The organism is Saccharibacter floricola DSM 15669 (assembly GCF_000378165.1).
GTDB classification, from domain to species: domain Bacteria; phylum Pseudomonadota; class Alphaproteobacteria; order Acetobacterales; family Acetobacteraceae; genus Saccharibacter; species Saccharibacter floricola.
This window is the reverse complement of record NZ_KB899342.1, coordinates 1-84,446: the sequence shown is the minus strand read 5'-3', so window position 1 is coordinate 84,446 and position 84,446 is coordinate 1. Positions and strand designations below refer to the sequence as shown.

Here is an 84,446-nt window from a genome sequence, read left to right as displayed (position 1 = left end):
ATGTGACACAAGCATTTGTGGAGCCACTCTTTAAACAGTTTGAACAACGCGCTGTTGACCTCGGCCATCCAGCCCACACTTCAGTGACAGAGCATGACATATCCGATGATCCAGATCTGCGCGTGCAGCTGGATAACGGCATGACCGTTCTGCCAACCCGTCGCGTGGGTGATCGAGTACTCTTCTCTTTCCCGGCTTCCGAACAACAGACGGTGCGTTTGCTATCACGACGGTTCAAGCCGTCTGAAAGCATTGGGCCTTTTGTGGATGACCGCCGCACACTCGGCGTTCTTGTCGGCTCCATTGACCTTTGGACAGGAGGACATGAAGACGCGATCACCGATCATCTCACCAATCCGGAACTTACTGGCTGGGATGTACGTGAGGCGGGCCCTCATCGTTGGACGCGCGGCAATGCCATTATTCCATTGCCCAACCGCCAGGTTTCTACGGGAGAGATGCGTATGCTCTCTGTTCAAATCCAAGCGGGTGGCCCATATATCCTATCAACGGCAGATACGATGCAGGAAATTGCCGCTTCGTAAGCGTTTCGTATAACCAATAAGGAACGGGGGTGTTCTTTCTGTTAACCTGCAGAAAGAACACCCCTTTTTCTATGGGGTATATTCATTACGATAAAAAGATAATATCCTTTCATATCAATCGCCCTATCATGAAGCTGAGCGTTTACGATGAGTTCTTCCCTTTTCCTCACCATTCTTCAGGCCATTATTCCTATCTTGGTGACGCTCGGCTTAGGGTATGTAGCAGCATGGCGGCGCGATTTTGATGGCAATCAAGCCAGTGTTCTTATTCGGCTTGTCATGCTCTATGCCCTACCCCTCGCGCTCTTTGTGTCAATTCTCAGTACACCTCGTACGCAGGTTCTAAGCGCAGGGCCGCTCACCTTTCTCATTCTTCTCGCAATGGTCGGGGGTTATCTTCTTCTCTTTGGGGTCTTACGCGGCCCCCTTGGGCGCTCACAGGGCGAAGCGGCCCTTATGGCCATGACTATGACTGGCCCTTCTGTTCCTTTTATCGGCATTCCTGTACTAGGTCAGCTTTTTGGCCCCGCCAGTGCGGTTCCTATCTCTATTGCCTCCTTGGCCATGAACCTTTTTCAGGTGCCTCTCACCCTGATCCTTCTCAGCCACGATCAACAACGCCGCGTCGCACAACATTCCCTCAAACCACGCACATGGCATGTCACCATGCACGAGCTTTCGTCTCATTTACTCCATTCATGTCGCGAACCAGTGGTTTGGGTACCTCTATTAGCGCTCGGTCTTGTCAGCTTTGGCATCACCTTGCCACCCTTTCTCAAAAACTCTCTGACCCTCCTAGGGCACGCCACAGGCGGAACCGCTCTTTTTGCCTCTGGAGTTGTTCTTTTTGCACGCCAAGTACGTTTCAGCCCTCTTGTGGGTGGCATGGTCACAATACGCAATATCCTCATCCCACTCGGGCTGTATGGGCTGGCTCGCCTGCTCCATTATAACCCTGTGACGCTACAAGAAAGCGTCTTAACCATGGCTATTCCCAGCGCGTCCATTAATGTCATTTTAGCGATGCGTTACCATATTCTTGAACGTGAGGTTGCGTCTGTGTTGTTCTTTGGCACACTGAGCGCACTCTTTACGATGGCATCTTTTATCTGGCTAACACATCCATGACGACATCTCCTTCTCTTCCCTCTTTTCTTTTTGTCTGCACCGGCAATATTTGCCGCTCTCCCCTGGCAGATCTGGCAATGCGCCGTGAAGCAGAAAAGCGTGGCCTTGCCTTAGACATTGATTCAGCCGGGACAGGTGACTGGCACATTGGCGACCTGCCCGACCCACGCGCCCGTAGCACAGCAAAGCGCCATGGTTTAAACGCTTCAATTTTACGGGCGCGTCAAGTTACCAAAACAGACTTTGACCGCTTCACTCATATCATCGCGCTTGACCGCTCCCACCTTAAAGCGCTCAATCGAATGAAACCCTCACACTCCACAGCAAACGTTTTTATGCTGATGGATGCCGTCCCAGGCCGTGAAGGCAATGATGTGATTGACCCCTACTATGGCACTGCCGAAGGGTTTGAAACGACATGGCACGATGTTGAAGCAGGCTGTAAGGCCCTTGCTACGCGTGTTCTTGACCCGCTTTCCCCCTCTACTAAAGGATAAGTACCATGCCTACACGTCCTTATTTATTGCTTCTCGAACCTCTGCCTGACCAAACCGAGACCACGCTCGCCCAGCATTTTACCCTTCACCGCTTCACGACATTAGCCGACCTTACCCCCATCGCACCGTCGATCCGTGCCGTCGCGACAGGTGGTTCTTACGGGATCGACCCTGAAGTTATGGCCACTCTGCCAGCCTTGGAGATTATTGCCGTCAATGGTGTCGGACTCGACCGCGTGGATCTAACAGAGGCACGCAGACGGCAGATCCGCGTAACGGTTACTACTGACATTTCCACCAGTGACGTCGCCGACTCAGCCATGCTCCTGCTACTCACCTTAAAGCGGAATTTCACTGAGAATCAGGCTTATCTCCGTTCTGGACAATGGGCGACGAACGGAATGCCACCTTCAGCTCACTCCCTCACAGGCCTCAAGCTGGGTGTTGCCGGGTTTGGGCGGATCGGCCAAGCCATCGCACGCCGTGCTGAAGCCAGTGATATGAAGGTCGCGTATTTCAACAGAACACAACGTGAAAAAAGCTCTCTGCCATTTTTTGCTGAGCTGAAAGACCTCGCCCAATGGAGCGATGTTCTGGTTGTCTCACTGCCTGCTGTACCCGGCACACAGAACCTCATTAATGCCGACATTCTCAACGCACTTGGGCCAACAGGAGTGCTCATTAATATTGCACGCGGAAGCATTGTGGATGAGAAAGCTCTTATACACGCCTTAAACAACGGAATAATTGCCGGAGCTGGGTTGGATGTGTTTCAAAATGAACCAAACATAAACCCTGAATTCTTCACGCTCGAAAACACCGTTGTTCAGCCGCATCAGGGCTCTGCAACAGTCGAAACACGGTCGAAAATGGGGAAAAATATTATTGATAACCTACTGGCCCATTTTGAAGGGCGACCTCTTCTCACCCCGGTGATTTAACGCCTGTCTTATCAGCGGATTACTCGGCAAACTGCTCAGCAATAATCCGCTCAGACAGGCTATGGTCAGGGTCGAACAGCAACGTCACACGATGTTCCTGACTCACTCTGACCATAACTTCCTTTACATCGCGAAATTCAGTCGGGCCTGCTACGGCTGAAGCCGGACGCTTAGCCGTATCATGCAACGCAAAACGCACAGTCACTTCTGCTGGAAGCAATGCACCACGCCAATGCCGCGGATGAAAAGGTGAGATTGGTGTGAGAGACAAGAGTTCCGCACCCAATGGAATAATTGGCCCATGAGCCGAGCGATTATACGCCGTTGAACCCGCTGGCGTCGCTAAAATAACACCATCGCAGACCAAACGCTGCATCCGTTCACGCCCATCAACTTCAATACTGATATTGGCCGTTTGGCGCGTTTCACGGTAAATAAACACGTCATTAAAGCCGAGCCCCTCATGCTCCTCCCCCGAAGTCGTACGAGCCCACATATGCAATGGTGAAATTGTCGTGGGTTGAGCATAAGCAAGACGCTGGGGCAAATGGTCTTCTTCTGGCGTATTCATCAGAAAACCAACAGTTCCGTAATTCATGCCAAAAACGGGAATATTATAGCCAAGAATATGCAAAAGAGTTTCAAGCATAAAGCCGTCCCCTCCTAAGCACACAATAACTTCGGCTTCCTCAAACGATACATTCCCATAGCGATGGGTAAAACGTTTGAAAGCCTCTTGAGCGGCCTCTGTAGAGGCCGCAACGAAGGCAATATTCATGACATCCTCAAGGAAGATTACGGCTTCTCTTGCTCATCATGGCCAATGACGTCATAGCTTGGTGAGCCTGGATAGGCTCCCTTATGCACATCACCTTTAGATGGGCAGATCAACGAAGAGTGATCCTCAATCGCAAAAGCCCAAACTTTATGACCTGTCATCCCTTTTAGGCCGCGCACGGTTACTTTTGTATCCAAACGCACATGAGGGAGCAACGATTCTGGTAAAATGAGATCTGTGCCATCTTGTAGAAGCACTCCATCCGTCGTCACACGCGTGACCGTTCCTGAAATAACCGGCAAAGGCGATACGTCATAATCACATGACGCTGCAATGGCCGCTGAGGAAGCACTCCCCAGCGTCACCAATCCCATCAATAGGGGAAAAACAAAACGTCTCAATGTCTAAAATGCCTCATTCCTGTAAAGACCATAGCGATGCCGGCTTTATCAGCCGCATCAATCACTTCTTGATCACGAATAGAACCGCCAGGCTGGATGACAGCCGTTGCACCGGCGGCAACGACACTCTCTAGCCCATCAGCAAATGGGAAAAACGCATCCGATGCCGCAACAGACCCCACGGTTAAAGCTGTGTCCTCACCGGCAGCTCGTGCCGCATCTTCACTCTTACGCGCCGCGATACGGGCACTATCAACACGAGACATTTGCCCAGCGCCAATCCCCACTGTCGCCTGATTTTTGACGTAAATGACAGCGTTAGACTTCACATGCTTCGCCACACGGAAGGAAAAGAGCAGATCCGCCATCTCTTGCTCGCTTGGCTGGCGCTTTGTCACAACCTTTAAGCTCTCAGGCGTCACATGACCATGATCACGGCTCTGCGCTAAGAACCCACCCGAAACAGAACGGAACGCCAAGCCCTTCGCTTGGGCATCAGGCACAGCACCTGTCAGAAGCAAACGCAGATTCTTCTTTTTAGAGAGAACCTCTTTCGCCCCATCATCAGCATCCGGCGCAACAATCACTTCCGTAAAGATCTTGCTGATCTGTTCGGCTGTTGCTTGATCCAAGGGACGGTTCAGCGCCACAATCCCACCAAAGGCGGAAACAGGGTCGCAACGTAAAGCCGCCTTCCACGCATTCTCTAGCGTATCAGCAGACGCAACACCGCATGGGTTCGCATGCTTAACGATAACAACACTTGGCCCCTCAAACTCCGCGACAGCTTCAAAAGCCGCGTCTGTATCATTGAGGTTATTATAGCTCAGCGCCTTGCCCTGAATCTGCTTAGCAGTCGCTAGACCTGGACGTTGGCTGCCATCACGATAAAACGCGGCTTGCTGATGAGGGTTCTCACCATAACGCAGTAAATCGCTGCGCTCACCGGCCACGGTTAGCACAGAAGGTAAAAGCGCCTCGGCCTCGTTCTCAGCCGTTTGTTCTGCAAACCAACGCGCGATCATGCTGTCATAACGGGCTGTATGAGCGTAAGCATTCGCCGCCCAACGACGACGCTCACTGAGCGTACTACCCCCTTTGGCCAGTGCTTCAAGAAAACCGTCATATTGCTCAGGATCGGTCAAGATGGCCACATGAGCAAAATTCTTTGCCGCCGCTCGAACCATCGCGGGGCCACCAATATCAATATTTTCAACGCATGTTTCAGCATCCGCACCAGAAGCAACGGTTGAGGCAAATGGGTAAAGGTTAACACAAACGAGATCAATCGGAGCAATCTTATGCTCACTCATCTGTGCCTGATGCTCTTCCTTATCGCGACGGCCTAAAATACCACCATGGATCCACGGCACCAGCGTTTTGACACGCCCATCAAGAATTTCAGGAAAGCCCGTATGTTCGGACACATCGGTTACGAGGATGCCGGCATCGCGTATGCAGCGTGCGGATCCACCAGTAGACAGAAGTTCAACTCCCTGCGCATCAAGCGCACGGGCAAGTTCAACAAGACCGCTCTTATCAGAAACGGATAAAAGGGCACGGCGAAGAGGAAGACGTGAATGAATCATAATATCTGGAAATATCCCCCGCTCCGCTATGGTGCAACCCAAATGCCGTATAAATATCTCCTTATTGGGTCATCCTCTTTTTTAGAGAGGATTTATGGAGGTATTGATTATCTGCCATCCTCCCCCAAGCGCTCTATATAAGCTTACCATCGCAGAAGCTGTTTCTGTGCGGCTCGAAGCTAATAAAATATCATTAGCTAGCAAAGCTGCTTCGGCTTGATCCACCTCTAAAAACGGAACAGCCCCTGTTGTATACTGTTCACGGGCCGCCTTAAGCGCGAGGCGATTCTGCTTCACGGTTTCTTCCAAATGATGGTAGCGGTCATTAACTTGCGCGAACTTGGTGATGGCATCGTCCACTTCACGCCACGCATTGAGCATCACTTGGTGATAAGCAATCGCCGCTTCTTTCTGTTGCGCCTTACGCAGCTTCAAGCCACCACTGAGCCGCCCCCCTTCAAAGATCGGCACATTTAAGGTTGGGCCCAGTGTGAAATATTTTGCTGCAGGCATAAAGAAATCACTTGCCGAAAGGCTTTGCGTACCCAAGTTCCCCGTTAAGGTAATGTCTGGATAAAAAGCGGCTTTCGCTGCCCCTACTTCAGCAACGGCCGCATGTAACCGCGCATCGGCTTCCATAATATCAGGGCGGCGCTCAACCAAAGCACTGGGCACCCCGATCCCGATGGACGCAGGCGGCACAGGTTGGGCACGACGTGGAAGCAACTCCTCTTCTAGAGCACGAGGAGGCAACGCTAGAATATACCCTATGGCGTTAATCAATGCGGCTTGTGCATCTTTTAAAGGTGGCAACGCGCTCTCTGTTTCTTCCACCTGTCCGCGTGCTTGTGCAACTTCAAGCGCATTCGCTGCTCCTTCACGCTGACGATCCAGAACAAGAGACAGATCATGATGGACAAGCTCTAAATGCCGCTCCGTAAGACGGATTTGCTCTTGCACCCCACGCAGACTGAGATAATCCCCCACAAGATCAGCCAGACTCGCCAATGCTACCCCTCGTTGAGCAGCAACAGCTTGCAGCACTTCAGACTGACCCGCCTCGACTGAGCGACGAATCCGCCCAAAAAGATCCATATCCCATGAAGCTGCACCAATATTGGTATATTGCTGATATTGCAGATTGGATCCCGGAGCGGCCTGCGCAATGGTGAGAAAACCTCGCTTACTTTGTTGCGTCCAGGTGTAAGAACCCGCCCAATTAAGCGTCGGCATTCCCTCCGACGCTGCGACTTTGAGCTGTCCGCGTGACTGCCCAATCCGTGTCGCGGCTTCCTGCACATTCAGGTTTTGCGCCCCCAGACGCGTCACGAGACGATCAAGCTCATCATCATGGAATTGATGCCACCATGCCACATCAACCTGACCGCCATAGGTCTGACCACTCTTTTGGTGAGCCGGCGCATCCGCTGCTTTCTTCCACTGCCCCGGTTGCTCTTTCATCGTTGGGTGGTGGAAGTCAGGGCCAACGGTTATGCAGCCTTCAAGCCCCACGATCATCAGCGGCAAGGCTGCCACTCTTACGAGCGCGCGGTATCCCCGTTTTTGCATGATCATTTTGCCGTCACCGCTTTGTCGCTTTTCTCTTGAGCCCCCACGACATCACTCAGCGAGGTATGCACTGTTGTTTCAACAGAGAAGCCCAGCCGCAACAATTTTGCTAAAGGCTGACCGGGTATCAGCGTGATTTTCACCGGAAGGCGCTGCACAATTTTGGTAAAATTACCCGTCGCATTTTCTGGAGCCAACGGCGCAAAAGCCGCCCCCGAAGCCGGCGGCACACTATCAACAACACCATCAAGATCAATATTATACGCATCCACGTGAATCGTCGCTTTCTGCCCTGGGCGCATATGACGTAAGGCAATTTCGCGATAATTCGCTGCAATCCAGAGCTGATCCATCGGTACCAACGCCATCAGGGCCGCCCCATCAGGCACGTAGTTCCCCGCTTGCACGCTGCGTTCACCCACCATTCCGTCAAACGGTGCGCGTATCTGTGTATAGGATAAATTCAGCTCTGCCTGATGCACACGCGCCTGATCCACCGCTACTTGGCGGCGGGCCGAGTCATGTTGTGCTTCAAGAACCGTTAATTGCGCCTGCGCTGCGGAGAGATCAGCCTCAGCGGCGTGCAGACCAGCCGTCAACTCACCTAACGTCGCATGGGTTTTTTGCCCCTCTTCGCGACTTCCAGCCCCTGTCCGAGCCAGACGCTCATACCGTGCCGCATTTTGTTGGGCAAAAAGTAACTCCGCTTTTAGCCGATCTACGCTGGCTTGAGCTTGGCCAATCAACGAAGGCTGACGCGCAACATTGGCCGCCGCATCTAACACTAATGCACGGTCATGCTGTTCTGTCGCACGGGCTTGGTCCAACGTCGTCTGATAATCACGTGGATCCAGCGTCGCTAACACATCTCCTGCACGCACAGATTGGTTATCATCGACCTGTACAGAAATAACCTGCCCGGGGACACGTGGCGCAATAACCGCATAATGCGCTGTTACATAGGCATCATTCGTCCAGACACGTGATGTCGGTACAAAAATAATCGCCAAAATAACGATAATAAAAAGTGCAATGATCCCCCCAGCAAAGAAAAACGGCCAATAGGCTTTCTTCCGAGAGGCTGAGGGTTCCTTCATACACACTAGGCTTTCTTCGTTACACTCACAGTGTGTGAGCGAGATAAAGGCAATACGTGCTCTGCACGACGGGAATTTTGAATATAACGATATTCACACGTTGTTTATACACACACCAACCACGAGCGCTTCCCGTATGAAGGGCCCCCCATGATTCGATCATATAAAAACCACAATCGCCTTATGGCAGAAACCGACCGGTCATTGGCAAGCATTAAGCGTGCGTGCAGTAAGGCAAACTCTATGCACTAAGTGCATAGCTATTTATGACGAAGGTTTCTTTGGCTGCGCAAACACGATCCACGGCGGATAAGTCCGCACTGGCAAGATCAACACACAGAGCATAAGAAACACGAGTAAGCCGAGCAGTACAAAGAACAAATCTGTCAGCTCCAACACCTGTGTCTGATGATGGAACTGCTGCTTAATCAGTGCCATACTTCCTGCGAAGCGCGGCCTTCCATCAGGCGTCAGAGGAGTCGGACTTTGGATGGTCGGACTGCTTCCTTGAAACAGCCGATAACGCTCAACACCCAGATGGTCTGTCAAACGCTGTGAATGCAACGTTCCTCGCCAATGATGGACGAGCTGTATCAGCCATGTTCCTACAACCTGCATGAGAGAGCGCGGCATATTCACTAACGCAACAGCAAACGCGGATTCGGCAGGAACAACGGCATTTGTTGACATCAACAAGAGTGACGCCAAAATCATCTCTCCACCAATAGCTTGCACAAACTGCCAAAGGTAGAACTCATTCCTCAGCCACACAGAGGTAAGAAAAGTGTCGCCGCAAAGACCGATAAATAAGCATGTCATCCCCACAAAACCTACGACACGACTATCAATATGACGCTGGTTCAGCAGATAGCCCACAATGGGCAACATAATGATCTGCATAGCCGCGACTTCAAGCGTAATCAGATAGCTTTGTTCCGGCCTATAGCCCGCGATTTGTGTAAGATAACGCCCTGGCACAGTGGAACTCGCCAACGATACCAGAACGAATAAACTAATAGCTGTCACGCCATAAAGATAATTCCGCCGCCCTAGGAGCTGAAATTTAAAAAATGGCAGTACATGATTCCACTCATTCCATACTAAGAGCGGAACACAGACTGTCCCGATAAGCCCTAATACGCAGATGAAGGGTGAATTAAACCAATCGAGCCAATCTCCCAAAAGAAGCATCATGCTTAAACACCATGCAGCTCCGGTGAAAAGAACAACACCCCGCCAATTAAACATGCGGAAACGTCCATGATCAGGCTCTGTTACGGGCATACCGTAAACCAGCAATGCCCAAGCAAGAGCACCAAGTGGGATCACTTGCCAAAAGACGAAACGCCAATCAACAAAATCTGTCCACAACCCGGCTAACGCGGTACTGAGATAAGGGAAACATGTGGCTGTCAGCGCATAGGACGCTAACCCATACGTACGTATATCAAGACTTAAAATACGTAGAGTAGAGAACATCATCAACGGAATGGCAAAACCACCCGCAATACCTTGCAGCGTACGCAAGATATAAAGAAGGCTCAACGTATCGGTAAAAGGAATGAGCACACTGCTCACCACACCTAAGCCCAGAACAATAAAAGCCCAACGCCGTAAGCTAAATGTCAAAGCCATCCAAGGAGAAAGCCCCGCCCCAACCACTTGAGCTGCACTATATAGACTTGTGAACCATGTCGCAGGGTCATGGCTCATCCCTATGCCACCCATAATATCGGGCAAACCTTGCGTAGAGACTTGTTCATTCAGGGTCGTTAACAAAGCGGTGCACAACACGCCAGCTAACCCCATAATCGATCTCGCCTGAGAGGCCATCCTCAAACGATCCTTTACCGATCCAGCAGAACATACTGTGCGTTCTGCTTTTCCCTCACACGAAAACGGCGGTATCACAGCTAAAACACTGTGAAACCGCCGTTTTAAAGACGCCTTCTGCGCTTCTTTATAGAAGCCCAGTCGCTACTGATATATCTCTTTCAAAAAAGAAACCCTATCAGTAACGTCATCTCGCCTTACTTGATGCCAAGAGCCTTAGCACGTTCTGCGATCACTTCAGGAGACGCATCCCCAGATGTCAACCAAGAACCACCAACGCACCCAACTGCTGGGATGGCAAGCCATTCTTTATAGGTGGATTCAGAGATACCACCTGTTGGACAGAAGCGAACACCCAGATTACCAAACACAGAAGCCAAGCCCTTTAGAGCCGGAATGCCGCCATTGGTCATCGCTGGGAAGAACTTAAAGCGACGAAGCCCAAGGTCTAGACCCATCATGATGTCGCTGGCATTTGCCGTACCGGGGAGGAACGGAATGTCACGCTTAAGAGCTGCTTCAGCCAATGGCTTCGTAATACCTGGGCTCACGATGAACTTAGCACCAGCGTCAATCGCTTTATCAAGCTGCTCTGGATTTAAGACCGTGCCGGCCCCAACCAGTGCGCCTTCGACCTTGGACATCTCGGCGATAACGTCAAGAGCGGCAGGTGTACGGAGCGTGACTTCAAGTGTAGACACACCATGGGCCACCAGCGCTTCAGCGATCGGACGCGCTTTAGCAACATCGTCGACCACCAGCACAGGCATAACCGGGCTGCGATCCATGACCGCATCAATTCTTGAAATGTAGCTCATACCTCGGTTCCTTCATCAATATCATCGCCAACCTCTGCAATCTCACGATCCATCATGTATTGCATGGCCGACCCACCTTCTTCAGCCGGCGGAGAAACTTCGCGCGTAATCGCAAAGAGCTCACGACCGGTACCCAATGGCGCACGATGTGGCTTGGTTGGCGTGCGAGCCTCCCATTCCTTCGCGTCCATGAGAACTTCGAGCTGTCCTGTCTTCGCGCAGAGACGCACGATGTCACCATCACGGAGGCAAGCAAGCGGCCCACCCATCTGAGCTTCTGGCCCGACATGCACAGCTGCCGGCACCTTACCACTGGCACCAGACAGGCGACCATCTGTCACAAGCGCCACCTTGAAGCCACGGTCCATCTGCACACCCAGTGAAGGGATCAGGCCGTGAAGCTCAGGCATACCATTTGCCCGTGGGCCCTGGCCGATCACAACAACGATCACGTCCTTGTCCAGCTCACCAGCTTGCTGTGCACGTTTCACAGCATGCTGCGTATCGAACACACGAACAGGGGCTTCAATGGTCATACGGTCTTCAGAAACGGCGCTAGATTTATACACACCGCGTCCAAGATTACCCTTAACCAGCTTAATCCCACCACCTGGATGGAACGGATCAGCCATACCACGCAGAATTTCAGGATCGGTCGATGGTGCGGCAGGCACATAGGCGACCTTCTTATCAGCGCCAAGTGTTGCACGCTGTGCGTAATCCGCCAGACCATTTTTTGCGACTGTCATCACATCGCGATGCAGCATATCCGCCTGCATCAGTTCTCTGATAACCGTCGGCAGACCACCAACATCATTGAACTTGTTCACATCTGATGGGCCACTTGGATAGATCTTTGCCATCGTTGGCACTGCATCAGACAGACGCTCAAAATCTTCCCAGTTCACAATAATACCAGCCGCACGAGCCACGGCAGGAATGTGAATAGTATGGTTGGTAGAACCACCTGTTGCCATCAAACCAACAATGGCATTTACGATCGCTTTTTCATTCACGACCTCAGCCATTGGCCGGCAATCTTTGCTCTTAAAGCCAATTTCCGTCAAACGATGGACACCAGCACGCGTCATCGCCTGACGCAGCGGAGTATCTACCGTAATGAAAGAAGAATCTGGCATTTGCAGACCTAGGAACTCTGCCATCATCTGGTTGGTGTTGGCGGTTCCGTAGAAGGTGCATGTCCCATCGCTATGATAAGACTCGCTTTCGGCTTGCATCAGCTCTTCTTTGCCGATCTTACCCTGCACATAAAGCTGACGAATACGGACTTTTTCCTTATTCGGCAAACCAGATGTCATCGGCCCAGATGGAATAAGCATTCCTGGAAGATGGCCAAAGCGCAAAGCGCCCATCAACAGACCAGGGACGATCTTATCACAGATACCTAGAAGGGCCATGCCTTCAAACATACCATGGCTCAGACCAATGGCCGTCGACTGTGCAATCACATCACGGGAGAAGAGGGACATATCCATGCCCTCTTGCCCTTGTGTCACACCATCACACATGGCAGGAGCCCCACCCGCAACCTGTGCTGTCGCACCAACTTCACGGGCAAAGAGCTTCATCTGCTCGGGGTAATGTTCATACGGCTGGTGAGCCGAGAGCATGTCATTAAAGGTCGTGATAATACCAATATTCATGCCCTTGGAATGGATCAGACTATCCTTGTCTGGCATAGCCGCGACCGCATGGGCCATGTTACTACACGTCAATCCTTGACGCATGACACCTTTGGCACGGTTACGCTCCATTAGAGCAAGATAACGGCGGCGCGAAACCTTCGACCGCTCAATGATGTTGGCAGTTACACTCTCAACAACGGAATTCAGAGACATTGAAGCACTCGCTGTTCGGCTGACGCCCCACAGACAGATGGGATAATTCCCTCCTGAGAGACACGGCATCGTATTGTCATCCGCACGCTCCCAACCTTCGGGGAGCATCGCAAGTCTTTGTTTACCGGAAAGACCGCCTCACGGGCAAGCGGGCCACGCATGCTCTTCTGTGCTACCCCCCCATCGCGTCATTCATAGCTCCAAAATAAAATATGGCTGTTTTGTGAGAAAACCCACCAAAACAGCCATAGTACACCCTACTTTGTAACGAAAAATTTCTTCAAAAACCCCTCTCAAAGAAATCTTTTTCTTAACTTGGCGACTCTCTCAACGCCTCCTCACGACGAAAAGAAGGCCATTTCCCTTCCGACAGACTCTTCAATGAAGGAGAAGACTCTCTCATCCGATGGGCATAAAGCCATGCAGTTTTTAGCACGTTGCGGACATAATGACGGGTCTCAACATTAGGAAGCGTCTCAATATAATAAAGCGGATCATTCGATGATAGCTTCTGCGTACTCTCCCAACGCGTGATCGCCTGCGGCCCTGCATTATAAGACGCCAAAACCCGCAATAAGTCAGCCTGTTCCGTCGTGGTATCCTGCCCTTCATTACGAGCAACAGAGGAAGCCAAATACTTCATATAAAGCTGACCAAGCTCAAGATTATAGCTCACATCCTTCAGCCGACGCGGCATATCCACAGGCACGGGAACCGTCGCTGGGTTGCGCGTATCGTGGTTTATATAGGAGGCAACAATAAAACCTGCCGTTTGCGGGCGAATTTGCATCATCCCATACGCCCCGGCCGGGGAAAGGGCATTCCCGTCGAAATTCGACTCCATCCGCGCAACAGCATAAACAAGCGCTGGATTAAGTTTAAACCCGTGGCGAGGTTTCAAAACAGGCAACGGCTCAACCGTTTCTTGCAGCTCCTGAGGGGCGACATTCCGTAGAATATGCTCCATTTGATCCGCTAATGCCCACATTCCAGCGGCATGCACAACCACCTGCAACGAGCGCGCTCTTACAGGGTCAGACAGCGCCACACTCCACATAGAGCGGGCCAGCATCTCAGCACGCCCCTGCTCACCAACTTGCAAGAGCGCAAAAAAGTGACGCCCCTCTCCCATGCTCATGACAGCGTCAAGGTCAACATGCGTAAGCGCAGCTTCCGCCCCTTTAAGCCCCACAGAAGAAAGATGCCCCGACAGAGGGGAGGCCTCATGCTTCGCTTGTTCCAGCCGTTGTGCGGCAAGAAGACCATACAGACTCTCTGCATGCACAGCCGCACGCCTTAACCACACGTCATAGACATGCGTTGGTTGTGTGTGTTCAGCGACACGTGCAGCCCAGAAGGCAGCAGCAGCCTGCTGATCTCCTTTGATGATTGGCGCGTTAGCGGCTTCACTAAAATGTTTGTATGCCGCTGGGAAATCTTGCTGGTACCAGAAGGCTAAGCCCGCCACATATGCCGGGAAGCCAACTTTCTGCTGCCCACGCTCAAACCCTCTCAGACCGACATGAGCCGCTTCTTCAATCTCTCCCTGACTGAGCAGACATAAAGCAACATGGCCATATAAATAAGCCGCGTATTCAGGGCGCATGCCTTGCGTCGTCTCGATCACATGCAAGGCATCTTGAGCTCCTTTTACACCATGAGAGGCTTTATCTTGCACCATTCGATCAAGTCGAGCATTAGGCCCAGCGTTCCCCCAAGGAGCAAAATTTTCTTCCTCAGAAGCCGCTTGGGCAACATCTAACGGTGCAACAGGTTTTAAGGCCGTCTCCGCTGATATTGTATGAGAAGAAAGCTGTGTTTCTAACACCTGCACCGCTGGCGCATCAGGCAGATGTGAATGAGCCTGTAGCCAAGCCCTTAACTCCTGTGGACGCGCCTGATAAGACACACGCAGATACCCTTCCGCTTGCACATCAGACTTCAGGACAGAATCACTGACAGCGGAAAGTCGTTGAAAGGCCTGCTTATATTGGTCTTCACGCACAAGACGAAAAGCATCACGGTACTGCGCCGCAACAGGCTCCGACAATGGGCGCGGCAAAGAGACCTCTTCCCGCTGAGGGAAAGAGAAGATCGTATGATATCGACTTTCATCACTAGAGGAACCTGACAACTGGGACGGTGATAATCTCTCCTGCCCCAATGCCGAGGGAAAGATAGCCCCCACCCCCACTGCAACGCCTACCATCAAGGCACGCGCTGAGGAAGCAGGCACTAACGACTGTATCCTTCGCATAATGGGCGGATGGGTAGCTCTCTTCGCTACTCAGGGTCAAGCTTTTTCGAGCTGTTCTCTATATAGCTCCCTATAAAATAAGGAAATGCTGTCTCTTTTTGAGCAACGAAATTGTCCGAAAGCATCCCTTATTTACGTTCTTTTCCCTCTCCTGCGCGTCCAAGAGTGTCTGTTAGCACCAATAAATCACGCCAAAAATGCCGTCTTAGCAGCGGAGCTCCCGTTAATTGAAGCGGATGCAACATCGGGAAAACAGGGATCGGCTTTGCCATACCGGGAAGCGTTGCTTCTGCCCATCGTCCACGCACTTGGCTCAAGCGGTCGCTCGTCTTCAGCAAAAGGCGCATAGGCGTCATGCCCATAGTTACGATATGTGATGGCTGCCCAAGCGTGATGCTTCGCTGCAAAAGCGGCAAGCATGCTTTCAGCTCTCTGTCTGGAACACGCTGTCCACCGGGCGGCCGCCACGGAATCGTCGGCACAAAGGACAGCTGATCGCGGTTAAGACCGACAGATGCAAGCACAGCCTCCAAAAGCTCTCCTGCTTTACCCGCAAAAAGACGCCCTGACCGATCCTCATCCGCATCAGGGACTTCCCCCACCACCATGAACGCCGCATTCGGCACATAACGTGGCACCAAGCGATTCATCGCTGTCCGTGAAAGTGTAACCCCCTCTATATGCTCACTCAGCCGCAGAAGCTCTGGCAGATCTCGCGCAGATAAAAGCGCCTCATGTTGCGAAAGAGCCGCTTCATGACGCACAGGCGACGGAGAAACAGCGCGCGGTAGGGTGGGCGCTAATTTCTGAGGCTCAGGCGCAAGCGGCTTCCATACCTCATCTTCCACAACAGCATCGACACCCCAATCATACTGGAGTTGCAAGGCTGCCAATAGCTCGTCAGAAGGTACCGTTGATAAGGACGCCATCATACAGCTTTCATAACCATTACTGCATCCATTGATGAAACCTTTCCTACGCCCCTACCCTAAAAGGCTACAAGGGATTACATAATGCCCTGACGGATCTAGTCCCCGCTTCTCTTCCATCATGCCTTTTTCTTAAAAAGCATGAAAGAGAGCGCCACATAGCTTCTCTTTCGTCTCAGTGCAAAGGCTCTCTTATGGTGCTGCTCAACGACACAGCTCACGCCAAGATCAATCTCTTTCTCCATATCACAGGACGGCGCGATGATGGGTACCATCTTGTTGATAGCCTGGCTATCTTTGCCGGAGCAGCAGACCAATTAAACCTTGATAACGCCACTAATGATGAAGGAACACTCGCCACTCTCACCATTGATGGCCCTTTTGCGTCTCGTCTCACACATGAGGACGATAATCTCATCACACGCGCTGCACAGCTCCTTTATAATGCAGCACGCCAACATGGCCATGATGGGGCCAGTATGTTGCCTGTCACGTTTCATCTCCATAAGGCTCTCCCCGTTGCCTCCGGCATTGGTGGCGGTTCTGCAGATGCCGCCTGCGCTTTACGGCTTCTCTCACGCTATTGGCAGGTACCTCATAATGATGTCGTTGAGCTAGCCCCTCAGCTAGGCGCAGATGTGCCCGTCTGCCTCACGCAGCAAGCCACACGTATGGAAGGGATTGGCGATGTACTCACTCCTGTGCCCCCCCTGCCATCTATGGGCATGCTTTTGGTCAATCCTGGTGTAGCCGTCTCTACACCCAGCATTTTTAAACGGCTTGCTTCAACGGGTGGGATCCCTGAACGTGCTCCGCTTTCTTTCCCCAAAGACGGATGGCACAGTATCCATGATCTTGTGGCGTTCCTCAACACAACGAACAATGACCTACAACCACATGCCATTGCTCAAGAGCCCGTTATTCAAACCGTGCTGGACACGCTCGCAGATTTACCAGATGTCCGTTTTGTTCGCATGAGTGGCTCTGGTGCAACCTGCTTTGCGTTGTTTGATACAGAAGAGGCTGCACAAAACGCCCACCACTCCTTATCCACAAAGCCAGAAACCCAAAAATGGTGGTCTTGGGCAGGACAAGCCTAACGGCTCTACAGCTTATACCCCCTACAAAAAAGCCCCGGCCATGTGACCGGGGCTTTTTCTATCGAGAGCACGGCTCCAACTTACTGAGCAGCAGAACCCTTCAGACGACTATTGCACTGTGAGTAATACCCCCCACCGCGCTGAATCCATTTCAAAGTGCCATTCCCACCATTCGCCTTGTTCGCGTTATACTGTTTCAGGCAGGTTTTTTGGCGAGCCTTCCCTGCGGACAAAGAAGCAAACTCCGATGATACCCCATTAGGGAAAACCACATTACCACTCGCAGCCGGTGCCGCTGGTGCTGATGCCGTTTTTGCTTCCTTTTTAGGCGCTTCTTCAGGAGCTTTTGTTTCCGAGTTGTTAGAGCAATGAGCAGCCTTAAAGTCTGCATATTTCTGCCCATTAAGCGTGCCGCTCTTCTTCGCGCTCTGGAATTCCTTATGGCACGCAAAGAAAGACATCTTACCGCCAGCAGGCGCGGCCACAGCAGCGCTGCTGCCTACGACAGAAGCCGCAATCAAAGAAAAGAAAAAAGCTGATGCTTTCACTGTTGTGTTGTCCTTTTTTTAGTCTGTTGCCAGCACGAACATGAAAAACGCGATAAGAGCAAACACTATCTTCGAGCCCTTATCACGTTTCATCTTACGGATTAGTTAAGCTTTTCGCCATGCTGTGTCATGTCGAGACCTTCTTGCTCATCATCATCAGAGACCCGAATACCCACAAGCTTATTAACGACCACTATAATCAAAGCCGTGACCACGACAGACCATAAGATCGTCACAGCCACCGCTTCTCCTTGATGAAGAAGCTGCGTCCAGCTCCCCGACACCCCAGCGGGATTATCCGCCGTTGCAGAAAGCGGGCCATAGGCAAAGATGCCTGTCAGAAGAGCCCCGACAATCCCACCTACACCATGAACACCAAACGCATCCAAACTGTCATCATAACCAAGGCGATTTTTAAGCACCGTCGCGCTATAAAAACAAACACTTCCCGCGATGAGACCAATCGCCAGCGCCCCACTTGGCAGCACAAACCCAGCGGCTGGGGTGACAGCCACCAACCCCGCAACAGCACCTGAGATAATGCCCAGCGCTGTGGGTTTCCCCATCCGCCACCATTCGACAAGCATCCATGCTATCCCACCGGCAGCCGCAGCCACCTGTGTTGTTAACATCGCCATACCAGCACGCCCGTTCGCACCAAGGGCCGACCCAGCATTGAAACCAAACCAACCAACCCACAGCAAGGACGCTCCAATAATCGCATAAGACAGATTATGAGGGGACATATCGTCACGTTTTAGGCCACGACGCGGGCCAATCATCAACGCACAAACCAACCCGGCAATACCTGAATTGATATGAACCACCGTGCCACCCGCGAAATCAACCGCTCCTAAACCTGCGACCCACCCTAATGGGCTCCATACCCAATGAGCGACAGGTGCATAGACAAAAATAGACCACAGCACCGTGAAAAGACAGAGAGCAGAAAATTTAATACGCTCCGCAAACGCACCCGTAATCAAAGCCGGCGTAATAATAGCAAAGCTCATCTGATAGAGCAGATAAACACTCTCAGGAATAGTCATCGGCGTTGGGACGGCAGACCCAGCCCCAAGCGTAAAGGCGCTATCACTCCCTTGATGAAAATGATCAGCAATGCCGCGCAAGAAAACACGCGAGAAATCGCCAATCCAAGCGTTCCCTGTAGAAAAAGAAAGGGTATAACCAACCGTTACCCATACGAGAGAGACGAGACAACAAATCCCAAACGACTGCACCAATGTTGAGAGAACGTTTTTACGACGAACCATACCGCCATAAAAAAGAGCAAGGCCCGGGATGGTCATCAACATAACCAAGGCTGTGCTGATGAGCATCCAAGCCGTATCACCCGTATCAATCGGTCGCATTATAAAGCTCCCTTGCCGGTTTCACCCGTGCGGATACGCGTGATCTGCTCAAGCGGTGTGACAAAAATCTTTCCATCGCCAATCCGGCCTGTGCGCGCGGCTTGAGTGATCGTCTCAACAACCTCGCCCACACGATCTTCTGGGACGGCGGCTTCCACCTTAATCTTTGCAACAAAGCGGACACGATACTCCGCCCCACGGTAAATTTCCGTCTGCCCTCTTTGGCGTCCAAAACCCTGAACTTCCGTCACTGTCAGCCCTTGCACGCCAAGCTCCCCTAAAGCTTCACGCACATCATCAAGCTTAAAAGGCTTGATAATCGCCGTTACGAGTTTCAATGCTCCCGCTCCCCTCTTGTCTAATCCCACCTTAAAGTAAGCTTTCACTCACATACCGAAATATCGTGCCACCTTCAGAACGATCTAAGCAAGTCTTTCTTTTATACCCAACACAGGTTAGAGAAACGGGGTTGGAAAGGGTTCATCATGACGTATTCATACGATCTCTGCATAAATGGCGGCGGCCCAATTGGCACGACACTCGCCTGTCTTTTGGCGCAAAAAGGCCTACGCGTCCTCCTGCTCGAACGGCACGCGTTTGTGACAGAACCCAACCCCGCTTTAGACGGGCGCGCCTATGCTCTTGCTGAAGGTATTCGCCCTCTTTTGGAAGAGGCTGGAATCTGGGCAGCTCTTCCTCGCCCAGCACAACCGATTGAAACGATCCATATTCTTGATGGGCAAGGTCGCTACCCTGGGCGTTCCTCCCTTGGCATTCAGGATGGACTCGACTTCACCACAGAAGATGCCCCTCAAGGCCACCCCTTAGGTTGGATGGTTGAAGCCTCCGACCTTCTAGCAGCCCTTGGACGGACGGTGTCCCAACATACTTCTCTTGATGTCCGCTCTCCAGAAACGGGCACTTTTTCTTTTTCAGAAAATGCCGCGACCATTACACTAAAGGATGGCGAAACCCTTTCTGTCCCCCTTGTGATTGCCGCAGATGGGCGCAGCTCCACACTCCGCCAACAAGCGAGTATTGGGCTCACACGTATTCCGTACCATAAAGACGCCCTCGTCGCGGTGCTCGCACATGAAGGGCCTCACCAAGGCAGTGCGCTTGAAAACTTTTTGCCAGAAGGCCCATTCGCGCGCCTTCCCCTGCCACCCAGTGCAGAGCACCCTCATCGCTCCGCCATTGTCTGGACCGATACACCACAACGCATCAACCATATTCGCCATCTTCCCGACAAAGCTTTTGCAAGCCTCGTGACAGATCGCCTTGGGCAAGAAGAGCTCGGCGCTATCACACCGATCGGTCAGCGCTGGGTGTACCCGCTTGCCTCTCAATATGCTCATCGCTACACGGCTCAGCGTCTCATGCTTATTGGGGATGCTGCCCATGGCCTCCATCCCGTCGCTGGTCAGGGAATGAACCTTGGTTTCCGTGATGTACGTACGCTCACTCACCTCCTGTATGAGGCCTTTAAACGCGGAGAAGACATCGGCTCTCCCTCTTTCCTCTCGCGCTATCAACGCCAAACACGACCGGGCAATTTTGCTATGCTCGTCGGCTGCGATATAATGGAACGCCTCTTCAGCAACCAAAATCCACTTCTGACCCGCCCTCGTCGTTTTGCTCTCAATGCCTTGAAGCATATGCCACAGCTACGCCAACGCTTTGTTGAAAAAGCAATGGGCCTCTAAAGACATCGTCTATGCGTGATCATCATTCCTTATCGCTAAGCTCCACCTACGATCCAGACCTTGATGCACTTTGGGCACGGATGCAGTCTGAAGCTTGCGGGTGCTCTGACACACTCATTCGCGATCTTTTTGCTGTTAATATCTGCGATCATGCTGACTTTGCCTCGGCCTTAGCCTCGCTACTCGGCACCAAACTGACCGATCGTGCGATGACAGAACCGACTCTAACGCGCCTCGTTGCCGAGAGCCTTGCTGATGAGCCGGCCATTATCTTTTCTGCCGCTGCGGATATTCTCGCCACCTTTGAACGAGACCCTGCCTGCCCAGACCTGACCACACCTTTTCTGTTCTTTAAAGGATGGCAAGCTCTCCAAGCGCATCGCATTGCCCACCATCTCTGGCACCAAGGCCGGCGCCCTTTGGCCTATCATTTACAGAGTCGGGTTAATGAACGCTTCGGTATTGATATTCATCCCGGGGCACAGCTTGGCCGCCGGATGAGCATTGACCATGGCACAGGCATTGTCATTGGCGAGACCACCATTGTGGAAGACAATGTCTCCCTCTTCCAAAATGTCACCCTTGGCGGCACAGGGAAGAAAAAAGGAGATCGTCATCCAATTATTCGTCACGGCGCTATGATTGGTGCGGGCGCGAAAGTGCTCGGCCGTTTGGAAATCGGCGCTCATGCCCGGATCGGTGCAGCGTCCGTTGTTTTAGAGGATATTCCTCCACACGCTACGGCCGTCGGAAATCCCGCACGTATTATTAAGCTCACCCCACCCGAGTGATGGTGTAAGGCAAGTTATCCCCAAAAAAGAGGATAAACCGGGGGATCACCCCGTGTAGAACTTTGGGGACAAAAAACACTCTCACTGCCTTGATGGCTCCCCATGCTGTTATCCCCATAAATGGGGGATAAGATCGCGTGCTTTTAAGGGATTTCCTGTGGAAAGTTTGTGGGTAATTTCAGCAGTATGATATAGGCCCTATGGGTACAGATAACGACCCATCACCAATTTTCCATATTATCTGATATGCTGGCTATGCACAGGGGCTGTATGCTTGGATATGACTATATCTTTAATGGAAGATTGCACATCATAACCACAAGCCTCCAATACCCATTGAGGCAAAATTAATTGAATTATGGTCAGCGTTATCTCTTATTTTTGTATTTAAGAGTGGCCCATAAGAGCACACTCGTTTGTAAGACCTGACAACCATATCAACATCGCCTCAAGCCGAGCCTTTCCGACGACACACAAACGCGCCACACCCCTCATACGCTACCATGCCGCTCGTAACCTGCTTTAGTAAGAACGTTGCGCAGAGCACCACACCTGTGCGGATCATATTCCCAGATCTTGAAGCACATTGAGAGGATCGTCACTGGTAGCGGCAATACAGAAAAGCCATACCTCATCGCCTTTCCCACAACGCCCTTATAGTGAAGGGCTCGTCCTAAGCTCGGCTTTTTTCTATCAGAGGCCCAATGAACGCTGCGGCACATCTATATACTCAACCCCATAATGGGCTCAGCAAGAAGCTTTGTAAGACTGAAACCACCATAAATGACCGGAACTCTTCCCGCTCTCCTCCCAACAAACATATCCACCACAGCCACGGTACCCAAGCGTAAAAACTTATCCCCAATTTCGGGGATAGATCCGGGCATCACTCTGTGCGCATATGCGGGAAAAATGTGGATAGAGTCCTAAAACAGTTGAGGGACTACCCATTTCTCAATGAACAGTCCCTCAAAAAATCAAGCAAAAAGCCTAACCTTTAGTCGTGCGAGAAATGGAACGTCATCGCAGAACGGTAGGTTTGACCTGGTTTCAGCTCAACGCTTGGAAAGTTTGGCTGGTTAGGGCTATCGGGAAAATGTTCCGGCTCAAAAGCCAGTGCATCACCTTGACGATAGGTGTTCCCAGAAGGTCCAACATAACGGCCATCAATGGAATTGCTTGAATAGAACTGCATCCCTGGCTGATTGGTCGTAATTTCCATCATACGGCCAGAACGAGGGTCCTGCACGCGGGCGGCAAGACGCATTTCATGCGACTCTGTCTCTCCGTTAATGATCAGGCATTTGTCATAGCCACGTGGCCCCAACATCTGCGGATCATTACTACGCAAACGTTCACCCACTGTATGAGGAGTTCGGAAATCAAGTGGGCTATTATCCACGGAAGCGAACTGACCCGTTGGGATCGAGTTCTGGTCTGTCTGCACATAACGATCGGCAAAAATCTGTACGATTTCTGGCTCCACCGTGCCAGAACCTTCGCCATTCAGGTTCCAGTAGTTATGCGTTGATAGATTAACCACCGTCGGTGCTGACGTCTTCGCTTTGAAGCTCAATGTTAAGCTATCATCAGCGCTCAGGCTATACGTAGCCTTTGTTGTCAGCTTCCCTGGGAACCCTTGATCCCCATCCGGGCTCACCAAACGCAACGTCACATAAGCGCCTTTGCGGTTATGCCCAGTGTCATCAATCACCCAAAGCTTGCGATCAAAACTCTCAGCCCCACCATGAAGCGTATAAGGTGGGTTGTTTACCGATGTATGATATTGCTTCCCCTCAAGGGTAAAGCTTGCATTGTTAATACGATTGGCAACACGGCCTAGAATTCCACCAAAATGAGGGTCTGCATTATTAGCAGCATAGCCCTCCACCGTCGGGAAGCCGAGAGCGACATTCTCCACTTTACCCTGACGGTCTGGCACTTCAACGGACTGCAAAATGCCACCATAGGTTAAAACACGCACTTTTAAGCCGTGATCATTCGTCAGCGTAACAGCCTTAACAGCTTTTCCATTAGGGAGGGTAGATACTGTTGAGACTTGCACCCGTGGATGTGCGTAAGCAGCACCACTAAGAGAAGCCCCCAAAGCTAAAGCGGAAAAAGACAACAGCCATTGGCGACTGCTGAAGAAACGAGACATAATCTCCCCCTACTTCATGACCAACGTTATCACCCTAATGCCGAATACGTTACGACAAGCATTCACCCTGCAACGATTAGACACGTAGTTAAAACGTTATATGGCCACTACTGACACCCAAACGGAAAGAAAATGCAATCCCCCACCCCTCCTCGCTCCACCTGCATCATCATCTGTCGATTTAGGGGGTGTGCAGCTCCCCACAATATGCAATATAATGATTGAGCAGACGGTTCGCGCCGATCTGCAAAGGCGCAGAAACGGCAAGTATCTTTTCTTGTTGGAAAACAGTTTCCTATCCTGCCCTTTTAAGGATATAACCACCGAACTACTCGCATATGGATCTGATTAGAACAGGAGCGGCAGCAACATGGCGTGCACACGCAGCATAATGCAGCGCAAACGAAGCAAAACCAGTGCAACCCGCGCTCTGGCCGGTTGTCTCGCTCTTCTAAGTGTTGGTGCGTGCGGCTCCCTTCGCAACCCCCCTCCTAAAGATCCTGAAGCGCTTGAAGATTATAAAGCCGCCAATGACCCTTACGAACCGCTGAACCGTAAGATGTTTTTGGTCAACATGGTGGCTTATAAATTCGCCCTTCGCCCCATGGGAAAGGCCTGGCGGGACAATGTTCCCAAATTTTTTCGTAACACTGTTGATAATGTGAACGAAACATGGGGCCAGCCATCAACCTTCTTTTCCGATGTCGGCGCTGGAAAGCCACGCCGTGCCGGTGACTCATTCATGCGCTTTCTCATTAATATGAGCGCTGGTGTCGCTGGATTCTTTGATGTGGCGAGCTTTACCAGCTATAAGAATCACACAACGGATCCCGGTATGACGATGGGCGTCTGGGGTATTAAATCAGGCCCTTATGTCTTCCTCCCCGGCATTGGCCCTAGCAACTTCCGTGACTCCATCGGCTATGCTCTTGGGCAGGCTCTCGTTCCTATTAACTATGTTCCAAGCGGTTATGGCCTCATCGACTTCAACTGGGCCTATAATATTCTTGGGGATTTCAATAACTTCTCTAACCAAATCGACCAGCTTGATCAGCTGGAACATCAAAGCCTTGACCCATACGCTTTTATGCGCAGCGCTTGGCAGCAGAAACGCCAAAGCGATATTGATGCCCTTAAAGCCGATAATCGTGCTACAGTTCCTGACTGGTACTAACGAAACAATTTATTTCTTTTACCCCTTCCTTTGCGACAGGTTTTTACCGGGAGAATCCCTATGATGCTTCGCCGTCTTACACGCCGCACCATTCTCGGAACGGCCTGCCTGCTAAGCTTCGTTCCAAGCCTAGCTCTTGCAACTCCTGCAACGGACTTCGTCAGCTCTTTTGGAGGGCAGCTCGCCCATATTTTAAATGCCAATGTATCAACGGATAAAAAATATGAGGAGCTTCTCCCTCTTTTGCGCAAGAACGTCGATATTGCGGGAATCGGCCGTTATGTTTTAGGGCGCTATTGGCGCGTCGCCACCCCTGAGCAACAAAAAGAGTATCTGCAACTTTTCGAGCGCGTGCTACTAAACGCCGTCACCAATCAAATGGGGCATTATCAAGATGTCTCATTGCAGCTGCTCGGTAGTGTACCGACGCCTGCAGGAGAGAAAGTGTCTCTCCTTGTGCGTCGTCCCCACCAGCCAGATATCACGCTCACCACGGTAGTTGCTGGCACCCCACCTAAGGTGGTTGACCTTTACGGGGAAGGGGCAAGCATGCGCATGACACAGCGTAGCGACTATACGGCTTTCCTCACACGTAACGGTGGGAAAGTGCAGGTTATGATCGATGCTTTGAAGCATCAAATCGCCTATAACGCAGCCTTAAGGCATTAACATCCGGCATAAATCGTGAGGAAGAGCGAGAAGAGGGTTGATGAACCTTCTTCTCCAGCCTACAGAAGCAGCGCCATGACTGATGACCTTGCCTCCTTCGATTTCGACCTTCCTCGTACCCATATCGCGACAGAGCCTGCTCGCCCGCGCGAAGCTGCTCGGCTTTTGCATGTACAACCACCTCTAGCAACAGAAGGGGCAGAGCTCAGCCTGCACCAAATACGCGACCTTCCTAGTCTGTTAAAGGAAGGTGATCTTCTCGTTGCAAATAATACGGAAGTCATCCGTGCCAAGTTGGAAGCCACGCGCGGAGCCGCAAAAATCGGAATTACCCTTGACCGTATTCTCCCAGAGGGGGAATGGCACGCACTCGCTCGTAATGCGCGGAAACTGAAAGAAAATGATACGCTTCAGTTCGGTGACGATGAGGTAACTGCAACGGTCGTCGCTAATGAGGGCGATGGTGCTGTTACCCTCCGTTTTTCTGTCGAAGGTGATGCATTTGATGCTTTCTTAGAGCGCACCGCCGCTCTCGCCCTCCCCCCTTATATTGACCGTCCTCATGGCCCAACATTGGACGATGATAGCGATTATCGCACCATCTTCTCTCGTTATCGCGGGGCTGTCGCCGCTCCTACAGCAGGGCTGCATTTTACTGATGAGCTGCTCTCTCAACTGCGCCAACGCGGCATTGAACAACGCACACTAACGTTGCATGTCGGGGCGGGCACGTTCCTCCCCGTGCGCTCCACCATTGCAGAGCATAAAATGCACGCAGAATGGGGCCGGATTGATGCCCAAACGGCTCAAGCAATTAATGACACGAAGAAACGCGGGGGGCGCATTGTCGCCGTTGGCACGACCACGCTTCGGCTCCTTGAAAGCGCAACCGATGAGGATGGAACCGTGCAGCCTTGGACGGGCGAAACCTCCATCTTTATCAAGCCCGGCTACCGCTTCCGTTGCGTTGATACCTTAATGACCAACTTTCACCTCCCCCGCTCAACGCTTTTTATGCTGGTATGTGCTTTTAGCGGCACGACAACCATGCAAGCGGCCTATCACCGTGCCATTGCCGAGGGAATGCGCTTCTATTCCTACGGTGATGCTTGCCTTTTGGAACGTTCTTCATGACCCGCAACCCCTCTGACGCTCCTCGCCCTAACTTAACGCCAGCGGATCACATGACCTGGCAGAAAGAGACTCAATCTGGCAAAGCACGTGCCGGCTGGCTGCACACACGCCATGGATCTGTCCCCACCCCTACCTTCATGCCTGTCGGCACTGTCGGCACCGTGAAGGGGATAACGATGGACTCGGTTCGCTCAACTGGTGCGGGAATCGTCTTAGGCAACACCTATCACCTCATGCTTCGGCCTACAGCCGAGCGCGTACAGCGTTTAGGTGGGTTGCACCGAATGATGGACTGGCCTGGCCCTATCCTGACCGACTCGGGCGGCTTTCAGGTGATGTCGCTCGGCCCATTGCGCAAACTGACTGAAGATGGCGTGACCTTCCGCTCCCATATCGACGGCAGCAAACATCATCTGACACCCGAAAGCTCGACAGACATCCAGTTTAAGCTGGATGCTACCATTACCATGGCTTTCGATGAATGCCCGGCCCTCCCCGCCACAAAAGAGGTGCTGGAAGCCTCTATGGAACGCTCTATGCGCTGGGCTGCTCGCTCACGCGACGCCTTCACGGCCCGTCCCGGCTATGGGCAATTTGGTATTGTTCAAGGCGGAACAGAGCAAGAGCTTCGCGAGCGTTCTGCCAAAGCTCTGCGTGATATTGGCTTTGAAGGCTATGCTATCGGTGGCCTCGCCGTTGGTGAAGGGCAGGAGCTGATGTTTTCCACGCTGGATTACACCACCCCTATGCTACCGGATGACCAACCCCGCTATCTCATGGGCGTTGGCACACCGGATGACCTCCTTGGTGCCATCATGCGCGGCTGCGATATGTTCGATTGTGTGATGCCTTCACGTGCCGGCCGTACCGCACGCGCCTATACAGAACGCGGCACGATGAATCTGCGTAATGCACGTTTTGCGGAGGATACACGCCCCCTCTCTCCCGATGATGACAGCCCAATGGCAGGTCGTTATTCGCGCGCTTATTTGCACCATCTCTTCCGAGCCAACGAAATGCTCGGCCCGATGCTGCTCACCTTACATAATCTAGCGTATTACCAGCGCCTGATGCGCCAAATCCGTGCCGCTATTATGGATGACACGTTGGAAGAGCTCGCTGTCACCCTCCGTCACAATTGGTCATTGGGAGACTGGAGCGAAGACGAGTTCCCTAAACCACGCTACTAACGTTGCCGCATTATTCTCCTGAACGACATCTCTTGGGAATGATGCGGCGCTAGTAAACGCCTGCGTTATGAAAACATCAGTTCGGAATTATCACAAACTTATGTGGATTTAAGCAGTCTCAAAAAGCGACTGTAGAAGCATAAAAGCTCCTACAGTCACCTTCCACAGTCTCTTCTTAAGGAACCTGTGTTTTGTAACGCGCCCAGTGCGTCGCAAGCTCACGCACAACAGGGCTAGCCGCCTCATAAGCAGCATCGGTCGAGGCTTTTAACCCTACAAATCCTTCTTCATGCGCTTCAGCCGCCAGCATGTCCGCCGGGGCTTTACCGGAAGGAGGCATATCGAAATTACTTGCAGAACGAAGTATCAAGATACGCTGTGGATCAACACGCCCCGCTTTCCCCTGAAGAGTGAGCGCCTGACAGAGCGCGATATCCTCTTCTGCAGTGGTTACCATCTTGCCTTGGCCATCTGTCCAATAGCTCACCCAGCGCTCAGCCCAATCGTTCATACGGCCTCCAACCCAGAAGGTTTCAGCAGAGAGCGTATCACCGATCATCACATGAGGCTTTTTGAGCGCTTCAGGAAACATATGATATGTCTGACGAACAGCCTCCAGAGCTGCATTATCTGGCATCGGCACATCCTTAGTCAGTCCATAAGCCCACTGCACAAGGGAAGGACGCAGCGTAAACGCCATATCTCCAGCAATGGAATGGAGCGGCGGACGTGGCCGCTCATTGGGAACACTCCCCTGCACGGGTGTAAAGCCATCTGGCCACGAAGCTGGCGTTTCACGTGGATCAATCAGATGAGCCTCCCCACCATTCACCACATGACCTGCCCACGCCGCAGACGCAACCGTGCCCGCGTGAGGGTTCATGCCAGCAATGCCTGCCAGCACGAAATACGCATGCCGGAGGTCAAAGCGCGGGTCTAACGCGAGAGCCGTTATCGCCGCCGCCATATGCGTTGGCCCTTCACCACTGACCATCCCTAGCACATGAAGCTGAGGGTTATAGCGCAACAGCTCATGCTCTGTTCCAGGCGCAGAGATAGTCTGTGACAAGGGGAGTTTTTCAACCCAATTTTGAAATTCTCCGGGAATATCGCCCGTATCATGACCAATCTCAAACGTCGTCACCACGACGACCCGCACGGGTAACGGTGCGGAGCGTGCTTGGGACGGCATAACGCCACCCCAAACCAGCCCAATCATCAAAGCCCCATAGATAAAAGCCTGATGCATCCACTTTTTCATCGTGCGTGACTCAATACCGGATTACGGACAGCCAAGCGCTCAAACTCAGCCATACGTGTTTCAAGCTGCCATTGCAGACGCGCTTTCGGATTGTTTTCTAAGAAGGTCGCACAGCTTTGTGGCAAAGAAGACGTCACGCTCGCTGTATGGCACGCTGGCACTCTCTGCCCAATATGATGATCAACCCACAAGCTTTGCCCTGGCAGGAAGTTATATTCTAACCCCGTACGTGAAAGCTGTACGAGGTCATTATAGCTGAGATGATAGGTTTGAGCCGCACGCACATATTCATTTGTCAGACTTCCGCGTGAGACGCCTTCATCATCGGTCGACAAAGCAACAGGAACACCAGCACGACGATAGAGTTCAAATGGATGATGATCGCCCTTGATGCCCAAAATCTCATCATTACTGGTGAGATTAACCTCAACCATAATGTGCTGACGCGCCATTTTCGCGAGCAATTCAGCCGGATCATGCTCCCACATCACATCAATCCCGTGACCGATACGCTGTGCGCCTGCCACATCAATCGCACTCCAGATATGATGGTCGAGGTCTGCCAACGGCACGAGAGACGGTGTTATCTCACCCGCATGAAGGCTGAGTTTTACGCCCGGATAGACACTATTAAGATAGTGGAACATCTGCATATGCAGGTCGTAATCATGCAGCGCCGTCGCATCATCTTCAGGAGCGGCAATATTAACCCCTACAAAACGTGGGTCATTCTTCACAACCGCATAACCGACCTCAAGCTGAGGATAGGTGACTTTAGGCGGCACAATACGCAACGTCTCGAAGAGATAACGCACCGTCACCCCACAGCCAGGCTTCGCTTGAGCAGTTCCGCATTGAAGCACCTCATGGGCACGCTTTTCCATCGCATCCACCCCTTTGCGTGAGGCCTCCACCATTTTCGGCAAAACAGGCTGTAACGCTTGATGAAATGCTGGGATATCAGCCGCATTGTTGAGCTGCTTATTCTTCACCGCAGCCATCATGCTATCGAGACCAGCGGAAGAGGCAGTAGAAACCTGCAATTCCAGATATTGCACATGGTCATGCGCCGCATGTTCAAGCGCTTCTGCCAGCATGTCACCTTGATGGTCTTTTTCCAGAGCAACAAAGCGTTCAAACGTACTGAAGAAATGGTCATGGCCGGAACGATCCGTTGCTGTCGGCACAAAATCACGCATCGACAGGGCATCAATCATACCATTCCAAGCCGGGGCATCTGAACTGAGACTTGCTGCAGCTTCCATCCCTTCAACAGGGGCACCACAACGCTCCGGCACTATCTTCCCTTGTGGGAGGTTCACACAGAGCCCATCTTTCGCCGCCCATTTTAGAAAGCTTTCGGCATAAATCGCCCCTGACATATGATTATGCAGGTCAGCCCCTTTAGGGAAACTTTGCATAAACAGACCAAGCTGGACGGGATCATGCTTTACGCTCTCATAAAGAGCAGCCGCTGAGGGAGCCGTATGAGAAGAGGAAGGAGCAGCGAAAGCTAAAGGAGCGCTGCCAACAAACACCCCTAAAAGGGAGGACATCATCGTGGAAATTTTCATGAGCTTATGATGATGATTTCCCGATCAGCTGACAAGTAAAACCCATCATAAAAGCCCAACAGAATAGCACATTATCCCTTATATATATCGTTTAATTTTTAATGGTCTTTTTACTGTCGTTTTTTAATGATACGCTTTTCTTATATTCAGCATATCCTATTCATTTAAGGGAGTTCTCCCATGTCGCCGCTTTCGGACGCCCTTTTATCTCTTCAAGACCACGCACAAAGCATACGCAAGCGCGCAGCTCAGTATGATCAGCTAGGGGAAATCGCTCAGCCGACACTGGACTTCCTGCGCCATGAAGGAATTCTCTCTCTTGCTGTCCCTCAAGAGTATGGCGGTGCTGGAATTGACTTTCAGGATATGACACGCATCATCGCCTCCCTAGCCGAAAATGATCCCTCAACGGCTCTAATCGTCGCGATGCAATATCTCCATTGCTTCTCCATCGCGACGTCACCAAGCTGGCCAGAAGCCCTGAAGGAAGAAGTCCTTTCCGACATCAAAGCTCATGGCTCACTTGTGAATGCCCTACGTGTGGAACCGGAGCTCGGCACGCCTTCTCGAGGTGGCATCCCTGCTACGCGTCTAAGCCATGTGAATGGTCAATGGGTACTCAGCGGGCGCAAAATTTTCTCCACCGGGTCATCTGCTCTTCGCTGGGGGCTTGTATGGTGCGCTACAGATGAGAACCCCCAGCGTGTCGGGCAAGTGCTTGTCCGGCTCGACCAAGAAGCCATTGCCGTGCAAAAAAGCTGGCATCATCTCGGAATGCGCGCCACGGGGAGTGACACCATTGTCTTTAACGATGCCCCCGTTCCAGAACGCTACCTTGCCAATATTGTATCTACTGAAGAAGGGAACCCAGAGACCCCCGGCCTCTTTGTCTGGCATGCTCTGATCTTGGCACATCTCTATAACGCCATCGCCCGTTCCGCTCGACAATGGTTTACGTCTTTTCTCCAAAAACGTGTACCCTCAGGCCTTGGGCGCCCTTTAGCAACGTTGCCGCGCTTCCAAACAATTGTAGGTGAGATAGACGGGCTTCTCCTCTCGAACACCGCCCTGCTGAATCACGCTCAAACACATTATGAGGCCATCACGCTGACAGAAGCCTCACAAATTAAACGCCTCGTCACAGAACAAGCCATTAGTGCCGTCCAACGCGCCATTGAAGTAAGCGGCAACCCGGGGTTAAGCCAAGATAACCCGCTGGAGCGCCATTATCGTGACGTCCTGTGTGGTCGCATTCATTCCCCTCAAGCCGATACGGTTCTTGAAAAGGCTGGCTTTAACGCTCTCTTCCCTTCTTAAGAAACACGCCATTATGCTCTATACAGATGTCACGTGGATGTCAGCAGAAAGCGTTCCCTCTTATGAACGGTCTCCATAAACGCAGTGTCAGTCTATCAGGGCACCGCACCTCTATCGCCTTAGAGTGGGAATTCTGGTTTATTTTGGAACAGATGGCTCAACACAAAAAAGAGTCCCTTGCCGGTTTTATCACTCAGCTTGACCGGCAACGCTCCGCACAGCAAAGCCTTGCCTCCGTGCTGCGAATTACCGCCCTGCGTTATGTCGCTATGTCAGAGGAGCGTATGTTTTTCCCACAATCCCGTTCCGACCCGTCGGAGAACATGGTAGAACTATAGAAAACGAGGGAACATATATGGCTTTCTGGGGAAAAGTTTTTGGTGGGGCCGCAGGCTTTGCAGCCGGAGGGCCTTTTGGCAGCTTGATGGGGCTCGCTCTCGGTCATATGGCCGATAAAAAACAGCTCCTGACACCTCCTTCCGGCTCTTGGAACAGTCATTTTGACACGACAGGAAAGCCGGATCCTAGTGGTGCTGCCTTTTTTGCAACCGCTAAAATGGCGTCTATTTTAGGCAAACGTGACCATCTCTATGGCCTCGGTGTTGTGGCCCTCTGTGCCAAAATGGCAAAAATTGACGGGCCGGTTAACAAAACAGAAATCAACGCTTTTAAAATGTCTTTTCGTTTCCCTGAAGAGAATATGCGTGAAGTCGGGCTCGTTTTTGACCGCGCGCGTGAACGCACCGATGATTTCGAATTATACGCCCGTGAGATGGGCAAGGCCTTTGCGGACAAGACTGAACCTCTTGAGACCTTGCTGACCGTCCTCTTCCGCATAGCGCGCGCAGACATCCCCAAAGGTGGCTCTCTCCATCCGAAAGAAGCTGACTATTTACGACGCGTTCATAAGGCCTTCCGTCTCTCTGAACGCGCTTGGGAGCGTGCTGAAAGCGGACAATCGCGCATGGCCGAAAGTAGCCCAACCGATGCATACCGCGTCTTAGGGATTGCTCGCACAGCCAGCGACCATGAAGTACGCCGCCGCTGGCTTATCCTTGTGCGGGAGCACCACCCAGACCGCCTCGCCGAACGGAACCTCAGCAGCACAGAGCAATTTGCCGCTCAAGAACGCATGGCCCAGATCAACGCCGCATGGGATCGCATTAAACGTGACCGAGGGCTATAAAAGCCCTCCTCTTTTCAGCTCAAGTCAGGAAAGAGCGCACAACACATAACGGTTGCTCCATCTTCCGCTCATCTTTCTTTGACAGCGCTATTTCCCTTTCTGACCGAAATAAATCTCGGTTTCATCGTATGATGAACTTTTTAGTCAAAAATAGCTCTCTGCACAATCAAGGCAAGCGATGACACAGAGCTATCATCAGGACATCACATGATACGTTACGAAAAAATACCAGAGCACCCCCAAAAGCATAGCACCCCATAAAGGCAGCAATGCAATGGCACTGATCGTAAGCCAGCGCCGGGTAATAGCAAACCGTAACGTCGCAAAGACAACGGCCATAACCGCCGGCACCGGCGTTAACACGATGACGATTACCAAAAACTCCTCAAGGAAAGAGGTCTTTCCAGAATTCATCATTAACGAAAGACCAACAGTCATCATGAGGTAAGCTGAAACCCATGAGAGACAAATGGCCATACAGGCAACACCCGCAAGAATGAGCCATTTATCCAACATACGCCGTGACAAAAGCTCTTTCATCGCGTTTGCTCCTCACTCAACGTAAAAATCACCCTCACCGAGCTTCTAATGGAAGAGGCACCCAGCGCATGCCGTCATTATCTTGCACGAGCAGTAAGACTTCTGATTTTTTCATCTCGCGTGCACGCTCTAAAGCGGCTTGGAAAGCATCAGGACTATTCACCTCACTCTCACCCACCTGAGTGATAACATTCCCTTCCGCTATTCCCCGTGCGGCTGCTGTACCACTGTCAAACACACGGGTTACCAAAACCCCACGCTGGCTATCAGAAAGCTGATATTGCGTGCGAGCATCGGCATCAATCACGCTCACTTTTAAACCAATATTCCCAACCGTTTTCGTTGGGTGAGCAGGCGGATGCGTATCAGAAGGCAAGGGATCTGGCGCATTAGGAGATTTCCCAAGGGTTAAAGCCACTTTCTTGCGGCTCCCACGATGCCACACATCCAGCGTAATGGACGTGCCAGGCTCATGGGCCGCCACGAGACGCGGCATAGTCTGTCCTGTGATCGCTTGGCCATCAATCGCTGTGACGATATCCCCCACAGCAAGCCCCGACTTAGCCGCAGGGCCGCCGGCCTTTACCGTCGAGAGAATGGCCCCTTTTCCCGGCTGCCCATCATCTGCATGAAAGTCGAGATCGTCAGCCATCGTGTGGGTTACGTCCTGAAAACTGACGCCCATCCAACCGCGATTGACATAACCGTTACGACGCAACTGCTCAATCAACCCACGTGCATCATCAGACGGGATCGCAAAACCAATCCCAATCGAATCACCACCAGCGCCGCCGTAGATCAGCGTATTGATCCCGATAACTTCGCCGCGTGTATTGAAGAGCGGGCCTCCGGAATTCCCACGGTTAATGGCAGCATCGGTCTGGATGAAATCGTCATACAGCCCATGCTCGACATTCCGTTTACGTGAGGAAATAATCCCCGCCGTCACCGTACCGCTCAGGCCAAATGGATTCCCGATCGCCAACACCCATTCCCCAATACGGGCTTGGTCACTATGCCCCAAAGGCACAGAAGGGAGTGGATGAGCAGGCTTTACCTGCAACACAGCGAGATCGACCTGGCTATCACGCCCGACAATTTTAGCTGGCATTTCTGTGCCGTCATTGAGCACAACCGTCACCTGCTGCGCTTTATCAATAACGTGATTATTCGTGACCACCACACCGGACGGGTCAATAATAAAGCCCGACCCAAGTGCCTGCACCTGCCGCTCTGGCGCACCGTCTTGGTGCTTATGCTTCATATAATCATGAAAGAACTTATCAAGCGGCGAGCCTTGAGGATAAGGCGGTGTTTGTGGCCCGTTAGGGCTGCTCGTATCTGGCCCATCACTTCCATCTTGCTGAGGGCGAATCACACTTGAGACCGAGATGTTAACCACCGCAGGCAGCAAACGGTCTGTTAGGTCGGCAAAGCCTGGCAAAGCGATTCCCTCTTTTAACGCCGGCAAGGTCGCCTTTGTTGGAGGGGGAGCAGGCTTTTCTTCAGCAAACGCATGAAGAGGTGCTAGGCTCAAGGCAGCCAGTAAGGCCGCACGAAACGGGACAGAACGGTGAATGAATCGGCTCATAGCAAAATCCTAGCGCACCTAAGCGGACACGTCATCCTCTCTTCCTCCCATAATGAAGGGTGACTTTTTCTGCTTCCAGCCATGTGTTTTCCATGAGAGAATAGCAGCTTATGACACAGCCAGACTTTTCCGCCCTTAAAGACTATGTTTCCCTCATCCTCAATGAGCATGAGTTAACGCCAGAGATACAGCTTGACGGCCTCACCGTGCGTGATGGGCATGCTCATATTGTTCTCACCACTACCGCCAAAGACACAGAGCAACTCACCCTTTTAAAAACCACGTTAGAGAAAACCCTTGCTCTTCATGAAGGCCTCACAGACGTTACGGTAACGTTCACCGCTCATCGCGCCATGCCGTCACCCGCCCAGCAGACAGCCACACAGAAACGCACAACACCGGCTGCCGCCCATCACCGTCCCTTTCTTGGTAAACGCCCGCCTAAGGGAGCCGCTAGCCGTCCTACGCCACCAGAGGGGTTCCTCCCCGGTGTGAAGGCTGTTCTCGCCGTTGCCTCTGGTAAAGGAGGCGTTGGCAAGTCCACAACGGCTGTCAACTTGGCCTGCGGCCTCGCCCAGCTCGGCTTTGAAACAGGCCTTCTTGATGCGGATGTCCACGGCCCTTCGCTGCCGCGTATGCTTGGAGAAAGCCATAAACCCACCGTTATCGACGGCAAACTTCAGCCATTAGAGGCCTGGGGCCTTAAAACCATGTCGATCGGCTATCTCGTCAGTGAAGAGCAAGCCGTGATCTGGCGAGGCCCTATGGTTATGGGGGCTCTTATCCAGTTTATGGGAGATGTGGACTGGGGCCAGTTGGACGTTTTGGTCGTTGATATGCCTCCTGGCACGGGCGATGCCCAGCTTACTTTAACACAAAAACTCGGTGACAAACTCCGTCATGGTGGGGCGGTGATGGTGTCCACCCCTCAAGATATTGCCCTACTGGATGCACGGCGCGGGGCCGCGCTTTTTGAAAAGACACAGACCCCTATTCTTGGGCTTGTTGAAAACATGTCCTATTTCTGCTGCCCCCATTGCCATGAACGCACAGATCTTTTCGGTCATGGTGGTGCCCGTGATGAAGCTCATAAGCTTGGATTGCCCTTCCTGGGAGAAGTTCCTCTTCTTCGCGAGATTCGCAGCAGTGCCGATAACGGAACGCCACTTATTGTGGCATCTCCTGAGAGTGAAGGCGCAAAGGCCTATCACACTCTTGCACGTTCTGTGGCTACCTCACTGCGCTCATCGTCAGAAGGAACTGCCTCATGAAGCGCTCTGCATGGGCCGTTCTTTTAGGCTTTCCTTTACTGATCATCGGATGCAGCTCTTCGCAGGGCACGCACCATCCAGGGCTGTCAGATGATGGCTATGGTTTCGTCACAGATGGCCCTGTCTTAGGGCCTCCGGGGCACCTTCTCACCCCAACAAAAACTAAGGCACCATAATTTCTGCATAAAAATGCATTTTCCCTCTTGATTAACCACGCGAGAAATGACATTTAGCTTCTCATCTTAGCGCCGGATTAGCACAGTGGTAGTGCAGCGGTTTTGTAAACCGAAGGTCGGGAGTTCGAATCTCTCATCCGGCACCAGATTTTCCCCTTCTTTATAAAATTAAGAATATACTGAATTTCAATTCTTATAAAAAGAATTGGACTATTTACCCGTATAATCCAATAAAAATATTATTGCACTCATCTAGTGCTTGCCGGTGTAAACCTTCCCTTTTACTCTACAACGATGACGTGGCCTTTCCAGATATACGGCACGTACCACCGCCGTAATGATATTCATAAACTCTATAAGGGACAGGAGCAGAGCGGAATTTCTACTCCAATCAACTGTCCCGGTATTTTTATCTTCACGGGCGGTGGAGCAAACCGTGTAGGTTATCAAGACGTTTTCCAAAAAGATGGAAGATTGAGATATACAGGCCAAGGTCAAACGGGCGATATGAAAATGACCGCAGGGAATAAAGCCATCCACGATCATGTGAAAAACAGTAAGGATCTACTACTGTTTCAACAAACACACAAAACTGGCATCGTTCGTTTTAGAGGCTTATTCACCTGTGCTGGGTGGGAATCTGAAAATCAAAAAGACGCCTAAGGGAACCTCCGCAAAGCAATTGTTTTCACTTTGATCCCTCAAGATTACGTGTCCAACGACGTAACACCACTCACCATACAGGAACCAGATCAAACGCCCTTCCACACTTTAAGAGAAAAAGCGTTTAAAGCGGTCGCTATTCCAAAGCTAAAGTCTGAGCATGCCCCAAGCACCGTTTTCAGCAGAAGCAAAGCAATACGAGATTATATCTTGGCAAGAGCGGAAGGAAAATGTGAGCATTGCCAGCGTCCCGCTCCTTTTCTAACTGCCCAAGGATACCCCTATTTAGAGGCGCACCATATTCTCCGTCTAACCGATGGTGGACCTGACCATCCTCAATCAATCATCGCGTTATGCCCCAACTGCCACCGCGAGGCCCATTTTGGGAAGCAACACGAGCTACTCAAAAAGAAATTCCTCGATATTGTTGCTGTTCTAGAAAAGAACCTAGGACACTTACGCTTTAACGATTAAGCTATCTCTTCTTTGACACTATCCCTGCGTGCTCACCCCCTTCAGATAAAAGTCGTTCTGAGCTCGCTAACCGTGGGCCTATATCTTCCTTCCCTCCTCATGGAGAAGGCGGCACTCCGAGGTCAGGTCGCAGCGTCTTCATCACAGCTTCGGCAATCACCCTCTGTCCTGTAGGCGTAAAATGCGTGCCGTCAGCACTGCGCAAGCGTATTTCGTGGCCATTGCGCTCCATTGTCTCGCTGTAGGTATGATCATGATAATGGAAGAGCTTATCGACCGAAATGTAGGTTTGCCCTGCCTGCTCCACTTCACTTTGAAAGAGCTGGTCTAGGTAGAGAATACCTGCTGATAAACGTTCACGCTTTGTCGCGGGAGGGCCAATCCAGATCACGCGCACATCATGAGCTTTTGCAGCGTCAAGAATGCTCCGAATACGCCCGCGATAATCCTCTTCCCACGCTGGGGAACGGAATTTGAGATAATGGCCATGCCGAGCGGTTGAGGGCATATCCCACGGATCATTAGGCCCCAAAAAGACCACGACGGTTGTAATCCCCGGCTTATCAGCCAAGGTTTTCCGTAGCGTTTCTGGCCAATTGAAAAAGCTGGGATACGATAGGCCCGTGCTCTGAAGACTCAAATCATAGCTTTGAATATGATAATGCCGCCGCAATGCCGTTACCGCATGAGGCGCCACCCCCTGCATCATCGAATCACCAATAAAAAGAATATGATTCTGTCCAACGTCTTTTTGGACATGAGGAGGAGGAGCAGCCCCACCCTGCTTTACCTCAGAGGACGGTGCTGGGGGAGGCGGTGGTTCTTTGTGAACCGGTTGCGGCAATGGCGCAGCACTTGGTGGCGGAAGCGGCGCTTCCTGCACCGTAGAATTGTTGTGAGCCCTATCAATTTTTAGGGCCTTCTCAACCAAAGGCAATGGAGGTGCTTTATGCCCTTGCATGGAAGGAGGCTTCTCTTGCGCTTTCTGTCGAGGCCCCGGCTTTTCCTCCTCTTTATGAGAATGACTGAGCGAAGGAGTATGATGCTGCTGAGGAAGCGGTTTTTGCACCTGTACTGGGGCCTCTCCCCCAATATCTAAGTCATCATCCGCACCATTTTGAGCCGTTACAGCCATGCTGCTGCTCATAATGTCTTGGTAAGAAGCCAGCCCTGCTTCTAAGTGAGAAACCTGAGCACGCAAGCTATTTTCAATCACAGCTCCCTCTCCCCAAAGAGAGGAGGTAAAATGGCTCCAAGGGGCAGGTTCATGACGCTCTTGCTGCCATGAATGATCCAGCCCCTGCTGGTTTAACCACAGAAACAGGCCAGAGCTTAATCCCGTGATTCCCAAGGCGACAAGCACACTTTTAAGGGTGCGGCGGTAAAGAACAACACTCTCAAAAATTGGCATAAATAAACCCTGGTGTTCCAGCTGGAGCAAACATGAAAATCAACGTTAAGAGCGCCGCTATCCCGAAAGGATAGGCCCACCATGGCAACCACTCACAGTATCCCCAAACACGCTTTTTCAGATGATCGAGAAAACCGTAGAAGGCCGTCACAGCGATCAGCACCCACAAAATCAGCATATGTGGATCAAACAACTCGCTCGAAAAACAATGCGTCAATGAACTTAACAACGTGATAGCATCGTCAAAATTAGCTGAGCGGAAAAAGACCCATGTTAGACACAGGAAAACAAACGTTACGAAGCGCGCCCCTTCATGAGCTAAACGCGAGGGAATACGCTGCTTTACATCGTCAGCGATCACCATTTTGAGACGGTTAAAGCCATTGAGAACAACAAGCCCCGCCCCGTGAAGCATCCCCCAAATGAAGAAGTTCATCCCCACACCATGCCACAATCCAGAGAGCCCCATAGCAATGAGAACATTGATATTCTGCCGAACAAAACCACGGCGATTACCACCAAGAGGAATATAAATATAATCGGTGATAAAGCGCGACAATGTAATATGCCACCGCCGCCAAAACTCGCTTATATTAGCCGCTAAATAAGGCGCATTGAAATTTTCCGGCAAATGGAAACCTAATAACAGACCAATCCCACGCACAAGATCAGTATAGCCCGAAAAATTCATATAAATTTGCCACGCATACGCAATAACAGCCGTAAGAGAAGCAACAGGCGTGGCGTTACTCGGTGCACTAAAGACAGGACTTACGAGATGCTTATCTAAGTAATCACTGACAAGAAAAAGCTTTAAAAGCCCTAAAAGAATAAGACCTACTGCTTGTTTGGGCAGTAAAATACGACGCATCTGAAAAGGCATAAGCTGTGGAAACAAATCCACCGCTCGGTTAATCGGCCCAGATACGATACTAGGGAAAAAGCTCGTATAAAGCAGGAACGAAAAGAAACTCTCTTTGTTGCCATTGATCGTATGCGCTGGGAATGCCCCACGGTTTTTGACGACTTCCGTGCGCTGAAGCGAGATCACGTAGCTTACAGAATGGAAGACATAAAAAGACAGGCCCAACGGGGCGACCCCAACTACCATCGGAAGAGCAATGGGAAGACCAATCCCATCCAAAAAGCTTTTAAGACTTTCCTGAAGAGCCGCGTAAAAACGAAAAAGAAAAAAGAACGTAAAGATCAACACGCATAAAATAATATTCGTCGCTGTTGTACGCCCTGTTTTGCGCCAGAAAAGCGTTATGCCATAGACACATCCCGTCCATCCTAAAAGAACGTAGAAATTATACGCACTCCCCCAGCTGATAAAGAAAAGACTTCCCGCTAGTAAAAGAAGATTTTGAAGGAAAAGAGACGGCTGTAAAATCCAATACAAAACGAAAAAACATGAAAAGAACTCAAAAAATTCAAGAGATAAAATATTCATCTATGGATATTCCGCCGCACTAACGATTTTCAGGCCCTCAATAGTCTATTCTTTGGTCTAGAGTTTTTACGGAGCTATGTTAAGTATCTTCATAATATTTTTATAAAGCCCGCGTGCACTCCGTTGATACCCCGGTCGCAAGAGATGCACACGATCTTCTTGGCCTTCATGATGCGCCCGCCATGAATTAATAGAGCAGGCTCCGCCCATAAAAGCGCGCCAATCCCAATAAAGGACATGCTCCTGTCGTGCGACCGCTCTTTGAGTAGCGATGATCTTCTCCAACCCCACCATATGGCGGCAATTTCCCCCCGCACGAGCAGAAGCATTATCACTCGGCCCCACCATAAGAATCACAGAAGTAGGATTTTCTTGGCGTAATTGCCGAATAATATGGGCGTAGGACTGGCGATATTGATCAAAATCAAGCGTCTTATTGAGTGATTCATTGGTGCCATACGCTAAAATGATCATAGCAGGATGCAGCTTTTGAAGCTGAGCATACCAATCATTTTGCCAATGTTCTAATAACGATAAAGACGCCCCATTACTGCCTATAGATGATAACACGACCCCATGAGAGCGGTCTAAATACCACCCCCCGATTTGCGTACCCGCAGCACCATTTTGTACCGTCATCGTCACCGGTAATGTCAGCGTTACGGGCGCGCTATACCCCCATTGCGGCTGCGAAAGAGCCACCTCATGACGACCATGCTCATCTTGTTCGATCAACAGGTTAGGTCGCTCTGTTTTATAAAAAGCTCGTGCGCGCAATGGCTCCAAGCTCGTGCTCTCATCTCGAAACGCAATGGTCATGGAGCGCTGGTGCCCTTGAGGTTGTGCATGACTTCCACCAAGAGAGAAAACATCATCAAGATCACGACGACTGGTTTTCAGAACCCAATCGCTTCCTGCACGCGGCATCACGACCTGTTCATAGCGCTGTCCCGGCACAGTCAACGGGCTGATAAACCCGACACCACCATTCCCAAAACGCTGCTGAAAGGCGTCTCTTAACTCACCTGTGAAAAAATCTGCAGCTGTATGGGAGTCTCCAAATTGAACGATATGCACGGTCTGCGTGTTCGCCCTCTGCAAAGCAGAAGAAAAGCGCCACAGGTTCGGATCACCATAATTTGTAAGAGCCATGCTCTCCGTTGGTAACGGCGCTAAAGGCGCATGATGAACGGGCTTATGATGAGCTAGGGACTGATGCCCCCCATGTTTCACACTATGCTGAGCCGATGCCTCTGAGACCGTCTGCCCCCCTGCTACAAGCATAAAGGTGCTTACAATCATCAGATATTGAGAAAAGGAGAGTGCCATACCAAAACCCTGTTCATCACGATCGGCCATCTCTTCATGACCACAAGCCCATCGGCAGTTCACTGTCTTGTTTCACATTATAAAAAACGCCGCCATCCCCTAAATGACAAAACGGCCACGACAAAACACGTCGCAGCCGTTTGATACGCTTTCTAGAAGAGCACTCGCTCTTTTTAGAGATACTCTCTTTCTTTAACCGTCGTTTTCAGCGCATTCACCTCAAACTTTTTCACATCCAACCCAAGTTGAGAAGAACGCAATGTCAGAGTATCCAAAGCCGCTTTGGGGAAAACGAGGCAAGTACCAACCCCAGCACCATCATTGAGATACACCTCTAACGTGCACCCATCGAGGATGATCTGTGCTTGGAAGCTCTTGCTGTCACGAGGCAATGAGGCCGCAAAATGCGTGCTAAACGTATGATTGGAAAAGCCTTTCAACCCGCTCCGATCAATCCAGAAACTCTTGGTCTGACGTTGATAGCCAAGGCTCAACACTTCTCCATCTTTATTGGAGAACTCAATATCTAACCATCCATTGGGTTCCACAGAATGTGTCACCTGGGCTTCAAGCCGCACATCAATAGCTGCATTGGTTGGCAGAGCCACGGTCTTCTCTACCTTACGCTCATACTCCATCACAAATTGAGAGGATGTCAGTGTTTTAGCCACGAGCGCATCAATACCCACCGGACGCTGAATAAGCATCGGCAAGCCGATCTCATTACGACGTAGATGGAACTGACGCGGCAACGTCATGGCACCAGACCAGTTCTTGGGTGGCTGGAAGAAGCAATATTGCCAATTTCCAAACCATGATACCCCACATTTCACCCCATCAGGTGCATCATTGAAAATTTGTAACGCGTAGGAATCTTTCGCAAAATCCGTGAAGTCCATAACGCTGTTATCAGCGACGAACTTCTTGCCATCAAACGAGCCAACGAAATATTGGATGGAACTTCCACCCTGTGGGGAACCTGGATTAAGCGAAATGAACAGCACCCATTTCTTTGTTTTTTCGCCTTCAATTTCCAGCTCAACCAAATTAGGGCATTCAAACTCAACACCCTGATAACCCGCTGGAGCAAAGGTGCTCAAATGTTCCCATTTGATCAGATTCCGAGACCCGTAAAACAGGATTTCATGCGTATAGGCTGACGCAAGAGCAAGCACCCATTTCTGAGAGGGAGCATGCCAGAAAACTTGCGGATCACGCGTGTCAGGATCATTTAAATCCAGCACGGGGTTATGGGCAAAGTCTTCGTAATGGTTCCCACCATCACCACTCCATGCAGCATGGATTGTGGATTTGTGGTTTTTACGAATAGAGCGATCATCCCGCGTATAAAGCGCAACCAATCCGCCCTTCATCTGGTTTGCCGGTAAAGGAGCCTTCCCTGGCGGGAAGAGCGCAGACGTGTTTTGACCGTCAACCACGACACTCCCAGTAAAAGCCATCCCCTTTTCGTCACTATTAACGATAGCATGACCACGATCTTCCCACTGATACATATCAGGGCTAACCGCATGGCCCCAATCCACTTCATTGGTCAGATTATGCATCGGACGGAACTGATAGTAGAGATGATACTGCTTACCATCATAAACTAACCCACAGGGATCATTCACAAAGCCAAAAGATGGGCTAAAATGAATATGCGGACGATAGAGTTTCTCGTAAAAATCATCGCTCTTGGTCACAGACAACGCGCTACTCCCTTTTGAACTCCCTGCCGCCATCAGCGTCACTGACACCGAGGCCAAAGAAAACCCGAACCCTCTGCGGGTTAATCCCGTTTTTTTCATACGTACCCTCAATTAGTACACAACGCTAAAGGAGACAAAGAGAGCACCAGAGCAGCTCCAGCTTGCTTTTACGTTAAGCGCTCTATTCTTTCTCACCCGACATAAAGATAAAACAGAATCATGGCGTAATTCTGGAGAGATGTACAATTTGTAAAAAATATTTTATTTTTTATCCTCGTGCGCTTCTTCATATCCATAAAACTCCTTACCAAGCTCAATCGCCGGACGTCCACGAGAACGACGATGAGTGTTGGTATCACGGAGCGAATACGCACAGCCGCAATATTCCTGCTTATAGAACTTTTCACGCTTGCTGATGTCCAACATCCGCGCAGAACCACCTTTTTTGCGCCAGTTAAAGTCCCAATAACTGACATCTTCATAAGGAGCTGTCGCGCGCTCTCCACAGCCGTTAATCTGCTTCATGTCTTTCCAACGTGAAATACCAAGCGAACTCGTCATCACAGGGAAACCATGCTCATGGGCATAAAGAGCGGTGCGTTCAAAACGCATATCAAAGCACATGGTGCATCGTGCGCCCCGCTCAGGCTCCCATTCCATCCCTTTAGCGCGCTCAAACCAGTTATCACGATCATAATCTGCATCGATAAATGGGATATGATGCTTTTCTGCAAAGCGAATATTTTCCTCTTTCCGCAAGATATATTCATGCTCTGGATGAATGTTCGGATTGTAAAAGAAGATCGTATAATCAATGCCAGAAGCCGTCATCGCTTCCATCACCTCCCCAGAACAAGGGGCGCAGCATGAATGCAATAACACCTTTTTATGCCCCCCCGGTGGGGTAAGAATCGGACGTTCCACATCGCTCATAAAATAGCTCTCCATTGATTAGACGGCCTCAGCCTCTCTCACCCCTCTCCCTTTTATATAGGAGACCGGCTCTTTCATGCCGGTTTCTATCTCCTCTTTCTCAACAGTCAATAACATAGCAGGGAAACCTGTCGTACAAATGACACATCCCTTTTGGAACAAGCCTTGTTGATAATTGTTGCATTATCAAATCATTGACGATTCAAAATATCGCCTACACAGTGAATTTCATTTCAATTTTGAAATATAACAAAGGAGAGTTTTATGACTCCTGAAAAAACGCCTTTTTTCCTTTCAGGTATTACTCTTCTTTGTGTCTGCTTAACACCGCAGGCTTTGGCTAAGAAGTCACCAACGTCTGCGTCCGCTCACCCTCCTCATCACCTCATCCATGCTTCCCATAAACCTCATCATCCTCGTAGCCTCACAGCTCAGGGTGAAGAACGGTTAAGCGTCCATATGCGCCATCCAGCTCGCTCTCATGGAGCAACCGAAGTTGTCGGACGTGACACACTTAATCATTTTGTGACGGGGACAAGCCCACTGCAAGTGTTAGCCCTCACAACACCCGGTGCTAATTTTGCAACAGATGATGCTCTTGGCTTAGATACGGTCGCCAACACACTCTATGTTCGCGGTTTTAATCAAACCCAACTTGGGGAGACATTGGATGGAATTCCCCTTGGCGGGCAAGGCTTTCATAACTGGAACGGTTTAGGGATTGATCAGGCTGAAATTCAGGAAAATGTGAGCAGCCTTACGATGTCACAAGGCGCAGGAGCACTGGATGTCCCGTCAGCCCAAACACTTGGCGGTGCGCTGACCTTCACCTCCAGCGATCCTAAGAAAAAAGCAGGCGGGCAGGTCAGCCAAATGTTTGGTAGCTATAACGGCTTCCGCACTTTTGTACGTGCCGATAGTGGCGAGCTTAATAAAAGCGGCACTAAATTTTATGTCGCCTATGCCCGCACCGCTCAGGATTTATGGAAAGGCTATGGCTATCAACAAGAGCAGCAGGTGAATGCAAAATTGGTTCAGCCATTTCAAGACCGAGGAAAAATCACCGCAATTTTCGACTACTCCATCATGCCAGAATATAACTATCTCGGCCTCACAAAGAATATGTGGCAGCGTTTAGGACGCAACACGACCTATCTTAAACCAGACTATAACCGCGCTAAAGAATACGCTAATTATGCCCAAAATGGCGGCGTCCCTCCACAATATCAAGGTATCCTCTCAAATGATGAGATCAGTGATTTCGCCTATGATGGAACCCAGACACAAGAAAATATCCTTACCGCTTTGACAGGAGAATTCCGTTTAGCTTCCTGGCTGAACTCCAAAACCATCGCCTATGCGCATCTTTCCGGTGGACGGTATAATGGGACTGATCCCAACCTTACGTCTCCGACAAGCGGGGTTAATATGGCTATGGAAAGCGGAAAGCCTGAAACACGGCGGATTGGGTTTGTTCAGAACTTTTCCATCCATGCTCCCCAACATAACGAGATCAAAACTGGGGTATGGTATGAAAATGACCATTTCAGCTACCCCGCCTACGTGTATGAAGATGGCGTTGATCACGCTCGCTCCTCCATTCACTTCCATGGAGGTGGAGGCGAAAAATGGTTTAGTGACAGCTTTAACACCAACACGTTCCAATTCTATCTACAGGACACCTACAGGCCCCTCCATGGTCTCGACCTGAGCGCCGGCTTCCGCTCACTTGTACAAACAACACGCGGAGGCAGTACCTACGATAATACAGCCGGACTCGCGGCTCAGGGATGGAACACCTATTACGTCCATCCAGCTTCAGGTTCACTGACCGCTTCCAACGCATTTCTCCCTCATGTCAGCTTGGATTATCACTTTCTCCAGCATCACGAGCTTTACATTGATATTGCTGAAAATATGCGTGCCTATGATTACACGCATCAACTGTCTAGCGGCAGCCCTTGGACGCGCCTTGGCAACGCTAATAACCCCGCTCAATCAGTTTTTGACGCCAATAAAAGCAAACTCCGCCCAGAACGCACATGGAATTATGTGATTGGTTATCGCTTTAACAGCCATTTCTTCTCAGCAAGTGCTGATTTTTACCATACAGACTATTATAATCGCCTCGCCGCCATCACAAATGGCACCACAGGGCGCAATACCTACGGTTCTTTCACCAATATTGGTCGCGAAACCATGAACGGTGCTGATGTTGCCGGCACGATCCGTCCCCTCCCTGGCCTTGCAATTACCAATAGCTTCAGTTGGAATGATGCTAAATATCAATATTCACAAAATCTGTATGATCGCGCTAGCGGGGGGAATGTCAGCATTAAAGGAATGCGACAAGTTTATTATCCCAAATTTATGTATAAGGCGAATGTCAATTACACTATTGGCCATGCTTCTATGAACTTCAACACAACCTATACCAGTGCTCGCTACACAACCTATACAAATGACACCAAAATTCCTTCTTATTGGAGCTCCAGCCTTACCGCGAGCTATGATTTCGGAAAAATGGGCTTTGTTCAGAACTTTAAAACAAGCTTCGGGGTCACTAATCTCTTCAACCAAAATTATATTGGAGGCGTTTACGGGGCGGCTTCACTCACCGGGGATAATAATGCCAATCTTTATGTTGCCGCACCTCGGCAGTTTTTTGGCACCGTGTCCGCACAGTTCTAATATGTCATGAAGACCTATGGGTATTCTCTGAGCAAAATACCCTTCCCCTCTCCGTTTTCCTTGTCTAGCGTGGTGAGGACACATCAAGACGCGGGAAGGAAGGATTCTGATCCATGATTGATCTCTATTTCTGGCCAACCCCTAACGGCCATAAAGTGACACTTTTCTTAGAAGAAGCCGGGCTGGATTATCGTTTTTGCCCTATCAATATCAGCGCGGGCGACCAATTCTCACCCGAATTCCTCAAAATTGCCCCTAATAATCGTATCCCCGCTATTGTGGATCACGACCCACAGGACGGTGGGGAAGCTGTCAGTGTTTTTGAATCGGGCGCGATTTTGCTCTATCTCGCCGAAAAGACCGGCCTTTTCCTCCCTAACACTCTACGCGAGCGTACAGCTGTTATGGAATGGCTCTTTTGGCAAGTGGGGGGGCTTGGCCCAATGGCTGGGCAAAATCATCACTTCAATATCTATGCCCCGCAATCCATTCCCTACGCGAAAGAGCGCTATATCAACGAAACCAACCGCTTGTATGGCGTGATAGACAAGCGCCTTGCCGACCGTGCCTATCTCGGTGGAGAAGACTATAGTATCGCCGATATGGCCTGTTACCCATGGGCGACTTACTGGCATGTGCAGAGCCAAGATATCCGGGATTTCCCCAATCTAGCCCGCTGGCTACGCAGCATTGAGAGCCGCCCTGCCACTCAACGAGCATATGAAAAGGGCCAAAATGTCAGCGCTCAACCAGCTGTGACTGAGAAGGGAAAAAATATTCTCTTCGGTCAACGCTCCCGATAACCTTCTCTTACCAAAGGGCGCTTTACTGCCAGAGATAAACCATCTTGAGATAATAGGCGTTGCTCTCTGGGGTGTTTCGCCCTTCTACCGAGTGAGAATAGCGGGCAGTGAGAGAGAGATGATCGTTAACCGACCACATCACTCCCGGCCCTAATGCCACTTCTCGGCCGCTTGTATTATGGATGGATTGCCTCAACGTATTATCATACAGCCCATCCGCGTTTTGCCAGTCAAACGCAAAAAATGGCTCTAACGCATGGGTTGCTTTCCACCCAAAACGCAAATTCGTAAAAAATACATTCCCAGGCTTATAAGAATGCTGGCCTTTCATATGCTTCGTGGACGCCACAACTGCCCCAACATCCCCATCAAAGCTAAAATGCTTCCATTCATAATCAAAAATAAAACTTGATAAATTACCCCAATAATTTGTAGCAATTGCATCACGCGTTCCGCTTGGTGTTTCCATAAAAGTCTGGATACCAAACGTACTGTTCTTATTAGGCTTAAACCACACCGCCGGCCCAACGATAGTCGTCCCTAACCCACCGTAATTTTTACCATCAGCAAGCGTATAACTCTCCGTCTGGATCACTTCGAAAGCGAAGCCAACATGGGGAATGGCATCAAAACTACGGAAATGCACATATTTGCTCATCCCCGACCATGTATGGCTTCCCCCATGGGCCCGACGCCTACCTTGGCCATCATACACTGAGCCAGCCGCATTGCCGTCACCATATTGCACAAACACATTAAACGGTTTGAAATCGACAGGGAGGTCGTATTCATGAGGGCCAATGACAGCCAAAGTAATGTCAGAGGCTTCAGCCGGGCTAAACCCTATTGCCCCTCCTAGTGTGGTCATCACCATCACGGCCGTAAGACCAAAATAGGACTGACGCATAACACTCTCCATCACGTAGAGGGCCCGTTACAAGGCCCTTTATCAGGGGGGCGAGTGTATACGAATTAGTTTTCTACTAACATATAAGAGTTGTCTTAAATAAAAACAAAATTTATCTCTATTTTGACATATATCAATGAAAAATTAGTTTTTCTTCTCCCAAAAGCAAGCAGGAGGCTTACCCCCTCCTGCCCGTGATCATTCAGAGAATGAACCCACTGTTTTTATGTAATTGTCTGTGAAAATAGAACACAAGAAGCCCATAGACCATAAAGCAAACCACACTAGCCTCCGGCCCATCACTTCCACCTGTGAGCCAATAAGGCCCGTGTATATCCGTATGGAAAAGCGCATCATGTGCGACATGACCGCTATCATTCACGCCAAAAACAGCCGTCTGTGCCCAGTCCCAAGCTGCGTGAAAACCAATTGGATAAAACAAGCTTCCTGTAACACGCAGCATGTAACAAAACACGTAACCCGCTAAGCCAGCGCCAATCGCCCCCCACAGAGGTGTCCCGCTCGGGATGTGGATCAATCCAAATAAAACAGACGTGATGACAGACGCCCAGCCCCAACCAAATGCCTTACCAAGCTGAGCATACAGATATCCCCGAAACATCAGTTCCTCTGTCGCCCCAACCACAAGAAACGTCAGCCCATACGCCAATAATGAGAGAAGCGCCTGCCCTACCGACGATAGAGCAAGATGGGTCTGGTACCCTTGGCACAGCACAATGACCATAATGATCGCACCAGCCCACAGAGCACCCCATCCCATGCCAGAAACACCTTTCCGTAGCCATACCGAATCATGAAGAAAAAGTGTCCTTAAAAAAGAGCGCTGGCCAGCAGAGTCTTTTTGAAAAAAAGCCTGCCCATACACCATCACAGCAGAGACCACGCATACTGCAATAAGTTGGATAAGCTCACCCGACAATACGCCGAAAGGTGTTAATCCGCCCGCGTCCTTCAGGCTATGCACAGAACGCGCCACCTGAGTGATATGCATAGCGCCCCAAACAAGCACTATCGTTACTAGCGTCAGCAGAACTAAAAAGAGCACACAACGCAGACAAGCCCATAAGCGCGTCATTACAGCTCTCCTACAGAATGTTGTGCGTGTCCTTCTTGCAGCCAATACCACAGCCCATACACACCCGTTGTCACGCCAAGACTAACGATCCAAGACACATCAATCCCATGCACAGCTGACACTAAAAAACCCGTATAAGGCCCTGTCTTGAGGAATGGAATTTCTACCAAAACCCCAATCACATAACTCACAACGGCCCGCCCATTAAGCAGACCATAAGGCCCTCCATCCGCAGCAAAGAACGCTTTAACGTCATAATCGCCTTGTTTAAGGAGATAATAATCAGTCAAATTAATCGCCGTCCACGGCACAAGCACCGCCATGAGAATATCTAAGAAAGCCGTATAAGCCTTAAAAAAGTCCCCAGCCATACCAAGGCTCATCCATAAGGCCGCACCAAGAAGAAGAACCGTGGCATTCAACCGAGCCACGAAACCAAAATGCCAATGCGGTCGCAACGTTTGAACCAACGTCAAACTACATAATGCACCACAATAAACACTCATGGCATTCGCCAGTGGAATCGCGAGCGCTAAAATCAGCACGATCACTCCACCTAAGCTTCCAGAAAGGTGCAGTAGACTGCCCGTTATCGACGCTCCCGGCCATGAAATGGCTAATAGACTCCCCAAAATCATGGGCAAGATCGCACCAAGCACCGTGCCTCCATAGGTCGCCCCAAAAGCCTGACGGGCCGCAGCCTGTTGATTAGGCAAATAGCGCGATGAATCCGATACATAAGGGGCATACGCAATCTGCCATAACGCCGATACGGACAACGCTCCTAGGAAACCCGCTACAGAACCGTGTGTATCTGTCAGCAATCCCCACGAAAGCCGCCCAAACCCACACATAATGGCATAGAGAACCCCCAATGCTGAGACCCAACTCGCCAGTTTGGAGCACATATGAATAGCCCGGTAGCCCAACACGCAAGGAATAAGCGTTAACACAGCGATCAGAGCAACACCCTTCACCCCATGAAGCACAGGGAGAACCTGAGACAGAGCTTCTCCTCCTACCACACAATTAGAAGCGGCAAAGCCGATATACATCAGCACGACAAGCACAATCACAGGGACAGAGCCATACACGCCAAATTGCCCCCGGCTTTGCACCATTTGAGGAACACCAAGCCGAGGGCCCTGCGCGGCATGCAGGGCCATAAACACCGCCCCCACAGCATTCCCAATAACCAATGCAACCAATGACCACAGGAGCGATAGCCCAAAAAGTGCTGGCCCTAACGCTCCCGTTACAACGGTAAGAAGCGTCATATTCGCGCTAAACCACACCGCAAATAGATCAGAAGCACGGCCATGTCGTTGACCAGCCGGAATAGGATGAATGGTTTGCGCTTCAAAAGATTCGTTCATAGGCGCTGTATTCTCACTTTCTCGTCGCACTTGAAGTCGCTCCCCTCTGAGACAATAGCTTTCCCCACAGCTTGATCTCAGCTATGGCACCCTCTCTCCCTTCAGATCTCTCGACCTACAGGACCCGTCTCGTGACGTTTGATCTCTATACGACTCTTTACATAATCGCCATCATCGCTGAAGCCATGACCGCCGCCCTTTTAGCCGGACGACGTAATATGGACTGGATTGGTGTCTTTTTTCTTGGCTGCGTCACCTCCCTAGGAGGTGGGTCTGTAAGGGACGTTCTCTTAAATCACTATCCACTGTCATGGATAAACCACCCCTACTACCCTTTGCTGACAGGGTTCTCCGCTCTCGCAACCATTGCGATTGCTCCACATATGCATAAGTTTGAGCGGCTTTTCCTTATCTTAGATGCGATTGGTTTGGTGGTTTTTACGGTCATTGGATGCCGTATTGCCCTTATGCTCCATCTGCCATTCGTCAGCGTTTTACTTTCTGGTATGATCACCGGCTGCGCTGGGGGCATTATGCGCGACGTTCTTTGCAACGATATTCCACTTGTTTTCCGCTCTGAACTGTACGCCACAGCCTCTATTGCTTCAGGCCTTGTTTATCTCCTCTGCCGACATCTCACAGCGAATGATGATACTTGCCTCATCATCTCCATGATCGTCGGACTTTCTTTCCGGCTTCTATCAATCCGCTTTCAGTGGAGAATGCCCAGTTTTTCTTACTCTCGGAATCATCACCACTAACAAATTATATGCACTTATTTCTAATGTTATATAGGAGCGTTCTATCTCAAAAAGTCACTCTTCTCTGTCAAGAAGAGTTACAATCACGTAAATTACGCCTTTCTTACGATCTTTTGCTCAAACCACAGCATGAGCAGCATTTTTGTTCCGGCGGGCACCATGACAGATCTCATATTTTCAAATACTGCACACTCATCACATAGTGACTACGTACCGAGTAACACGAGCGCCCGTTTATTCCCCTCCTATCGCTTGCAGGCCAGCCTTTTGGCAGAGTGAAGGAAAATCCTATGTTCAGAAAATCCTTCATCATTGCCACCACTCTTGCCGTATTATGTACCTTCTTTTCACACGCTCAGGCGCAAGTGCTGGATCGCATTATCGGTAACGAACCTTATGAACGCGTTGATACGCCTTTACCGCTTCATGATGGTTTTACTACTGCCGTTCCCCCTTTTGCACGTCCCGAAGCGCTCTTTCCACATGGGTTTGGCATGACCGACTGGCTACGTGACCGTGGTATCGCCTTCCTGCTGGATAATATGAATGAGTTTGCTGGAGCGATTACAAAACCAACGCCTGGCTTTCCCAATTATAAGCAAGGGGCCAGCAATGCCGGACAATATGCGATGTCCCTCAACATAGACTGGGAGCGCATTCTGGGCCTACGCGGCTTTTCCACGCATAGCATCGCTGTTGGACGCTATGGCACGACAGCCAATCGTATGTTTGGAGACTGGCTCAATCACGCATCAGAAGATTATGGCGGTGGTGGGAATGTTGTCGTCCATCTTGTCATGCTTTATGGCGAAGAAACCTTGTGGGGCGGACGGTTAGATATTGCAGCTGGCCGAATGGCGGAAATGTCAGACTTCCAAAACAGCCCCCTCTTCTGCAACTTCCAAAATGGCAGTATCTGCGGACGGCCCAAGGCTGCAACGGATAGTTCGTTTACCAGCGGGTATCCTGCCTCTGTGTGGGGCGGACGGATACGCGGGCGCCCCTGGCGATCCATCTATGTGCAGGCTGGTGTCTATGCCGCTGAACGAGGCATTTACTCCGCAGCCGAACATCGAACGGGGTTCGCTTGGCTCAATCGTCATATTAACGGTGTGCGCGTACCCTTTGAGATCGGGTTTGAGCCTGTCTTTTACCATGCCTACCCTGGGCATCTCAAAATTGGTGGCGTGCTCATGACCGCCCCTAGCGCGGACAATTACTTTGACCGTAACGGTGCACCCTTTGCTCTGTCTCGCCTTGCTCCACGTACCCATCGTAACAATTTCGGTGCATGGATTATGGCTGACCAGCATATTATGAACCATTATCATAACAATAAGCGTGGCATCACGGTATTAGGCGGTTTTCTCTATAACGATCGCCAAACGGCTCTTCGCGAATGGGAAGCTTACGGAGCTGTGATTGACCGTGGTATTTTCCGCTCTCGTCCTTATGACACACTCGGCATTTCCTTTACCTATGAAAAAATGCCCATAGGTGTTCAAAAAACAGGCGAACTCCTCATCGCTCAAAATCGCCCTCTTCCTAATCATGCAACAGGCGTACAACGTCATACGAGTGTATTTGAAGTTAACTACGCTATTCATGTCATGCGTGGCGTTATTTTCCAGCCACTGATGGAATATTATTTCCGCCCTAATGGGCAAGGAAATCTCCGTGATGCTGCCTTACTAGGATTTAAAAGCCATATCGAAATTTTTTAAACTAGATACGAAAATATCACTTTTACTGGTGTAAATTTTCTATAACCCTCCCCTTATTAGGGGAATAAGCTCGTACGATAAGAGTAAGGGGCAGTCCTTAGTCACACGATGCCTTCATGTTCTAGGCGTTTCTCTGTCCATGAGCTGACTTATGAAAGGAACATAGTTCAATGCGTTTTCATCTCTCTCATCACGTTATGGCAGCCACTCTCCTACTAGGCTCTGCAGCACCTGCTCTCGCCCATAATAATACGCCCTCTACATCAGCTGCCCCCTCAGAAACTCAGCCTATCCCCTCTGTCCAGCATTATTGGGCACAGGTAGAGGCAAAGCAGTCTTTTCTTCATCTGTCTGAACATGGACAAATGGCACTGTTGAGTATTTTAGAAGCCCATCACGATGTTGCTGTTGGCCAGACGCACCTCGCTATTCCGGCATTAACAGCAGCCAGCACCCATTTATTGCTCGCTTCTAAGGCTGATGAGCATTTCATTGCCGCTGAGGAAGCCCTACATCCCGCCCCTCAACGCCCTCTCTCGCCACATCACGTGCCACAGCAAGGCCGCACGGACTGGATCCCCGTTAGCGGTGATATCATTGCGAGCACGACACTTGCACCAGAAAAGAAAAACCGCGTTGCTCTTGCTGATGCCCAGCTCAAAGCGGGAAAAAGCCAACAAGCAGTTCAAACACTCGGTGAACTCCGTCAGGAAATTGACTACATTATCACGCTTGCTCCGCTCACCCATACACAGCAGGCCGTTAACAGAGCACTGACCTTCGCCAAAGCCAATAATTCTCAAGGTGTGCAGGCCGCCCTTAATGATGCGGTTGATGGTTTCGTCTTCGTGTCTGAAAATGTCATTACAGAAGCTACGGCCAGCAATGCACATAAGCACTAATCAACCTCCCACAAAATGACGTGCATATAAAAACCCCCTCCAATGTAGGAGGGGGTTTTTGTTCACAAATTCTGTGGAAAACTCTTGTATGAACACTAAAAACGGTGCATTTTCCCCACTATTTTCCCTGTGGAAAACTCTGTGAATAAATATCTTTATTCTCTTGACACCGATTCTTCTGTTCCACAACGTCCTTTAATGATGTGTTTCTTCCGGTAACTCTTTCTTCCAACCCCCACCAAGAGCGTTATAAAGACGAGCCAAATTCGTGGCCATTACAGCATCACTCCCCGTTAAATCGAGCTGAGAAGACTGTAATTGGGTCTGTGCGTTCAACACATCCAAATAGGTACCTAAACCCGAACGATATTGGCTGGTTGCAAGAGAAAGAGCCCGCTGATTATCCGCTACAGCTTGTGCTAAACCATCATGACGCACCTGCTCGTCATGATAAGCTTGCAGCGCATTATCAACCTCATTCCATGCTTGTAAAACCGTTTGACGATATTCAATCGCAGCAGAGCGCTGCGCTGCTCTTTTCAACTTAAGCTGGCCGAACAAACGCCCTCCCTGAAACACAGGAATAGAAATCGTAGGCCCTACATTCCAAGCTTTCGCATTCCAAAAACCAAGGTCACGAAAAGAAAGTGTCTGAACACCGAAATCGGCCGTTACAGTTACTTTAGGATAGAAATCCGCCGTTGCCTCTCCCACTTCTGCAACAGTCTCACGCAAATGAGCGTCCGCTTCACGGATATCAGGACGACGCTGCGCTAATTCTGAAGGCAGGCCAGCCGGTACGAACGGAGGAAGCGTTGGAATAGCTGCAGTTTTTGTCAGCTCACCATTCAAGCTCTGCGGTGGAGCCCCCAGCAGTAACGCAATCGCATTCATTTCTTGTGCAACACTTTGATCCAGGCTCGCCTGTTGTGCCTCCAAATCATGTAAACGCGCGTTAACGCTATCCACATCTAACTCCGTCACCAATCCCGTATGATACCGATTGTCACTCAACTGGCGGAGCTGCATAAGAGTCTGATATTGATCTCTTAGTATTGTTTGCCGTTTTTGATCACCTCGTAATTGAAGATAATCGCGCGCCATATCAGCCTGACGGGCAATTAACACACTACGCTGTTCTTCTTCACTCATTTGGGAAACTGCTTTAGCAGCTTGGTACTGGTGAGCGACCCGTCCCCATAGGTCAATCTCATACGTAGCATCAATTTTATCTTGCCATTGATTAAGCAACGGCACATTCGCTTCTTGTCCACCAGCAAGGAAATCACGTCCCGAAACCCCTGGAGCACCGGATGGAAGCTTATCACCAATATTACGTCCAACCCGTCTAAAAATTTCACGAAGTTCTTGAGTGCTGTGCTGTGATCGTTGATACGACCCTTGAGCCGAAAGATTAGGGAAACGCTCAGCCCCTGCGATCATCATCTGCGCACGGCTCTGCGCCAGGTTTGCCGACGACAGCAGGAAATTTAAGTTTTGCGTCGCCACGCGCTCCTCAAGTGATGAAAGTTCTGGATCATGAAAATTTTTCCACCAATCATCAGCCATCGGGGCCTGCGTTACCACACTCGACGTTGATGCATGGCCATGATCTTGGCTGTGCATATCGTAGCGCGATGGTGCCCAAGAATGCGGCTTATGATAGGAAGGCCCCACCATGCATCCACTCACAGTGAGCAACAGCGTCCCATAAAAAACGGGATTAAGGAGAGAACGACCAACTAATGATACGGAACGGCGGTCTTTCACAAAATAGCTCCTGACAGGGATGAGAGAGACGTAAGGGAGGCATACGAAGGCTTGCAATGACCGAACGGTTGGGTCAGCATATGTCGAATAAGGCGAACAGCATGAGAGGCCAGCCGTAGACTATGACGCAGACAGGTTCGGAAATAGCTTCCAACAGCGTGGACACCAAACGCGCTCAAATTTTGCGTGGTGCAGGCACTGTCTTTATCGAAAACGGCTATAGTGGTGCTTCCATGTCGCAAATCGCCCATGTAGCTGGTGTTTCCAAAGGCGCTTTGTACAATCATTTTGAAAGCAAAGCGGCCTTGTTTTCCGCCTTTTTTGAGGAAACATGTCAGACTCGGCTGAGTGTTCTTGAAAACTTGGCTCATGACGACACATTGAGTATCGAAGACGCTCTGTTCCAACTGACACAAGCGACCATCCATCTGATGCTGGACCATAACTCCGTTGGACTGTACCGCATCATTTTGGTTGATGCTCCCCGCTTCCCCAATCTGGTAGAAACTTTTTGGAAACATGGAATTGGCCGTATGCTCTCGAACATGCAAGGCTGGCTGACCCGCCAAACAACCAAGGGCACGTTGTTTGTTGACGATCCTTCGTTTGCAGCAGAACAGTTCTTGTTGATGTGTCAGACACGCATCGTGCAACGCCATCGCCTGTCGCTGCCTATTGATTGCAGTCCTGCTCATATTAAGAAAATTGCTCAACGCACAGCCGAATGCTTTTTGCGTATCTATGCGCCAGACTGACGCAAGCTGTTTTCGTTTCATCAATGCCCCCCGCTGCTCTGACCATCTCCCTTAATCGGAGAGGCAAGGAAACAGAGCGGAACAATGCAGAGAGCCAAAATCCCCAACACATTGAAGAGCTGATTATAGGCCAACATTGATACTTGGCTGGCAAAGTCCTGGTACATATGCGCTATCGCATAAGCATGGGCACGCAACGGAGCGAGCCCATGAGCCTCTGCTACCTGTTGAACCTGTGCAAGATAAGAGCGCACTTCTGGCTTTGAGGCGACCACATGTGACGATAAATCTGTCTGATGCACTTGCCGCATCTCTATCAACGCCGCCGTTGAGAGCGAAATGGCCTGTGAACCAAAATAGTTTCGCACCATGCTAAACAACGCCGATCCATCCCCATTCAACTCCGGCGGCAATGTTGCATAAGCAAGGGTTGAAATCGGCACAAAGAGGAAAGCCAAAGGCGCTGTTTGCCGCACGCGATAAAGAACAAGATGGGTAAAATCCACATCAGAATAAAGGTTCGCCGCGAGCAAAAACGACGACGCCATAAAGAGAAAGCCAAAGGCAATGATATAGCGGATCTGAAAACGCTTCATCAGCATTCCCACAATAGGGATGAGGCAAATCACGACAGCACCACCAGGTGCCATCAGCTGCCCAGACAAGGTTGCCGTATAACCCTGAACCTGCTGCGCAAATTGCGGCATAATGACAGCAGAGGCGTACAGCAACATGCCCATAACCCCCATCATCGTTGTACCAATAGCAAAGTTACGATCCTTCAGGACACTCAAGCGTAGAAGCGGGTCTTTTGCCTTGCAAAGCCAGATAACAGCCCCCACCGTGCATACAACGCCCAGAACAGCCATTGTCGTGATAAAAGAAGACCCAAACCAGTCATCATCCTCACCACGGTCAGCCATCACTTCCAAACAACCCAGGCCGATAGAGATCAGGCTAATCCCAATCACATCAATCCGTTCACGACGTGCTTTTTCCCATGGTGGATCTTCCAACAAAGCCGCCACTGCCAAAACGGTAATGAGCCCAAAAGGAACGTTAATGAAGAAAATCCAACGCCATGAGTAATTATCTGTAAACCACCCTCCCAGCAAAGGCCCTAGAACCGGGCCGACAACCGTTGCAATAGCCGTCAGACCGAACGCAGCCCCACGCTTTTCTGGTGGGAAAATATCCAAGATGATCGACTGTTGGCTAGGCTGAAGCCCTCCACCGAAAAACCCCTGCATCAAGCGAAAAATCACCAACATGGGCAAGGATGTCGCCAATCCACACAGGAAGGACGACAACGTAAACATTGCAATACAGACAAGGAAATAACGCTTCCGCCCAAAAAGCCGGGATAACCAGCCCGAGATGGTCAGCACAATCCCATTTGCAACTAGATAAGATGTGAGCGTCCACGTCGAATCATCGTAGGAACTCCCTAATGACCCGGCGATATGAGGCAGCGCCACGTTCACAATCGTCGTGTCCAGCACCTCCATAAAAGCCGCTAAGGTCACGACAACCGCAATTAACCACGGGTTGTGACGAGGCTTCCATGTGCTGCGGTCTGTTTGCTCGCCCGAAGACGTTGTCGCAACATCATCACTCATTGCACATTCACTATCGGCTCAACCGACATCCCTAATGAAAGCGGGTAATGAGGGTCTAAACCTTCATCGATTAGGATTTTGACTGGAATACGTTGAACCGTTTTCACAAAATTCCCTGTTGCATTTTCAGGAGGAAACGCACTGAAAGATTCACCCGATCCTTTCTGGATCGAATCAACATGCCCTTTCAGATGAAGCTGCGGATAGGCATCAACCTCAATCTCAGCTTTTTGACCGGGCCGCATACGAGAGAGCTGCGTTTCTTTATAATTAGCAACGATCCAAACATCTGGCGTTACAATGGAGAACATCTCCTGCCCCGTTTGAACAAAAGTGCCCTGCTCCACATTACGTTGTGAAATCCAACCATCATGAGGAGCTCGAACATCCATCCACTCCACATTGTGCCGTGCCGCTTCAAGGTCAGCCTGTGCGGCTTTTAACGACGCATCCGCCTGCGTGGCACGGGCATCAGCATTTGCAATATTATCATGCACGGGCTCGGCCTGTAATAACTGCCCTTGTGCCTGCACAACAGCGGCCGTGGCCTCATCAAGGGCCGCTCGGGTCATATCAATATTTTGTTGGGTCGTTGCTGCACGATCTACGCGCCGCTGACGCTCATAGTCCCTTTGTGCACGGAACAAACGTGCTTTCGCTGCAGAAAGACTCCCTTGTGCTATAAGCAACTGACCGGGAAAGTTTTTGCGCGCAACAGCGGACAGCACATTATAGGCGGTAATATCAGCTTCAGCCTGCTGGACAGATGCCTCAGCACGGTGCAGCTGAGCTATATAATCACGCCCATCAATCTGCACCAACAGATCACCTTGATGCACAAATTGGTTATCATCGACCATCAGATGAGAGATATACCCACTTACATGGGCTGCGATGGAGATTTTCCGCCCTGTCGTATAGGCATCATCTGTATCAATTTTATTACGATTGAAAAACATATAAAGGCCGATACCGACCAAAACCATGATCACTAACAGAACCAAAATCATTCTTTTGGCGGAGCTTCCTTTTGGGGGAGCCGCATCCTTCCCTGATTGCGACTCGCTCTGCGCTTCGCCATTTTCCATGCTGCACCTCTATCTTACTGGTTATCCATGCAGGGAGGGCATCCTAGTACTCCAAAACGCTCTCTTAGTAAGAGCGTTTTTTACGTTAGAATGACCGACCGGTCATAGAGCAATGACACATTCGCTACACGTCTGACAAGCAACAAATAATCACTTCTCTGAGCAGTAAATAAGAAGTAAGTACGCAACTCCTTTAAAATTTCTATAACAAGAAATTTTCAAAGAGCACCCTGTGCCGCTTGGAACGTATTATGGAGCAAGCACGCAATCGTCATAGGCCCTACACCACCAGGCACAGGTGTAATATGCCCTGCAATTTGGCGTGCTTCATCAAAAACCACATCTCCCACCAAGCGACTTTTGCCTTCTGCTGTAGGTACACGCGTAATACCAACATCAATCACCGTAGCGCCTGGCTTGATCCAATCACCCCGCACAAGCCCTGCTTTTCCGGTAGCGACAACGAGAATATCGGCCTGACGTGCCAGCTCTTGGATATTCTTCGTATGGATATGAGCAATTGATACCGTGCAATTTTGCTGCAACAAAAGCTGCGCCATAGGGCGACCTACCAGATTAGATGCCCCAATAATCACAGCATGAAGGCCCGTCATGTCCTGATGGACAGATTGTAGAAGCTTTAAACAACCAAGAGGCGTGCAAGGCACGATCCCATTATTTAACCCTAACGCTAAACGGCCTGTATTGGCTTCCCCAAGCCCATCCACATCTTTTGCAGGATCAATCGCATTCGTCACAATGGCTGGATCAATTTGTTTTGGCAGAGGCAGCTGAACAAGAATACCATGGATTTTCTCATTGCTATTTAGGTCAGCAATAAGACGCAATAACTCATCCTGAGAGGTGCTTTCAGGCATCATATGCATAAAAGAGCGCATACCCGCACGGTGAGTTTGCAGCGCTTTATTTTTGACATAGACTTCTGAAGCTGGATCATTCCCCACCAATACGACAGCCAAACCAGGCAGACCGTGGCCCTGCTCAACCAGCACATCGACTTTTTGGCGAATCTCTTCGGTCATCGCTTTCGCCATAGCCTTCCCATCGATGCGCACGGCTTCACCCTGCGGGGCAGACATTCCATTTACTTCAGTTCTTGACATGCTACACACTCCAAAGCCCAATAGTCCTACCCCATATATAAGGGGGTAAGGTCATGACAAACCCTCTTCTTTTCGCTAGAGGGCACCAATCGGTGGTATTCTCTCCCCGCCGTCTTGCAGGATGATAAGGAACTCCCAGTGTCTGAGGACATACGAAAGAACTTTGCCAGTGACAATGTCACACCGGTCTGCTCGGAAGTGATGGAAGCCTTAAGCCGCGTTAATCATGGCGGTGTCCCATCCTATGGAGAAGATACATTTTCTAAAACACTGAAGACCCGTTTTGGAGAAGTTTTTGAGGCAGAGGTCGAGGTCTTCCCCGTTGCGACGGGGACAGCAGCAAACTCCCTCGCCCTTTCAGCCATGGTCGCGCCACATGGTGGGATTCTATGTGATCAAAGCGCTCATATTAACTCTGACGAAGGTGGAGCCCCTGAGTTTTTTACTCATGGTGCCAAGCTAGTCGGCATTCCCTCTGCGCAAGGACAAATGGATCCTGCGACACTGCCCAGCACTCTTGTTCAGAATGCGGAAAAGGGCATTCTCGCTCCACCGTTCCAAGCCCTGTCCCTCACACAAGCCACAGAATGGGGCACAACCTATTCCTGTGATGCGCTCTCACAGCTTAGCTCTACAGCCCATGAGCATGGCCTCACTGTACATCTTGATGGCGCACGTCTTGGCAACGCCATCGCTCATCTTGGGTGTTCTCCCGCTGAAACCACGTGGAAAGCCGGTGTTGATGTGCTCTCCTTTGGAGGCACAAAAGCAGGAGCTATGGCTGCAGAAGCTGTGGTCTTTTTCCTCAATGACCGCACACGCCCTCTGCTCAACGCTATGCCGCACCTCCGCAAACGCGCGGGCCATACATGGTCTAAACATCGCTTCCTTAGTGCGCAATTGCTCGCTCTCTTAGACAATGAGCTGTGGTTAACGAACGCTCACCACGCCAACATGATGAGTCAACGCCTTGTACAGGCCCTCAAACGGCATCCTGCGGCTCATCTTCCTTTTGCGACGGAAAGCAACGAAGTTTTTGCTGTTCTGCCTCACCCTCTCCTCCAAGAGCTGCATGATGAGGGCTATCACTTTTACCATTACCCCACACCGGAGGGGGTTCCCGGGCAGCTCGTCCGCTTTGTGACGAGTTTTTACACACGCCCTGATGATATAGATGCTCTGATTGACAGTCTTACTGCTTAATAGGGCTTGAGGAAAAACAAAAACGGCCCGCTTTCACGATGAAGAGACGGACCGTTTCTTTGATATGTTCCTATGCCTATTATCTTATAGCGAAACACTTAACTGAGCGCCTAATACGGCAGCATCATGATAGACTGTCGTCGCACTTGGGCGTTGGATATATTGGAAGTCCGGCTGAAAAGCCATCGCGCGCGCTACGTGGATACTATAGAAAAATTCATACACATTTTCATGGCTCTGCACACCAGGCACCGCCCCCCAACGCGTCGGCTGGAATGGCTGACCCAACGCAAGCGACGCTTCCTGCTGCCGTACCGCTGTTGAGCTGATATCAAAATGCTGCCACATAATCCCCATCGTATCGAGGGGACGTCCCCACAGCTTACCACTATCAACAAGCCCGGCCCATGTATGGTCGTGCATAGCCACTGTTTGGCCATCTGTGTACATCGCACCAGCCATCAAAATAAGGCCATTCGTATCACCCGGCCCATGCCTCCAGAGCATTTGATCCATAATGAGCCACGCACTATTCATCCCTGCCTGATAGCGACGCGGCTGCCCTGATGCCTGCCAAGACCCTCCGTAAATGTCCTTAAAAAGATTAACCTGTCGTGAATTATCGTAGGAATAACCAATCTTATAATGCCCTACGAGATGATGCTTCCCAAAACTAGGAATCCAGCCAATTTCTACCGGAGTGGAAAATTTCCCCAGTCCATCCTGCGCCCATGACCACCCTGAGATCCCCCCAGTGTAAGCATGAGGACTCACAGCAAACAGCCCGCCCATAATATACGTGTCGGACGTTGGCATGACACGCGCAACTGCGCCTAAATTGCCCGAAGGCCAATCGCGGTTGCCATTCGTGTATTTATTAGGTGCAGGGTTCCCACAAATGGCCACATTCATAAAGTCACAAAAGAGAGGAGATGCTGCAAAAAATGACCCAACAGGCATCCAGCCTGCATTGATATTAAGCCGGTCGTGAAACCAGGAAGTTTCCGCATACATCGCGACCAAATGGGCAATCACATTACCACGAGCCCCATAGATCTCTTGAGTAGCCGCATATGTATCCCCAAAGAGACCGGAGACATTCTGCCCATGCCCATTCACAACGATGGTATGTGTTTTTAGATGGTGAATACCTGCGAGCTTACTCCAATCAATATGCAGCTCTAGCCCAACTTGTCCCGTAATCGTCGAGGCGCGCTGCCGTCCACCGGTAATATTACCAGCAAACTCCTCATTAACCGACACCATCAACTGCACGCCATGATAGGCAAGCCACGGCTGGGCTCCGCCCCAATTCCCAAAAAAGTGCTGCGATTTCAGTGAAGGGGGCAATTCAGAACGTTTATCAAGCACTTTGTCAGGCGTCGTTGCACTATGCACAGCACCCAGCGTATCGGCCAAAACAGGCGCTTGCAGCCGCTCACGCTCACGTTCTTGAGCTTCTGCCTTTAAACGAGCCTGCTCTGCATCGGCTTTTCTTTGCTGGCTCATATAGTAATCGAAGGAAGGCCAACGATGCCGTGGCGATACACGACGGCGCCAACCATTCCGCCCGCGCAGTGCCCACGCTCCCTTATGCACCGAAACCTTTTTATGAGCCTTCGACACAGATTTTACCACTTGATGAGAAGATGCAGCCGTCGCCTTTCCCTCAACAGGAACCAAAAGCATCCCCACAGCACCTCCTACAACTGTAAGAAAAGCGCAGTACCTTAATAGATGGGCAGTAATCCGAGGGAACAAGAGCGGCTCAATCATGAAGGGCAGGTCTTTCCTCCGTCTAAAAACGGTTTCAGATTAGCAGGACATACCCTCTATTACCCTCGTATGCATCTCTCCAAAAGGAAGAAAGACAATTAATGCTATTTTTTATGAAAAAATATCTCTTCCCTAAAAAGAAAGGCCTGCTCTTACTCTCTCCGTAAAAGCAGGCTTAGATAGTCTAGATAACCTTATAACTTATTGATAAATAAGAATTAATTATCCTCATCATCGCCATCATCTATGGATCCATCAGGAGAAACAGCCACGAAAAGTTGCTGCCCATCACGCAGAATGCGCAACAACGGTGGTTGCTGGTGAGCTAAGGCACTCTGCACCAATGAAACAACAGCATGAGGGTTTGCCGTTGGCTGATTCCCAACCGCGACAATAATATCGCCTGGACGAATCCCAGCATGCTCAGCGGGGCTTCCCTGCGCTACATCAGCAACGACGGTACCCTTTACATTTTCATCCAACCCAAGCTCTTGACGCGTACGGGGTGTAAGCAGAGCCAAAGAAATACCTAAACGCCCTGATGGCGCTGTATTAGGCGTATTGCGTCCATTATCCTGCCCATGCGTCGTGAGGTTCCCGACCTCAAACGTCAATGTTAACGGCTTACTATCACGCAAGAGGTTAAGCTGAGCCTTACTTCCCGGTGCGATAGAGACCACTTTTACAGACAAATCATGCGCATTACGCACAAGATGGCCGTTAACTGCGGTGATCACATCTCCGCTCTTCACGCCAGCTTTTTCCGCAGGCCCCCCTTGCGCCACAGAAGCAATCAACACCCCATGAGATGGTGAACCAGAAGTCGCATCCGTTAGGTTGAGTGCACGAGCCATCGTCTGGGTAATGTCCTGCCCCTCTACGCCCAAATATCCGCGCACGACATGGCCATTACGACGCAACTGATCGACAACAGACTGAACTGTGCTTGATGGGATCGCAAAACCAATACCGATCGACCCGCCACCATTAGGCGACATAATCATGGAGTTAACCCCCACAACTTTGCCATCCAACGTAATCAACGGGCCACCTGAGTTCCCCCGATTGATCGGTGCATCAACCTGAATAAAGTCATTATACGCACCGGAATGTAGATCGCGCCCTAATGCGGAAATAATGCCCGATGTGACTGTTCCACCAAGACCATAAGGGTTTCCTACGGCAACGACCCACTGCCCTGGCTGCACTTCGTCCGAATTACCAAGCTCGACATAAGGCAATTTTGTGGGGCTCTTAACGCGCAATAACGCAATGTCTGTCTTCGCATCATGCCCAACAATTTTGGCCGGCAAGACAGTGCCATCATCCAGCTTAACGGTCACCTTGGTTGCACCGTTAATCACATGATTATTGGTAACGATATATCCATCATCAGAAATGATAAAACCAGACCCACGCGCTTCTACCGTTCTGTTAGAAGGTGCAGGCATCATCTGGAAGGGGAAAGGAAACGGAAACGGCATCCCCCCACCACCCATTGACGGCGGCCCATCTCCATCCCCCTGTACGTCATTTTCACGCACATGAGCTGTCACTGACACCACAGCGGGCTTCACTTGATGAACAATTTGTACAAAATCAGGAATACCCTGACCCGACATTTGCGGGTGAATTTGTGTGCTTTGCGCCAAAGCTGGCAGAGGTGCCGCCCCTGCCCCAATGACAGGAAGAGCTGCTAGAAGCGCCAGAGAAAAGCGGGAAGGCGTGGTCATCACAACATCCTGAAAATGGAAAATAGAGAGTATTGTTAATATGGGATGTTGGGTATTTTGTGCAACTAACTCTTAGATGAAACATCTGTAATTGAAGCGATTGTTCCAGAGCGTCGCCGCTGAAAGAAATGTGTCAGTAACGCACTCGCTTCACGCTCACATAGTCCACTAATGACCTCCTCAGGCTTATGCAGGCAATAATTACGCTGAAATAACCGAGGCCCATGATCCACAGCCCCCCCTTTGGGGTCATAAGCTCCATAAACCAAACGCCCTACACGAAAATGACTTATGGCAGCCGCACACATCGGGCACGGCTCCAAGCTGACAATAAGCGTACACCCCACTAAACGCGCAGAGCCCAGCACGGCAGCCGCGCGTCGCATCGCCAACAGTTCCGCATGAGCAGAACCATCATAATCGCCTTCCACCTGATTGCGCGCCACAGAGAGCACATACCCCTCAGGTGACAACACCATAGCGCCAACAGGCACCTCCCCCGCAGAAGACGCCTCACGTGCAAGCTTCAAAGCATGCTGCATCGCTTGCGATAACGAAACTTTCTTCCTCTCTTCCATAGCTCTATTCAATACGCCATAGGTCACACTATGCCTATCCATTCTGTGTCTTCCCCTTCAAGGAACACCCTATAAGCATGCAAGCCTGCTTCTTATCTTTGCCAATGCGACAGCCTTATGGACAATAGCGATCATTATGCCCAGTATGAATGGTTTAATGGTTCTGCACACAGCCCTGATGCAAGGACGCATCGCCGCTCTTAAAGTCTCTTGTGGCATTACCCTTGCAATCGGGCTATGGGGCCTGGCAGGCTTTTTCGGTATTCACGCTCTCTTTGAAGCGTCCCCTCTTCTTTACACCCTCCTAAAAATTTCTGGTGGGCTCTATCTCTGCTATTTAGGCGTTCAACTCATTCGCCAGGGCATGACAAAAGATCCAGTCCCTTTTCATAGCACCAATGACTCTTCTCAAGCGACGCAGCACTCTTTCCGCACTGGAATACTCACCAACCTTGCTAATCCTAAAGCCCCTATTTTTACATCGTCCCTCTTTGCAACCTCAATCCCAACTCATACACCTCTTTATGCAGGCCTCAGCTGTGTTGGGCTTATGATGGGCCTCAGCCTCTTATGGTTTAGCGGCGTTGCACTCCTTGTAAGCCACCATCCAGTTGCGGCACAGTTTCAGCGTTTCCGTCATTGGATAGACCGCCTCAGCGGTGCAACTCTCTTTATCCTAGGCGGGCATTTTATATCGTCACGCTCTTCATAGAAGAACAGTATTTACACAAGCTGGATTGCAAACCGTAGTGCCCACAGGGTATGTCTGTGCGTATGACCGATCCTTCAGCTTCTTCATCTGATACACAACGCGGCGAGCGCATCGCCAAGGCCCTAGCGCGTCGTGGCGTTGCCAGTCGCCGCGATGCTGAACGCATGATCGACGAGGGGCGTATTTCCCTTAATGGACATGCGGTCACCCATCCTGCGACCTTTGTGCAGGAACACGATATTCTCATTGTCGATGGGAAGCCCGTTGACCCCCCTCAACATACACGTCTTTGGCGCTACCATAAGCCTTCTGGACTGGTGACAACCCACCATGACCCAGAAGAGCGTCCTACAGTTTTTAACTCACTGCCCAAGGCAATGCCTCGGGTCATCAGTGTCGGGCGGTTGGATCTAAACTCAGAAGGGCTGCTCCTTCTCACAAATGACGGTGCACTTGCGCGTGAATTAGAACTTCCATCACGCCAATGGATGCGTCGTTATCGCGTGCGCGTCTTTGGAGTTGTGGACGAAAAACGCCTTGCCCAGCTTGCAAAAGGATCAACCTTTGATGGGGTGCGCTACGGGCCTATTGACGCAACGCTTGATTCCACCAAAGGCGATAATTCCTGGCTCACTGTCAGCTTAAGAGAAGGGAAGAACCGCGAAATTCGACGCGTTATGATGGGGCTTAACCTCCATGTGAGCCGTCTGATTCGCCTCTCTTACGGGCCGTTTATCCTTGGCCCCCTAAAGGCGCGCGAACTTGAGGAAGTGCCAAGCCGAGTGTTGGCAGACCAAATCCCTAGTTTTTCTGACAAAATGACCAAGGCGAAACGTCGCTAATCTATGCGTATTATTGCCGGTGCCCAGCGCGGCCGCACTCTTCTCGCTCCCAAAGGAGCCACAACACGCCCAACCTCCCAACGGATGCGGCAAGCTGTGTTTGATATGCTGATGCACGCCCCATGGTATGGGCGTGAACAGCTTGAGCAAGCCATTGTGCTTGACGCTTTTGCTGGTACAGGAGCGCTGGGGCTTGAAGCCCTCTCACGCGGTGCGCGCTTTGCGACCTTTATGGAAAGTAGCCGCACAGGCGTTAATACGCTTCGTGACAACTTGCTTTCCTGCAAACTCAGCGAACGCGCCCGCCTACGCGCCTGTGACGTCACGCGCCCACCCAAAGCCCCCAAAGCGCATACGCTCATTTTTCTAGACCCTCCCTACCATAAAGGCCTGGTCGAGAAGGGCCTGCGCGCGCTCAGCCGTGCTGGTTGGGTTGCCGAGGGGGCGCTCATTGTTGCTGAAACAGAGCAAGCCCCTCAATCAGAAGATGACGAGCCTTTTGAAGCCTTCCATGCGCATCTTTACCCCGGGAACAGCGCGCCACCACCCGTCCCACTCGCGCAACGATCTTTCGGGGTGGGGCGCATCACAATATGGCACCATACGCCCCATATTTCCTGATGAACGCAACCATCCTCTATCCCCTTTTCTTTACGATTTAATGATATAGCGCCCAACACCATTAGAAGATCAAATACCGTCGTTTCAGAATCAGCGCATATACGCTAATCTCTGCCCCTCCAGCGATGCTTAAGGATGTCCCGGGTGGTCTCTAAGACTCAACTAACGCAGAAACTCAAAGCGCTTCTTCCATCGTCACGGCGCCCGTCAACGCATACGGTTCAGCAGTCCGACGCCTATGATACCGACGCGTCCGACTGGCATGATTCACCTCTATCACGCTTACTCTCTGCACGCTTGATGGAGCTCCTCGGGCTAGCCCTCTTACTTTTAGCGGTCGGCATCGCTGTTTCATTGCTGAGCTTTAATCCGCACGATCCTTCTTTTAATACCGCAACCGGAACACAACCCACCAATATTCTCGGACGCAGCGGCGCAACGATTGCTGATGCTCTTATTCAGTGGCTCGGCCTCAGCAGCATGCTCCCTGTATTGGTTCTGTGTGCGTGGGCTTGGCGCCTCGTGCGCCACCATTCGCTCGGAGCCCCTCTCATCCGTTTGCTTTCAGCACTTGTTCTCTTCCCTATTGGCGCACTTTTTATCGGCACCTGCCAGCTTACACTCCCGGGGCTGAATATTGCTTGGCCAGCTGAAAGTGGCCTCGGTGGTCAAGTCGGGCTTTCCCTCGCGCGGCGTCTGCTGAATGCCGCCACAGGTGAGATGGGCTCTATGGGCGGCATTGCCTCGCTCCTTCTCGTGCTTATCCTCATGACCATTCTCGTTCCATTAGCCATGGGACTACATACACATGAATGGCGGTTGGTCGGTCGTGGTCTTTTAGCTGTTGTGCGCTTTCCAGCACGACTTCTACACACCAAACACACACAAGACGCTACCGGCAACACCAACGAACCACAATTATATAACCCGCAATCTGGCGCACCGATACATCGTCCAACAATGACGATGGCCGGAGCGGCCCTTCCCTCTGGCTTTCTTCGCCGCAACATGGCCCGTCAAGATCCACGCGTCGCCTCCACCACCGGCAGCACCTCTCCACAAATGCCACCATCCTCCCAACCTTGGATGCAGCCACCACAACAGCCCTCACCGTGGCATCAAGACGACGAAAAACCGCAACAAGTCGCCCCTGCAGAGCCCACTGCAGAAGAAGACAATAAACCGAGCAATCCTTACGGCGCGATGCTGGCTCATATCCAACGCGATAGTGAACGGCCTACCCCCAAACCCAGCGCATCTTCCATGCTTGATGACGATGATGATTTTGACGAGCCTGAGGAAACATCTCCAACCGTTACGCCGCCCTCCGCTACCCAACCCACAGAAGGAGCGGCTGACTTTCTCAAACGCTTCATCAGCCGCGCTAAAGAAAGTGACGAAACGCCTGCACCGTCAGCTCCCTTCCCTTCTGCTCAGCCTACACAGGCACCACCCCAACCTACACAAGCAGCGCCAAATCATGTTCTTAGTGGCAAAGGACTGGAAGCCGCTCCCTTCCCTGCCCCTGCGTCTGGTTGGTTGCCTCCGTCCCTAAGCTTGCTGAACCCGCCCCCTGATAGCGACCTAGTCGGCCCGTCAGAGGAAAGTTTGCAGGCCAATGCCCAGCTTTTAGAAAATGTACTCCATGATTATGGTGTACAGGGCACGATCAATGAATACCGCGCCGGCCCTGTCGTCACTCTTTATGAGCTTGAACCTGCTCCTGGTGTGCGCTCCTCGCGCGTGATCGGCCTTGCTGACGATATTGCACGAACCCTCGCTGTTCTAAGCGTACGCATTGCTACGGTTTCCGGTCGTAACGCCATTGGGATTGAAGTGCCCAATGAAACGCGTGAAACCGTCTATTTCCCCGACCTTCTTCATGCTGATGGCTGGAAAGAGAGCAAGGCTAAACTTCCTCTCGCACTGGGGAAAAACATCGCTGGGGAACCCGTTTACGCAGACCTTGCCAAGATGCCTCATCTACTTGTTGCCGGGACGACTGGGTCAGGTAAATCGGTTGGGATCAACGCTATGATCCTCTCCTTGCTTTATCGTTTAAGCCCGGAAGATTGCCGTCTTATCTTGATTGATCCGAAAATTCTCGAACTATCAGTTTATGACGGAATCCCCCATCTTATGACCCCCGTCGTGACAGAACCTCCCAAGGCTGTCAGCGCTCTAAAATGGGCCGTGCAGGAGATGGATCGTCGCTATCGGCTTATGGCAGACCATCAAGTGCGTAATATCAGCAGCTATAATGACCGCATCCGTCGCCTTAAAGCTTCTGGGGAGACCCCTACACGTCGCGTGCAGACAGGATTCGACCCTGAGACAGGGCGCCCTGTATTTGATGAACATCGTCTACCGATTGAACATCTACCTTATATCGTCGTCGTTATTGACGAAATGGCAGATTTGATGATGGTCGCCGGGAAAGAAATTGAAGCGTCCGTCCTCCGCTTAGCTCAAAAAGCGCGTGCTGCTGGTGTCCACGTCATTATGGCCACGCAGCGCCCATCAGTGGACGTTATTACCGGGACGATTAAGGCCAACTTCCCAACCCGTATCTCCTTCCAAGTCACCAATAAATATGACAGTCGCACGATTTTGGGCGAACAAGGCGGTGAGCAGCTTTTAGGACGTGGGGATATGCTCTTCATGCAAGGGGGCGCGCGCATCACGCGTGTCCATGGGCCATTCATCAGCGATGAAGAGGTTGAAGCCGTTGTGGCTGACCTACGCACAAAAGGCGAACCCGTTTATAACGCAGACGTCACCGCTGATGAACCAGAAGAGCCCGCCCCTAGCCGTGGCAATGGCCGCGGTGACGGCGACAGTAATAATGAGATGTATGATAAAGCGGTTGATCTGGTTGTGCGTGAACAACGTGCGTCCACCAGCTTCGTGCAGCGTCACCTCTCCATCGGGTATAATCGTGCGGCCAATATCATTGACCAAATGGAAAGCGAAGGCATCATCAGCTCGGCTAACCATGTTGGGCGCCGCAATGTCTTGATGGATCGCTCGGCTCTCCGTGAAGATGATGACGAGGATGAGGACTAATGGCGCCCCCTCCCCTCTTTAAACTAGGGCAAGAACTTCCTGTTCTTTTCGAAAATCCTCATTTCCTCGTGGTGAATAAGCCCGCAGGTCTTGCCGTCCATCCCGGCCCTCAAACCATCGATTCCGTTGAAACACGGCTCACACCGCAAAAACGCGGTGGGCCATGGCTTGTCCATCGCTTAGACCGCGACACATCCGGGTGCTTGCTGATCGCACGACGCAAAACAGCCTTGATAGACGCCCAAAGCGCCTTTGCCTCTCGCCAAACACAGAAACTCTATTGGGCCATCGTGGAAGGGAAACCCAACGACGCAGAGGGGCGGATCACAACACCACTGCGTCGTGTGAGCCATCATGGGCGCTGGCATATAGAAACCGCCACTCCAGCTGCTAAAGACGCACAGCAAGCCGAAACACACTGGCGCCTTCTTGGCCATCATGACGGCAAAAGCTGGCTAGAGCTCCGCCTCTTAACAGGCCGAACCCATCAAGCCCGCCTCCACTGCCAAGCTCTTGGCACCCCGATTGTCGGCGATCCGCTTTATGGAACAACATCGTCCCAAGGCCCTATGCAACTCCTCGCACGCTCGCTGCGCCTAGAGCTTTCTGAGAACCACATTGCAGCGGAAGCTCCACCGGCCGCCTCTATGCAAGCCTTCATCGCACGATGTGAGAGCATAATCTGATCATTCTTCGTAGCCAGTGCTACGCAATGCAAAGCGTCTTAAGGCGTATGTAAACTGTTCTCTGCCTGATAAGCATCACATTCCTTTTTCGAAATGCGTAAGCTTAAAAGAACTTTTGGGGCTTCTTCCTTACGGTAATTCACAACGACCGTAATGCCTTTATTTAATAGACTATAGCTTGCCCTATTCTCACAGGTGTTTTTAAGAAAAACATTCTGTGCTGCACCTTTTATTTTCGGATCAAGCGCATCCGTTTTTAGGGCCTTTTTCTTAATCTCAACATTATAAATCAGATCAGAGCCAGACCCTTCCAAATGGGTAACCAATAAAGCACTCCCCATATGAAGGGGCAGTATTCCACTATGGTTTGTCATAGCCGCAACTTTTTGGGCAATCTGTGGGGCTGTCTCTACATTCTGCGCATGAGATACCGTTGTCCAACCAAGGGCGAGAATACACGAAAAGAAGAGGCCTCTACATGTCATAATACGTTCCAAAAATAACCATCATCTAAAAACAGAGACAACCTCTATCAAACAACTGAGATAAGAGATGATGCCCCACTTCCCTTAACGCGTTGGATCCATCAGCATACGCGTTACAGCCTTTTTAAACGGCGTGAGACGCTCTGCGAGTGCCAATCCCGCACGGCGTGCCATGAGGAACGGTTTCTCATCACGCGTATAAGCCACTGCAATCGCATTGGTTGCCGCGAAGAGAGGAAATGTATCGCGACGGTGACGTTGCTCAAAACGAAATAATGCCCGTGAATCACCCGGATCGCCTGTGCCAGCCTGTATCTCACGCACAAGGGTTTCTTGTCCCTTAAGACCTAAGTTAAAACCATGGGCTGTAATCGGGTGCATACCAACCGCAGCATCCCCAATCAGAGCTAACCGTTGTGCTTGAAAACGATGGGCATATACAGCCTTTAACGGATAGGTAATCCGCTCACTCACGATACGGAGCATCCCAAGCCTTTCCCTTGTACGCTCGGTAATCTCCGTATTAAAAACATCATCAGGAGCCGCTCTCAGGCGTGCGATGTCATCGGGCGGTAAGGTCAGAACAAGAGATGACACATCCCCTATGCCGCCATCAGGTGCGACGGGAAGCAGCGCGATGGTCTGATTCTCATCAAACCATTGCAACGCCGTCTGCTCATGAGAGGGCAAATGACGCATGCGGCACACGAGAATATCACGACCGAAATCATGCACGATCGCCCCAATGCCCGCCATGTCACGCACGCGTGAGAACCGCCCATCAGCCCCGACAAGCAGACGACCGGTCAACGCCTTCCCATCCTCCAAACGCACCGTTACATCACGGCGCGTCGCACGGTAAGACGTCACGGAATGATCGCAGCAGAGCGTGATTCCTACCGTCTGGGCGACAGCTTGGTAAAGAGCCCGCCGGATAAGATGGTTGGCGACCAAATAACCAAGCGCTTCCCCTGCCTCTTGCGCTTCTTCAGGTGGCTGAAAAAGCAAAGGAGGGCCATTATCTGTACCGCTTTCAATGCGTGCAGTCTCAAGCGGGCTAACAGCATGAGAGTCAATAAACTCCCACGCTCCATAATCTTTAAGCCATTGGACTGTATGGTGCGTCAGGGCAATTTCACGCCCATCAAAAGAGGGATCAGCCAGCACTCTCTCAGGCGCACGTTCCACCACACACACCGACCAGCCTTCGGCAGCAAAGGAGAGTGCGCTTGCGAGACCAGCCGGACCACCTCCTGCAATAATGACATCATAGGATCCATCAGCAGTCTGTGGTTTTGTGGTCATCAGCTCTCTCTCTTATCCACTGGGAACGACACGTCTCCCAGACCGTTCCAATCCACCATGTAATGAGCCACATCAGGGCGGCGTTTTACACGATCAGGCTCTTGTGGTGTTCCCACAAACAAAAAACCTGCAAGGCCATCCACACCAAGGCGAGTCAGCAAGGTGCGATCCTCACAATAGGCCCCACTCACCCAAACACCACCAAACCCTTCAAGATGCAAGCCATTGAGCACGTTCATCGCCCCAGCCGCACTGGCCATCACTTGCTCTTGGAGGGGGATTTTATCATCAGGACGCAACGCCATCCCTAGCCCGATCACCATTGGCATCGTAGAAAAACGGTGCATCATCTTTTCTTTTTTCTTCTCTGGCGTCTCTGGGGCTTGGCGTTCCAGTGCTGCCACCACCTGCTGCGCCAAAGCGGCACGAGCGTCCCCCTGCACAACGATATAGCGCCAAGGCCGCAACTTCCCGTGGTCTGGAGCCCGTACTCCCGCTGAAAGAATACGCTCAAGCTGCTCACCTTGCGGAGCCGGTGTGAGAAGGTCATCGGTTGATGAACGGCTTAGTAGCGCTTGAAAAGCTGCTTCTGAGCGGACTGCTGACGACGTCATAAACTCTCCCTATCCATCAAAAAGAGACAAACGCTTAATGTTGTTTCTCTTCTTTTTAGAAGCAACCTTTGGAAAAGACCCAAGCCTTGGTATAGCAAGACTATTATGAATACGCACACATCACGCAGCGCTCGCCTGACTCGCCGCACCGGCGAAACCGATATTTCCGTCTCCCTCTGTCTTGATGGACAGGGGAAAGGCACGATTGAAACCGGGGTTGGTTTTTTTGACCATATGCTCAACGCTCTGGCACGCCATGGCGGCCTAGACCTTGACGTTCACGCTCAAGGTGACCTTCATATCGACGATCATCACACGATTGAAGATATCGGGATCGCTCTCGGGGATGCTTTCCGTAAAGCCATTGGTGATAAACGCGGGATTGAACGGTTCGGCTATGCCCTCGTTCCTCTTGATGAAGCTTTATGCGAGTCGGTTGTGGATGTTTCAGGCCGCCCCTTCTTGGCATGGGATGTCAGCTTCCCGCGCGAAATGATCGGCACAATGGCGACCGAAATGGTGGAAGAATTCTTTCGTGCTTTTGCCATGGCTGCGCATCTCACCGTACACGTCACCTGCAAGAGTGGGAAAAACGCGCATCATATTGCTGAAAGTGCGTTTAAGTCTTTCGCACGCGCGTTACGGATGGCCATTGCGCCTGATCCACGCAGCGAAGGCACGATTCCGTCCACTAAAGGTGTTCTATAACCCCCCGGTCTTGGAGTTTTTCTCATGATGCGCGTTGTCGTCATTGATTATAATGGAGGGAATCTTGCCTCCGCCGCTCAAGCGACACGTCGTGCTGCTGCACGCCGGGGGATTGAGGCGGATGTGGTGATCTCTCGCCAAGAAAGCGTTATCGAGCATGCTGACCGCCTTATTCTCCCTGGTCAGGGTGCCTTTGCCGACTGCGCTCGTGGGCTTGAAGAAGACAACCTCCGCCCACTGATCGAACGCGCAACGGAAAGCGGAATCCCTTTTATGGGAATCTGTGTCGGTATGCAGCTGATGAGCCAATACGGGCTTGAACATGGCCGCACTGAAGGGCTTGGTTGGATCTCCGGCCATGTGAGCCGCATGGTCAAAGCCGAGGAAGCAGGACTCCGCCTGCCTCATATGGGGTGGAACACGCTGGACTTCACACCCGGCGCTCACCCCCTAACAGAAGGGCTTTCTCCCGGTGAGCATGGCTATTTCGTCCATTCCTATGCTCTCCATGATGCCGATAACGCTGATATCATCGCTTCCACACAATATGGAGAGACCGTTCCGGCAATCGTCGCCCGCGGGTCACGCTGCGGCACACAGTTTCACGTAGAAAAAAGCCAAGAGGTTGGTCTCACCATTCTCGGCAACTTCCTACAATGGACGCCCCAACCGTGACAGAGATGGTGCTGAGCCCATCTCAGGGGCTTTCAACGACATCTCCTTCCTCTGAGGTCATCATGATAGACCGCGCCACCTCTCCCCTTAGCCAAGAGGATATGGACGCTCTGATTGAAGCCACAACGGCTGCCATTATCGATGGTGGTACGTTCGGCTGGCTTTACCCGCCTGGCCCTCAAGACATGCAACGTTTCTTTGAAGGGCTTCTCCTCGTTCCAGAACGTGAGCTCTTTTTGGTGCGTGACCATGAAGGGGTGGTTTGCGGTGCCGGTCTGCTCGCTCATCCGACCTCACGTTCTGAGCTCTACAGCCCTAAAGCCTGCCTCTCGTCGCTCTTCATCGCCCCCTATGCACGCCGCCGTGGTTATGGTTTGGCTCTCATCACGACGATGGTCAAACGAGCACAGCGCCGCGGTTCTAAGGTGGTTAATTGCGAAGTTCGAGAAGATCAGCATGCAGCCATCCAGCTGATAGCCAAGCTCGATTTTACTCATTGGGGGACGCACCCCTATTACACACGTATCGAAGGACAAACAGTGCGCGGTCTTTTCTTCTCCAAACTCGTTGTACCTGAACAAGAAGTCGCTCAATGGCAGCCCGCTGATATGCCTGCTGCTTCGGCGGCGTCACATGATGAACCCGCAGCGTCCCCAGCCCCTTCAGGCCTGACGCTTTACCCGGCCATTGACCTCAAGGGCGGTGCCTGTGTTCGCCTCCGTCAGGGGGAGATGGATGACGCCACCCATTACTCCGATAATCCCCCCGCTCAAGCACAGCTTTTTGCTGATGCAGGATGCACTCACCTCCATGTCGTGGATCTCGACGGGGCCTTTGCCGGCCATTCTGCCAATGCAGATGCTGTCGAAAAAATCATCGCAAACACGGCCCTGCCTGTGCAGCTGGGCGGTGGCCTGCGTGACATGCGCACCATCGAACGGTGGCTGCAAGCCGGTGTCAGCCGCGTTATCCTCGGCTCTGCTGCCGTGAAAGACCCAGACCTCGTGCGTCAGGCTGCCCGCGCTTGGCCGGGGCGTGTCGTGGCTGGAATTGATGCTCGCCAAGGACGTGTCGCCACAGAAGGCTGGGCGGAAGTCTCTGAACTAACAGCCATTGATTTGGCAAAACGTATGGAAGATGCCGGGGTCGCTCGCATTATCTTTACCGAAATTAGCCGTGACGGCATGTTAGAAGGGCTCGACCTTGAGCAAACAGCTGAGTTAGCCCGCAGCGTCTCCATACCTGTCATCGCCAGCGGTGGTGTGGGTAATCTTGACCATCTTAAAGCTCTCCGTAACATCGCTCAGGATGTACCAGGGATTGAGGGTGTTATTGTGGGCCGAGCCCTCTATGATGGACGGATCTCTCTTCCCGACGCCCTCAAGGTGCTGGAGGCTCCATGCTAAAACTCCGCGTTATCCCCTGCTTAGATGTAGCCGATGGCCGCGTCGTAAAGGGTGTGAATTTCGTTTCGCTGCGTGATGCAGGAGACCCCGTTGAGCAAGCCAAACTGTACGACAAGGCAGGCGCTGATGAGCTCACCTTCCTCGACATCACGGCAAGCTCTGATAATCGCGATACGATTTTAGACGTTGTGCAACGCACCGCAGCAGAAGTGTCCCTCCCCCTCACCGTTGGTGGGGGCGTGCGCCGATGTGAAGATGTCCGCCGTCTCCTGCTGAGTGGAGCCGATAAATGCGCCATCAACTCAGCCGCTATCCGTACACCTGAGCTGATTAATGAAGCCTCAGAGCGTTTTGGAAGCCAATGCATTGTGGTGGCCATTGATGCACGCTCTAACGGCAAAGGCGGCTGGGAGGTTTACGCCAAAGGCGGGCGCGAGCCGACCGGCATTGATGCCGTTGCTTGGGCAGAAGACATGGCTAAACGCGGCGCTGGAGAGATTTTGCTCACCAGTATGGATCGCGATGGAACACGCTCTGGCTTTGACCTAGAACTCCTCAAAACAGTCTGTAGCCGCGTTGCTATCCCCGTCATTGCCTCAGGCGGTGTTGGCGAATATGCACATTTTATTGAGGGGGCACAGGCAGGAGCCAGCGGGCTACTCGCCGCCAGTGTTTTCCATTTCGGGCAATTCCAGATCCATGATGTCAAAGCAGCCCTGCATAACGCAGACTTGCCTGTGCGTCTCGGACGATAATATAAAGTGAGAATGTGATGAGCAAAGATCTTCAAGCCCGCTACGTGCTCGAACGTTTGTTCGATACCGTTGTTTCGCGTAAAGACGCTTCCCCCTCTTTAAGTCATTCAGCACGACTAATGGCACGGGGTCGGAACAAAATTGCGCAAAAATTCGGTGAAGAAGCCGTTGAATGTGTCATTGAGGCTGTCAACGGAGACCGCGATGCCCTCATTAGTGAAAGTGCCGATGTGCTCTATCATCTCGTTGTGATGTGGGTTGATGCTGGAGTGAAGCCTAGCGATGTCTGGGCAGAGCTTGAGCGCCGTGAAGGCACAAGCGGCATTGAAGAAAAAGCATCACGCCCTAAACATACGCCCTGAGGGGAGAGTTCTCATGAGCAACGCACAGTACGATCCTAATAACGTCTTCGCCCGCATTCTGCGCGGTGAAATCCCCGCTGAACGTGTCTGCGATAGCAAACATTCTTTCGCTTTTTACGATATTTCACCAGCGGCGCCGGTGCATATCCTCGTCGTCCCTCGCGGTGCTTACACGGACTTCCACGACTTCACCTCTCGGGCATCCAACGACGAGATCCTTGATTTCTGGAAGCTTGTAGATAAAATTTCTGCTGAGCATTCGCTCATTCATCATGGCTTCCGCATTATCAGCAATATTGGGCCGGATAGCGGTCAAGAAGTCCCGCATTTTCATATCCATATGCTGGGTGGAAAAGCTCTTGGTCCCCTTCTAAGCCCTTCAAACACATAAAATGCAACCGGAGTGCCTGTTTTGCTCTTGCACTCCGGCAATAACTCCCCTAAAAGACGCTCACGCCTTTAGTCCCGTTCGTCTAGAGGCCTAGGACACCGCCCTCTCACGGCGGCAACACGGGTTCGAATCCCGTACGGGACACCAGCGCAAAGCTGTCATTTTTTGGCTATTCATATAAAAGTATGATGATATAAGGCCATTACAAAACCACGTTTTGGGCTGGTCTGTCGCTGACGAGCATCGAGCCCCACCACATGATTCTCCTGACTAACTGAATATCTATCGAATCAATACTATTAACGTTGTGCTCGCTTATTTGCTCTTACACAAACACCTTTATACGTACTATTGTCAGGTAAGCTAAGACCAATTTTTTTTCTCTCATAATTATATTCTGGACGGCAGCCATGTATAAAGAGTGTAAAAGCGTCAGAGCGTTTTTCACCATCATTAAGTAAATTACGTATGTATTTCTTTTGTTTTTGTTTAGAATACTCTTCCCTAATAATAATATTTAAAACCTTTCTTTTTTCCTCTCCAACGTCAAATTTTCTTATAGAATCCAGAAAATAAACCCCTTCTCGATTTCCTTTAGCAAGACATGTCTTTCCATAAATAATTTTATCTTCCCAGTTGAAGTCATTGGCGTTTTTTGTAGTATCTCCAATAAATTCGAAACGATCTTCATACGTGCCTTGCGTGCCATTGATCGTTAAGGATGTCAGCCGCTTCTTATCTCGAGACATCGTATTCCATGCCTCAACAACTTGTTCAAATGAACCCTCAACAACTAAAGGTGCTTCCTTCGCCTGACGAATCAGCTGAGGTAAGTCTCTAGGAGATGGCTTCCCAATTCGATGTTGTGTTGCGATTGCCCCCAAAATGGTAGGAGGAAGCCTCTCTGGTTCTGCAGAAGAATGCTCTTGAGGGCTATAATGACCACTCCCTTCAATCCTCTCCTTATAAAAAGAACAATTTTTCTGATGTAAATGCCCAGATAACGCACGAAAAAAATAGTTATTCTTCCGACTTCGAGCTGGAACCACTCCAACATGGCATTCAGGACAATAGAAATAGACTTCTTGATCAGATTGTCGTGAATGTGCCATTTCGGCAACTTCTAACCTGTTCCTATTATAGCAATATGCTACCGTCTCCATACGACCACACATAGAATAGATCTCATATTAAAAGTAAAAATATCATATATACTTATCCTGATTTCATATTCTGTGAAACCCCTTCCTCAAGAAAATCTTTGTCATCTCACAATAGTTCGATTAAAATAGAACAATAACTTTATCAGAAAGGATAACAACCATGACACTGCTTCATACCCTACAGAAACGCTACACAACCAAAGCTTATGATGGTGCTCGCCGCATTCCTGATGAAACGATTGCCCAGCTTCTAGAAGCCTTGCGTTTAAGCCCATCTTCGGTCAACTCACAGCCTTGGCACTTTATCATTGCCGATGATAATGCCGGAAAAGAACGGATTGCGAAAGCGACCCCTGAGCAGAGCCCATTAGCTTATAATCGCCCTAAAATTACCGGTGCCTCCCATGCTGTGCTTCTCTGCGCACGCCAAGAATTGTCCGATGCGTATCTCACAACTCTTCTTGAAAAAGAAAGAGAAGACGGTCGTTTTGTGACTGAAGAAGCTTTTGCCACTAGAAAAAAAACACTGACACATTATGTCGGCTTACATCGTCAAGCTGGGAACTTAGAGCAATGGACTCAAAAACAAGTTTATATCGCTCAAGGCTTTTTACTGCTCTCCGCCGCATCAATGGGCATTGACGCAACCCCAATTGAAGGGTTCGATCCCACCATTATGTCAGAAGAATTCGACCTAGCACAACAAAAGCTCACACCCTTGGTCGTGATCGCACTGGGCTATCATTCAGAAGAAGATTCCAACGCCAAACGTCCTAAATCTCGTCTGGCATATGAAGCGGTCTTCTCCAAAGCATAACCTTCACAAGTGCCCCTTACTCATTGATCCGCATAACACGCTGTCCCCATTACGAAAGAAATGTTCTGTGCGGATCATGAGTGGAGCCTGTCTCACTTTCTTTAAAAAAGCGCCTCTCAATGTGTAATGGCTGAAAGCGGAGCTATGATGTAATAGCTCGACGCGTTTGCGTCAGCTTATCACAATGCGCATAGCGCGCCTCTATTCAAAATAACATGTGGTAAATATCTGTATAGTTTTCACAGCGTACCATCATCGTCTACGCTATTTCTAAAGTATTTTCTTCTTCTACCAGAAATACCTAAACTGTTACCTCCCCATCGGGGGTTTCACTCCAATTATAAGCATCAATTTAGCAAAATTACTAGGTTACGTTGACAAATGATGGTATCCATATTTTCATGGCAGCGATGTTGAGAAAGGCGAGGAAGGATTTTCGTGTTTTGTCATACCGTGTGGCGATACGACGAAATTGCTTCAGTTTGTTGAACATACGCTCACTATGATTGCGATCCCTATAATCATGGATGTCGTAGGGAATGCTCTTTTTACGGTTTGATCGTGGTGGGATAACGGGCAGAACCGCATGGAAAAGCAAGGTTTCTCGTATGTTATCACGATCATACCCCTTGTTCGGCCCATCGGCGAAATCGAACGTAGACGGAATTCCATTTCCCGTAACGTTCATACATGTCTCGCCAAGGACAACCGACACGCAGGACATACAGCATTCCGTTGAGAAAAAGCCGATTATCGTGTGCTGGACGTGACCAGCGACCGTGCTCAGGCGGCAAAAGCTCACCAATAATCGCCCATTCTGCGTCTGTTAAATCACCGCGCATACACTCTCTCCTTTCCAACGAGAAGGAGTGCATCATATACAAAAATATTTTTTGTCAACATGGCCTAGGCCCTGTTAGGATTTGAGGTAATCAACTAAGGCGGCGATGTAGAGCACGGATATGAAAGATGAAGCTGTTTTATCATAGTGTGTTGCCAGCGCTCTCCATTCCTTGAGCCTTGCCCAGAGACTTTCCACCACATGTCTGTTTCGGTATGCCCATTGTGGGCAGTAGCAAGGGAATTGCCGTCGTTTGGAAGGAATGACAGGAATGCACTTATGCTGTTGAAGAATTTTTCTGAATTTATATGAGGCATATCCTCTGTCACACAGCAGATATGTTGGGAGCTGGGGCCATTTGATCAAGAAGGTCACGGGCCTGCGGCAACTCATAAGCATGGCCAGGAGAAAGGATAAAAGCCAAAGCTTTCCCGTGCCCATCCTACGCTACGCAGACTTTTGATCCGAAACCGCCACATGAGCCACCAAGGCCTCAGTTCAGAAGGAATGGCACGCCATTTCGTGCCATTCTAATGACGCCAGAAAATGGCTGAAATAGTTCGTCTCAGATAATGTGAAGCTCTCCTGCCTTTGGGACGATATTCTTCAATCAGGGAGCAAGGGACGAAGCCACATCCTGTCAGAAATGACGCTTTCCATTATACTCATCCCCTCTATATGGAGAGAAAAATTGTCCTTTAAACTCTAACAGTACCTAGCCCGGAGAGCCGTCACCTCCCGTAATGCCCCAAACTTGGCCAGTAACATAACTACTTTCTTGCGATGCAAGCGTTACATACACGGGGGCGATCTCAACAGGTTGACCAGGACGATGATACTCTGTTTCAGAGCCAAAATGCTCCACTACAGACTGTGGCTGTGCCCCACACACTTGTAGAGGTGTCCAAAATGGGCCGGGAGCCACCGCGTTCACACGGATACCGCGTGGTAAAAGCTGTCGGGCGAGACTATGCGTCATATTGGCGATCCCCGCCTTCGTCATAGCGTAGTCAACAAGAATAGGGTTAGGCGCGTAAGCATTTCGTGATGCTGTGTTAATAATCGTCGCCCCTTTAGGGAGATGAGGCACAGCCGCTTTTACCAACCAAAACAACGCATAAATGTTTGTCTTAAGCGTCCAGTCGAACTCTTCGGTTGTGAGCTCTAAAATATCCTCACAATAATGCTGCCGTCCGGCATTATTAACGAGAATATCAAGGCCTCCTAACTGCTTGACAGCATTATGAACCAATGTTTGACAGAATGTTTCTTCACGCAAATCCCCTGGTATCAGCGCAACCTGCCGCCCGGCCTTGCGAATAAGAGCTGCGACTTCTTGCGCGTCACTTTCTTCTTGCGGCAAATAATTAATAGCAACATCAGCGCCTTCTCGCGCATAAGCAATCGCGACAGCGCGTCCAATGCCGGAATCGCCCCCTGTAATAAGCGCCTTTCGTCCAGAAAGACGCCCTGCCCCCTTATAGCTCTTCTCTCCACAATCAGGTCGAGGGTTCATAGAACTCTGCAATCCCGGCCAAGATTGTGGCTGCTGGCGGAAAGGGGGAGAAGGATAACGATGAACAGGGTCTTGCAGAGGAGCCGTTCCCATTGAGGTCGTGCCCGCCGCTTTCTTCGCAGCTTGCGCCGATGGTAACGCTGATAAAGAACCTAACGCAGTCATTCCAGAGAGAAGCGCTCGCCTACCAACAGGCGAGGCCCCTTCTCGTGTCGTTGTCTGGGAAGAAGAGGTCACATCATGGGTATCATCGCGACGTGTATTAGTCATGGAGCGTTTTCCTTATATCCGTCTCCACGACCCCACTCCCCATTAGGAGAGTAAGATCGCGAGACTGTTCTCCACTCACTCTGACATGCTCTCAAGCGTCTCTTCAACCAAACAACGCTTAAACCAGCGATGCTGCGGCCTTAGAAGGCCGCAGAAACACTCGCTTGCGCCCCACTATCAACAGAGTGGTTCCCATATTGACCAATATAGGACAGATCAACATTGATACGGTCAGTCAGCTTCGCACCAACACCGAAGTTCACAACCGCAGCGTCCAGTGACAATGGCACACCACCCACATCCATCGTATTGCGACGATGCGTTGAGGCA

Annotated in this window: 76 protein-coding genes, 2 tRNA genes and 2 pseudogenes; 39 read left to right on the top strand and 41 right to left on the bottom strand. The window is 50.8% G+C overall.

From position 1 onward, the window contains the following. The 4 genes and pseudogenes from F457_RS13965 to F457_RS0109060 form a co-directional block, all read left to right on the top strand. A pseudogene (locus F457_RS13965) lies at positions 1–545 on the top strand (Hint domain-containing protein); the annotation flags it as partial. A gap of 147 nt (positions 546–692) precedes the next feature. Continuing rightward, positions 693–1,673 carry an AEC family transporter gene (locus F457_RS0109070; protein ID WP_018980823.1) on the top strand — a complete coding sequence of 327 codons (981 nt, stop codon included), beginning with the start codon at positions 693–695 and terminating at the stop codon, positions 1,671–1,673. Next, positions 1,670–2,170, top strand: coding sequence for a low molecular weight protein-tyrosine-phosphatase (locus tag F457_RS0109065; protein WP_018980822.1), 501 nt, complete (start codon positions 1,670–1,672; stop codon positions 2,168–2,170). The genes F457_RS0109070 and F457_RS0109065 overlap by 4 nt, the downstream gene beginning before the upstream one ends. A gap of 5 nt (positions 2,171–2,175) precedes the next feature. Further along, positions 2,176–3,111 (top strand): 2-hydroxyacid dehydrogenase, encoded by a 936-nt coding sequence (locus F457_RS0109060; protein WP_018980821.1) that lies wholly within the window; start codon positions 2,176–2,178, stop codon positions 3,109–3,111. A 19-nt stretch (positions 3,112–3,130) separates the two neighbouring features. On the opposite strand, the gene F457_RS0109055 is transcribed toward F457_RS0109060, so the two are convergent. From F457_RS0109055 to F457_RS0109010, 10 genes are all read right to left on the bottom strand, one after another. Continuing rightward, positions 3,131–3,889: an NAD kinase gene (locus F457_RS0109055; protein WP_018980820.1), complete on the bottom strand. Its 759-nt coding sequence runs from the start codon at positions 3,887–3,889 to the stop codon at positions 3,131–3,133. A gap of 17 nt (positions 3,890–3,906) precedes the next feature. Beyond that, entirely contained in the window at positions 3,907–4,290 is a 384-nt protein-coding gene (locus tag F457_RS0109050) for a hypothetical protein (protein ID WP_026294319.1), read from the bottom strand. After that, a complete protein-coding gene (gene purH / locus F457_RS0109045) occupies positions 4,287–5,879 on the bottom strand; it encodes a bifunctional phosphoribosylaminoimidazolecarboxamide formyltransferase/IMP cyclohydrolase (RefSeq protein WP_018980818.1) in 1,593 nt (530 codons plus the stop codon). Before purH ends, F457_RS0109050 begins: the two co-directional genes overlap by 4 nt. An 81-nt stretch (positions 5,880–5,960) precedes the next feature. After that, positions 5,961–7,448 (bottom strand): efflux transporter outer membrane subunit, encoded by a 1,488-nt coding sequence (locus F457_RS0109040; RefSeq protein ID WP_040921045.1) that lies wholly within the window; start codon positions 7,446–7,448, stop codon positions 5,961–5,963. Between the two features lie 2 nt (positions 7,449–7,450). Further along, positions 7,451–8,545, bottom strand: coding sequence for an HlyD family secretion protein (locus F457_RS0109035; protein WP_018980816.1), 1,095 nt, complete (start codon positions 8,543–8,545; stop codon positions 7,451–7,453). Positions 8,546–8,809: 264 nt separating this feature from the next. Beyond that, positions 8,810–10,378: an MFS transporter gene (locus F457_RS0109030; RefSeq protein ID WP_018980815.1), complete on the bottom strand. Its 1,569-nt coding sequence runs from the start codon at positions 10,376–10,378 to the stop codon at positions 8,810–8,812. Positions 10,379–10,575: 197 nt separating this feature from the next. Continuing rightward, positions 10,576–11,196 carry a bifunctional 4-hydroxy-2-oxoglutarate aldolase/2-dehydro-3-deoxy-phosphogluconate aldolase gene (gene eda / locus F457_RS0109025; RefSeq protein ID WP_018980814.1) on the bottom strand — a complete coding sequence of 207 codons (621 nt, stop codon included), beginning with the start codon at positions 11,194–11,196 and terminating at the stop codon, positions 10,576–10,578. Continuing rightward, positions 11,193–13,055 (bottom strand): phosphogluconate dehydratase, encoded by a 1,863-nt coding sequence (gene edd / locus F457_RS0109020; RefSeq protein ID WP_026294318.1) that lies wholly within the window; start codon positions 13,053–13,055, stop codon positions 11,193–11,195. The genes eda and edd overlap by 4 nt, the downstream gene beginning before the upstream one ends. Before the next feature lie 310 nt (positions 13,056–13,365). Continuing rightward, on the bottom strand, positions 13,366–15,291 hold the full coding sequence (locus F457_RS0109015) for a transglycosylase SLT domain-containing protein (RefSeq protein WP_018980812.1): 1,926 nt from the start codon (positions 15,289–15,291) through the stop codon (positions 13,366–13,368). A gap of 149 nt (positions 15,292–15,440) precedes the next feature. Further along, positions 15,441–16,244, bottom strand: a complete 804-nt coding sequence (locus F457_RS0109010) for a uracil-DNA glycosylase (protein WP_018980811.1) — start codon at positions 16,242–16,244, stop codon at positions 15,441–15,443. A 191-nt stretch (positions 16,245–16,435) separates the two neighbouring features. On the opposite strand from F457_RS0109010, the gene F457_RS0109005 reads away from it, so the two are divergent. Beyond that, positions 16,436–17,341, top strand: coding sequence for a 4-(cytidine 5'-diphospho)-2-C-methyl-D-erythritol kinase (locus tag F457_RS0109005; protein WP_018980810.1), 906 nt, complete (start codon positions 16,436–16,438; stop codon positions 17,339–17,341). An 80-nt stretch (positions 17,342–17,421) separates the two neighbouring features. On the opposite strand, the gene F457_RS0109000 is transcribed toward F457_RS0109005, so the two are convergent. The 3 genes from F457_RS0109000 to F457_RS0108990 all read right to left on the bottom strand — a co-directional run bounded on the left by F457_RS0109000 (position 17,422) and on the right by F457_RS0108990 (position 19,600). Beyond that, positions 17,422–17,889 (bottom strand): hypothetical protein, encoded by a 468-nt coding sequence (locus F457_RS0109000; protein WP_018980809.1) that lies wholly within the window; start codon positions 17,887–17,889, stop codon positions 17,422–17,424. Positions 17,890–17,990: 101 nt separating this feature from the next. After that, positions 17,991–19,262 carry an ammonium transporter gene (locus tag F457_RS0108995; RefSeq protein ID WP_018980808.1) on the bottom strand — a complete coding sequence of 424 codons (1,272 nt, stop codon included), beginning with the start codon at positions 19,260–19,262 and terminating at the stop codon, positions 17,991–17,993. Then, the gene (locus F457_RS0108990; protein ID WP_018980807.1) at positions 19,262–19,600 is read right to left on the bottom strand and encodes a P-II family nitrogen regulator; all 339 of its coding nucleotides are present in this window, start codon (positions 19,598–19,600) and stop codon (positions 19,262–19,264) included. The genes F457_RS0108995 and F457_RS0108990 overlap by 1 nt, the downstream gene beginning before the upstream one ends. Positions 19,601–19,747: 147 nt before the next feature. Between F457_RS0108990 and F457_RS0108985 the strand changes: the two genes are divergently transcribed. Continuing rightward, positions 19,748–20,968 carry an FAD-dependent monooxygenase gene (locus F457_RS0108985; protein ID WP_018980806.1) on the top strand — a complete coding sequence of 407 codons (1,221 nt, stop codon included), beginning with the start codon at positions 19,748–19,750 and terminating at the stop codon, positions 20,966–20,968. A gap of 11 nt (positions 20,969–20,979) precedes the next feature. Beyond that, positions 20,980–21,759, top strand: a complete 780-nt coding sequence (gene cysE, locus F457_RS0108980; protein ID WP_018980805.1) for a serine O-acetyltransferase — start codon at positions 20,980–20,982, stop codon at positions 21,757–21,759. A 997-nt stretch (positions 21,760–22,756) separates the two neighbouring features. Here cysE and F457_RS0108975 read toward each other — a convergent pair. Continuing rightward, positions 22,757–23,920 carry an aldose epimerase family protein gene (locus F457_RS0108975; protein WP_018980804.1) on the bottom strand — a complete coding sequence of 388 codons (1,164 nt, stop codon included), beginning with the start codon at positions 23,918–23,920 and terminating at the stop codon, positions 22,757–22,759. Positions 23,921–24,290: 370 nt separating this feature from the next. On the opposite strand from F457_RS0108975, the gene F457_RS0108970 reads away from it, so the two are divergent. The 4 genes from F457_RS0108970 to tgt all read left to right on the top strand — a co-directional run bounded on the left by F457_RS0108970 (position 24,291) and on the right by tgt (position 28,087). Beyond that, entirely contained in the window at positions 24,291–25,094 is an 804-nt protein-coding gene (locus F457_RS0108970) for an MlaA family lipoprotein (RefSeq protein WP_026294316.1), read from the top strand. Between the two features lie 60 nt (positions 25,095–25,154). Further along, on the top strand, positions 25,155–25,763 hold the full coding sequence (locus F457_RS0108965) for an MlaC/ttg2D family ABC transporter substrate-binding protein (RefSeq protein ID WP_018980802.1): 609 nt from the start codon (positions 25,155–25,157) through the stop codon (positions 25,761–25,763). A gap of 75 nt (positions 25,764–25,838) precedes the next feature. Then, positions 25,839–26,897, top strand: a complete 1,059-nt coding sequence (queA, locus tag F457_RS0108960) for a tRNA preQ1(34) S-adenosylmethionine ribosyltransferase-isomerase QueA (RefSeq protein ID WP_018980801.1) — start codon at positions 25,839–25,841, stop codon at positions 26,895–26,897. A 50-nt stretch (positions 26,898–26,947) separates the two neighbouring features. Beyond that, positions 26,948–28,087: a tRNA guanosine(34) transglycosylase Tgt gene (gene tgt, locus F457_RS0108955; protein ID WP_026294314.1), complete on the top strand. Its 1,140-nt coding sequence runs from the start codon at positions 26,948–26,950 to the stop codon at positions 28,085–28,087. Between the two features lie 175 nt (positions 28,088–28,262). Here the strand turns inward: tgt and F457_RS0108950 are convergent, their stop codons facing one another. After that, complete coding sequence (locus tag F457_RS0108950) at positions 28,263–29,336, bottom strand: purine nucleoside permease (RefSeq protein WP_018980799.1); 1,074 nt, start codon at positions 29,334–29,336, stop codon at positions 28,263–28,265. A gap of 8 nt (positions 29,337–29,344) precedes the next feature. Then, entirely contained in the window at positions 29,345–30,907 is a 1,563-nt protein-coding gene (locus F457_RS12740) for an adenosine deaminase family protein (protein ID WP_018980798.1), read from the bottom strand. A gap of 195 nt (positions 30,908–31,102) precedes the next feature. On the opposite strand from F457_RS12740, the gene F457_RS0108940 reads away from it, so the two are divergent. The 3 genes from F457_RS0108940 (at position 31,103) to F457_RS0108930 (ending at position 33,425) form a co-directional block, all read left to right on the top strand. Next, positions 31,103–32,239, top strand: coding sequence for an acyl-CoA dehydrogenase family protein (locus tag F457_RS0108940; protein WP_018980797.1), 1,137 nt, complete (start codon positions 31,103–31,105; stop codon positions 32,237–32,239). A gap of 62 nt (positions 32,240–32,301) precedes the next feature. Further along, positions 32,302–32,577 (top strand): ribbon-helix-helix domain-containing protein, encoded by a 276-nt coding sequence (locus F457_RS12735; RefSeq protein ID WP_083912755.1) that lies wholly within the window; start codon positions 32,302–32,304, stop codon positions 32,575–32,577. 17 nt (positions 32,578–32,594) lie between these two features. Next, on the top strand, positions 32,595–33,425 hold the full coding sequence (locus F457_RS0108930; protein ID WP_018980795.1) for a TerB family tellurite resistance protein: 831 nt from the start codon (positions 32,595–32,597) through the stop codon (positions 33,423–33,425). Positions 33,426–33,620: 195 nt separating this feature from the next. On the opposite strand, the gene F457_RS0108925 is transcribed toward F457_RS0108930, so the two are convergent. Both F457_RS0108925 and F457_RS0108920 read right to left on the bottom strand, forming a co-directional pair. Further along, the gene (locus F457_RS0108925) at positions 33,621–33,965 is read right to left on the bottom strand and encodes a hypothetical protein (protein ID WP_018980794.1); all 345 of its coding nucleotides are present in this window, start codon (positions 33,963–33,965) and stop codon (positions 33,621–33,623) included. Positions 33,966–33,999: 34 nt separating this feature from the next. Continuing rightward, a complete protein-coding gene (locus F457_RS0108920; protein ID WP_018980793.1) occupies positions 34,000–35,556 on the bottom strand; it encodes a Do family serine endopeptidase in 1,557 nt (518 codons plus the stop codon). 110 nt (positions 35,557–35,666) lie between these two features. Here F457_RS0108920 and F457_RS0108915 point away from each other — a divergent pair, with 110 nt between their 5' ends. The 5 genes from F457_RS0108915 (at position 35,667) to F457_RS14405 (ending at position 38,140) form a co-directional block, all read left to right on the top strand. After that, positions 35,667–36,827 (top strand): Mrp/NBP35 family ATP-binding protein, encoded by a 1,161-nt coding sequence (locus tag F457_RS0108915; RefSeq protein WP_018980792.1) that lies wholly within the window; start codon positions 35,667–35,669, stop codon positions 36,825–36,827. Next, positions 36,824–37,003 carry a hypothetical protein gene (locus tag F457_RS0108910; protein WP_018980791.1) on the top strand — a complete coding sequence of 60 codons (180 nt, stop codon included), beginning with the start codon at positions 36,824–36,826 and terminating at the stop codon, positions 37,001–37,003. The genes F457_RS0108915 and F457_RS0108910 overlap by 4 nt, the downstream gene beginning before the upstream one ends. A 71-nt stretch (positions 37,004–37,074) precedes the next feature. Then, positions 37,075–37,149 (top strand) — tRNA-Thr (locus tag F457_RS0108905). Positions 37,150–37,297: 148 nt separating this feature from the next. After that, entirely contained in the window at positions 37,298–37,666 is a 369-nt protein-coding gene (locus F457_RS13365) for a hypothetical protein (protein WP_156809415.1), read from the top strand. A gap of 48 nt (positions 37,667–37,714) precedes the next feature. After that, positions 37,715–38,140 (top strand): HNH endonuclease, encoded by a 426-nt coding sequence (locus F457_RS14405; RefSeq protein WP_018980789.1) that lies wholly within the window; start codon positions 37,715–37,717, stop codon positions 38,138–38,140. Between the two features lie 97 nt (positions 38,141–38,237). Here F457_RS14405 and F457_RS13355 read toward each other — a convergent pair whose 3' ends face one another. From F457_RS13355 to F457_RS0108875, 5 genes are all read right to left on the bottom strand, one after another. Next, positions 38,238–39,551 (bottom strand): SGNH/GDSL hydrolase family protein, encoded by a 1,314-nt coding sequence (locus F457_RS13355; protein WP_018980788.1) that lies wholly within the window; start codon positions 39,549–39,551, stop codon positions 38,238–38,240. Further along, positions 39,538–41,004, bottom strand: a complete 1,467-nt coding sequence (locus F457_RS0108890; RefSeq protein WP_018980787.1) for an MBOAT family O-acyltransferase — start codon at positions 41,002–41,004, stop codon at positions 39,538–39,540. The genes F457_RS13355 and F457_RS0108890 overlap by 14 nt, the downstream gene beginning before the upstream one ends. A gap of 66 nt (positions 41,005–41,070) precedes the next feature. Then, positions 41,071–42,363, bottom strand: a complete 1,293-nt coding sequence (locus F457_RS12720) for a GDSL-type esterase/lipase family protein (protein WP_018980786.1) — start codon at positions 42,361–42,363, stop codon at positions 41,071–41,073. Positions 42,364–42,506: 143 nt separating this feature from the next. Further along, positions 42,507–44,036 carry a glycoside hydrolase family 32 protein gene (locus F457_RS12715; RefSeq protein WP_169584121.1) on the bottom strand — a complete coding sequence of 510 codons (1,530 nt, stop codon included), beginning with the start codon at positions 44,034–44,036 and terminating at the stop codon, positions 42,507–42,509. A 267-nt stretch (positions 44,037–44,303) separates the two neighbouring features. Beyond that, positions 44,304–44,975, bottom strand: coding sequence for an epoxyqueuosine reductase QueH (locus F457_RS0108875; RefSeq protein WP_026294312.1), 672 nt, complete (start codon positions 44,973–44,975; stop codon positions 44,304–44,306). A 264-nt stretch (positions 44,976–45,239) separates the two neighbouring features. Here F457_RS0108875 and F457_RS0108865 point away from each other — a divergent pair, with 264 nt between their 5' ends. Both F457_RS0108865 and F457_RS0108860 read left to right on the top strand, forming a co-directional pair. Beyond that, positions 45,240–47,666 carry a TonB-dependent receptor domain-containing protein gene (locus tag F457_RS0108865; protein WP_018980782.1) on the top strand — a complete coding sequence of 809 codons (2,427 nt, stop codon included), beginning with the start codon at positions 45,240–45,242 and terminating at the stop codon, positions 47,664–47,666. A 113-nt stretch (positions 47,667–47,779) separates the two neighbouring features. Next, on the top strand, positions 47,780–48,469 hold the full coding sequence (locus F457_RS0108860; protein WP_018980781.1) for a glutathione binding-like protein: 690 nt from the start codon (positions 47,780–47,782) through the stop codon (positions 48,467–48,469). 22 nt (positions 48,470–48,491) lie between these two features. On the opposite strand, the gene F457_RS0108855 is transcribed toward F457_RS0108860, so the two are convergent. The 3 genes from F457_RS0108855 to F457_RS12710 form a co-directional block, all read right to left on the bottom strand. Then, the gene (locus F457_RS0108855; RefSeq protein WP_051081333.1) at positions 48,492–49,343 is read right to left on the bottom strand and encodes a transporter; all 852 of its coding nucleotides are present in this window, start codon (positions 49,341–49,343) and stop codon (positions 48,492–48,494) included. A 235-nt stretch (positions 49,344–49,578) separates the two neighbouring features. Continuing rightward, on the bottom strand, positions 49,579–50,472 hold the full coding sequence (locus F457_RS0108850) for a CPBP family intramembrane glutamic endopeptidase (RefSeq protein ID WP_018980779.1): 894 nt from the start codon (positions 50,470–50,472) through the stop codon (positions 49,579–49,581). Further along, complete coding sequence (locus F457_RS12710; RefSeq protein ID WP_018980778.1) at positions 50,472–51,848, bottom strand: purine-cytosine permease family protein; 1,377 nt, start codon at positions 51,846–51,848, stop codon at positions 50,472–50,474. The genes F457_RS0108850 and F457_RS12710 overlap by 1 nt, the downstream gene beginning before the upstream one ends. 131 nt (positions 51,849–51,979) lie before the next feature. On the opposite strand from F457_RS12710, the gene F457_RS0108840 reads away from it, so the two are divergent. The 3 genes from F457_RS0108840 to F457_RS12705 all read left to right on the top strand — a co-directional run bounded on the left by F457_RS0108840 (position 51,980) and on the right by F457_RS12705 (position 55,235). After that, positions 51,980–52,609: a trimeric intracellular cation channel family protein gene (locus tag F457_RS0108840; RefSeq protein WP_018980777.1), complete on the top strand. Its 630-nt coding sequence runs from the start codon at positions 51,980–51,982 to the stop codon at positions 52,607–52,609. A gap of 290 nt (positions 52,610–52,899) precedes the next feature. Next, positions 52,900–54,333, top strand: a complete 1,434-nt coding sequence (locus F457_RS0108835) for a carbohydrate porin (RefSeq protein WP_018980776.1) — start codon at positions 52,900–52,902, stop codon at positions 54,331–54,333. Positions 54,334–54,503: 170 nt separating this feature from the next. After that, the gene (locus F457_RS12705; RefSeq protein WP_018980775.1) at positions 54,504–55,235 is read left to right on the top strand and encodes a YfdX family protein; all 732 of its coding nucleotides are present in this window, start codon (positions 54,504–54,506) and stop codon (positions 55,233–55,235) included. A gap of 195 nt (positions 55,236–55,430) precedes the next feature. On the opposite strand, the gene F457_RS0108825 is transcribed toward F457_RS12705, so the two are convergent. Beyond that, positions 55,431–57,005, bottom strand: coding sequence for an efflux transporter outer membrane subunit (locus F457_RS0108825; protein ID WP_018980774.1), 1,575 nt, complete (start codon positions 57,003–57,005; stop codon positions 55,431–55,433). 122 nt (positions 57,006–57,127) lie between these two features. Here F457_RS0108825 and F457_RS0108820 point away from each other — a divergent pair, with 122 nt between their 5' ends. Beyond that, on the top strand, positions 57,128–57,760 hold the full coding sequence (locus F457_RS0108820) for a TetR/AcrR family transcriptional regulator (protein WP_018980773.1): 633 nt from the start codon (positions 57,128–57,130) through the stop codon (positions 57,758–57,760). A gap of 20 nt (positions 57,761–57,780) precedes the next feature. On the opposite strand, the gene F457_RS0108815 is transcribed toward F457_RS0108820, so the two are convergent. The 3 genes from F457_RS0108815 to F457_RS0108805 all read right to left on the bottom strand — a co-directional run bounded on the left by F457_RS0108815 (position 57,781) and on the right by F457_RS0108805 (position 61,591). Then, positions 57,781–59,379, bottom strand: a complete 1,599-nt coding sequence (locus F457_RS0108815; RefSeq protein WP_018980772.1) for a DHA2 family efflux MFS transporter permease subunit — start codon at positions 59,377–59,379, stop codon at positions 57,781–57,783. Then, positions 59,376–60,467 carry an HlyD family secretion protein gene (locus F457_RS0108810; protein ID WP_018980771.1) on the bottom strand — a complete coding sequence of 364 codons (1,092 nt, stop codon included), beginning with the start codon at positions 60,465–60,467 and terminating at the stop codon, positions 59,376–59,378. Before F457_RS0108810 ends, F457_RS0108815 begins: the two co-directional genes overlap by 4 nt. A 218-nt stretch (positions 60,468–60,685) precedes the next feature. Continuing rightward, complete coding sequence (locus tag F457_RS0108805) at positions 60,686–61,591, bottom strand: bifunctional 5,10-methylenetetrahydrofolate dehydrogenase/5,10-methenyltetrahydrofolate cyclohydrolase (protein WP_245539135.1); 906 nt, start codon at positions 61,589–61,591, stop codon at positions 60,686–60,688. Between the two features lie 138 nt (positions 61,592–61,729). Between F457_RS0108805 and F457_RS0108800 the strand changes: the two genes are divergently transcribed. Then, positions 61,730–62,794 (top strand): threonine aldolase family protein, encoded by a 1,065-nt coding sequence (locus tag F457_RS0108800; RefSeq protein ID WP_018980769.1) that lies wholly within the window; start codon positions 61,730–61,732, stop codon positions 62,792–62,794. 84 nt (positions 62,795–62,878) lie between these two features. Here the strand turns inward: F457_RS0108800 and F457_RS12700 are convergent, their stop codons facing one another. The 3 genes from F457_RS12700 to F457_RS0108785 all read right to left on the bottom strand — a co-directional run bounded on the left by F457_RS12700 (position 62,879) and on the right by F457_RS0108785 (position 66,845). After that, positions 62,879–64,483, bottom strand: a complete 1,605-nt coding sequence (locus F457_RS12700) for a carbohydrate porin (RefSeq protein WP_018980768.1) — start codon at positions 64,481–64,483, stop codon at positions 62,879–62,881. A gap of 305 nt (positions 64,484–64,788) precedes the next feature. Then, positions 64,789–66,303 (bottom strand): Do family serine endopeptidase, encoded by a 1,515-nt coding sequence (locus F457_RS0108790; protein ID WP_018980767.1) that lies wholly within the window; start codon positions 66,301–66,303, stop codon positions 64,789–64,791. Between the two features lie 65 nt (positions 66,304–66,368). Next, the gene (locus F457_RS0108785; RefSeq protein ID WP_018980766.1) at positions 66,369–66,845 is read right to left on the bottom strand and encodes a nucleoside deaminase; all 477 of its coding nucleotides are present in this window, start codon (positions 66,843–66,845) and stop codon (positions 66,369–66,371) included. A gap of 172 nt (positions 66,846–67,017) precedes the next feature. Here F457_RS0108785 and F457_RS12695 point away from each other — a divergent pair, with 172 nt between their 5' ends. The 5 genes from F457_RS12695 to F457_RS0108760 all read left to right on the top strand — a co-directional run bounded on the left by F457_RS12695 (position 67,018) and on the right by F457_RS0108760 (position 72,808). Next, a complete protein-coding gene (locus tag F457_RS12695; RefSeq protein WP_083912750.1) occupies positions 67,018–67,593 on the top strand; it encodes a LysE family translocator in 576 nt (191 codons plus the stop codon). A 62-nt stretch (positions 67,594–67,655) separates the two neighbouring features. Then, positions 67,656–68,435 carry a pseudouridine synthase gene (locus F457_RS0108775; protein ID WP_051081329.1) on the top strand — a complete coding sequence of 260 codons (780 nt, stop codon included), beginning with the start codon at positions 67,656–67,658 and terminating at the stop codon, positions 68,433–68,435. Between the two features lie 3 nt (positions 68,436–68,438). Continuing rightward, a complete protein-coding gene (rsmD, locus tag F457_RS0108770; protein ID WP_018980763.1) occupies positions 68,439–69,056 on the top strand; it encodes a 16S rRNA (guanine(966)-N(2))-methyltransferase RsmD in 618 nt (205 codons plus the stop codon). 144 nt (positions 69,057–69,200) lie between these two features. Further along, positions 69,201–72,122 (top strand): DNA translocase FtsK, encoded by a 2,922-nt coding sequence (locus F457_RS0108765; RefSeq protein ID WP_018980762.1) that lies wholly within the window; start codon positions 69,201–69,203, stop codon positions 72,120–72,122. Continuing rightward, entirely contained in the window at positions 72,122–72,808 is a 687-nt protein-coding gene (locus F457_RS0108760) for an RluA family pseudouridine synthase (RefSeq protein WP_018980761.1), read from the top strand. The genes F457_RS0108765 and F457_RS0108760 overlap by 1 nt, the downstream gene beginning before the upstream one ends. A 38-nt stretch (positions 72,809–72,846) precedes the next feature. Here F457_RS0108760 and F457_RS0108755 read toward each other — a convergent pair whose 3' ends face one another. The 3 genes from F457_RS0108755 to F457_RS0108745 all read right to left on the bottom strand — a co-directional run bounded on the left by F457_RS0108755 (position 72,847) and on the right by F457_RS0108745 (position 75,212). After that, complete coding sequence (locus F457_RS0108755) at positions 72,847–73,293, bottom strand: hypothetical protein (protein WP_156809413.1); 447 nt, start codon at positions 73,291–73,293, stop codon at positions 72,847–72,849. An 84-nt stretch (positions 73,294–73,377) separates the two neighbouring features. Then, complete coding sequence (ubiM, locus tag F457_RS0108750; protein WP_018980759.1) at positions 73,378–74,598, bottom strand: 5-demethoxyubiquinol-8 5-hydroxylase UbiM; 1,221 nt, start codon at positions 74,596–74,598, stop codon at positions 73,378–73,380. Further along, positions 74,598–75,212 carry a nitroreductase family protein gene (locus tag F457_RS0108745; RefSeq protein WP_018980758.1) on the bottom strand — a complete coding sequence of 205 codons (615 nt, stop codon included), beginning with the start codon at positions 75,210–75,212 and terminating at the stop codon, positions 74,598–74,600. Before F457_RS0108745 ends, ubiM begins: the two co-directional genes overlap by 1 nt. 105 nt (positions 75,213–75,317) lie before the next feature. On the opposite strand from F457_RS0108745, the gene hisB reads away from it, so the two are divergent. From hisB to F457_RS0108710, 7 genes are all read left to right on the top strand, one after another. Beyond that, positions 75,318–75,920 carry an imidazoleglycerol-phosphate dehydratase HisB gene (hisB, locus tag F457_RS0108740; protein ID WP_018980757.1) on the top strand — a complete coding sequence of 201 codons (603 nt, stop codon included), beginning with the start codon at positions 75,318–75,320 and terminating at the stop codon, positions 75,918–75,920. A gap of 27 nt (positions 75,921–75,947) precedes the next feature. After that, complete coding sequence (hisH, locus tag F457_RS0108735) at positions 75,948–76,595, top strand: imidazole glycerol phosphate synthase subunit HisH (protein ID WP_026294308.1); 648 nt, start codon at positions 75,948–75,950, stop codon at positions 76,593–76,595. 62 nt (positions 76,596–76,657) lie between these two features. Then, positions 76,658–78,001, top strand: a complete 1,344-nt coding sequence (gene hisA, locus F457_RS0108730; protein ID WP_040921033.1) for a 1-(5-phosphoribosyl)-5-[(5-phosphoribosylamino)methylideneamino]imidazole-4-carboxamide isomerase — start codon at positions 76,658–76,660, stop codon at positions 77,999–78,001. Further along, positions 77,995–78,756: an imidazole glycerol phosphate synthase subunit HisF gene (hisF, locus tag F457_RS0108725; protein ID WP_018980754.1), complete on the top strand. Its 762-nt coding sequence runs from the start codon at positions 77,995–77,997 to the stop codon at positions 78,754–78,756. Before hisA ends, hisF begins: the two co-directional genes overlap by 7 nt. Positions 78,757–78,773: 17 nt before the next feature. After that, positions 78,774–79,118: a phosphoribosyl-ATP diphosphatase gene (locus F457_RS0108720; RefSeq protein WP_018980753.1), complete on the top strand. Its 345-nt coding sequence runs from the start codon at positions 78,774–78,776 to the stop codon at positions 79,116–79,118. Between the two features lie 13 nt (positions 79,119–79,131). Then, positions 79,132–79,509: an HIT domain-containing protein gene (locus F457_RS0108715; RefSeq protein WP_018980752.1), complete on the top strand. Its 378-nt coding sequence runs from the start codon at positions 79,132–79,134 to the stop codon at positions 79,507–79,509. A 71-nt stretch (positions 79,510–79,580) separates the two neighbouring features. Next, positions 79,581–79,656 (top strand) — tRNA-Glu (locus F457_RS0108710). A 152-nt stretch (positions 79,657–79,808) separates the two neighbouring features. Here the strand turns inward: F457_RS0108710 and F457_RS0108705 are convergent. Next, positions 79,809–80,621, bottom strand: a complete 813-nt coding sequence (locus F457_RS0108705; protein ID WP_018980751.1) for a hypothetical protein — start codon at positions 80,619–80,621, stop codon at positions 79,809–79,811. A 211-nt stretch (positions 80,622–80,832) separates the two neighbouring features. Between F457_RS0108705 and nfsB the strand changes: the two genes are divergently transcribed. Continuing rightward, the gene (gene nfsB / locus F457_RS0108700; protein WP_018980750.1) at positions 80,833–81,489 is read left to right on the top strand and encodes an oxygen-insensitive NAD(P)H nitroreductase; all 657 of its coding nucleotides are present in this window, start codon (positions 80,833–80,835) and stop codon (positions 81,487–81,489) included. 620 nt (positions 81,490–82,109) lie between these two features. On the opposite strand, the gene F457_RS14400 is transcribed toward nfsB, so the two are convergent. The 4 genes and pseudogenes from F457_RS14400 to F457_RS13960 form a co-directional block, all read right to left on the bottom strand. Continuing rightward, positions 82,110–82,331, bottom strand: coding sequence for a transposase (locus F457_RS14400; protein ID WP_018980749.1), 222 nt, complete (start codon positions 82,329–82,331; stop codon positions 82,110–82,112). 74 nt (positions 82,332–82,405) lie between these two features. After that, positions 82,406–82,723, bottom strand: a complete 318-nt coding sequence (locus F457_RS14395; protein WP_408735139.1) for a transposase — start codon at positions 82,721–82,723, stop codon at positions 82,406–82,408. Positions 82,724–83,045: 322 nt separating this feature from the next. After that, positions 83,046–84,116, bottom strand: coding sequence for an SDR family oxidoreductase (locus tag F457_RS0108690; protein WP_018980748.1), 1,071 nt, complete (start codon positions 84,114–84,116; stop codon positions 83,046–83,048). A 140-nt stretch (positions 84,117–84,256) separates the two neighbouring features. After that, positions 84,257–84,446: pseudogene (locus F457_RS13960) on the bottom strand (autotransporter outer membrane beta-barrel domain-containing protein); the annotation flags it as partial.

What these genes read in the sequence shown, in the direction of transcription:
- F457_RS0108745 (WP_018980758.1), bottom strand. Translation starts at nt 75,212, where the DNA reads ATGACGTCGTCAGCAGTCCGCTCAGAAGCAGCTTTTCAAGCGCTACTA.
- F457_RS0108975 (WP_018980804.1), bottom strand. Translation starts at nt 23,920, where the DNA reads ATGTCTCGTTTCTTCAGCAGTCGCCAATGGCTGTTGTCTTTTTCCGCT.
- F457_RS0108965 (WP_018980802.1), top strand. Translation starts at nt 25,155, where the DNA reads ATGATGCTTCGCCGTCTTACACGCCGCACCATTCTCGGAACGGCCTGC.
- queA (WP_018980801.1), top strand. Translation starts at nt 25,839, where the DNA reads ATGACTGATGACCTTGCCTCCTTCGATTTCGACCTTCCTCGTACCCAT.
- F457_RS0108760 (WP_018980761.1), top strand. Translation starts at nt 72,122, where the DNA reads ATGGCGCCCCCTCCCCTCTTTAAACTAGGGCAAGAACTTCCTGTTCTT.
- F457_RS12705 (WP_018980775.1), top strand. Translation starts at nt 54,504, where the DNA reads ATGCGTTTTCATCTCTCTCATCACGTTATGGCAGCCACTCTCCTACTA.
- F457_RS12700 (WP_018980768.1), bottom strand. Translation starts at nt 64,483, where the DNA reads ATGCTTTTGGTTCCTGTTGAGGGAAAGGCGACGGCTGCATCTTCTCAT.
- rsmD (WP_018980763.1), top strand. Translation starts at nt 68,439, where the DNA reads ATGCGTATTATTGCCGGTGCCCAGCGCGGCCGCACTCTTCTCGCTCCC.
- F457_RS0108890 (WP_018980787.1), bottom strand. Translation starts at nt 41,004, where the DNA reads ATGAATATTTTATCTCTTGAATTTTTTGAGTTCTTTTCATGTTTTTTC.
- F457_RS12710 (WP_018980778.1), bottom strand. Translation starts at nt 51,848, where the DNA reads ATGAACGAATCTTTTGAAGCGCAAACCATTCATCCTATTCCGGCTGGT.
- F457_RS12740 (WP_018980798.1), bottom strand. Translation starts at nt 30,907, where the DNA reads ATGATGTCCTCCCTTTTAGGGGTGTTTGTTGGCAGCGCTCCTTTAGCT.
- F457_RS0108835 (WP_018980776.1), top strand. Translation starts at nt 52,900, where the DNA reads ATGTTCAGAAAATCCTTCATCATTGCCACCACTCTTGCCGTATTATGT.
- purH (WP_018980818.1), bottom strand. Translation starts at nt 5,879, where the DNA reads ATGATTCATTCACGTCTTCCTCTTCGCCGTGCCCTTTTATCCGTTTCT.
- F457_RS12695 (WP_083912750.1), top strand. Translation starts at nt 67,018, where the DNA reads ATGCCCAGTATGAATGGTTTAATGGTTCTGCACACAGCCCTGATGCAA.
- F457_RS0108775 (WP_051081329.1), top strand. Translation starts at nt 67,656, where the DNA reads ATGACCGATCCTTCAGCTTCTTCATCTGATACACAACGCGGCGAGCGC.
- ubiM (WP_018980759.1), bottom strand. Translation starts at nt 74,598, where the DNA reads ATGACCACAAAACCACAGACTGCTGATGGATCCTATGATGTCATTATT.
- F457_RS0109030 (WP_018980815.1), bottom strand. Translation starts at nt 10,378, where the DNA reads ATGGCCTCTCAGGCGAGATCGATTATGGGGTTAGCTGGCGTGTTGTGC.
- F457_RS0108915 (WP_018980792.1), top strand. Translation starts at nt 35,667, where the DNA reads ATGACACAGCCAGACTTTTCCGCCCTTAAAGACTATGTTTCCCTCATC.
- F457_RS0108720 (WP_018980753.1), top strand. Translation starts at nt 78,774, where the DNA reads ATGAGCAAAGATCTTCAAGCCCGCTACGTGCTCGAACGTTTGTTCGAT.
- F457_RS12720 (WP_018980786.1), bottom strand. Translation starts at nt 42,363, where the DNA reads ATGGCCGATCGTGATGAACAGGGTTTTGGTATGGCACTCTCCTTTTCT.
- hisA (WP_040921033.1), top strand. Translation starts at nt 76,658, where the DNA reads ATGATAGACCGCGCCACCTCTCCCCTTAGCCAAGAGGATATGGACGCT.
- F457_RS0108815 (WP_018980772.1), bottom strand. Translation starts at nt 59,379, where the DNA reads ATGAGTGATGATGTTGCGACAACGTCTTCGGGCGAGCAAACAGACCGC.
- hisF (WP_018980754.1), top strand. Translation starts at nt 77,995, where the DNA reads ATGCTAAAACTCCGCGTTATCCCCTGCTTAGATGTAGCCGATGGCCGC.
- eda (WP_018980814.1), bottom strand. Translation starts at nt 11,196, where the DNA reads ATGAGCTACATTTCAAGAATTGATGCGGTCATGGATCGCAGCCCGGTT.
- cysE (WP_018980805.1), top strand. Translation starts at nt 20,980, where the DNA reads ATGCGTGATCATCATTCCTTATCGCTAAGCTCCACCTACGATCCAGAC.
- F457_RS0108950 (WP_018980799.1), bottom strand. Translation starts at nt 29,336, where the DNA reads ATGCATCAGGCTTTTATCTATGGGGCTTTGATGATTGGGCTGGTTTGG.
- F457_RS0109065 (WP_018980822.1), top strand. Translation starts at nt 1,670, where the DNA reads ATGACGACATCTCCTTCTCTTCCCTCTTTTCTTTTTGTCTGCACCGGC.
- F457_RS0108855 (WP_051081333.1), bottom strand. Translation starts at nt 49,343, where the DNA reads ATGGTGATGACCACACTAGGAGGGGCAATAGGGTTTAGCCCGGCTGAA.
- F457_RS0108805 (WP_245539135.1), bottom strand. Translation starts at nt 61,591, where the DNA reads ATGTCAAGAACTGAAGTAAATGGAATGTCTGCCCCGCAGGGTGAAGCC.
- nfsB (WP_018980750.1), top strand. Translation starts at nt 80,833, where the DNA reads ATGACACTGCTTCATACCCTACAGAAACGCTACACAACCAAAGCTTAT.
- F457_RS0108985 (WP_018980806.1), top strand. Translation starts at nt 19,748, where the DNA reads ATGACGTATTCATACGATCTCTGCATAAATGGCGGCGGCCCAATTGGC.
- F457_RS0108850 (WP_018980779.1), bottom strand. Translation starts at nt 50,472, where the DNA reads ATGACGCGCTTATGGGCTTGTCTGCGTTGTGTGCTCTTTTTAGTTCTG.
- F457_RS0108860 (WP_018980781.1), top strand. Translation starts at nt 47,780, where the DNA reads ATGATTGATCTCTATTTCTGGCCAACCCCTAACGGCCATAAAGTGACA.
- F457_RS0108875 (WP_026294312.1), bottom strand. Translation starts at nt 44,975, where the DNA reads ATGAGCGATGTGGAACGTCCGATTCTTACCCCACCGGGGGGGCATAAA.
- F457_RS14395 (WP_408735139.1), bottom strand. Translation starts at nt 82,723, where the DNA reads ATGAGTTGCCGCAGGCCCGTGACCTTCTTGATCAAATGGCCCCAGCTC.
- F457_RS0109060 (WP_018980821.1), top strand. Translation starts at nt 2,176, where the DNA reads ATGCCTACACGTCCTTATTTATTGCTTCTCGAACCTCTGCCTGACCAA.
- F457_RS12735 (WP_083912755.1), top strand. Translation starts at nt 32,302, where the DNA reads ATGAACGGTCTCCATAAACGCAGTGTCAGTCTATCAGGGCACCGCACC.
- F457_RS0108920 (WP_018980793.1), bottom strand. Translation starts at nt 35,556, where the DNA reads ATGAGCCGATTCATTCACCGTTCTGTCCCGTTTCGTGCGGCCTTACTG.
- F457_RS0108995 (WP_018980808.1), bottom strand. Translation starts at nt 19,262, where the DNA reads ATGCGACCGATTGATACGGGTGATACGGCTTGGATGCTCATCAGCACA.
- F457_RS13355 (WP_018980788.1), bottom strand. Translation starts at nt 39,551, where the DNA reads ATGCCAATTTTTGAGAGTGTTGTTCTTTACCGCCGCACCCTTAAAAGT.
- F457_RS0108705 (WP_018980751.1), bottom strand. Translation starts at nt 80,621, where the DNA reads ATGGCACATTCACGACAATCTGATCAAGAAGTCTATTTCTATTGTCCT.
- F457_RS0108810 (WP_018980771.1), bottom strand. Translation starts at nt 60,467, where the DNA reads ATGGAAAATGGCGAAGCGCAGAGCGAGTCGCAATCAGGGAAGGATGCG.
- F457_RS0108925 (WP_018980794.1), bottom strand. Translation starts at nt 33,965, where the DNA reads ATGAAAGAGCTTTTGTCACGGCGTATGTTGGATAAATGGCTCATTCTT.
- F457_RS0109055 (WP_018980820.1), bottom strand. Translation starts at nt 3,889, where the DNA reads ATGAATATTGCCTTCGTTGCGGCCTCTACAGAGGCCGCTCAAGAGGCT.
- F457_RS0108790 (WP_018980767.1), bottom strand. Translation starts at nt 66,303, where the DNA reads ATGACCACGCCTTCCCGCTTTTCTCTGGCGCTTCTAGCAGCTCTTCCT.
- F457_RS0108715 (WP_018980752.1), top strand. Translation starts at nt 79,132, where the DNA reads ATGAGCAACGCACAGTACGATCCTAATAACGTCTTCGCCCGCATTCTG.
- F457_RS0109070 (WP_018980823.1), top strand. Translation starts at nt 693, where the DNA reads ATGAGTTCTTCCCTTTTCCTCACCATTCTTCAGGCCATTATTCCTATC.
- F457_RS0108690 (WP_018980748.1), bottom strand. Translation starts at nt 84,116, where the DNA reads ATGACTAATACACGTCGCGATGATACCCATGATGTGACCTCTTCTTCC.
- F457_RS0109005 (WP_018980810.1), top strand. Translation starts at nt 16,436, where the DNA reads ATGGTGCTGCTCAACGACACAGCTCACGCCAAGATCAATCTCTTTCTC.
- F457_RS13365 (WP_156809415.1), top strand. Translation starts at nt 37,298, where the DNA reads ATGACGTGGCCTTTCCAGATATACGGCACGTACCACCGCCGTAATGAT.
- F457_RS0108865 (WP_018980782.1), top strand. Translation starts at nt 45,240, where the DNA reads ATGACTCCTGAAAAAACGCCTTTTTTCCTTTCAGGTATTACTCTTCTT.
- F457_RS0108910 (WP_018980791.1), top strand. Translation starts at nt 36,824, where the DNA reads ATGAAGCGCTCTGCATGGGCCGTTCTTTTAGGCTTTCCTTTACTGATC.
- F457_RS0109010 (WP_018980811.1), bottom strand. Translation starts at nt 16,244, where the DNA reads ATGATGGCGTCCTTATCAACGGTACCTTCTGACGAGCTATTGGCAGCC.
- F457_RS0108820 (WP_018980773.1), top strand. Translation starts at nt 57,128, where the DNA reads ATGACGCAGACAGGTTCGGAAATAGCTTCCAACAGCGTGGACACCAAA.
- F457_RS0109040 (WP_040921045.1), bottom strand. Translation starts at nt 7,448, where the DNA reads ATGCAAAAACGGGGATACCGCGCGCTCGTAAGAGTGGCAGCCTTGCCG.
- F457_RS0108970 (WP_026294316.1), top strand. Translation starts at nt 24,291, where the DNA reads ATGGCGTGCACACGCAGCATAATGCAGCGCAAACGAAGCAAAACCAGT.
- F457_RS0109035 (WP_018980816.1), bottom strand. Translation starts at nt 8,545, where the DNA reads ATGAAGGAACCCTCAGCCTCTCGGAAGAAAGCCTATTGGCCGTTTTTC.
- hisH (WP_026294308.1), top strand. Translation starts at nt 75,948, where the DNA reads ATGCGCGTTGTCGTCATTGATTATAATGGAGGGAATCTTGCCTCCGCC.
- F457_RS0108930 (WP_018980795.1), top strand. Translation starts at nt 32,595, where the DNA reads ATGGCTTTCTGGGGAAAAGTTTTTGGTGGGGCCGCAGGCTTTGCAGCC.
- F457_RS14400 (WP_018980749.1), bottom strand. Translation starts at nt 82,331, where the DNA reads ATGCGCGGTGATTTAACAGACGCAGAATGGGCGATTATTGGTGAGCTT.
- edd (WP_026294318.1), bottom strand. Translation starts at nt 13,055, where the DNA reads ATGTCTCTGAATTCCGTTGTTGAGAGTGTAACTGCCAACATCATTGAG.
- hisB (WP_018980757.1), top strand. Translation starts at nt 75,318, where the DNA reads ATGAATACGCACACATCACGCAGCGCTCGCCTGACTCGCCGCACCGGC.
- tgt (WP_026294314.1), top strand. Translation starts at nt 26,948, where the DNA reads ATGACCTGGCAGAAAGAGACTCAATCTGGCAAAGCACGTGCCGGCTGG.
- F457_RS0108785 (WP_018980766.1), bottom strand. Translation starts at nt 66,845, where the DNA reads ATGCAGCATGCTTTGAAGCTTGCACGTGAGGCGTCTTCTGCGGGGGAG.
- F457_RS0108940 (WP_018980797.1), top strand. Translation starts at nt 31,103, where the DNA reads ATGTCGCCGCTTTCGGACGCCCTTTTATCTCTTCAAGACCACGCACAA.
- F457_RS0108755 (WP_156809413.1), bottom strand. Translation starts at nt 73,293, where the DNA reads ATGACATGTAGAGGCCTCTTCTTTTCGTGTATTCTCGCCCTTGGTTGG.